Genomic DNA, 97,038 nt, shown 5'->3' with positions numbered 1-97,038 from the left:
GTTCGGTGGCGGTCCGCCCTGCGGACCACGCCCACCCGGGGCCGGTCCGCGTCCGTTCTGGGGGCCCGGCCCGGCGGGCGGCATCGGCCGGCGCGGCGGCGGACCCGGCCGGTCACCCGGCTGGGGAGGGAGACCCGGCTGCGAACCCCGAGCCGGACGGCCGCCGTGCGGATCATCGCCGAAGGGGGAGGACTCGTAGGGCGAACTCACTGACCAGATCTCCATAACTCGTAAGGTTCAACCGGCACACGACATCCGCGCCGGAGAACCGGCGCGGATACCTTGCACCCCGAACTGTGGCGCATCAAGCGGTGGCCGCCGTCGCCCGGCGGCCTGTCATTCGGCGGCCCATTGCTCGGCAGCCCCATTACTCGGCAGCAGAGCGCCGCCCCGCTCGCGAACTCGTCCGGCGCCGGGCCGGCGCGGGCGCCGAACCGAGCACATACGACTGCACCAGGTGGTTCCAGCTGCACGAGCGGCACACCTCGACGACATGCACCGAGAACTCCTCGCTCGACTCTGCCATCCGGATCAGCTCCTCGGGCGTCCGCGCGGAGCCGGCCGCCTGGCCGAGTCCGTCGCCGTACACCCATGACACCAAGGTCAGCTGCTCTTTCCGGCAGATCGGGCAGGTCACCTCGCTACCCCGGCCGTGGAACTTGGCGGCCCGGAGCAGGTACGGATTCGCGTCGCACACCTCGGCGACGCCGACCCGGCCCGCGTAGACGTCAGCCAGCAGCGACCTGCGCCGGAGCGCATAGTCGACTACCTGCCGCTGAATTCGCACGATCACCAGAGTAGCCGGGATTGATTTGCGGTGCCGGTGGCACCGCTGCATCGGTGGTCTCGTCGTAAACTCCCGATACCGGGGTCGGCCCGGGTATTTCCGCAGGTGAGGCGAGCCAGAACGATGGCTGATTCCAGGCAGGCGCGCAGCGCCGCCGATTCCGTGACGAGGGCGCGTGATATCGATCGCGCGCAGGTGTCGACCGTGCTTGACGCGGCCTACGCCGAGGGCCAGTTGGGCGCGCAGGAGTACCACGACCGCACGGCTCGCGCCGCGTCGGCGCGGACCCTCGGGGAGCTGGAAAGGCTGACCGCCGACCTGCAATCACCCGCTGTCTTCGGTGGTCAGGGCGCGATCGAGCGGAAGCGTTTCGGCCGCAGGCACTCCGGTGAGTACCCCGCCCGGACCAGAGCCCGCGACGCCGACCGGGCCCGCACGACCGCGGCCCTGGACGCGGCGCGGGCCGACGGCCAGCTCGCTGCCGACGAGCACGCCGCGCTCACCGAATTGGCCTCGGAAGCACGCACTCTGGGTGATCTGTCCACCCTGGTTGCCGAATTGCAGCAGCGCCCGGTGGCACCGGTGAAGCCGAAGGCGCGCAACACCTTCCGCATCGCCACGATCGCGGCGGTCGCGGTGGTGGGGATCGGCTGCTTCGTGTGGACGGTGCGCCCGGACGAACCGGCGCCCGCGGTGGTCGCGGCGGAGGCGATCAACTACAACGCCGCACCACCCCTGGTGATCCCCACGCCGACGCTCACCACCCTCGTCGGGTTCGTCCAGTTCCGCGACGACTACCGGGTCAAGTTCGGTGACACCCTGGTCGACGAGGCCGTCCTGCACGAGGAGCACGCCTCGGCCGTGCGGCGCGCGCCCGGCAACGCCGACTGGACCGCCGACTACACCTACCGTGGCGGCTTCGCCCGGTCGAATTCGCAGGTCAGCACCCGCAAACGCGACGCGCTCGACATCGATCTGGCCCAGGTGAACGCCGAGGCCCTCGGCGCGGCGCTGACGAACGCGGCCGCCACCGTCCAGGTGCCCAACGGCGCGGTCACCCACTTCCGGATCGCGAACGACAGCTGGGTGGGACGGCCGGGGATCACGATCTTCGTGCGCAACGAGGTCGCCCAGTCGGGGCATTTCGTCCTCGCGCTGTCGGGCGAAGTACTCGCGACCTACCCGTACAAAGGATGACCGAGCAATGAAGACCCCGTCTCCCGCGAAGAACCTGCGGGCCCGCGATGCCGACCGCGCCGACGTGTGCGCCCTGCTCGACGCCGCCCTGGCCGACGGCCAGCTGACCGCCACCGAACACGACAAGCGCACCGCGACCGCGATGCGGGCCGAGACCTTCGGCGCCCTCGACCGGCTCGTCGACGACCTGCAGGTACCGGGCAGCCTGGCCGCGACCCCGGTCGCCAGGGGCGTGCCGCGCGCACCCCGGCGCTGGTGGATCCCGGTCGGCGCGGTGGTGCTGGCCGCGCTGCTCGGTGCGGGCGCGGGCCTGATCGGCCGCACCGCGGGCGAGGCCGCCTTCGGCGACCCGCTGCCCGACCTCACCACCGGCAACGGATTCGCGCACTTCCTCGCCGCCTACCGCACCGAATACGGCAGCACCGTCGCCGACGAGCTGACGTTGTACCCCGAGTACGCCCTGGTCGAACGGGATTCCGGGCGACCGGGCAAGCAGGACGAGCTGCAGTATCGCGGCGACTTCAAGGCGTGGGGTTCGCAGGGCAGCCGCCCGCCCGACACCAAGTCGTTCGACCTGGCCGGCGTCGACATCGCCCGTTACGCCCGGCTGATGTCGGGCGCCTCCCAGACCACCCGGGTCCCCAACGGCTGGGTCTCGCACGTGCTGGTCAGGTACCCACCCGGCGGCGGCAAGGACGCCGAGCCGGAGATCAGCATCTACGTCAAGAACGAGGCCGAACAGAGCGGCTATCTGAAGATCCGGCTCAACGGCGAGCCCATCGCCGTGTACCCCGCCTAGCCCCCGACCACGCCGTCTCACCAGCGATGGCGCAGTGATGTGCGTCATTGCGCTATGCCTTGTTATATCGCTCCGATATAGTTGGAACTCGCATCCATCGGTTAGGTCCGCTCGGCCTGTCAGGCCGACATAGTCAGGGAGTGAGGTCGGCGAGTGCTCGAATTGGCGATTCTCGGCCTGCTCCTGGACGCGCCCATGCACGGTTACGAGCTGCGCAAGCGGCTGACGGGCCTGCTCGGAGCGTTCCGGGCCTTCTCCTACGGTTCGCTCTACCCGACCCTGCGCAGGATGCAGACCGACGGGTTGATCGCCGAGGAGCTTCCGGAGGGCGCGATCGCGCGCCGAGCGCGCCGCGTCTACCGGCTGACGCCGGTCGGGCGGGAACGTTTCAACGAACTCCTCGCCGACACCGGTCCGCAGAACTACACCGATGACGGCTTCGGCGTTCACCTGGCCTTCTTCAGCCGCACCCCCGCCGAGGCGAGGATGCGGATCCTGGAGGGTCGGCGGCGTCAGGTCGAGGAGCGCCGAGAGGGACTGCGGGAGGCGATCAAGAAGGCCAGCGGCTCGCTGGATCGCTACACCCGTCAGCTCCACCAGCTCGGATTGGAATCAAGCGAGCGCGAAGTGCGCTGGCTCAACGAGTTGATTGCGGCGGAGCAATCGACGAAGGCGGCACCACAGAAAGAGGGAAAGAGCGGCCATGAGTGATGTCAACAAGGTTGGGTCCGGCGAGGTTCGCGTCGCGATCGTCGGTGTGGGCAACTGCGCATCGTCGCTGGTGCAGGGCGTGCAGTACTACAAGGACGCCGATGAGAACGCCACCGTTCCCGGGCTCATGCACGTCAAGTTCGGTCCCTATCACGTCAAGGACGTGAAGTTCGTTGCCGCGTTCGACGTCGACGCCAAGAAGGTCGGCTTCGACCTGGCCGAGGCGATCTTCGCCAGCGAGAACAACACCATCAAGATCTCCGACGTGCCGCCCACCGGCGTCAGCGTCCAGCGTGGCCCGACCCTCGACGGCATCGGCAAGTACTACGCGATGACCATCGAGCAGTCCGAGGCCCCGGCCGTCGACGTCGTGCAGGCGCTCAAGGACGCCCAGGTCGACGTGCTGGTGTCCTACCTGCCGGTCGGCTCGGAAGAGGCCGACAAGTTCTACGCCCAGTGCGCCATCGACGCGAACGTCGCCTTCGTCAACGCGCTGCCGGTGTTCATCGCCTCCGACCCGGTCTGGGCGCAGAAGTTCGTCGACGCCGGTGTCCCGATCGTCGGTGACGACATCAAGTCCCAGGTCGGCGCGACCATCACCCACCGCGTGATGGCCAAGCTGTTCGAGGACCGCGGCGTGGTGCTCGACCGCACCTACCAGCTCAACGTCGGCGGCAACATGGACTTCAAGAACATGCTCGAGCGTGATCGGCTGGAGTCGAAGAAGGTCTCCAAGACCCAGGCCGTGACCTCGAACCTCACCGGTTCGCTCGCGGGCAAGGTCCACGACCGCAACGTCCACATCGGTCCCTCGGACTACGTGGAGTGGCTCGACGACCGCAAGTGGGCCTACGTCCGCCTCGAGGGCCGCGCCTTCGGTGACGCCCCGCTGAACCTGGAGTACAAGCTCGAGGTGTGGGACTCGCCGAACTCGGCGGGCATCATCATCGACGCCGTGCGCGCCGCCAAGATCGCCAAGGACCGCGGCATCGGCGGACCCGTCATCCCGGCTTCGGCCTACCTGATGAAGTCCCCGCCGGAGCAGATCGCCGACGACGTCGCGCGCACCCAGCTCGAGGCGTTCATCATCGGCGCGGAGTAGTCGGAGCGCTGGCGCGCTCGAGTCGCGGAGTAGTTGGAGCGCTGGCGCGCTCGAGTCGCGGCCCCTTCTGTCCCGCGACCGCCGCTGCGCGGCGGACCCTCCTCGAGGTCGGGTCGTGGCTGGTTGCTCGATGACTAAGGCCGGGTCACAGGGTGTTTTCCCTGTGACCCGGCCTTAGTCATATGTCAATCGAGCGAGACGTAGACCTCGACGCTCGTCGGGCCGGTGTAGCGCTCGAGTTCGGCGGTGTGCGAGCGGGTGATGGTGCCCGCGTTCTCCGCCTTGATGACCTGGGCCCACGCTGTGCGCAGGAGGTCGTAGGGCTTGTCGGAGACGACGAACTTGGCGTAGCGGCCCGCGGGGATGCGGGTGAGTACGTCGCCTTCGTCGATGTCGTCGAGCCCGGCGACCTCGTAGCCCAGCACGGCCACGGCGTGATCGTTCTGACCGATATAGGCCGCGGCGCGGGGGACCGTCTTCTCCCTGGACAGGTACCGGTCCCAGGTGAAGTTCACCAGGTCCAGGTCGCGCGCGGTAACCTCGCGACCGGCCAGCGGCACGGTGAGTCCCGCGATCAGCCCGTCTTCCAGGGTGACGATCTCGAAATCGACGGTCATGGCTACTCGTCCCCCTGCTCCGCGGTCAGCGAGACGTAGATCTCGACCGTGCGCTCGTCCGGATACTGCTCGTAGTCGCCCGCGTAGGCGCGCTCGAACTCCCCGGCGGCCTCGGCGTCCCAGATCTGGCGCCACAGCGCGACGATGGTGTCGCCGCGGTTGTCGCCGGTGGCGGAGAAGAGGGCGTAGCGGCCCGCCGGGATGCGGGCGAGCACGTCACCGACCTGGAGATCGGCGAGGGTCTTGCATTCGTAGCCGACGATATGGGTCAGGTAGGAATTGATTTCCGACGCGAAATCGACGTACCCCGTCGCGATCGGTCCCGGTAACTGCGGTCTCGCCAGCAGGTGCTGCCACGCCTCCACCACCTTCGCGCGGCGTGGCCCCTCCACGGCGAGCGCCGGACTGCGGAGCACTGTGCCCGCGATCAGCGTCTCGGGACGGTCAACGACATTGAAATCCACCTGCGTAGCCCCTATGTCTAGTCTCGTCGTCGCTCGAGCGCATATCTTCCCGCATCGATATGACAGGTTTTGCGCCGGGATCGTTCGACGCGCCGTCGCGTCGCGGCAAACCGGCGGTGCCGACTGGTCGGGCTGGTTCGCGCTCTGGCCAACGATGTTGCCACGTCCGTCGGGGTGTGGGGTCCGGGTGGCCAATCCGTGATCTATCGACCGCCGTCACCGCCCAGTCCGGGGAACAATTCGCCCGGGGTGGCCGGGCGCGGCGCGGGCGGGATGATGATCACCGGCGCCGGGTTGCGCGGGGTGCCGGTCGAGGACGGCGGAGTGATGAGCTCCGGCGCCGGACTGCGCGGCGCGTTCGTCGGCGGGTTGAGGATGTCGTAGGGGCTGCTGCCGCCCGGCGCCGCCGGCGCGGGCGCCGGTCCCGGAATCAGCCCGCCGCCGCCGGTCATCGCGGGTGTGGGGAACTGCTCGATCGGCGTGCCCGCCAGCGCGGTGTCCATCACCTGCTTCCAGATGTCCGAGGGCAGACCGGATCCCCAGATCGCGCCGCCGCGCCCGCTGCGCAGCGGCTGCGGCTGTTCGGTGCCCACCCACACCGCCGTGGACAGCGACGGCGTGTAGCCGATCATCCAGGCGTCCTTGTTGTCCTTGGTCTCGCCGAGCTGGGTGGTGCCGGTCTTCGCCGCCGAGGGCCTGCCCTCGGCCAGCCCGTGTCCGTTGGAATAGTTGGCGATCGGCGTCATCGCCTGGGTCGTGGCGTCGGCGATGGCCGCGGTGATCCGCTGCTCGGGCTCCGGAAGTTGTTTGCCCACCCGGTTTTCCGGTGCGCCGCGATCGATCAGCACCCGCCCGTCGCCGGTGACGACCCGCTGCACGAAATACGGCTGGTGATAGACGCCCGACGCCGCCAGCGTCGCGTACGCCGAGGCCATGTCCAAGGGACGCACCAGATACTGACCGAGCACGATCCCGTTGAGCGGCGCTTCGCCCGCCTCGGTGAGGGTTTCGACGTCGAGGCCGGGAATGCGCTCGGGAATGCCCGCCAGATGGGCGGCCTCGGCGATCGAGCGCGGGCCGTCGGCCATCGTCATGGTGAGCCGGTAGAAGCTGGTGTTCAGTGAGCGTTTGAGCGCTTCGGTGAGTGCGCAGCGGCCGCACGAGTCGCCGTCGGCGTTGGTGATCGTGGTGCCGCGGTCGACGACGGGAGAGCTGTCGATCGCCCTGGTCGGCGGGATGCCCTGGCGCTGTGCCGCGACGAGCGCGAACACCTTGAACGACGACCCGGTCTGCAACGGCGCCTGGGCGAAGTCGAAGCCCGTGCCGGTCTCGCCGCCGTAGTAGGCGCGCACGGCGCCGCTGCGCGGGTCGATCGAGACGACGGCGGCGCGCAATTCCGGCGGCTGCCATTCGAGCCGCTGCCGCACGGTGTCGACGGCGCCCGCCTGCGCCACGGGGTCGATGGTGGTGGTGATCTGCAATGCGCCGGTGTTGATGTCGGCGTCGGTCAGGCCCGCCGCGCGCAGCTCGCGCATCACCTGAGTGCGGATGTGTCCCTCCGGCCCGAGCGCCACCGGTTCGGCCGGGATCTCGGGCAGCGGGATGATCGCCGGGAACACCGTCGCGTCGCGCTCGCCGGGCGCGAGCACCTTCATCTCGACCATGCCGTCGAGCACGTACTGCCAGCGTGCCTTCAACTGGTCGAGGTGGTTCTCCGGATCGAGCACCGACGGCGAGCGGATCACCGCGGCCAGCACGGCGCCCTCGGCCAGGGTCAACTCGGGTACCGGCTTGTCGAAGTAGGCCTTCGACGCCGCGGCGATGCCGTAGGCGCCGCGCCCGTAGTAGATGGTGTTCAGATAGGCCGCGAGGATCTCGTCCTTGCTCCACTGCCGCGACATCTTCGCCGCGATGATCAGCTCGCGCATCTTGCGAGTGACGGTGCGCTCGGAGCTGAGGAAGGCGTTCTTCACGTACTGCTGGGTGATGGTCGACCCGCCGCCGGCGTTGTCGTGGCCGAGCAGGTTGTCGCGGGCCGCGCGCAGGAACCCGCTCGTCGAGTAGCCGGGGTTGGTGTAGAAATTGCGGTCCTCGGCGGCCAGTACAGCGTCGCGGACCGGCATCGGCACCTCGGTCAGCGGGATCGGAATCCGATTGCCTTGCGGCGGGATGAATTTCGTCAGCACGGTGGTGCCGTCGGCGGCCAGCACGGTGGCCGGCTGTTCGACCGCGACCTCGGCGGGCTCGGGAATCTCCGAACTCCAGTAGATCGCGAAGAACAGCAGCGCGGGCACGCAGACGAAGATCACGAACAGCGCCAGGATCAGCCGCCGGATCTTCTGTCCTCTGGTACGTGGCGCGCGGGGTTCGTCACCGTCACCGTCGGCGGCCAGCCGGGCGGCCTGGGCCCGTCGCGCCGCGCCCTTGCGCGGCGGTTGATCACGGCCGAGCGGGTCCTTGAAACCGGCGACCGAGGTATACGGCGCGTCCCCACCGGAACGCCTGCGCCCACCCTCGGAGGCCACGACCATCTCCTTCCGGAGCGAGGGGAAGAACTCACCTGTACCGACGTGCCATCGATAGCAGGACTCTACCCGCCGGGCGTCGTGGAACCCGGGAGGAGCGCGTGGGGGCGGCGAACGCGCCGCCCCGCACCGATCTAGCTCTTCACGCCACCGGCGGTCAGACCGGAGATGATCCGGCGCTGGAACACCAGGACCATGATCACCAGCGGCACCGTGACGATCACGCCCGCCGCCATGATCGCCGCGTACGGCTGCACCAGCGGATCGTTGCCGGAGAACTGGGCGATCGCCACCGTCACCGGCCGCGTCTTCTCACCCGACAGCAGCCGGGCCAGCAGGTACTCGTTGATCGAGGCGATGAACGCCAGGATCGCCGTGGTGAACACGGCGGGCGCCGCCAGCGGCAGCATGATCAGCCGGAACGCCTGGAACTTGGTAGCGCCGTCGATGCGCGCGGCTTCCTCGAGCTCCCAGGGCAGCTCGGCGAAGAACGACGCCAGGATGTAGACCGTCATCGGCAGCACGAAGGAGATGTTCGGGATGATCATCGCCTGGTAGTGGCCGATCCAGCCCAGATCGGTGAACAGCTGGAACAGCGGCGTCACCAGCACCACGGCCGGGAACATCGAGGCCGACAGGATCAGCCCCGAGACCAGGTACTTGCCCGCGAACGCCATTCGGGCCAGCGCGTAGGCGGCCAGCACGCCGAGCAGCAGCGCCACCGCGGTGGTGGCGGCGCCGATGATCACGCTGTTGAGCAGCGCCTGCCCGAAGTTGTTGCCGCGACTGGTGTCGAAGGCGTTGCGGAAGTTGTCCAGCGTCACGTGGGTCGGCCACGGGGTGCTGTCGAAGGTGTAGGCCTGGTCGCGGAACGCCACGACCGTCATCCAGTAGAACGGGCCGAGCCCCCACACCAGCACGATCAGCACGCCGAGGTACATCCGCACGGTGCCGATCCGCTTGCGCCACGACACCGGCTGCACCGGCGCCTCCGCGCGCTCGACGGGCGCCTCTTTCGTCATCGAGATGCTCATCAGTTCGCCTTCCGCTGTTCTTCCTGCGTGCGAACGGCGTTGGCGCCCAGCACCTTCACCAGCACGAACGCGATAGCGAAGACGAGCAGGAAGGTGATCGTCGAGAGCGCGGCGGCGCTGTTGGGGCCTTGGCGCACCTGCTCGACCACCAGGATCGACAGGGTGTTCGTCGACGGGTTGCCCAGCGTCATGATCGCGGGCAGGTCGTACATGCGCAGCGCGTCCATGGTGCGGAACAGCACCGCGACCAGCAGCGCGGGCTTGAGCAGCGGCAGCGTGATGTGCACGAACCGCTGCCACGCCGACGCGCCGTCGACCTTGGCCGCCTCGTACACGTCGGCCGGAATCACCTGCAGGCCCGCCAGTATCAGCAGCGCCATGAACGGGGTCGTCTTCCACACGTCGGCGGCGATGACCGCGAACCGCGACGCCCAGACGTCGGAGGTCCACAGGATGTGGGTGCCGAGCACCCGGTTCACCACGCCGTCGTACTGGAACATGAACTCCCACAGCCGCGCGGTGACGGCGGTGGGGATCGCCCACGGGATCAGCACCGCGGCGCGCAGCAGGGCCCGGCCGCGGAAGGTCTTGCCCATCACCACGGCCATGCCGAGGCCGAGCACCGCTTCCAGCGACACGGTCACCACCGTGAAGAACAGGGTGACCCCGACCGCCGACCAGAACTGGGAGCCGAGCGTGCCCGTCGGGCAGGCGACGACGCCGCCGAGCGTGTTGCACTGCTGCAGCAGCCAGTGCGTGTAGTTGCTCAGCCCGGCGCCGCCGCCCTCGACGAACATGCCGGTGGCCGGGTCGATCCCGGAGTCCTTCTGGAAGGACATGATGATCGCCTGGACCACCGGATACCCGATGACCACGGCCAGCGCGACGAGCACGGGCGTGACGAACAGCCACGCCTTGCCGGATTGTCGCAGTTCCAGCGCTAGCCCGCGCTGCTTGGCTCCCGAAGGATCCGACACCGTTACTACTCTCCTACGGTCTGGTCGGGTCCGCTGCGCGCTCCGCTACGAACCGGCGGTCTCGATGCCCTTTTGCATGCCGGCGACAGCGTCGTCGACGGACTTCGTGCCGTTCAGGGCAGCATAGGCGTTGTCCTGGATGGCCTTCGACACCGCGGGATAGAACGGGGTGACCGGACGCGGCACGGCGCTGGCGATGGACTCCTTCAGCGCGGGCAGGTACGGCATCTTCGCGATCAGGGCCGGGTCGTCGTAGAGCGAGGCGCGCACCGACGGCAGCGCGCCCGAGGCGATGATCTGCTGGGCCTCTTCGCTGATCAGGTAGCGCACGAAATCGGCCGCGGTGGCCTTGTTCTTGGAGAACGCGCTGATCGCGGCGTTGTAGCCGCCCAGGGTGGACGCGCCGACGCCGGTGTTGCCGGGCAGCGGGGCCACGCCGAACTTGTCCTTCACCGCGGAGGTGTCGGCGTTGGCCTGGGCGTACAGGTACGGCCAGTTGCGCAGGAACAGCAGCTTGCCGGACTCGAACGCGCTGGCGCTCTCGCCTTCCTTGAAGGTGATGGCTTCCTTGGGGATGTCACCGCTCTTGTAGGCGTCGACGAGGACCTTCAGGCCCGCCTTCGACTCCGGGCTGTTCACGGTGGGGGTCTTGCCGTCGGCGCCGACGAAGCTGCCGCCGAAGGCGTTGATGACCTCGGAGGTGTTCACGGTCAGGCCCTCGTAGGGGGCGAGCTGACCGGCGTAGCAGCCGATGTTGTTGTCGCGCGCCACCTGGCACTGGCCGAGCATCTCGGTCCAGGTGCGCGGGGCGTTGGGGACCAGGTCCTTGCGGTAGTACAGCAGGCCGCCGTTGGTGTTGCGCGGGGCCGCGTACAGGGTGCCGTTGTAGGTGGCGCTGGCCACGGTCGGCGCCAGCAGCGGCGCGGTGTCGATGGCGAAGGTGTCCTTGAGCGGCTGGATCCAGCCCTTCGCGGCGAATTCCGCGGTCCACGGCACATCCAGGGCGACGACGTCGTAGCCGTCCTGCTTGGCGCGGAAGTGCTCGGCGAGGTCGTCGTGCTGCTGGTTGGCGTCGGCCGACTGCTCCTTGAACGTCACCTGCTCGTTGGGGTGCGCGGCGTTCCAGCGGTCGATGAGCTGCTTGACCACACCGGTCTCGGTGGTGTCCTTACCTTCGACGTAGGTGATCGGGCCGCGGCCGGTCAGGTTCTGGTCGAGCGCGTTGCCTCCGTTGTCACTCGAGCAGGCACTCGCGAACGATGCGGTAAGCAACGCAATCGAGGCAGCAGCCATCGTCGCTCTGGGGACAAACTTCAAGGCCATCGCAGACACTCCAGGGTCGAGACGTGAGCAGCAGCACACCCGTGCGGTGCACGGGTCAACATACATGGTGGCGGGTCGTCACGTCCGATCGTCCTGTCCAATCACATACTTTCCGGTCAGTTCGCGAACGGATCACAGTCGGTGGGGTGCCCTACTCTCGACGGGGTGACCAGTCCATCGCCGTCGACGCCCGACCGGATGCTCTCGCGCATCGGGGGTTTGCTGCGCAAGGCCGAGGCCACCGACAACGAACACGAGGCCGAGGCGTTCCTGGCCGCGGCCCAGCGCCTGGCCACGAAATCCTCGATCGACCTGGCCGTGGCGCGGTCGCACGTGGCCGACCGCGAGCGCAGGTCCACGCCGGTACAGCGGATCATCCCGATCGGCGAACCGGGGCGAAAGGGACTGCGCACCTACGTCCAGCTGTTCGTCGCGATCGCCGCCGCCAACGATGTGCGCTGTGATGTCGCCCGCAGCTCCGCGCAGGTCTACGCCTACGGTTTCGCCGCCGATATCGACACCTGCGAGGCTCTGTACGCGAGCCTGCTGATCCAGATGGTGCGCGCGTCCGATCACTACATCAAATCCGGCGCCTACCGGGAGGCGACCGTCGTCAAGATCGTCGCCGAGAAGCGCTTCGGGCGCACCGTCCGCCGCAAGGTGGAGGCGCCGGTCGCCGGCGTCACCGCGCGCCTGAATTTCCAGATGGCCTTCGCGGCCCGCGTCGGCGCCCGTCTGGCCGAGGTGAAAGCCGAGGTCGTCGCCGAGCAGGTCCCGGCCGAGTCGACCGGCACCGCACTGGCCCTGCGCGACAAGGAAGTAGCCCTCACCGACTTCTACACCGCCACCTCCGAGGCGCGCGGCACCTGGCGCGGGCCGCAGACTTCCACCGGGCACTCGGCCGCCGCGCGCCGGGCCGGCGACCGCGCCGGGCGCGCCGCGCGATTGGGCACCTCACCCGAACTGCCCGCCGCCCGGGCGAAGCTCGGCCGATGAGAGCGGACCTGCTCGGTCGTTCGCCGGGACGGAGCAGCGACGCTGCGATCGTGCGCCCGTCACGGACAGTGCCGCTGCCGACGGGCGGGGGGACGGTCGGCTCGCCGTGCGCACGGACGGACGGGGCGTTGCCGCCCGCCGTCGACGCGGGTCGTCGGGCGCTGCCGACGTCGGTGGGTGCCGCGAGCGGTCCGGGCGACCGGCGCGGGCCCATGTCTTCCGGAGCAGGCCGTGGCCTCGCCTGATTCCGGTCGTCGTCGAGACACCCAGCGGGCCAAGGTCTATGACGGCGAGCAGCTGGTTCGGGGTGTGTTCGATCGTGCGCAGGAGTTCGGGCACCGCACGGTCGAGGTCTACGGTTCGCAGCTCACGCTGCCCGTCGAGCGACGCTTCGCCTCGGTCGAGTCGGTGCAGTCCTACGCGGACAAGGTGCTGGCGCTGAATTGGGTGCGCGCGCGGTGGGACAGGGCCGAGGTGCCGGTTCGGGTCCGCGCCCGAGCAGGCGCGTCGGCGGCCCACTACGAACCCGCCGACGCGGTGCTGGCCGTCCCGCTGCACACCGGCGTGACCGCGTGGGCGTTGCGTGAACTGGTAGTGCTGCACGAACTCGCCCACCATCTCGCCCCCGGGCCGGGGGAGGTGCCGCACGGCCCCGAATTCTGCACTCGTTACGCCGAATTGGTGGATGGTGTCATCGGACCCGAAGCGGCCCTGCTGATCCGCGCGACGTTCGCCGGCTGCGGAGTTCGTTTCGGCTGAGGTCGATCCGACCGCCGCTCGCGCCGCCGTCGCCGTCGGGGCCTGAACACGGCGAATCCCGCCGGTCGTCTGGCACCGGCGGGATTCGAGGGTCGGATCAGTCCTCGGCGATCTGCAGGTCGACCTCGATGTTGCCGCGCGTCGCGTTGGAGTACGGGCAGACCTGGTGCGCCTGCTCGGCCAGGGCCTGGGCCTGCTCGCGCGACAGGTGCGGCAGGGTGATCTCGAGCGTGACGGCCAGTCCGAAACCGCCGTTGTCGTTCGGGCCGATCGACACCTGCGCGCCGACCGCGGAATCGGCGATGTTCGCGCCCGCCTTCTTGCCGACCAGCCGCAGCGCCGAGTGGAAGCACGCGGCGTAACCGGCCGCGAAGAGCTGCTCGGGGTTGGTGCCCGCGCCGTCGCCGCCCATCTCCTTCGGCGGCGCGAGCACGACGTCGAGCTTGCCGTCGGTGGTGCGCGCGGTGCCGGTGCGGCCTTCGCCGCTGGCCAGGGCTTCGGCGGTGTAGAGGACCTGCATGGAAGCTCTCATTTCTCTGTGAGGGTGTCGGTGAGTTTGCGCAGTAGTCCGCGCAGTGCGGTGACCTCGTCGGTGGACAGTCCCGCGATCTGGGCCATCTCGACCGGGATCCGGCACGCCTCGGCGCGCAGGCCCCGCCCGTGTTCGGTGAGCACGATGTCGACGCGACGTTCGTCGTCGGCCGCTCGCCGGCGCTCGACGAACCCGGTCGCCTCCAACCGCTTGAGCAGTGGAGACAACGTTCCCGAGTCCAGTTCGAGCGCCTTGCCGAGCTCGCCGACGCTGCGCCCGTCGCGCTCCCAGAGCGCGAGCATGACCAGGTACTGCGGATAGGTGAGTCCGAGCCGTTCCAGCTTCGGTCGGTAGACCGCCGTCATCGCCCGCGAAGCCGCGTACAGCGGGAAGCACAGCTGCTCGTCGAGGGTGAGTCCGTCGGTCATGACAACAATGTAGCCCACAATTAAGTTGTGCACAACCATTCAGTGGAATGCGACGGCGAGAAACCCGGAGACGTAGGCCACCCCGAACAGCACCGGCACCCACTGCTCGATATGCGACAACGGCCAGTACCGCGCCCGATCCCGCCCCTCCCCGAGTGCCCACCATTCGCCCTTCCAGAACGGCGACGCGGGCAACCGCTCCTCCAGCGCCCCCACCACCTGATACTTCGCCGCGTTCAGCAGTCGATAGCTGCGCACCAGGTAGAACCAGGCGAAACACTGCCCGAGGACGGCGATCAACGGAATCACCAGCCACCTCGCGGTATCGCCGGGCGGCGACTTCCCGAACACGGTGACCAGGGTGAAGATGCCGGTATTGAGCGTCAGGAAGAACGAGTTCGCCAACCCCCGCCGCGCGCTCACCCGGTCGGCCATCTCCACGCAGAGCCGATACTGCTCGAGGACGGCGCTGTCGTAGGCGGCGGTGCGTTCACCGGCCGCTCGACCGACCGCCGGGTCGTTCCAGAGCCGGTCGCGGAGCTCGGACGCTCGATCGTTGTCGTCCACCGCTCGCCTCCACGGTGTCGCGTGCAGGGTGATCACCCTCCGAGCCTGCCGCCGACGGGCGCGTGGGTCGCGGGTAGTCGACTACTCGGCTTCGCCCGGGTCGATGCGCGTGTGCCGAGGGGATGGACCACCGAGATCGGCGAGCGGGGGCGTCACCGGCGCGGCATGGACCACCCCGGGTCGGCGGACAGCAGCGCGCTGACCCGCTCGTACCGCCGCAACCACCACGCGGTCCGGTCGATATCCGGGTGGCGGTACTTGTCGAGCAATGTCGGATCGGGTTCCGGCGCGGCGGTGGGCACCGGGAGCCAGCCGTCGACCGGGCGCAGCGAATCGGCGACCAGATCGCCTTCGAACAGTGCGAGAGTGCCCAAGCCGCAGGCAAAGTCGAGATCCGGCAGGGTGCCTGCCAGCGCGATCTGCGCGGCCAAGCCGACGCTGGTCTCCAACGCCGAGGACACCACGGTCGGCAGCCCGGCGGCCGCGGCGACCGCCAGCGCCCGCCGTACCCCGCCCAGCGGAGTGCATTTCAGCACCGCCACATCAGCGGCACCCGCCACCGCGACCCGCAACGGATCCTCGGCCCGCCGGATCGACTCGTCCGCCGCGATCGGCACGTCGACCCGCCGCCGCACCTCGGCCAGCTCCTCGACCGTCCGGCACGGCTGTTCGACATACTCCAATCCACCAGCGGCCCGGTCGATCTCCCCGATGTGCCGAACCGCGGTCTCGACATCCCACACCGCGTTGGCATCGACCCGGATCGCCCCGTCCCCGATGGCTTCCCGTACCGCCGCCACCCGAGCCAGATCCTCCGCCAACGACCCCGGGTGATCGGCCACCTTCACTTTCGCCGTCGCGCACCCCGACTCCCGCACGATCCGCCGGGCCCGCTCCGCGTCCACCGCGGGCACCGTGCAATTCACCGGCACCCGATCCCGCACCGGCGCGGGCCACCCCACCGTCGCCTGCTCGACCGCGGTAGCCAGCCACCCCACCGCCTCCCGATCGTCATACTCGGGAAACGGGCAGAACTCTCCCCACCCCAATTCGCCCCGAATCAACATCCCCTCACGCACGGTGATCCCCCGAAACCGCGTACGCAGCGGAATCGCATAAACGAACGTCTCGGCACCCACCCCGCGATCGTAGAACCCGCCGGTGTGTCTCAGTCGATGCCCTCGTCCAACTGTTCCCAGGTCAGTACGACGGGAAATGGCGTCAACGTATCGATGGCCGCCGCGTAATCGTCGGTGCGATTGCGGAATCCGTTCGATACGTACCGTCCCTCGGAGTTGAGGGTGAGCATCTCGATGGACACGGCGGGTCCGTCGTCGTTGGCCATCCGGACGATCCAGTAGTGCTGAATGCCGTAGCGGGCGTATTCGGAGCGCTTATCGATGGTGTCCGCGGTGACAGTGGTCGGTGACACGACTTCGACCGCCAGAATGGTGTCGGCGACGGTCGGCTTGGTCTCCCATCGATTCCGTGGCGTTTCGATACATCGGTAGACGATGGTGTCGGGCCGCTGGTAATGGAACGGGACTTCCGACACCAGCATGTCGATATCGCGGTTGACTCGCAGGCACGGATCGCGCCGGACGCGCTTCGCCTCGCCCGACCCGGGCAGGGTTTCAGAGGCGTTCGATGATGGTGGCGTTGGCGAGGCCGCCTGCTTCGCACATCGTCTGCAGGCCGTAGCGGGCGCCGCGCTGGTGCAGGGCGTGGACGAGAGTGGTGGTGAGGCGGGCGCCGGACGCGCCGAGGGGGTGGCCGAGGGCGATGGCGCCGCCGTTGACGTTCACCTTGGCCGGGTCGGCGCCGGTTTCCTGGGCCCAGGCCAGCACGACCGGGGAGAAGGCCTCGTTGATCTCGATCAGGTCGATGTCGTCGAGGGTCAGGCCGGAACGGCGCAGCACCTTCTCGGTCGCGGGGATGACCGCGGTGAGCATGAGCAGTGGATCGTCGCCGGCGACGGCGAAGCTGTGCAGCCGTGCCAGCGGGCGCAGACCCAGCTCGGCGGCGCGTTCGCCGGACATGATGAGCACCGCCGCGCTGCCGTCGCTGACCTGGCTGGCCGAGGCCGCCGTGATCTCCCAGCCGATCTGCGGGAAGCGCGCCGCCATGGCGGGGTCGTAGTAGGCGGGCTTCAGCTTGCCGAGCGTCTCGAGCGTGGAGCCGACCCGGATGCCCTCGTCGGTGTCGAGCCCGTTCAGCGGTGCCAGCTCGGCGCTGAAGAGTCCGTCTTTGGTGGCGCGAGCGGCCTTTTCGTGGCTACCGAGCGCGAACTCGTCGAGCTGGGTGCGGGTCAGACCCCACTTCGCGGCGATCAGTTCGGCGCTGATTCCCTGGGGTACCAGCCCGTCCGGGTAACGCTCGGTGAAGGCGACGCCGGACAGATCGGTGGCCCCGATCAGATTGGCGCCCATGGGAACCCGGCCCATGGACTCCACACCGGCGGCCACCACGACGTCGTAGGCGCCCGCGATCACGCCCTGGGCGGCGAAGTGGATGGCTTGCTGACTGCTGCCGCACTGCCGGTCGACGGTGGTGGCCGCCACCGACTCGGGATACTCGGCGGCGAGCGCGGCCCGCCGGGTCATGTTGGAGCCCTGTTCCCCGACCTGGGTGACGATGCCGCCGATGACGTCGTCGATCAGGGCCGGGTCGATGCCGCTGCGCTCGACGACCGCGCGCAGGCTGTGTGCGAGCAGGTCGACGGGATGGATGTCGTGGAGCGCGCCGTTCGGCTTGCCCCGGCCGATGGGGGTGCGTACCGCTTCGACGATGACCGCGTCTCGCATGGGAGTCCTCTTTCGACGGTGAGCCAACGCTGACTCTATCCAACAATAGCCAGCTTAGGCGCTAACTATCATCTCCTCAAGTCAGAGGTGGGTATGATGTCGGTCATGGCAGCCGTGATGGAAGGGCCACTGGCCGATCTGAGCAAGTGGGATACCGCGGGCTGTTCGATCGCGCGGGCCATGGACCTGATCGGAACGCGCTCGGCGGTGCTCATCCTGCGCGAGGCGTACTACGGCACCACCCGCTTCGACGGCTTCGCCCGCCGCGTCGGCATCACCGATGCCGCCGCCGCGAGCCAGCTCCGCAAGCTCACCGCGGCCGGGCTCCTGGAAAAGCGCCCCTACCAGGAAGAAGGCAAGCGCACCCGCAACGAGTACGTGCTCACCCAGATGGGCCGCGACCTACTGCCCGCGGTGGTCGCCCTGTGGCAGTGGGGCGACACCTACCTCCAGCCCGGCCCGGCGCCCCTGCATCGGGTCGACGTCACCACGGGTGCGCCGGTCCGCGCCGAACTGCGCAGCGCCGACGGCACCGAGGTCCCGCTCGAGCAACTCGCCGTCCGCGTCAACCCCGACTACCTGCGCTACCGCGACGCCGAGCGCGCGAAGGGCCGGGACACCTGATCGCCTCGCCCCGAGGGGTGACGCACTCGGTCGTCGCCAGGTGAACCACTCAGGCGGTGAAGACGCCGATGTTCACGTCCTCGGTGCCGAGAGCCTGGAACAGGCTGACCCAGAGGAGAACCATCGGCTCGGTGCTGCGGGCGGTGTGGAGGGGGCCCAGGTCGATGAGCTGATCCGGAGCCCAGCCGAACGCGGTGAGCACCTCGGTGACGGTCTTCTTGGCGGCGGCGTCGTCACCGCTGAGGAAGATGCTGTGCTTGCCCGGGATCCGGCCGGGGTCCACCATCACCTGGTTGTTGGTGGTGTTGAGCGTCTTCACGACGAACGCGTCGGGGAAGGCGGCCTGGAGCGACTCGGCCACGCTGCCCTCGGCGGGCACGACGAGTTTCGGCGGGAAGCCCTGGGAGAAGTCGAGCGGGTTCGACACGTCGACGACGACCTTGCCGCGCAGGTTCGCCGCGCCCGCCGCGGTGAGCGCGGCCAGCGAGACGGTGCCGGAGGTGGCGTTGACGATCAGCTCGGCGGCGGCCGCCGCGTCGGCGAAAGTGCCGTGAGCGCCGCCGGTTTCGGCCGCCCAGGCGGTGGCGTCGGGATTGTCGGCCGTGCGCGACCCCATCGTCACCGTGTGCCCGATCTCGACCAGCTTGCTCGCCAGCCGACGGCCGACCTGCCCTGTGCCGAGTACTGCTACGCGCATTTTCCGCTACCTCGTCTGTCGCGACCCCCGCCCGGCGAATGCCGGGGCCCGGTCAGCATAGGCCCAGGTGAGGGCATTCGCCGAGCGACTACGCGCACAGCTGAATCGGACGTGCGCGGAGCCGGGCGAGCGACACCGATCGCCCGCCCGGACCGCAGTCAGCGCAGCCGACGACCGTCCACGGCGCTGAAGAAGTACACGTGCTCGGGATCGGTGGTCAGCTCCAGCAGCTCGCCCCTGGCCGGCGGCCTGCGCCAATCCACCCGCGCCACAATGGTCTCCCCGGCCTGCCCGCCCGCACCGTCGGCCAGCGCGCGACCGTAGACGTAGGCGTCGGAGCCGAGCTCCTCGACCACGTCGACCTCCATCCGCAGCCCACCCTTGCCCACCTCGAGGTGTTCGGGCCGGATGCCGAGCACGACCGAGCCCTCGCCCGCGTCGGCCACCGCGCGCGGCACCCGCACCGGGTAGCCGCCGATGGTGACCGTGCCGTCGGCGACGGGCAGCGTGAACAGGTTCATCGCGGGCGAGCCCATGAACCCGGCGACGAACACGTTCGCCGGATCGCGATAGAGATCGCGCGGCGAGGCGCACTGCTGCAGCAGGCCGTCCTTGAGCACGGCGACGCGGTCGCCCATCGTCATGGCCTCGACCTGGTCGTGGGTGACGTAGACGGTGGTGGTGCCGAGCCTGCGCTGCAGCTGGGCGATCTGGGTGCGGGTCTGCACGCGCAGCTTGGCGTCGAGGTTCGACAGCGGCTCGTCCATCAGGAACACCTGCGGCTGGCGCACGATCGCGCGGCCCATCGCCACGCGCTGACGTTGACCGCCCGACAGCGCCTTGGGCTTGCGGTCGAGGTACTGCTCGAGGTCGAGCAGCTTGGCCGCCTCCAGCACGCGCTGGTCGCGCTCGGCCTTGGACACCTTGGCCAGCTTCAGCGCGAAGCCCATGTTCTCCGCGACCGACATGTGCGGGTAGAGCGCGTAGTTCTGGAACACCATCGCGATGTCGCGATCCTTGGGCTCGGCGTTGGTGACGTCGTTGTCGCCGATCAGGATCCGGCCGCCGTTGACCTCCTCGAGGCCGGCCAGCATGCGCAGCGAGGTGGACTTGCCACAGCCGGACGGGCCGACGAGGACCAGGAATTCGCCGTCGGCGATCTCCAGGTCGAGTGCGTCGACGGCGGGTGTGGTCGCACCGGCGTAGAGCCTGGTGGCGCGGTCGAAGGTGACGGTAGCCATGCGTAGTTCAACATCCCATCCCGGCAGGAACGTGCCGGACGATCCGAGTACAGGGTCGCTGGGATCGTAGCGGCCCGCCCGGACCCGCTCGGTATTTCCGGGTAGCCTCGGGCGCGGAGTCCACCCGAGTGCCGAGGAGCGCGGTATGAGTCGTCCAGTCCGTATCGGAGTCCAGCTTCAGCCGCAGCACGCGCCCGACTACGCGCTCATCCGCGACGCGGTGTTGCGCGCGGAGGACGCGGGCGTGGACATCGTCTTCAACTGGGACCACTTCTTCCCGCTCACCGGTGACCCCGCCGGCGCGCATTTCGAGTGCTGGACCATGCTCGGCGCGTGGGCCGAGCAGACCGAGCGGGTCGAACTCGGCGCGCTGGTCACCGGCGGCGGCTACCGCAATCCCGATCTGCTCGCCGATATGGCCCGCACGGTCGACCACATCAGCGGCGGCAGGCTGATCCTCGGGATCGGCGCCGGCTGGTTCCAGCGGGACTACGACGAGTACGGCTACGACTTCGGTACCCCGGGCACCCGGCTGAACCTGTTGAAGGACAACCTGGCCCGGATCAAGACGAGGCTGGCGAAGCTGAACCCGGGGCCGGTCCGGGAGATCCCGATCCTGATCGGCGGTGGCGGCGAGCGCAAGACGCTGCGCCTGGTCGCCGAGTACGCCGACATCTGGCATTCCTTCGTCGATGTGGACACGCTGGCGCACAAGAACAAGGTCCTCGCCGAGCACGCCGCCGCCGTCGGTGCCGACGCGGACCGGATCGAGCGGTCGGTGCAGTGGCAGGGTCGCGAGCAAGCCGACGCGTTGCACGCCGCGGGTGTCACGCTGTTCACCGTCGGCGTCTCCGGGCCCGACTACGACCTCGGCACCGTGCGCAAGGCCATCGAATGGCGCGACGATGTGAACCCCGAACTCCTGGAAGGCCTCGCCTGACCTGCTGATCCGTCCCGACGCGGGGTGCGCGTAACCCTCGCCGTGCAAGGTTGCGGCTAGGGTCTATCGCCATGGCAGGTGTGCGTGCTGTGCGAACCCGGGCGCGGTTAGCCGCGTTGTTACTGCTCGTCGGCGTGGCCGCGACCGGCTGTGGCGACAGTGGTGACACGGCGACCCGTGATCTGTGTTCCCCACCCGGCGCGAGCGCGGCCACGGCCGCGCCGACCAACCTCGCCTCCTCGGCGACCGCGGGCACCGATCGCTACACCACCGCGACCACCGCGCCGATCGAGTCGATCGATACCGGCAAGCTCGGACTGCTCAATCCCGGGACGCTCAGCGTCGGCACCCTGTCGGACGCGCCGCCGAGCATCTGCGTGAACGGGCAGGGCACGTTCACCGGCTTCGACAACGAATTGCTCAGGGCTATCGGCGAGAAGCTCGGACTGCGGGTCGAGTTCTCGGGTACGGAGTTCGCCGGTCTGCTCGCACAGGTCTCGGGCAAGCGGTTCGACGTGGGCTCGTCGAACATCACCACCACCGACGCCAGGCGGGAGCTGGTCGGTTTCACCAACGGCTACGACTTCGGTTACTTCTCGCTGGTCGTGCCGCAGGGCAGCGCCATCAAGGGCTTCGGTGATCTGAGCGGCAGCACCAGGATCGCGGTCGTGCAGGGCACCGTGCAGGACGAGTTCGTGGTCAACCAGCTGAAGCTGGATCCGGTGAAGTTCCCCGACTACAACACCGCCTACGCGAATCTGAAGTCGGGTCAGGTCGACGCCTGGGTCGCCCCGTCGGCCCAGGCCGAGGGCGCGATCAAGCCCGGCGACGGAATCGTGGTCTCGGAGAACACCTTCAGCCTGGACAATTTCGTCGGCTACGCCGTCGCCAAGAACAATCAGCCGCTCATCGACGCGCTGAACTCCGGCCTGGACGCGGTGATCGCCGACGGCACCTACGCCCGGCTCTACGAGGACTGGGTACCGCGTGAACTGCCGCCGGGCTGGAAGCCCGGCTCCAAAGCCGTGCCAGCCCCGCAACTTCCGGACTTCGCCGCGATCGCCGCGGCGCAGGAGCCGGGGCAGACCGAGCAGGCGGTGCAGAAGTCGACCCTGCAGCAGTTGAAGGACACGTTCTTCGACTGGTCCCTGTACCGCAAAGCCTTTCCCGATCTGATCAAGACCGGTCTGCCGAACACGCTGATCCTGGCGCTGGTGTCGGGCGTGCTCGGCACGGTGCTCGGCATGATCCTGGCGGTGATGGGGATCTCGCGCACCCGCTGGTTGCGCTGGCCCGCCCGCGTCTACACCGACATCTTCCGTGGTCTGCCCGCCGTCGTGATCATCCTGCTGATCGGCCTCGGCATCGGTCCGGTCGTCCGCGACATCACCGGCGGCAACCCGTACTGGCTCGGCGCGATCGCGCTGGCGCTGCTCGCGGCCGCCTACATCGGCGAGATCTTCCGCTCCGGCATCCAGTCGGTCGAGCCGGGCCAGCTCGAAGCCGCCCGCGCCATCGGTTTCGGCTACCGCCAGGCGATGACGCTGGTAGTGATCCCGCAGGGGGTGCGGCGGGTGCTGCCCGCGCTGATGAACCAATTCATCGCGCTGATCAAGGACTCGTCGCTGATCTACTTCCTCGGCCTGCTCGCCTCCCAGCGTGAGCTGTTCGCTGTCGGCCGCGACCTCAACGCCCAGACCGGCAACCTGTCCCCGCTGGTCGCCGCGGGCCTGATGTATCTCGTGCTGACCATCCCGCTCACCCACCTGGTGAACTACATCGACGGGCGGATGCGCACCGGCAAACCGACGCCCGCCGACCCGATCGAGCAGGCTGTCATCACGGAAGGACGCGGCGCATGAGTGCCTCCTTGACCGGCACCGGCCTCCACCTGACGCTGGGCAACAACCACATCCTGCGCGGGGTCGACATCCACGTCGAGGCCGGCCACGCGACGACCGTCATCGGCCCGTCGGGCTCGGGCAAGTCGACCCTGCTGCGGGTGCTCAACCGCCTGCACGAGCCCGATTCCGGCGACGTGCTGCTCGACGGCAAGTCGGTGCTGCGCGACGATCCCGACAAGCTGCGTCAGCGCATCGGCATGGTCTTCCAGCACTTCAACCTGTTCCCGCACAAGACGGTCGCCGACAATGTCGCGCTCGGCCCGCGCAAGCTGCGCGGGCTGTCGGCCGAGCAGGCGCGGGCGCTGGCGCTGGAACAGCTCGAGATCGTCGGGCTCGCCGGCAAGGCCGACGCCAGGCCCGCCGCGCTGTCCGGCGGCCAGCAGCAGCGCGTGGCCATCGCCCGCGCGCTGGCCATGAAGCCGGAGCTCATGTTCTTCGACGAGGCCACCTCGGCGCTGGACCCGGAGCTGGTCAAGGGAGTGCTCGCGCTGATGGCCGACCTCGCCTCGGGCGGCATGTCGATGATCGTGGTGACCCACGAGATGGGCTTCGCCCGTAGCGTCTCCGACAGCGTCGTGTTCATGGACCAGGGCGTCGTCGTGGAGACCGGCACCCCCGACGCCGTGTTCGACGACGCCGCGACCCCGCGCCTGCGCCGCTTCCTCGACCAGGTCCTCTGACCAGGTCGAACGCGGTTATGGCAACACATGCGCAACTGTTAATGTCGAGGGTGTTCCAGCGTGAATCGACCGGTACGAGTACAGGGAGAGCACCGATGACAACGGCACATGTCGAGCATCCAGAACACACCCACGTCCACGGCCCCACCTGCGGGCATGTCGCGGTTCCGCACGAAGATCACGTCGACTACGTCCACGACGGCCACCTGCACCGCGAACACGACGGCCACTTCGACGAGTGCGAGACCACAGCACACGTCCAGCACTCCACCCACGACCACGTCCACGGCCCCGGATGCGGGCATGTCGCGGTGCCACACGGTGACCACGTCGACTACATCCACGACGGCCACCGGCACGCGGCCCACGACGGTCACTACGACGACCACTGATCCGCTGACCGCCGTCGCGCGCCCGCAATACTGTCGGCTCGACGGCCGAGCACCCGCCGGATACTGTTCGGTGTCCTGGCGGTCAACCGAATGTCTGCCGATTCAAGTTTCTGGGGAGAGCTCGGCGGATGGTCGGAACAATCAGGCGCGCACTGGCTTCGGGGACCGCCGCGTGCGTGCTGGCGGTATGCGCCACCGTCCTCGGCGCGGGCAACGGCCTGGCCGAGGGCGGTGATTCGATCGTCGAATCGAAGAAGCTGCTCGCGACGCCGACCACGGCCGACGGCTCGCACATCGTCTCCAGCCGGATCGGCGAGCGCGATCTGAGCATGCTGGTCTTCTCGGCCGCGATGAACAAGGCCGTCACGATCAAGGTGCAGCGACCGAAGGACGCCTCACGGCCGCGACCGGTGCTCTACCTGCTCAACGGCGCGGGCGGCGGCGAGGACCGGGCGACCTGGTGGCAGAACACCGACGTCGGCGATTTCCTCGCCACCAAGGACGTCAACGTGGTGATGCCGATCGGTGGCGCCTGGGCGTACTACACCGATTGGCAGCGCGACGACCCGACGCTGGGCCGCAACAAATGGCGCACCTTCCTGCTCGACGAGCTGCCGCCACTGGTCGATCAGGCCCTCGGGACCAACGGCGTCAACGCCATCGCCGCGAACTCGATGACCGCGACGGCCGTGCTCCAGCTGGCCGAGGCCAGGCCCGGCTTCTATCAGTCCGTCGCCGGATACAGCGGGTGCGCGCAGATCGCCGATCCGATCGGTCAGCAGTTCACCAAGCTGGTGGTGCAGACCTACGGCGGCGGCGATGTGCGCAATATGTACGGCGCCGACGACGACCCGGCGTGGGCCGCCAACGATCCGGTGCTGCACGCCGAGAAACTGCGCGGCACAAGGCTGTTCGTCTCCGATTCCTCCGGTCTGCCCGGCCCGCACGACAGCGTCGACGATCCGTACATGATGAACCCGACCCCGGCCGGCCTGGCGAATCAGCTCATCGTCGGCGGCGTCATCGAGGCCGCGGTCAACTGGTGCACCCGCAATCTGGAGACCAGGCTCGGCGAGCTGGGCATCCCGGCCACCTTCGACCGCCAGGCCACCGGCACCCATTCGTGGGGTTACTGGCGCGACGCCTTCCATCGGTCGTGGCCGGTGCTCGCCGCCGGCCTCGGCCTGCCCGAGTAGGTCCTCAGTCGGTCACGGTGGCGAAAGCCGCCCAGAGCAGCGGGGAGTTCTCGGGGGCCGGGTCAGCTCGCCACGCGTCCAGCCGCGCCCGCTGCCAGGTCAGCAGCGTGGGGACCGGTGTGGACGAATCGTGCGCCGTGTCGACGGCGCAGATGGCGGCCTGCAACGGAGACCCGGTGGCGGCGGTCAAGGTGTGGAAGGCGTGATCGGTGGGCAGCGGCCACCGGGTGGCGGTCACCAGTTCCGCGCCGGCCGACAGCGCGGCCGTGGTGAGGCCGAGGGCCTCGGTGAAGCGCAGGTCACCGCCGCTCTCGCAGGCGATCAGGGCGACCCGGCTCGGCATCGGCCACAGCGCGCGGCCGGCCGTGGGGGCGGGGTCGATGGTGTGCGTGCCGAGCAGCAGGTCCTTGGCCGACAGCGGACGATGGGTGCGGGTGGGGGTCGCCAGGCCGCGCGCGTCGGCGGTGCAACTCAGGTGCAGCTCGGCGTGCTCGCTCTCGCCCGACTCGGGCGGCGGCGCGGTGACATGGCCGACGTACACGAGTCGGCTGGCGCCGGCCCGCAGCGCCGTGGACAGCCACTCGCGGTCGGTGTCGGTGCGGCGGAACAGGGCGACCGGATCGCCGACGTGCGGGACCAGCCTGCCGTCGTAGCGGCTGAAATGCTGGGCCACCAGGGTGTCGGCGCTCGGCCTGCCGAGGACCGAGCCCAGCTCGGAGTCCGCCCGATAGCCGGGCACGCGCGGATCGAGCACCGCGACGACCGGTAGATCGGCGGTCTCGGTCCAGCGACGCACGACCCGTTCCGGCGCGTGTACCACCGAGGCGGGCGCGAGCAGACTGACATCGGCGATATCGAGCAGCCGGAGTTCGGGATCGGGCGCGATGATCTCCCACGGCACCTGCGCCAGGCGCGGCGAGGGCTGGATCCGCAGATGCGGCCGGATGCCGCGCTGGGACAGCTCGTAGAGCTGCACGGCGAGCCCATAGGGCAGCAGAGCCCGGGAAAGCGCCTGGGCCAGATCGTTTTCCGCGGTGGGGTTCGCCAGCGCGCCCTCGGTCATCACCCGCCGCAGCTCGTCGGGACGCGCGGGGTCGGGGACCGCGTCGCCCAGCAGCCGCAGCACCTCGCGAACCTGATCCCTGGGCAGGGTACCGACGCCACGGGCGGCGGTGTCGTCGTCCCACCGCCACGACACGTAGACATCGCCGGCGTCGGCCATCCTGATCACGGCGGTCGGGGCGTTCATAGCGTGATCACCCGGTCGTCGCGCACCGGCCGCGCGTAGCGTCGCTCGGCGTAGGAGATGAAGTCCGACAGCACGATGCGGCCGTCGTCGGACAATCGCGGCGGTGGTGCGACGGGAATGCCCGCGGCGGCGGCGACGTCGGCGAGGGCCGCGCCGAGCTGGAGCGCGGGCGCGAAGACGGGCTCCTCGTCGGGGGCGTCGAGCAATTCGAATCCGAGCGTGGGCGTGACCGTGTCGTCGAAGGCCGCCGGATCGAGACTCGTTCCCGCGCACTGGGTGTCGATCAGATCGCTGACCAGCTGCCCGTCCCCGGACAGCACCGCGAAGCGGAAGGCCAGCCGCATGGCAGGCGCGGCGACGGCGCGATGCCAGTGCTCGCGCTGGTTGCCGTTGGGCAGGGTGTGGCGCACCGCGTCGATCGCCAGCGCGGCGGGCACCGCGAGCCCGACCCCCTGCGCGACCAGCGCCGGATCCGGGTGCGTGGCCCGCTCGATCGCGGTGTGCAGCAGTTCGGCGTGCCAGTAGTCGAGCTGGGCGCAGTGCAGGCCGAGGGCGTGTGCCGAGTACTCGGCGAAGGCCGCCGCGAGCAGCTCCTCACAGCGCCGCGGGTCGCCGAGGGCGAACAGCACGGTGGCCAGTCGCAACCGGACGTCGGCGGCGTCGAGGACCACCCCGGTGCTGTCGAAACGATCCAGTGCCCGCAGGTAGTGGGTGCGCGCGGCGACGTAGTCGCCGCGGCCTTCCGCGAGGAAACCCAGCGTCTTGTAGCCGATTCCGGACCAGTGCCCCAGCTCGGCGCCCTCGAAGAATTCCTGGCTGGAGCGCAGCGGCTCCTCGGCCTCGTCGTAGCGCCCCGCCCTGACCAGCATGATCGCCAGGTTCTGCGACGCCTCGGCGACCGCGGCCTGATCGCCGGTCGCGGCGAAGGCGCTCATCGCCTGCCGGGCGAAGTCGAAGGCCATCTCGTGCCTGCCGGTCTCGAACGAGCTCGCGGCCAGGTTCATCAACGGATGGCCCGCCAGTTCCGGCGCGAAACGTTCGGTCGCGCCCAGTGATTCGTGCGCCAGCTCGGCGGCGTGCGCCCACTGCCCGCGGTGCAGCGCCACCGCGGTCAGCGAGAGCAGGCAGGCCACCCGGACCATGCCCTGGTCGGTGGTGTCGGCGAGCAGCTCGCGCGCTTGCTCGAGCGACTGCTGCGCCGCGTCGAGCTCACCGAGATGCTGTTGCGCCTGCGACAGGTTGACCAGGGCGGCGGGCCGCTGGTGCGCCGCGTCCTCGGGCAGCACGGCCAGCGCGGTCTGGAGCAACTCGACCGAGCGCCGATGCTCGCCGATCTCGTCGGCCATGCTCGCGGCATTGATCAGCGCCGCGCTGCGCAACCGCGGCGCCGCGCCGTCGGCCACCCGCTCGAAGATCGCCAGCGCGCCGACGAGATCGCCGCGCTGATACGCCTCGTACCCCTCGGTGAGCTGGGCATCGTCCTTGTCGGAGGTCTTGCCTACCGCTGCCATCTGCTACCTCGCCTCGGTCGGGGACGGTCGTCGCGTTCGGCTGTCGTGGCCCGCGCCGTCGCGGCGCTCGACATCGGGGGATTCGCCGCGAGCATCAGAAGTCCGAATCATCCGCGGCGGCCACGGCTTCGGCGCCGAGCAGCGGTTCGCCGGTCGACGATCCGGTGAGCCGCTGCCGGGCGAAGTCCCGGATCAGTCCGCGCGCGGGTGCCTCGTCCGGCTGCGGGCCCGCCGGTCCGACACCGGGCACGAAAACGTCCACGGTCAGTTCGCGGCCGAGGAACTCGCCGACTCGGGCCGCGCCGACCCAGGCGTCACCTCGGCGTCGCAACGCCACCTCGGCGACCTCGGCACCGGCGGTGATGCGTGCGTGCGGGCGCAGATGCGCGGGCACCTCGCGCGGGCAACCGGGTGCCGCGACCACGCTGACCTGCACAGTCGATACTCCGTCCGTCCGCAGGACCTGCCATGACACCGCGCCGCCGCCCGCGTCGAGGAGGCCGGGCGGACACCGACGCCAGTCGCATTCACCACTGCCGCGCGCGAACACGAGGCCGCCGGTTTCGCCGGCACCGCCCGCGGCGAGCGCGTAATCGTCCGCGCGGGTGGACCCCGGCCCGGTGTCGGACTGCTCGGCCCGGAGACCGGGCCATTCCTGCCCCGTCGAATCCGCTGACCCGCTCGGCCCGCCGCCGCCTCGGGAAGGGTCCTCCGCCGCTACCGAATTCGCTGCCGACGTCCGATCGGATACTCCGAATCCGGCCAGGCGGTCGAGTGATGTCGGCACTTCGACGTCGAGCGCCATATCGCATGCCTCGGTCAACTCCTCGACATCGGCGGCCAGCAGCGCCGGATCGAGCGCGGGAATGCCATCGACGGTCGACGCGGGCCACCACCGAGTCGCCCAGTGCGCGTACGCGAGTCGCCGCAGCGCGGCCGTGAGGTCGGGCCGTAGCGGGGCGGCGGTCAGGGTGCGTCGCTGTCCGTCTGCGACGGTGAGCGCGGCCTCCTCGCCGTAGACGGCCCACAGCCAATCCTGCGCGGCGTCCGGGTCGTCCAGCACGGCGGCCGGAAGTGACTGTCCGGCAAGCAGACTCCAGCTCAGATGGCCGCCGACCACGTCGAGCACGAGCGCGTCGAGGGTGGGCGTGTCGTCGAGCACTGTCGGCGGGGTGGTGGGCGCGTCCTGGGGAATCAGTGTCACGGTGCCCGCCGCGCGCTGGACGCGGATCGTCGTCATCAGCTCGCCCTCGCTCGCATCGTCGCGTGCTCACCCAGGGTGGTGAGCGCTTGCTTCACCCTGGTGCGGTGGTCCAGGATCACCGAGCGCGCGACCCCGTCGAGCAGATCCCACAGCTCGCCCGGCTCGAAGACCGGCATCTCCCGCACGTCGCGCCCGTGCAGCCGGACCCATAACCTGCGCAGATAGGGACGCCACGGCGTGCGCAGTTCGGCGGCGACGGCGGCCAGCGGGCCGGTCGCGCCGTCGACCACATGGACCGCGTAACGCCGCGCCTGCAGCACGTACGCCTCCCGTCGCCAGCGGCTGTTGACCACCTCGTGGGCGCGCGAGGACCCGGTGTCGCCATCGTCGGAGGTAGTGATCGGCGAGAGTCCCAGTGCCAGTTCGCAACCCGCGGCCGCGGTCACCCGCAGCGATTCGTCCAGCAGACCCCACGGCGAGCAACTGCGGGAGATCTCCGTGGTGACCAGCTCCGGGATGTCCGGGAGATCGGTGCGGTCGACACTGCCTTGCAGCACGGTGAAGACCCGCTCGTACACGGTGCGGTCGAACGGCAGTCCGAGATTCGCGGTCGACGCCGAAGCGCCCAGGTCGGGACGCTGGGGACAGGTGTGCATCGTCAGTCCGAGGTCGTCGGCGCCGTGCGCCGGGTGCGCGCGCCACAGCGCGATGCCGCGGTGGGTGCCCGCTTGGTCCTCGACGAGTTCGTCGAGCAGAGGGCCCGCGTCGGCGGGATCACCGTCGCGGGCCAGGGTGCTCGCCTCGAGCAGTTCGGTCAGCGCGGGCGCCAGATCGCGGACCCCGAACTCCGAGAGCGGCCGCCGGTTCCAGGCGACGTCGAGCAGCGCGGTGAGCTCCACCAGCCGATGCGGGTCGGTCACATGGTCTTTCAGGGCCGCCGTGGTGCGCCCGCCGGTGCTCTCGTGCACCTCGCGCAGCATCGCCTCGGCCCGTGCCCGCGCGTCCGGGCCGGGCGCGCCGTGCACGGTCGCCAGTTCGAAACAGCGCTGGAAGTACAGGTCCTGGGCATTGCCCTCGGTGATCCGCAGCGCCCGGCGCACCTGCTTGAGCACGGTGAACCACTCGGCGCAGGCCCGCAGCACGTCGGACTGGGCCAGCACCAGCGAGGTCAGCAGCGTGCTGCCGTCGGCGGAGAGCACGGTGCCCGCGCACAGCGGATGCTGCACAGGCCGGATGACCAGCGGGTCGAGGATCAGCTTCACAGTGCGGCGCAGCGGGCCGCCCTGTGGCCCGCTCAAGGCGTCGACGCCGTCGAGCCCGCGCCACACCTCGTCGAGCACCAGGGCGCGGGGTCTTCGCATTCGACCAGGTTAACGGCATTTCCGGCGGGTGGCGCACGGAAAAGTTGGGATCGGTAGGGCGCCGATGATTTCTACCTTTTTCTCAACGGGCCACCGAGAACCGGCCCGCTCAACCGAGAGAACGGAAACACCATGAACACCAAGCTGATCGCCGCCCTCGCCGCTTCCGCCGCCGCCACCGCGCTGTTCGTCACCGGCTGCAGCGACTCCGGCACCAGCTCGACCCCGTCGAGCACCGGCTCGGCCGCCCCGGCGCCCGCCGCGGGCAAGTCCACCGCCAGCGTCGACGGCAAGGAATTCGCCGCCAAGTTCGACACCACCTGCGCCAAGCAGGGCGGCACCCTGGCGCTCGCGCTGACCGACCTGGCCAACGCCACCTACGGCAACCTCTCGGTCAGCGCCTCGGTCGAGGGCGACACCGTCCAGGCGGTGGCGATCGCCGGCACCCAGGGCGGCTCCAACGGCCTGCCCTACGCGGTCGGCTACGGCAACGGCCAGCCGGGCGGCTCGGCCAAGCTCGCCAAGGACGGCAACACCTTCCGCATCACCGGCGAGGGCGTCAGCGCCCCCGACATGACCAACCCGCTGGCGGGCCCGGCCACCGCGAAGTTCGACATCACCTTCGCCTGCACCACGATCGCCTGACCTGATCGCGACCCGGTCGCACCACTTCACGAGGAGGAATCATGAAATCCAAGCTCCGCGCGGCCGCGGTCGCCTTCGGGGTCCTGTCCATCGGCTACTACCTCTACTACGGCCTCACCTACACCCCCGACGAGTTCACCGGCGGCATGCTCGGCTGGGTCGGCCCGCAGATGGCGCTGCCGATCATCGCCCTGACCATCGTGCCGATGGTCTTCGCCTTCACCGGCGACGGCATCATGGAGGCCTTCACCGGCCGTAACAGCGGCGAGTTCCGCCAGGGCGAGGTGGGCATCGGCACCATCACCTCGTTCCGCCAGACCGGGGTCTCGGTCAACGATCAGCCGCAGGTGCGGATCGAATTCCGCGTCGAAGGCGCGGACGGGAAGGTCTTCGACTCGCACGCCAAGATGATCGTGCCACTCACCGAGCTGGCGCTGCTGCAGCCCGGCGTCGTGCTGCCGGTCCGGTATCTGCCGGGCCGCACCGACAAGGTCGAGGTGGACCGCTCCGGCGACTCCGGTGCCGCGCAGCGGGCGATGAACGAATCGCTCATCCGCAAGGGCATCACCACCCGCGGCAAGCTCGACATCGCCGAGCGCGGCCTGGCCGCCCAGGCGGTGGTCCGCAGCCTCGACGTCCCCGGCCGGATCCGCGGTGGGTACACCGAGATCATCCTCGGCCTGGTGGTCACCCGCCCGGACGGCAGCACCTTCCAGACCAGCGCCGAGAAGTTCCTGCCGCCCTCGGCGATCGGCCACGTGCAGGTCGGCCGGATCCTGCAGGTGCACTACCTGCCCGGCAACGAGCAGGAGGTGGTGATCGCCCTGCCGGTCAACGCCTGATGACAACCGAACCCACCGAACTCGGCGAGTACAGCACTCGCCGAGTTTTGGTCGTGTGTTCATCTTCGCGTTCCCGATGGCTCGCCTGGGCTGCCTACCGTGCGGCGAAGTCCGACCTACTCAGGAGTCACCGTGAGTCCGAAACCGCTCGCCCTGTTCGTCAAGCACGACGGCCAGTCGGCACGCGCCGCCCTGACCTGTGAATACAAGTGCGGCAACGCTTGCTTCCACGAGCCGCCGAACACGTCCGAGGGCGCCTACTTCGGTGACATCGTCAGCGGCCTGAACCGTCGCGGCCTGATCAAGGGCGGCGCCGCCGCCGTGCTCGCCCTCGGCGCGGCGGGCGCGCTGGCCGCCTGCGGCGACGACGCCGCCGAGACCGCCACCACCCCGGCGCCGACGCCGGCGGGCACTCCCGGCACCGGAACGGCGTTCACCGCCGTCGCGCCGAACAAGGAAGACGCGCTGGTCATCCCGGACGGCTACGAGCAGCAGGTCGTGCTCCGCTGGGGCGATCCGATCTTCGCCGACGCCCCCGCGTTCGACTTCGACAAGCAGAGCGCGGCCGCGCAGGCCAAGCAGTTCGGCTACAACAACGACTTCGCCGCGCTGCTGCCGATCGAGGGCCAGGCCAACAGCTACCTGCTCGTGGTCAACCATGAGTACACCACCGGCCCGATGATGTTCCGCGGTTACAACAAGGACGCCGCGACCGACGAGCAGATCGCCATCACCAAGGCCGCGCACGGCATGACCGTCGTCGAGGTCAAGGGCGAGGCCGGTTCCGGCAAGCTCACCCCCGTCTTCGGCAAGTACAACCGCCGCGTCACCGCCGACACCGAGTTCACCCTCACCGGCCCCGCCGCGGGCAGCGCGTTCACCGTCACCGGCGCCGACCCCTCCGGCACCAAGGTGCTCGGTACCTTCGCCAACTGCGCCGGTGGCGTGACCCCCTGGGGCACCGTGCTTTCCGGTGAGGAGAACTTCAACGGCTACTTCGCCAACGGCGACAAGGCCTCCGACCCGCAGGGCCGGGTCAAGCGCTATGGCTTCCCCAAGGGCGGCACCCCGAACCAGTGGGAGCGCACCGACAAGCGCTTCGACCTGAGCCAGGAACCCAACGAGGCCAACCGTTTCGGGTATGTCGTCGAGGTGAACCCGTGGGACGCCACGTCGACGCCGGTCAAGCACTCGGCGATGGGCAGGCTCAAGCACGAGGGCGCCTCGATCTATGTCACCGACAAGGGTGACGTCGTCTCCTACACCGGCGACGACGAGAAGTTCGACTACATGTACAAGTTCGTGTCCTCGCGCAAGATCCAGTCCGGCACCGGCGCTTCGGCGATGCGGCACAACATGACGATCCTCGACGCGGGCACCCTCTACGTCGCGAAGCTGACCGGCGACCACCCCGACAAGATCGACGGCAGCGGCACCGTTCCCTCCGACAAGGGCTTCACCGGTAAGGGCCAGTGGATTCCGCTGCTCGAGACCGGCGACGACGGCAAGGGCAAGTCCCTGGTGGACGGCATGAGCGCCGCCGAGGTCGCGGTGTTCACCCGCCTGGCCGCCGACAAGGTCGGCGCCACCAAGATGGACCGCCCCGAGGACTTCGAGGCCAACCCGTTCACCGGCAAGGTCTACGTGGCGCTGACCAACAACGACAACCGCGCCAAGGACGACAAGCCGGGCGTCGACGAGGCCAACCCGCGCAAGCTGAACAAGAACGGCCAGGTCCTCGAGCTCACCGACAACCACACCGGCACCGACTTCACCTGGTCGCTGCTGCTGGTCTGCGGTGACCCCGCCGCCGCCGACACCTATTTCGCCGGCTTCGACAAGACCAAGGTCAGCCCGATCTCCTGCCCGGACAACCTGGCCTTCGACCCGTACGGCAACCTGTGGATCTCCACCGACGGCAACGCCCTCAAGACCAACGACGGCCTGTTCTCGGTGATCCTCGACGGCCCCAACCGCGGTGAGACCAAACAGTTCCTCACCGTCCCCAAGGGCGCCGAGACCTGCGGCCCGATCGTCACCGAGCAGCGCGTCATCGTCGCGGTCCAGCACCCGGGCGAGGCCGACGACGCCACCCCCGACAACCCGCAGTCCCACTGGCCCGACGGCGGCACGGCCCAGCCCCGCCCGGCTGTCGCGGTGGTGTGGAAGAAGAACGGCGGCCGCATCGGCGTCTAGCCGACACCCGTCCCGCTGATGAAGCCGCTACTCGACTGGGCGAGTAGCGGCTTCGTCGTTTTCTGGGACTCGCCGTGCACAGTGATCGTCACCCGTTCGTGCTGGCTGCGGACACGAGCGACCAGCTCGGACAGTGTTGCCTTCGCTTCAGCCAGCTTCATGGTCACAAGTATGACCATATTCTGGTGGTGGCGTTTGTCATGCAGGCTCGACCTTCGGTACCTGCCAGTCGGCGAGATCGTCGAGCCTGGGGCGGTAGAGGCGGATCAGGAGATTCCAGCCCGCGGGCAGCGGAATGCCGTTCTCGACGCCGGGACCGGTCGAGCCGAGGCGGACCGTGGTGGAGCCGTCCTCGTTGCGGGCGGCGAAGACCGAGTTCACGTTCGTGATGCCGCTGGGGCCGGGCTCGAAGTAGCCGTCGCCGTTGTAGACGCTCAGCGACCAGAAGGCATCGGCGGGGACATCGCGGAAAGTCATCGTGTACTCACCGACGGGCAGTTCCGGGGTGATGTTGAGGTAGTACGCCTCGGCATCGGGCAGGCCGCCCCAACCCGCCGCCGTGCCGACCAGATGGTGGATGGGGTCGACTTGCTCGGCGCTGCCGAACGCCCGGGTGAACCCGACCATCGTCTTGCTCAGTGCCAACAGGGCGTCGCGGACCTGCTTGTGGCTCGCGGCGTCGTAGTCGGGGTAGTCGAAGGCGGGCTGCGGTCCGGCTTCGACGGTCAGGCCGTCCTGGAGCCGGTGGACCTCGGCGAGGTCGGCCGGGTCGTTGGGGTCGAACAGGATTCGCGCGGCGACGACGACATAGTCGGTGCCGAAGTCCGCGCGCGTCAGTTCGTAGGTGCCCGCGCGGTGGAACACGCGATTGATGTAGTGGTCCTGGTTGATCACCATCACCGACAGGTAGCGTTCGCCCGCTTCCGGGACGGTCAGCGTGGCGCTGCCGTCGACGAGCGCGACGATGGCGGTCGAGTAGAGCGTGTCGCGGTTCTGGCGGATCACCGGCTGTTGGTCCAGTGGGGCGAGCTCACGGTCGTGCTTGAACACGCCGAGTCCGCCGATGATCGGCAGCATGCGCTGGATCATCGTGTCGGACTCGACCCGGGTGAAGTTGTCCACGTCTACCACGATGCTCATCCCGCGCTCCTCCGTCGTCTGCCGTCGTAGGCAGGATCGCGGCTGGGCGGCCTCGCGACCTCACCCGTTGCGGATGAAATCGTGGCGGCTAGCTGCTGCCGAAGCTCGGTATGTTGGCGAAGCGGGCGAAGTCGCCCTGGGCGCCGCTGTAGACGTTGACGTCGGTGGCGCCGCCGATGCCGGGGATGCTGCCACGGTCGGTGGTCTGCCAGAAGGTCCAGGCGGGCCAGTTGCCGGGGACTTCGGGTTCGGCTTCGCCGCGGTAGTCGGCGATCCACAGGGGGTAGCGGGTGAACAGGCTGGTGTCGGCCATCGCCGTCTTCCAGAAGTTCGGGTAGGTGTAGATGATCGGGGCGCGGCCGGTGATGGCCTGAACCGTGTTCAGGTAGCGCTGCGTCCAGTCGATCAGCGCGTCCGGTGGCAGGCCGCCCGAGGTCTCCAGATCCAGCACCGGCGGCAGGTCGAGCGGTCCGTTCTGGCCGAGGACCGTGGTCGCGTACAGCGCCGCCTGCGGTTCGGGCGGCAGCTCCGGTCTGGCGAAATGGTAGGTGCCGCGGGCGATGCCGGCCGTGCGCATGAGCAGGCTGTCCGCTACGAAGTACGGATTGACGTAGTGCAGCCCCTCGGTGGCCTTGACCATCGCGAACTGATGACCGGCCGCGCGGACCGCGTGCCAGTCGATCATCCGGCCGTCCACATGCTGCCAGGACGACACATCGGGCCCGCTCGGCCCGGCCTGCGCGGGCACGGGCACGAGCCCGGCCAGCGCGACCAGCGACAGCGCGGTGAAACTGCGGCGAACCGTCGAACTCCAGCGCTTGGTGTCCATGGCCCTCGACCGTAGGTCATCGATACGGATGTGACCAGTGTTACTGATGAGGTGTTGTCGAATAGTTGGCCGCGCCCTCGGTCAGCGGCCTGGACACCCGAACCGGTCGGTGGGTGCCCGTATCTTGGTGCCGACATCCGACGACGGGAGTGGTGGGCGATGGCGCGCAAGCGTGCGGTGCGATTCGAGCCGGCGGTGGCAGCACCGGGCGGGTTGCGACCGGCGACCCCGGCCGACGACCCGGCCGACGATCGCACCGCGGCCGCGGTCGAGTATCGCGGCGCCGACTTCGCCGAGGTCCACGTCCACGGCTTCACCGCCGAGGGCTGCCTGTTCGACAGCGTCCGCTTCCCGAGCACCCTGCGTCAGGCCACTGTCAGCGAATCCGCCCTGCGCGTCTGCGATCTCGCCAACGTGCAGGCCGACGACTCCTCGATGTTCGAGACCGAGATCGCGCACGGCAGACTCACCGGACTGTCCTGGACCGCGGGCGTGCTGCGCGACGTGCTCGTCGACTCGAGCCGCGCGGATCTGGCCTCCTTCGCCGAATCCCGGCTGCGGACCGTCGTTTTCCGCGACTGCGACCTGCGCCAGGCCGATTTCCAGCGCACCGAGTTCCGCAATGTCCGGTTCGAGCGCTGCAATCTCACCGGCGCCCGGTTCAGCGATGCCCGACCGCAGCAGAACCTGCGTTTCGAGGAGTGCGACCTGACCGGCGTGTACGGCCTGACCGCGCTGCGCGGCGCCACCATCGAGGGCGGTGACCTGGAATCACTGGCCGCCACCCTGGCCCGCGAACTCGGCATCACCGTCGAGCCGCGGGCCGTCGGCGGGGAGTACTGACTCAGCCCAGCCAGTCGAGAACCGAAGCGGCGGTCCAGGATTGCTGCATGCTGCCCAGGGGCGCGCCGGTGAAGGGCTCGTAGTACTCGGCGAAGCTGCCGTCGCTGGCCTGGCGCAGTCCTTCCGCGCGCAGCATGTAGGCGCGCTCGGCCCAGCCGCGCCGGGCGAACGCCCAGGAGAACAGCCAGCTCATCACCGGCCACACCGGCCCGCGCCAGTACTCGCGCGGGCGGAAGTCCTTGGAGACCGGCGAGGTCGACGGCGGCAGCGCGTAGCGCAGGTCGGGGTGACCGCAGAAGCGTGGACCCTCGAAGGTGTTGAGCAGGGCGCGTTCGGCCGGGCGGGGCAGCCCGCCCGAGAGCAGCGGCGCGAACATCGCCAGCGTCTCGGTGCCGATCCAGCGTTGCAGCCGCACGTCGTAATCCCGGGCGGCGCCGGTCCGTTCGTCGGTGGTGGCGACCACGCCCTTGCGGAACCGGTCGGCCCACCCGTGCAGCTCGCGGACATCGGCGTGCGGCTGCTTGTACTCCTCGCCGATATCGGCCAGCACCTCGCAGGCCAGCGCGAAGATCGCCGAGACGAACACGTCCTCGACGGCGAAGCTCATCACCGAGGTGAGCTGGTAGTCGTCGTAGTTCGCCCGCCGCATCTGCTCGACCAGCCACAGGTAGCGATCGTATTCGCGGTCGCTGGGGCGCTGGGTGGGATCGGAGATGATGGCGGTGTCGGCGCGCCGGTACGGCGGCAGGTCCTCGCCCGGAATCACGTTGGCGTAGGCGCGATCCCAGCGCGGCGAGTTGTCCATTCCGGATTCCCAGCCGTGGTACAGCGTGACGCGTCCGGTCTCCTTCGGGTCGCGGGCGTGCGCGAGCCAGCGGTGCCAGCGCACCAGATCCGGCCAGCGCCGGTTCAGGAATTCCTCGGCGACGGCCCTGGTCGAACGGCCGTGCCTGCGGGAATGGTCGAGGATTCGCTGTACCGCGATGGCATGCACCGGCGGCTGGGTGATTCCGGAGGTGTCGGGCCCGTCGGGTGCGTTGGCGGCAAGCCTGCGACACTCCCAGCGGGCGGGCCCGGGGAAGTAGCCGTCGACGCCGTTGGCGAAGACGATGTGCGGGATCATCCCGTTCTTCCACTGCGCCGACAGCAGCGTGTCGAGTTCGACGACGGCGCGCTCCACGCTCAGCGGCGCCAGCCCGACCGCGACGAACGCCGCGTCCCAGCTCCACATGTGCGGGTAGAGGCGGGGCGCGGCGCTGGTCATCGTGCCCAGGTCGTTGCCGCGCAGGAGATAGGCGGCGCGGGCCGCGAGCTGCGTGGGGGTGAACCCTGGGTCTGTCATCTGTCTATTCTGCGACCGACCAGGCCGAATGGCATCCCGGCAGGCCTGTGATGGTCAGTACCCCACTTGACGCGGGTCGTTCTGCGCGGCCGAGCCGACCGAGCTGAGCATGGTGGTGATGCACAGCCCGACGAGCAGGTTGATCACCGCGGTCGCGATCTTGGCGTCCATATCGGCGACCAGGGTGAACGGCAGGATCACCGCGACGGCCGTGACGAGCAGGCAGATCCAGGTGAAGAAGGTCAGCGGACTGGGCATGGCCAGCAGCAGCACCATCAGCAGGGCCGTCGCCAGCAGCGCCGCGCCCGCCGCGGCCAGCGCGTAGGAGGTGGTCGACACCGTGCCGTAGGCGCCGGCGCCCTCGGGCGAGAGGATCGCGATGCCGAGCACGCCGCGCACCAGCATGATCGCGACCACCACCAGCAGCGCGGCGACGACCGCGGTGCCGATGCCACCGGCCCAGAGTTTGCCCACATTGACCTTCGGTTGGGGCTGCGGCTCCTGCCCGTGGGGATACTGCGGGTTAGCTGGTCCGTAGTTGTACCGGGGATCGGTCATGCCTCGACGGTACTAGCGTGACCCGCCGATCTACGCCCGAACCACACGGACATCCAGCCGAAATGCCCCTCCCAGCCGGATTTGCCGGATTCGCCGGCCCGCCCCCATGCCCACCTCGCTGGACACTTGCTCACCACGCTCTGAGGTAGGCATCGGCCGGGAGGTGAACGCCACCACCGCGTGGTGACCTCGATACGGGCGCTAGCGTGGGCCCCATGACGGTGACCAGTACTCCGGCCCCGACCGCTTTGATCACCGGCGCGAGCCGTGGACTCGGGGCGGCGATCGCCCGGGAGCTCGCGCCGACCCACGACCTGCTGCTCGGCGCCCGCTCCGCCGAGGCGCTCACCCCGATCCGCACCGAGCTGCCCGGTGCGACCGGCTGGCCGGTGGTGCTGACCGACTATCCGGCCGTCGCCGCGGCGGCGAGTGAGATCCAGCGCCTCGATGTGCTCGTCCACAACGCGGGCATCGCCGACCTCGGGACCGTCGCGGAGTCCTCGGTCGACCAGTGGCGCAGCACGCTCGAGGTCAACCTGATCGCGGTGGCCGAACTGACCCGGGTGCTGCTGCCCGCCCTGCGCGCCGCGAACGGACATGTGGTGCTGATCAATTCGGGTGCGGGTCTGCGTGCCAATCCCGGCTGGGGTTCGTACGCGGCGAGCAAGTTCGGTCTGCGCGCCTTCGCCGACGCGTTGCGGCTGGAGGAACCCACCCTGCGGGTGACCTCGATCTTCCCCGGCCGCATCGATACCGACATGCAGCGCGCGATCGTCGCCGACGAGGGCCGCGAGTACCGCCCGGAGGAGTTCCTCACCCCCGAGACGGTGGCGGGCGCGGTCCGCGCCGCCGTCGACACCCCGCGCGACGGGCATCCCACCGAGATCGTCCTGCGACCGCGTTGACCAGGACCGATGCCCCATCCCGCCGGGACGGCGGCGTTTGCGATCAGCATGCGGCCAGGCCGACACGGACGCGGCTGATTCGGTAGCCTCGCTTCTCGTGTGAACGAAGCGGCTGGGGGTCGTCGCAGTTCGCCCGAATGTGCCCGCCGGTTCAGCTGCTCGCCGGATTCGGTGGGTACGGTCCCGCTGTTTGTGAGTCGTGCCCGGCCGTCGGAGTGCGGTGCACCTGTTTCGAGTAGGGGTTGTCGTAAGTGGATAGACGTCGAATGCTGGCGTTGCTCGCGGCGGGCGGCGCGGTGGCGCTGACCGGCTGCGCCACCGCCGAGGGCGAGGCTGTGAGCGCGGGCTCGGGTGGCGAGATCCCCGCCCCGCCGACCGTGCCCCCGGCCCCGGCCAAGCCGCAGCTCCCGCCGCCGCCCGGCGGGCCGAAGTCGATCATCCCCGCCGAGACCATCACCGCGCTGCCGGGCCAGGGCTCCAGCATGGCGCTCACGGTCGACGACGGCGCCAGCCCCGAGGTGGTCGGCGCCTACGTGCAGTGGGCCAAGGACACCGGCGCCCGCTTCACCTTCTTCGTCACCGGCTACTACGAGTCCTGGACGATCCACCGCGACGCCCTGCGTCCGCTGGTGGAGTCGGGTCAGATCCAGCTCGGCAACCACACCTGGGACCACGCCGCGCTCACCAAGATCAGCGCGAGCGCGGTCGCCGACCAGCTCGGCCGCACGAAGACCTTCCTGCGCAACAACTTCGGTGTCGACGGCACGCCGTTCTACCGGCCACCGTTCGGCTATCACGACGCCACTGTCGACAAGGTGGCCGCGGACCTCGGCTACACCGTGCCGACCATGTGGTACGGCTCGCTGTCGGACTCGGGTCTGATCACCGAGGAGTACCTGATCGAGTGCGCGCGAAAGTATTTCGCCGCCCAGACGATCGTCATCGGCCACGCGAACTTCCCGCCGGTCACCCACTGCTACGGCCAGCTGGTCGACATCATCAAGGAGCGCAACCTGTCGCTGGTCACCTTGAACGACGTGCTCCAGGTACGGGCCTGAACCTCAGCGCCGCCAGTCGTACGGTATCCCCGCCGGCGTGCCCTGGGGCTCGGGTACCCGTTCGTCGGTCGGATCGGTCATCGGTGCTGCTCCTCGCGTCGAACGGGTACCAGGCTCACGGCACGATATTGACCATCTTGCCCGGCACGACGATCACCTTGCGCGGTGCCGCGCCCTCGAGCAGCGCGACGACCTTCTCGTCGGCCAGCGCGGCGGCCTCGATCGTGGCCGGATCGGCGTCGGCGGGCACCTGGATCCGGCTGCGCACCTTGCCCTTCACCTGGATCGGGTACTCCACCGAGTCGGCGACCAGCAGGGCCGGATCGGCGATCGGGAAGGGGCCGTGGGCCAGGGAGGTGGTGTGCCCCAGGCGTTCCCACAGTTCTTCGGCGATGTGCGGGGCGAGCGGGGCCAGCATCAGCACCAGGGGTTCCACGGCGGCGCGCGGGGCGCCGTCGGGGTAGTTCTTGGTGAGGTGGTTGGTCAGCTCGATCAGCTTGGCGCCCGCGGTGTTGTCGCGCAGCGCGGCCAGATCCTCGTCGACACCGGCGATCGTGCGATGCACCAGGCGCAGGGTCTCGTCCGAGGGCGCGGCGTCGGTGGCCTTCACCGCGCCGGTCTCCTCGTCGATCGCCAGGCGCCACACCCGCTGCAGGAAGCGGTGCGCGCCGACGACGTCCTTGGTGGCCCAGGGACGCGAGGTGTCCAGCGGACCCATCGACATCTCGTAGAAGCGGAAGGTGTCGGCGCCGTACAGATCGCACATCTCGTCGGGCGAGATGGCGTTCTTCAGCGACTTGCCGATCTTGCCGTACTCCTGGTTGACCTCGATCTCGACGCCGTCGGCGCCGGTCCAGAAGAACTTGGCGTCGCGCTCGACGACCTCGGCGGCGGGCACGTACGTGCCCCGCGCGTCGGTGTAGGCGTAGTCCTGCACGTAGCCCTGGTTGTAGAGGCGGCGGTAGGGCTCGCTGCCGGAGACGTCACCCAGGTCGAAGAGCACCTTCTGCCAGAACCGCGCGTACAGCAGGTGCAGCACCGCGTGCTCCACGCCGCCGACGTACAGGTCGACGCCGCCCGGATCGTCCGCGCCGTGCTCGGCCGTGCGTGGGCCCAGCCAGTACTTCTCGTTCTCCTCGGCGCAGAACGTCTCGGCATTGGTCGGGTCGGCGTAGCGCAGCTGGTACCAGGAGGACCCGGCCCAGTTGGGCATCACGTTGGTGTCGCGGCGGTACTGCTTGGGTCCGTCGCCCAGGTCCAGTTCCACGTTCACCCAGTCGGTGGCCTTGGCCAGCGGCGGGGACGGCTCGGAGTTCGCGTCGTCGGGGTCGAAGGTGACCGGCGCGAAGTCCGCCATCTCCGGGAGTTCCACGGGCAGCATGGATTCCGGCAGCGCGTGCGCGACTCCGTCGGCGTCGTAGACGATCGGGAAGGGCTCGCCCCAGTAGCGCTGGCGGGCGAACAGCCAGTCGCGCAGCTTGTACTGGACCGTGCCGGTGCCGTGACCCTCGGCCTCCAGGTGACCGATCATGGTCGCCTTGGCCTCGTCGACCTCCAGGCCGTTGAGGAAGTCGGAGTTGATCAGCTTGCCCTCGCCGGCGTGTGCGCCGTCGGTGATGTCACCACCGTCGATCACCTCGAGAATCGGCAGTTGCAGCGCGGTGGCGAAGTCCCAGTCGCGGTGGTCGTGGCCGGGCACGGCCATGATCGCGCCGGTGCCGTAGCCGCTCAGCACGTAGTCGGCGATGAAGATCGGCACCTGCTTGCCGTTGGCCGGGTTGGTCGCGTAGGAGCCCAGGAAGACGCCGGTCTTCTCCTTGTTCTCCTGGCGCTCCAGATCGGTCTTGGCGGCGATCGACGTGCGGTACGCCGCAACGGCTTCCGCCGGGGTGGCCGCGCCGCCGTTGGTCCACGCGGCGGCGGTGCTGTCCGGCCAGGCGGCGGCGGTCAGCTTGTCGACCAGCTCGTGTTCGGGCGCCAGCACGACGTAGGTGGCGCCGAACAAAGTGTCGGGGCGGGTGGTGAAGACCTCGATCTGCTCGCCGTCGGGCGCGTCGAAGCGCACCTGCGCGCCGCGCGAGCGACCGATCCAGTTGCGCTGCATGGACTTCACGTTGTCCGGCCAGTCCAGCGTGTCCAGGTCGTCGACCAGGCGATCGGCGTAGGCGGTGATCCGCATCATCCACTGCCACATGCGCTTACGGAACACCGGGAAGTTGCCGCGCTCGCTGCGGCCGTCGGCGGTGACCTCTTCGTTGGACAGCACCGTGCCCAGGCCGGGGCACCAGTTGACGATCGAATCCGACTGGTACACCAGGCGATACGAGTCCAGCAGCGCGCCGCGCTCGGCGGCGGTCAGCGCGTTCCAGTCGCCGCCGTCGGGGACCGGGCGCGCGCCGGTGGCGAACTGCTCTGCCAGCTCGGCGATCGGGCGGGCCTTCCCGGCCTCCTGGTCGTACCACGCGTTGTAGATGCGCAGGAAGATCCACTGCGTCCACCGGTAGTACTCCGGGTCGGTGGTGGCGAAGGAGCGCCGCGGGTCGTGGCCGAGGCCCAGCCGGTCCAGCTGCCGCTGCATCGTGGCGATGTTGGACTCGGTGGTCACCCGGGGGTGCGCGCCGGTCTGCACCGCGTACTGCTCGGCGGGCAGGCCGAAGGCGTCGTAGCCCAGCGCGTGCAGCACGTTGCGCCCGTGCATGCGGTGGTAGCGGCCGAACACATCGGTGGCGATGTAGCCCAGCGGGTGGCCAACGTGCAGGCCGGCGCCCGACGGGAACGGGAACATGTCCTGGATGAACAGCTTGTCCGCGGGCGTCTCGCCGGCCAGCGGACCGACCGGGTTGGGCGCGTGGAAGGTGCCGCGCTCGGCCCAGTTCTGCTGCCAGCGCCGCTCGATCCGCCCCGCCAGCTCGGCGTTGTACCGGTGCTGAGGTACGTCACTCTCGGTTGCACGAGTGTCCTGCACGGTCCTGCCTTCTTGTTCTCGCCGATCCCCGGTAAACATCGTCTAACAGGGTAGAACGTCGGTGCCAGGTGATTTCCGACGGGCACTGCGGTGTGTGGGCGGTCACCTCGGCGGGGAGCGCTCGATCGGGCCCCGACGGCGGTGCGCTAGCCTGCAAGAATGGTCGTCGTCGCTCTCCTGCTGTTCGCGCTGGCCGCGGTCGCCATCGTGACCGGCGTGCTCGGACTGATCGGCAAACTGCCCCGCAATCGCTTCCTCGGTGTCACCACCGAGGCCGCCCTGCACAGCGACGACAACTTCCGCCTCGCCAACCGCATCGCCGCCCCGACCTCCGTCGGCGCGGGCGCCCTGCTGTTCGCCGGCGGCCTGGTCGCCCTGGTCGCGGGCGGTCTCCCCGCCCTGGGCGTGGCTGTCGCGGTCGCCGTGATCGCCATCTTCACCCTGGGCGCCGGCGCCAACGCCGCGGCCCGCGCCGTCGAACCCCTCCTCCCGCCCGCCCCCGTCGGCGGCTGCGGCTCCTCCTGCGGCGGCTGCTCCCTCCGCGAAACCTGCGCCCCCGCGAACTAGCCTCCGCGCCGCCCCGGGGATAACGGGCAATTCGGGTATCGCCCATACTGGGCTCCACCTACATTCGGGGATGAGGGGGAGCAGTTGCTGCAAGCCGATATCGATCAGATTCGCGCCATGGCCGACAAGCTGACCACCAGCGGCGACGCCATCGACAACCTCGATGTGCGCACAGCGGTGGGGACCCTGGCGGGTGCGCTTCCCGGCTGCGACATTCCACGGTCGGTCGAGCTGGCCGCAGAGTTCGTCGAGGGCGCGTACCTGCGCGCCGCCGAACGCCTGCGTGAGGTCGCGAACAAGTCCAGGAACGCGGCATCGAACCTGCAGACCACCGACGAGCAGTTCTCCCAGATGCTGCGCGAGATGGACGTGCGCGATGCCTAGCCCCGACGAGGTGCGGCGCTGGAACCTCGGCGAACTGACCAGCTGGACCGGCAAGCTCGTCGAGTCCAGGGCGACGTTGATGAGCGAATTCGACGCTACCAAGCGGCATTTCGAGAATCTCGGGCAGTCGTGGCAGGGCTTGGCCTACAACGCCGCCTATGATCGCGTGGGGCAGGACCACACGCAGGGGCAGAAGCTCGCCTACGAGATCGATGAGCTGATCGACGTTCTCAACTCCGGCATCAGCTCGGTATCCGGCTTCCGCGACACGCTGCTGGTCAAGCTCAACGACGCCACAGCCGTCCCGCTGGAGGTCGACGCGAGCTGGAAGGTTCTGGAGAAGGACGGCGTGGACGCCGAGGTGGTCCGCACCCACCAGGACGCCATCACCGCGGCCTACAACCCGTTCCGCGACGCGGTAGAAGCCCTGGCCAAAGCCATCGGTGACCAGGCGCTGGAGATAAGGTCCGGTGGCGATCTGCTCGGCTCCAGCCTCGATGTCGCCGACGCGGACAACCAGGCCGCCCGGTTCGGTAAGCAGGACGGCAAAGCGCTGGCCGATGCCGCTCGTACCGGTGACACCGCGGCGATCGACGAGATCGCCTCCAACATGCCGGAGCATGTGCTCAGCGCGGAGGAACTGCGACGACTCGCCAACGGCGAGGACGTCAGCACTGTTCCGGCCGCGGTACAGGACTACTACAAAGCGCTGTATCAGGAGGCGGGCAAGGACGGCGTCCTCGCCCTGAACCAACGACTGCTCGAGCGCGAGCAGGCGGGCGATCCGGTCGCCGCGATCAAGCGCGACAATCTCGCCAACTCCCTGATGGTCGTCTCGAACGAGAAGATCGGTTCGGGCAACCAGCGCGGTTCCTACGCCGACCTGCCGACCGGCGTGCGCGAGTTGATCTCCGGCCGCTACGAGGATCGCGACGATCTGGCGATCGACGGGCAGATGCCGGTCAAGGACCAGATCATGCAGCAGGCGGCACTGGCTGAACTGCTCACCCAGGCCAACCCCGGTTACGAACCGGGTCAGACCTTGGGCATCGAGCTCGGCAGGCAGAGCGCCAGCCTCGCTGCCTTCGTCGCCGACGGCGAGGAGAACTGGAACGGATACCCGCCCGGATTCAACGAGGGCGACCTCGGCAAGGTCGAAGAGGCCAGCCGACAGTTCCTCGAGTCGGGCACTCGCAGCAACGAGGCCAGTTACGCGCTGCTCACCGGCAAGGACTTCAACACCGGCCAGGAGATCCCGGGCGATCTGTCCTTCGGGGCCACCGACCAGTCCTTCAGCCCGAAGGAATACGACCTGGACAAGTTCACCTCGACGATCTTCCAGCACGAGTGGGAAGATGATGGCCAAACGGCTGCCGGTCTGTACGACTGGATTGCGGACGGGACGGAGAAGCCGGGGCAGGAAGGTTTGCTTGCCAAGCAGGCGCTGTCGGAGCTACCCGATGTGTTCGCGCCGACCGAAACGGATGACACGGGCAACTCCAAACTCGAGTCCGGTGACGGCGGTACAGTCTTCGAACAGAACGCTGACGCATTCAACACGAATCCCAAGCTGGCGGACAGCCTTTCGCATGTGCTCGCCACGAACATGGAGACATTTATCAGCCCGGACGCGGCGAAGACCGCGATCTACGATGATCCACTCACGCCGGGAGATCAGGCCAATGTCACCTTCTCCAAGCTCGATGCTGATCGACTGCTCTTCCTCGGGAGTCAATCCGAGGGAGGCAGGTTCAGCCTGGAGTTCGCGCGGCAGACCTATGAAGCCGACATGTTGAACGGCGCGGTGACCGAGGGCGGCGGCGATCCGCAGAGATGGCTGAGCATCAACGCGCCCGACTTGGGAAGCCTTGACGCGCGAATCACCAACGCGTCGCTGAATGCGCTGACCTATCAGACCGAAAAATCGGATGCGGATACTTACCAGGCAAAGCTCGAGACCTATGAGATGCGCCAGCAGGTAGGCGACATAGTCAAATCGCTGACGCTGGACAATATCGAACTTCCCGGCGCCACTCCGATCAGTGTCATCGGAAATCAAGTTCTCGAAGTGGCAAAAGATGAAGGCTACAATGCCGCGATGGAGAAGTTCAACCCCGAGCCGGAGAGGGAATACTCGGCGTACCCCGAGGCGAGTGAATCATCTGCTCAGGCGAAAGAGAAGATTATCCAGCAGCTGTTCACAACACTGCATTCGAACGGCAAGTTGCCCGCTGAATACATTGGATCCGATGGTCAGCCGATCGATGTTGCTCCGCTCATCGCTACACCGGCGCAAAGGACATTGAACAGCTTCCTCGACGGGCAGAACCTGCTGGAATTCACGGAGTCCTACTCCAATGAACACTCCTTCCATACCGTCACGGGGCTGGTGCAGAAGCCTGGTGACATGACCTACTACGTCACCGGAAAGCCGTCGGAGTAGCGATGACCGGAATGGTGCGGGCGGTGGGTGTGGTGGCCCTGGTATGTGCGGCGGTGAGTGGCTGCGGACAAGAAGCGGCGCCGCCGGCGGACACCACTTCGACGCAGTACATGTTCGATAACCTCTTCAATCCTTGTCGGCAGATGCCGGAGAGTTTTCTGATCGGACATGGGCTGACCAAGGATCCTGAAGGGTTGACGTCTCCGGTGGAGAAGTATGCGGCCATCGGGTGTTCGTTCTCAGGTCCGACCATTGATCTCACGGTGCAGGTAAGTAATGCGCCGTTGAACGAGCTCGGGCGGGAGTCTCCGAATTCGTTCGCCCCGACCGAGATCGCTCAGCGTCGCGCCAGGATCCTGTCGCTCCCGCTGGAACGGCGCTTCTGTCGCCTCGATGTGGAGATCGCCGGCGGCATATTGGCACTCGGCGCGAGCGGCGACCCAGCGGGCGAACCGTGTACACCGTTGACGGCCCTGGCCGAGGAGCTGGTGCCGCAGCTTCCTGACGGAGTGTGACGAAAGTCGGCGCTGGTGGCCGCCTTCCGGAGCCTCCGGTACAACAGAGGTAGGACTCGATTTCGGGGGGAATCCATGCGGCTCGTTCTTTCGGCTCTGCTGTTGGTGTTGATCGGACTCGTCACCACCATCGTCTCGGCGTCCATCGGGATCGCGGTGATGGTGCTCGCGGTGGTGCTGCTCGCGGTCGCCTGGGTGCGGGCCTCGGCGCGCGGGGGGTCCTCGGCGAGGCAGCGCTGGGGCGCGGGGTCAGGTGCGGCGGGGGCGGGCGGTTTCGGGTGGGTGGCCGGTGGCGACTCGCACCATGGTGATGGTGGGGGCGGCGGCGGTTGCGGTGGCGGCGGGTGCGGCGGCGGTAGCTGATCGCGTGTGGTCGGAGGGTCGGCCATGGTGTTCGGCGCGGCGGTGCTGCTCGTGCTTCTGGGCGTCATCGCGTTCGGTTTCTCGCCGGTCGTCGGCGTCGCGCTGCTCGCGTGCGCCGCGTCGCTGGTGGTGATCGTGGGGGTGCGAAACCGTCCGCGTCGGGTTACCCGGCGTGGACAACCCGCGCGCTGGGTGTGGGGCGCGAGCGCGGCGGGTCTGGCCAGTGCCTCGCGCACATTGCGCACGTTGCGCGACGAGGACGGCAGTCACGACGACGGTGGTTCGTCGGGTGGTTGCGGCGGCGGTAGCGACTGATCGTTCGGTGCCCGTGCGGCCCTGCCTGCGGTAGCGCCTGGTCCGCCGGATGCTTCGACGACGGGCGCAGGCCGAGGTGAGCCGACTGCGGTTTCGGGGGAATCAGCTGGGGTACAACTTGGATCAGAACTCATTGGGGGGTCCGATATGTTCTTCGTCTCCGCGTTGTTGCTGGCCGTGATCGGCGCGACGGTGGTCGGGAAATCACTCATGGCGGGTGTGCCGCTGTTCGCCATCGCCGGGGTGATCCTGGTCGGCGGTATTCGTGAGCTCCGCCGGGCCGGCTCGGTGTTCGGGCGGGCGTCGGGGGCCGGACAGCGCGCTGACGGGTGGCGGGCGGGTGCGTCTGCCGGAGGCTCCCGTGGCGCCGCCGCTGTCGGTGGCTCGAGTGCCGGTGGCGGCGATGGCGGCGGCAGCGACCTCGCGGGCACCACGGGCGGTGACGGCGGTGGCGGTAACAGCGGCTGTGGCGGTGGCGGTGGCGGTGGCGGCTGTGGGGGTGGCGGCGGAGGCTGATCGCCGGCCTGGCGACCAGGGGTACAGGTCGGCCGAAAGGGGATTGCAAGGGCTCGGTCCTACCTTCGGCATCGACACACCAGGCCGACAAGGGGAGGTTCCATGAGCGAAATGATCGTGATGATCCTCGCGATCGTCATCGTCGTCGCCGCGCTCGCTGTCTTCGTGACGGTGCCGGTGCTGATCATCCTGTCCATCGTCCGCGCGGTGAGCGAATCTCCCGAGCAGCGGCGCATCAGACAGGTGCAGGGCAGATCGCGACGGCGGTCCAGTGACAGCGGCTGGTCCAGTGGCAGCGCCTGGACGGACTACGGCTCGAGCGGCAGCGACTCGGGGTCGAGCAGCTGGAGCAGTTGCGGCAGCGGAAGTTCCAGCAGTTGTGGCGGCGGGAGCTCGAGCAGCTGCGGTGGGGGTAGCTGAGTTCGAAGGCGGATGACCTGGTGGCGAAGGGGAGGCCACCAGGTCATCCGGTCATCGATCGACCGCGGTCAGCGCAGGTCGATCAGGGCCGCGTGCACGGCGCGGCCGGCTAGGGGGTCGCCGACCGCGATCCGGGCACTGCCGTCCGGGTAGGACTTGGCTTTGATGCCCGCCCGGCGGAGCGCGGTGGCGACGCCGGGGCCGGGGAGATACAGGAAGTTGGCGTGGCTGCGGTGCACGTCGATGCCGCAGGCGCGCAAGTCCGTTCGCAGGACGTCGCGTTCCCGGTTGATCCGCTGGATGCGGTCGTGGAGTTCGTCGTCGGCGGCGTAGGCGGCCCGGACCGCGGCCACGGCGGCGGTGCCGATGCCGAACGGCAGCTGCTGGCGACTGATGCGCTCGATCAGGTCGCCGCGGCCGACGCAGTAGCCGATGCGCAGGCCCGCCAAACCGTACGCCTTCGAAAAGGTCCGCAACACCAGCAGATTCGGGTGGCGGTGCAGCAGCGCGTGCACGTCGAGGCGGTCGGCCGGGTCGAGGAATTCGACGTAGGCCTCGTCGAGCAGCACCGGAACCCGGCGGGGGAGCGCGGACAGGAACGAGCGCACCGCGCCGGCGTCGAGCACCGTTCCGGTCGGATTGTGCGGCCTGCACAGCACGACCAGCGCGGTGCGCCGGTTGACCGCGCGGCGCAGCGCGGTCAGATCCTGCTCGCCCGCCGGGTCGAGCGGCACCGGCACCAATGTCATGCCGGTCATGTCCGCCAGCATCGGGTAGCCGTCGAAAGTCGGTGTGCTGGTGACGAGTTCGCCGCCGGACAGGGCCCGAAGCACCTGCTGCGCGACGCCGGTGGCGCCGGAGCCGACCACCACCTGTTCCGGCCGGACGCCGAGGCGTTCGGCGATGACCCGCGGCAACCGCTCGGGCAGGAACTCCGGATACCGATTCGCCTGGGCGAGTGTGTCGTTGACCGCCGTGACGACCGACGGCAGCGGCGGGAAGGGGTTCTCGCTGAGCGAGAGGTCGAACAGCATCGGCGTGGCCGAGGTGCGGAACCGACGGGAGGGGATCGTCGGTTCCGCGAGGCGCGTGGTCATCGCGCCGCGCCCCAGCGCACGGCGGCCGCGCCGGCGAAATCACCGGCGTGCGCGAACGCCGACAGCAGCACCACCGAGCCGTTGCGCAATCGGCCCGCCCGGTTCTCCACATCCAGGGTCACCGGAATGCCTGCGGCGAACAGGTTTCCGCACTGGTCGAAGGTGTCGGGATGGCGTTCGGCGGGCAGTTCCAGCGCGTCGTGCCAGTTGCGCAGGAACAGCCGATTCGGCTGATTGGTGACGAAGGTGTCGATGTCACGGCCCTTCACCCCGATGTGATCGCACACCGCCAGCGCCACCTCGGGGACGAGCCGGTTGCCGCGCGCGAACACCTTGGTGATCTTCGATTCGGTGAAGCTCACGCAGCCCTGACCCTCGCCCGGTTCCCAGTACTTGCGCGGGCCGTTGGTGGAGAAGTCCATGTCACCGGCGAATTCGGGATAGGTGCGGCATTCGATGTCGAGGATCGGCGCCGAATCGTCCTTGCGGAGCAAGCCGATGCCGCAGCCGTCGCCGGGCACCGGCGCCTGCGCGAGCTTGCGGATGTCGGGCTGGGTGAACACCGGGCCCGCGCAGTTCTGGGCGGCGACGATCAGCGCGGTCTTGGCGTCGCTGGTGGCCATGATCATCCGGGCCAGCGCCATCATGTGCACGAAGGCCGCGCAGCCGCCGTTGTGCACGTCCAGGACATGCGAGGGCTTGGCGCCGAGGCGCCGGGCCAGCTCGGGGCCGGCGCCGAGCACGGGATTGTCGGGCAGCTGGGTGTGGGTGAGGATGATGTCGATCTCGGCGGCCAGGCCATCGCCGTGCCGTTCCCGCAGCGGCGCGAAGGCCTTCTCGGCCATGTCGACGGCGGTTTCGTCGCGGTCGACGTGGTGGCGTCCGGTCGGGGACCGGAACATCACGTTCTTGGCCATCCGCTCCGAGCGGGAGAACTGGGTGAAGTATTCGGTCGGGACCGGCTCGCCGGGCAGGTAACTCGCGACGTCGACCAGACTCACTTGCGGCATGTTCACTGCATCCACTCCGGCTTGATCGGCAGCCCGTGGGCCGCGCGGTATTCACAGATGGCCTTGAGGTTGTCGAGCTCCAATTGGTGGCCGGCGGAGAACATCTCCCAGAAATCGCCGACCCACACCGGCCGCTTGGGCGGCGCGGTCTCCGGATAACCGTTCTCGTCGTAGAAGGGGTGTTTGCAGTTGACCCACAGCACCACCGACCCCGGCTTGTCGAACACCACCTGCGCGTCGACGACCCGCATCAGGTAGATCATCCACAGGTGTGCGGACTGGTCCCAGGCGCAGTGGTAGTCCACGGTCATGGCGTCGGCGTTGGCGACGGTCCTGGTGAAACACTTGGTCGCGTCGCCGAGCCGGTCGTAGGACAACCACAGGCCCGGTTCGTCGGTCTCGGTGAATCCGCGCAGGCTGTAGGTCCATTCCTCCAGCGAGCGGGTGTCGGCGAGGTATTCGAAGACCTCGCGCGGCGGTGCGGCGATGTAGGTCTGCACGGGGCAGAAGTCGCCGTAGATCTGGTCGTGCGGATACACCGACCGCAGCATGTCCATGATGATCGGGGTCGTCGCCTCCCGATCCGAATTCTCGATCCGCAGGACGCCGGGGATCACCTCGTCGGGGATATCGCTGAGTGCTGGCAGGGCGCTGGTTGTCACGGGGTACTCCTCGAAGCGTCGATAGTCGACAGGAAGGGCAGGAAGGGCGGTATTTCGTCGGGGTCGCAGAGGATTTCGAGGAACGAGGGTCCGGTGGCGGTGAAGCTGTCGCGCAGGGCGGCGGCGAGCTCACCGGGTTCGTCGACGGTGCGGGCGGGGAGCCCGGGGAACATGGCGGCGATGCCGGCTCCCAGGTGTGCGGGGTGAAAACGGTTGAAGCTGTAGCGGTCCCGGTAGTAGAGCTGTTCACGGGTGACGCACATGGCGTGCGCGTTGTTGTTGAACACCACGAAGGTGATCGGCAGGGCGTGTTCCACGGCGGTGTGCAGTTCCATGCCGTGCATGTAGAAGGAACCGTCGCCGGCGATCACGACCGTGCGATGCGGACCGTCGGCGGCGTCGTGGCGGGCGAAGGCGGAACCGATGCCCGCGCCGAACGCGTAGCCCATGCCGCCCATTCCGAGGGCGACGACGAATCGTCCGCCCTCGGGCACCCTCAGGTAATGCACCACGCTGGCGCCGGTGTTACCGGCGTCGGCGAAAATATCCGCGCCAGTGGGTAATTCACGCTGAATGGCCTCGACGACGGTGCGGTAGCGCAGGCCGGGGCCCGCGGCCTCGGGCACCGTCATCGGAGTCGGGTCGGCCGGGGGATCGGTGTGGGTGGGGGTGCCGTCGATCCGGGTCAGCAGTTCGCCGAGGGCGGCGGCGAGGTCGGTGGCGGTGGTGTGCAGTGCGGCCGGATAGGGCGGTAGCGCGCCGATGCTGAGCAGCGTGAGGTCGGCGAGTGCCGCGTCCAGGCCAGCGCTCGCGGTGACGGGCAGCCGCGTGCCGATCAGCAGGCACGCGCTCGCCGCGGCCAGCGCCTCGGCGAGTTCGGCGTGCCCCATGCTGCCCGCGACTCCGCAGTAGCCGGGACCGGCGTTCGGGTAGACGTCCTTGGCGTCGGGTGCCAGGCCGATCGAGGCGTCGAGCGCGGTGACCAGCTCGGCCAGTTCGGCGCGGGCGTCGTCGCGGGCGACCTGATCGCCCGCGATGATCACGACCTTCCCGGTGCGCCGGGCGGCGGCGAGTTCGGCGACGACGGCGTCGAGCACCGGCAGCTCGGCCGCGCCGGTCCGGGCCGGGCGCGTCGCCGCTGCCGGCATCGCTTGCTGCTGCACGTCTTTGGGGATGAGGAGCACGGCGGGACCGCCACCCTCGGCCGCCGCGACCGCCGCCGCGAGCTGGGCGGGCAGCTCGGCCGGATCGGTGACGCGCGCGCAGTATCGGCTCACCGCCGCGAACAGTGCCGTGGCGTCCAGCGATCCGGCCAGTCCGCTCGAATCCTGAAACGCCCCATGGCCTTCCAGGGTGGTAGGCGGTTGTCCGACCAGCGCCAGGACGGGGACCCGGGACGCGAAGGACTCGGCGAGCCCGGCGACCAGGTTCATCGCCCCGCCGCCGGAGGTCGCGGCCACCACGCCGAGTCCACCGGTGCTGCGCGCGTACCCGTCGGCCATGGTGGCCGCCGAGAACTCGTGTTTGGCGACGATGCCCGCCGGGCGCCCGCCCGCGTCGAAGATCGCGTCGTAGAGGTCTTCGATATTGGCGCCGTCGACGCCGAACAGATGTGTGACCCCCAGTCCGGATACCGCGTCAACGAGGTAGTCGACCACTCGGTTCGGCATCGGCCCTCCTCTTTCTCGCGTGCTGCGTCCCCTGCCCGCGTACCCGGTCGGACCAGCGGGAACCGACGGACGGAACGTCGCGTACACGAGGGATACGGGGTGGCGACGACTCCGGTTCAGAGGGTGGGTGAGAACCACCCCTTGTGTGTACGTATACATCTACGTATAGTGAGTGCATGCCCAACAAGACGATCTACGTAGCCGACGATGATCTGCCCCTGTTCCAGCGGGCGCAGGAACTCGTCGGTGGCAACATCTCCGGCGCGGTGGTCGCCGCGCTGCGCCGGTTCATCGACCTGGAGGAAGGTCGCCAGGCCGGCTTCGACGAGGTCGTCTTGCAGGTGGGTCGCGACGGCGTGCGGCAGGTGCGCTTCCAGGGCACCCTGCTGGGCGAATGGCGCGATGTCGGCGACGAGCGGGTGCTGCACCAGCAGGTCTACCGCAGTCGCAAGGGCAAGCTCGTGCTGCACACGCACACGGCGCTGTGGAAGGACTACCCGACCGGCGAGGCCGCCGGCGACCTGAAGGACTGGAAATACTGGCGCCGGATGTTCGGCATCGGCGACCGGCCCTGGGACTGGGGCGACTACGAGTACGAGATCCTCGACGACGTGGCCGACCTGAAGGGTCGCGTCCCCGACAAGCTCTATCGCAAGGTCGAGGACATCCACGCCCACCCGCAGATCGAGGAACTCGACATCTAGTTCCCGGTCTGCCGGTTACAACCACACACCCACACCAGCAACCGCAGCCCCCTGGGGGCTGTGTCGATAACTCATGCACATATTCGCAGTAATGAATGAAATTCTCTGGAAAGGGACGACCATGGTCAACTCGGCCATCACGGCACGGGGCCTGCGCAAGGCCTACGGCGAGCACACGGTCCTCGACGGCATCGACCTCACCGTCGCCGAGGGCACGATCTTCTCCCTGCTCGGCCCCAACGGCGCGGGCAAGACCACCACGGTGCAGATCCTCACCACGCTCATCGGCGCCGACGCCGGCGAGATCGCCGTCGGCGGCTACGACGTGGTGACCGAACGTGACGGCGTGCGCGAGCTGATCGGCGTGACGGGACAGTTCGCGGCCGTCGACGAACTGCTCACCGGCCGCGAGAACCTGCACATGATGGGCGATCTCAACCATCTGCCCCGCCGCGACACCCGCGGCCTGGCCACCGAACTGCTGGAGCGCTTCGACCTGGTCGAGGCGGCCGACAAACCGGCGAGCACCTACTCCGGCGGCATGACCCGCAGGCTCGATCTGGCCATGACGCTGGTCGGCAACCCGCGGGTGATCTTCCTCGACGAGCCGACCACCGGCCTCGACCCGCGCAGCCGCCGGGCAATCTGGGACATCATCCGCGGCCTGGTCGACGACCTCGGCGTCACCGTCTTCCTCACCACCCAGTACCTCGAGGAGGCCGATCAGCTGGCCGACCGCATCGCGGTGCTCGACCAGGGCCGCATCGTCGCCGAGGGCACCGCAGCCGAACTGAAGCGGCTGATCCCCGGCGGGCACATCCGCATCGACTTCGCCGATCAGCGCGCGCTGGCCGCCGCGCAGTACGCGCTCGGCCCGTCCGCGCGGGTGCTCGACGCCGGCGACGGCCTCACCCTGGCGGTCCCCAGCGACGGCGGCGTGCGCTCCCTGCGCGCCGTGCTCGATCTGCTGGACGCCGAGAACATCGAAGCGGGCGGCATTTCCGTGCACACCCCCAACCTCGACGACGTCTTCCTCACCCTGACGGGAAGAAGCGCTCAGCGGCCGGCGACGGCCGCAGAGCATGACAACGACCGCGCCACCACCGAGCAGGAGTCCCTGGCATGAGCACCACCACCGTCGCGAACAAGCACGCCGTCGCCGACACCATGACCATGTTGCGGCGCAACATCATCCACGCCAAGCGCTATCCGAGCATGGTCTTCGGCATCCTGATCATGCCCACCGTGCTGCTGCTGGTGTTCAACTACGTCTTCGGTGGGGCGCTGGAGAAGTCCTCCGGCGGCGAGTACATCGACTACCTGGCGCCGGGCATGCTGTTGTTGCTGCCCGCGTACATGACCGTGTCGGTGGCCGTCTCGATCGCCACCGACAAGAGCAAAGGCATCGTGAATCGCTTTCGGGTGATGGCGATCTCGCAGTCGTCGATGCTCACCGGGCACGTGCTCGGCGCGCTCATCCAGGCGCTGGGCGGCATGGCCGTGATGGCCGGGGTCGCGCTGCTGATCGGCTTCCGGCCGAACGCGAACCTGCTCGAATGGGTGGCCGCCTTCGGTCTGCTCACCCTGGTGACCTTCGCCTTCACCTGGCTCGCCATCGCCCTCGGTCTGCTCTCGCCGAACCCCGAAAGCGCCAGCAACGCACCGTTTCCCATCGTGATGATGCCGTTCCTCGGCAGCGGCCTCGTCGCCACCGACACCATGCCGGTCGGCCTGCGGCAGTTCGCCGAGTACCAGCCCTTCACCCCCATCACCGAGACCCTGCGCGGGCTGCTGATGGGCACCGAGATCGGCGTCAACGGCTGGGTCTCGCTGGGCTGGTGCGCGGTGATCGCCGGCGGCGGCTACCTCTGGTCGAAGTCGATCTTCAGCAAGCAGAGCTGAGCCGCACGCGCCGAACGGTCCCGGAGAGACATGCTCTCCGGGACCGTTCGGCCGTGCTCAGATCTGGGCTTCCAGGATCGTGCGGCCCGCGCTGACCGAGGTGATCTCGACCTTGCTGATCGACTCCGGCGGCGCGTCGATCGTGCGGTCGACGGTGAGCTCGGTGCCGGGGCCCGCGGGCCACTGGTCGAGTTCGAAGCGCTGGTCGCCCGCGGTGACGATCAGGCCGTAGGTCCAGCTGTAGCCGGAGCCGTAGCTGCTCGGCGCGTAGCGGCAGGTCATCACCAGGCGGGTGCGGTCGCCGTCGCGCACCAGTTTCACCTCGGCGCTGACCGGTGTCTGCTCCACCGCCCGCATCTGCTGGGCCGCGACGACCTGTTCGGTCGGCGCGTCGGAGCGGGCGACGGTGACCGTCACCGGGATGGCGATCGCCACGGCGGCCGCGGCGGCCGCGACCGCGCTACCGACCCCGATCCAGCGACTTCGCCGGCGCTTCTTCTCGGCCGCGGCGGCCAGCGAGGGCAGCAGATCGGGGGCGTGGGCGATCGCGGGTTCGGTGGCCTCGATCATCGACAGGGCGGTGTCGCGATCGACCAGCGCGAGCATTCCCGGCATCCCGGCCAGGTCGGCGACCGCTTCGGTGCAGTGCGGGCAGTCGTGCAGGTGCGTCTCGTACTCGCGGCGCTCGTCGGCGCCCAGGGAACCGAGAACGTAGGCGGCGTCCCAGGTGCTGTACTCGTCGAAGAGATCGGTCATCGGTTCGTCACCCCCATCTCCTGTAGCGCCAATCGCATCGCTCGCATGCCGTAGTGCAGCCGCGACTTCACCGTGCCCGGCGGAATGCCCAGCTCGTCGGCGATCTGCTGCATGCCGAGGCCGCGGTAGTAGGCCCGCACGATCACCTCGCGATGATCCTGGCTCAGCGTGCTGAGCGCGTCGGCGACGAGCCAGCCGTCCAGCGCCCGATCGGACTGATCGGGGCTGACCTGTTCCGGGGGTGTGTCGGTGCCGAACTCCCGGCGGTGTCGCGCGCTGCGGTGTTCGTCGACGGCAAGATTACGGGCCACGGTGAACAGCCACGCGCGCGGTGAGGTCTCGGTCTGCTCGAGCACCGCGGGCCGTTGCCAGGCCCGCAGCAAGGTCTCCTGCACGATGTCCTCGGCCCGGCCGGGATCGCGCACCAGGCCCAGGGTGAAGCGCCACAGCGCGGGAGCGTGCTCGGCGTAGAGCGCGCGCATCAGTTCGTCGCGACCGTCGTCCATCGGCGGTCCGGGTCACTGCTCGTCGATATTCATGGTGTCACTCCTGATCTGTCGAAGGAGTAACGGGATCAGTTGCGTTCGAGTTCAATCGGGTGCGTGGCGAGCAGGGCCAGCGGCAGCGGCTGGCGGCGCAGCACGCTCGCCCACAGGTCGTGCCGGTCGGTGGCGAGCGGATCCGACGGCAGCGCCGAGACCACGATCCAGTCGTCGTTGTCGAGTTCGCCGTCGAGCTGGCCCATCGACCAGCCCGCGTACCCGGCGAAGATCCGGATGCCCTCGACCAGCGGGCCGATCTCGGCCGGATCGGCGTCCAGGTCGACCAGCACCACCCGGCCGTCGACCCGGCGCAGGCCGCGCACCTCGGAGATGTCGGCGCCGGTGCGCAGGGTGCCCAGGCACAGGGCGGCGTCGCGTTTGACCGGACCACCGATGTAGAGGTCGGTCGGCTGGGCGGCCAGGTCGGCCCAGGCGGGCAGGACGTCGCGCACCGGGGTCTCGCTCGGCCGGTTCAGCACCACGCCGAGGCTGCCGGCGTCGTTGTGCTCGATGACGTACACCACGGTCCGCCGGAAGGTCGGTTCCACCAGGTCGATCGCCGACACCAGCAGATTGCCCGCGCGGACGCCCACCGCGGGGTGCCCGCGCCGCCGGTCATCGCCGTGCCCGTCGCGAGTCCGGCGCTCGTCCGGGTCGTCTCCGCGTGCCACCGAGCCATCATCGCATTGGACCGGTGTCGCGCGCTCCCCGCGGACCGCCGCGGACCGGAAATTTTCTCGTCCGACCGCCCGCGGGCCCGCCCGGTAGGGTCTCGGCATGCACTCGCCCGAGGTCCTTCTCGAAAACAGTGACGCCGTGTACGACTACTACCAGCGACATCAGCAGAATCGCTGGAAGGCGCTGGCGTCCTATGCCGTGCTGGCCCGGCGCTTCCGCCCGCGGGTGGCCTTCGCCGACGGCGCGAAGCAGCAGCTGAAGGCCCTGGTCCGCAGCGGGCGCCCGGTGATCTTCGCGATCAATCACCTCTCCACCAGCGATCCGTACACCGTCGCCGCGACGGCGTGGCGCTCACCGCTGCGCGGCAAGATCGGCCGGGTGCGGGTGCTGGCCAAGGACGAACTGTTCGTCGATCCCGAGCAGCGCCGCAAGGTCGACATGATGGGCGGCATCCCGGTGTTCCGCGGCAAGGACCACGGCATCAGGGCCGTCAACGCCGCAGGTCAGCGCATGATGGATGTCTGCGCGCAGCGTCTGGCCGCCGGTGATCACCTGGCGATCTTCCCCGAGGGCACCTGCAACGACGTCGACCCGGTGACGGTGCAGTCCGTCGGCAGCGGGATCGGTCATATCGCGTTCCGCGCGGCCAAGCTGGACGCGCCGCCCGCGCTGGTCGCCCTGGCGATGAGTTACGGTCCGCGACCCGACCCGAAGGTCGAGCCGACCGCCGCGGAGGTCGTCGCCGCCCGGTTCTACTTCCGGTCGCCGGTGCTGGAGCTGCCGCAGCGGCCCGCCGATATCGCCCGCCTCGTCAAGGACGAACTGCAACTGGCCGTCGACGCGGCGGTCGCGAGCTACTGAGGCAACCCGAACAGCTCCCGCGCCCGCTGCGGCACCAGCGAGATGTAGGCCGGATGGGTCTTGACGAAGTGCAGGACCACCGGACACAGCGGCAGCACGCTGAACCCCTCGGCGCGGCCGGCGTCCAGCGCGGCCTGAGTGAGCACGTTGGCCAGTCCCTGGCCCTCGAATCGGGGATAGATCTCGGTGTGCACGAGGGCGCGTTCGGCCCCGGTGTCCTGGTACTCGATATAGCCGGCGGGGACTCCGTCGGCGGTGAGTTCGAACCGCTCGAGCGCGGCGTTGTTGCGGACCTCGGTCGCCATGCGTCGAAACTACCCCGGTCCGCGACATTCGACGGTGGGGTCCGCGTATGGCGGGTTTCGGTCCGAGCCCGGACAATGTCGGGATGATCGGTCAGCGTGGGGACACGCCTGCTCGCGTCACCACGGAGGGCACCCGAGCATCGCAGGAGGAGACAGCATGACCGCACGTGTGGTGCTCGCGCCCGACAAGTTCAAGGGCTCGCTCACCGCGCCCGAGGTCGCCATCGCGCTGGCGGCCGGGATCCGCCGGGCCGCGCCGTCCGTCGACGTGCGCTGCGTGCCGGTCGCCGACGGCGGCGACGGCATGGTGGACGCGTTCGCCGCCGCGGGCTGGCAGCGGATCGTGGTCCCGGCCCCCGGCCCGACCGGGGAACCGTCGACCGCGGTCTACGCCGTGCACGGCGACACCGCGGTGGTCGAGCTGGCCGCGGCGGTCGGGCTGGTCAAGCTCCCCGGCGGTCGATTGGAGCCGATCCGGGCGAACACCTTCGGCCTCGGAGTGGTGGTCGCGCACGCGCTCGATCACGGCGCGCGCGAGATCGTCCTCGGACTCGGCGGCAGCGCGTCCACCGACGGCGGCGCGGGCTTCCTGCAGGCGCTCGGCCTGCGCCTGCTCGACCGCGACGGCAGCGAATTGCGAAGCGAGGTCACCGGATTCGACGTGGTCGCGCTGTTGAGCCGGGTGGTGTCGGTCGACCGGGCCGCGCTGCATCCGGCGATCGCGCAGGCGCGGTTCACGCTGGCCTGTGATGTGGACAATCCGCTACTCGGCCCCGCGGGTGCGGTGGCGGTGTACGCGCCGCAGAAGGGCGCCGACGCCGCGCGGATGGTGGATCTCGAAGCGGCACTCACCAATTGGGCAGCGGTGCTGGGGACCGGTTACGCCGAGATCGGCGGCGCGGGCGCGGCGGGTGGTACCGGATTCGGCGCGCTCGCGGTGCTCGGCGCGCAGGTCCGCAGCGGTATCGATGTGCTGCTCGAGCTGCTGGAATTCCCCGCGCTGGTGGCCGGGGCGAACCTGGTCGTCACCGGCGAGGGGTCGCTGGATCACCAGAGCATGCACGGCAAGGCGCCGGTCGGGGTGGCCGCCGCGGCCAAGGCGGCCGGGGTGCCGGTGGTCGCGGCGGTGGGCCGAACGATGTTGTCGCCCGGGGAGATCCGGGCGGCGGGCTTCGCCGGGTGTTACGCGCTCGCCGATCTCGAACCGAATCCGTCGCGCTCGATCGCGAACGCGGCGGCGCTGCTCGAACGCGTCGGCGAACGGATCGCGCTCGACCGCCTGTCGCGATGGGCTACAGCGCGACAGCGGTAGGGACGGGCGCGCTCGGGCGGGTGTTCACGGCGAGCTCGGCGCGGTGGGTGTCGCCCCAGTTCTCCAGTGGCTCCAGCGCCAGCCGCAGGGTCTCGCCGAGCGGGGTCAGCGAGTATTCGACGCGCGGCGGGATCTCGGGATAGACCTCGCGGTGCACCACGCCCGCGCCTTCCAGCTGGCGCAGGTTCTCGGTGAGCACCTTCTCGCTCACCCCGTCGAGTAGTCGCCGGATCTGCCCGAACCGCTGCGGGCCCGCGCCGAGCACCCACATCAGGTGCAGCTTCCACTTCCCGCCGACGACGTCGATCGCCAGGCTCATGCCGCACACGTCGTGATCTGTGTCACTTTTCATTGTTGGTGCACCCCTTCCGACCGTATTTCGGACCTCAGGGTAAGCAACCACACCCCGACGTTCGGTCTTCCCGACGATACCCGCGCCGACCACCATGGATTCCGGCGCCGAACCATCGAACAATCGAGAATCGAAGGGGCATCAGATGTCCGAACAGTCCACCCGCTCCGTCTCCGTGCTCGGCCTCGGCCCGATGGGGCAGGCCATGGTCCGCGCCTTCCTGGCGGCAGGCGTCGAGGTCACCGTCTGGAACCGCAGCCCCGACAAGGTCGACGCGATGGTCGCGCTCGGTGCCAAGCGCGCCGACACCGTCGCCGAGGCGCTGGCCGCCAACGAGGTGTCGGTCCTGAGCCTGACTCATTACGCCGCCATGTACGACGTGCTCGGTCAGGCGCCGGAAGCCCTGGCGGGCAAGGTGATCGCCAACCTGTCGTCGGACTCGCCGGACAAGGCGAGGGCCGGGGCGGCCTGGGTGCGCGAGCGTGGCGCGCAGTTCCTCTCCGGCGGGGTGATGTCGGCGGGCGACAACATCGAGCACCCCGCGTCCTACATCTTCTACAGCGGTCCGAAGGAGGTGTTCGACGCGCACGCCGAGCTGCTGCGTCCGCTCAGCCCGCAGGAGTACCTCGGCGCCGACGACGGCCTCGCCCAGGTCTTCTACCAGGCGTTGCTGGTCATCTTCCATCCCTGGCTGCTGGCCTTCGACCAGGCGACCGCGGTGATCGCGAAGTCCGGCCACGACATCGCCCAGTTCGTGCCGTTCGCGGTCCGTTCCAGCGAGGCCTTCCCGTACTTCATGGAGCAGTTCTCGGTGGCCAACCAGAACGGCGGCTGGGCCGACCTGGCCTCGCTGAAGATGATGGTGGCCGGCGCGCAGCACATCATCGACGCCAGCGAGGAGGTCGGCGTCGACGCCGGCTTCTCGCACCTGGCGCAGTCGTACTGGCGCAAGGCGGTCGAGGCCAGCGAGGCGGCGGGCAAGCCGGTGTCGACCTTCGAGCTGATCCGTGGCGCGGCCCGCTGAGATCGCCCGGCCGATCGGCTTCCGAGTGCCCTGCGGCACAGTCGAAGTCGACACGCCGAAACCGTCCGGCACCGCTCTGGGTGCCGGACGGTCGGCGGTGTTTCACGCGGTCTCGGCACCGAGCCGGGGGAACGGCTCGGTGGAGAACACCACCTCCACCGCCACCTCGAAGTAGGCCGCGATCCGCAGGGCGAGATGCAGGCTGGGGCTGTATTCGCCCCGTTCGAGATAGCCGACGGTCTGATAGTGCACGCCGAGCGCTTCGGCCAGGTCCCGCCGCGAGATGCCGCGCTCGGCGCGCAGCATCGCGATGCGGTTGTAGATGACCTCAGAAGGCACGCTGCATCGCCTTGTCCCTGCGCGCGGCCATCGCGGAGCCGGATTCGAGTGCCGCCATGCGCCGCAGGACGATCGGTGCGATCAGCAGTCCGGCGACGGTCCAGATCCCCAGAACCGCCACGGTCTCCACGTGCCGCCAGGACTGCTCGAGTTCGACGGCGACCGCGTCGGCGGGCAGCAGCGCCGAGCGCATGCCGAGGCCGAGCCAGTACATCGGGAACACCTGACCGACCGCTTGCAACCAGCCCGGCAGCGCGGTGATCGGGTAGAAGATGCCGGAGATGGCGACCAGGCCCATCAGCGGGATCGTCAGCAGGAACGACGAGCGGCTGTCGAGCAGGCTGCCCAGGATCGTGCCCCAGGGCAGCACGGCCAGCAGACCGAGCGCCACTACCCCGACGAATATCGCGATCGCGCTCGCGTCGGTCAGCGAGGAACCGCCGATGATCACCATGCCCACACCGAGCACGATAACGACCTGCGCGAGCACCGCGCCCGCGCCTGCCACGATCCTGCCGGTGAAGTAGCCGGTCAGTCCCCTGGGCACGGCCTTGGCGCGCAGCAACGTGCCGTCCTCCCGGTCCAGGACCAGCACATTGAGGACCGCGTACAGGCCGTTGAACGCGATGATGGAGCCGAGCAGGCCGGGGACGGCCAGCTCGGCGATCGACAGTCCGCTCTCGCCGTACATCCGGTTCCGCAGCAGGAACAGCACCGCGAGCGAGATGCCCGGGGTGAGGAACTGCCCGATCAGATCGGGAGCGTTGGTGTAGAGCTGGCGCAATTCGATCCCGCCGCGGGCAAGTCCGGCGCGGACAGCGGTGACGTTCATCGGGTGACCTCCGCGAGAGAGTGAACGGGTGCGCCCGTGTCGCCGGATTCGGCGCGCCGGACCAGGGTCATGTAGGTGTCCTCCAGCGAGGCGCGGCGGACCTCGAGTTCGCCGATGTCGTCACCGTGCTGTTTGAACAGCTCGTGTACGTACTTGGTCGACTCGGTGGTGGTGTGCACGAATCGCTGTCCGTCCACGGTCCAGCTCACCTGCGCCTCGCCCGCGACCGAGCGGGACAGCTCGTCGGGCGAGCCGTCGGCGATGATCCGCCCACCGGCCAGGATCAGCAGCCGGTCGGCGAGTTTCTCCGCCTCGTCCAGATCGTGCGTGGTGAGCAGCACCGTGGTGTCCTCCAGATCGGCCAGCCGGTGCACCAGATCGTGGAAGTCGCGCCGCGCGGCCGGATCGAAGCCCGCGGTGGGTTCGTCCATGAACAGCAGGTCGGGCTTGCCGACGATGCCGATCGCCACGTCCAGCCTGCGGCGCTGGCCGCCGGAGAGGGTGGCGATCTTGGCGTTCGCGTGGTCGGTCAGGCCGACCAGCTCGATGAGCTGATCGGTGTCCCACGGCCGCGGGGTGCGCGGGGTGGCATAGGGAACGTAGTACGAGCCGAGATGCTGAAGCAGTTCGCGCACACGCCATTTCGCGTGGTCGCGCCACGATTGCAGCACCACGCCGATGCGCGCGCGCCACTGTTCGTCACCGTGTTCGGGATCGGTCCCCAGCACGTCGACCCGGCCGGCCGACCTCCTGCGAAACCCCTCGAGGATCTCGATCGTGGTGGTCTTGCCCGCACCGTTGGGCCCGAGCATGACGAGCACCTCTCCGCGCGTGGCCTGGAATGTCACATCGTGCAGGACGTCGGTCTCGTCGTAGCGCATCCGTAGTTGCTGTACGTCGAGCACAACGCTGTTACTCGAAGCCATGAGTCCTCCCAATCATCGACCTTCGATGATATGTAGCATACGTACTACATTTCATCGCGGCAATACTTCGGGAGAAACGGACATTCCCAAAAGAGAGAGCACTGCTCTTGACATGTCGCCGCCGAGCGCGCATGCTTGTCTCAACAGAGAGCAGTGCTCACAGTTCAGGAGTGATCAAGATGGACAACGCCACCCGCTACCTCGGCCCCACCGGCTTCGACCCGATCATGAACAAGATCGCCAACCTGCTGCCCAAGCTGGGCATCAGCATCATGGGCTCGCGGCTGCTGGCCGTGCGCGGTCGCAAGAGCGGCGAATGGCGCACCACCATGGTCAACGTGATGACCGCCGCCGACGGTGAGCGCTACCTGGTCGCCCCGCGCGGGCACACCCAGTGGGTGCGCAACCTGCGCGTCGCGGGCGACGGTGAACTGCGGCTGGGCCGCAAGGTCGAGCAGTTCACGGCCACCGAGATCGCCGACACCGATAAGGTCCCGCTGCTGCGCCTCTACCTGGAGAAGTGGGGCTGGGAGGTCGGCAAGTTCTTCGAGGGCGTCGACAAGAACGCCTCGAACGAACAGCTCGCCGCCATCGCCCCCGGTTTCCCGGTCTTCCGGCTCGCCTAGGACTTGCCCAGGAATTCGATCGCGGCGGCGTAGCCCTGGACGCCGAGGCCCGCGATGACCGCGGTCGCGATCGGGGATACGAACGAGTGGTGCCGGAACTCCTCGCGCGCGTGCACATTGCTGATGTGCACCTCCACGATCGGCACCTCGGGGATCACCAGGGCATCGCGCAGCGCGACCGAGGTGTGAGTCAGGCCGCCGGGATTGATCACGATGGCCGAGACCTCGCCGCGCGCCTGCTGGATCCGATCGATCAGCGCGCCTTCGTGATTGGACTGGAAGGCCACGACCTCGCGGCCGAACCGGGCGGCCGTGCGCTCGCACAGGGCGACGACGTCGGCGAGGGTGTCGGCGCCGTAGATCTCCGGCTGGCGGGTGCCGAGCATGTTCAGATTCGGCCCGTTGAGCACGAGGATCGGGCCGGTGGCCTGCACGGTGTCTGCCATGCAGGCCACCTTAATTCACAGGCCGGTCGGGCCTTCGGAGCGCAGGTCGTCGACCTTGCGCATGGCCTCGCGGAGTTCGGCCAGCCAGGACTCGGCGTGCTTGCCCGCCAGTTTCACCGTCCAGGCCAGCGCGTCGGCGCGGGAGCGGGCCACGCCCGCGTCGATCAGGGTGTCGAGGACCTGGCGTTCGGGCTGGCGCAGCCGGGTCATCACCGGAACCGCGAGGTGGGTGAACAGGATTCGCTCACCGTCGACCCGCACGCCCCAGGCGACGCTGCGGCCGTAGCGCCGCTGCGCCTCGTCGGCGATCCGCATCCTGGCCGGCCGGGTGGACTCGCGGAAGCGGGCCAGCGCTCCCTCCTTCGTCGCCGCCGAGACCGGCGCGTCGGCGTCGGCCGACTTGGGCTGCGGCACCGGGAGTTCGCCGACGACCACGATCTCGTCGCGGTCGATCTCGATCTCCGGCGGGCCGGTGAACCAGTCGGCGGGCAATCGTCCGGCGAACCAATCGGGGGCATCGGCCGGATCGGGGAGGTCTGCTTGCTGCCAGCCGCCCGGCCGGCCGAATCCGCGTTCGCGATGGGCGTTCCGCATGGAAATCACCTGCTATCTCTGTTGCGCACGTTGCGTTGATTACAAGATTACGCCGATATATGCGCAGCGGTTTATGCTCTGCGTGAACGATGGTGTTCCCGGCCGATGTGGGTCGGTGACGTGGGGTTGAGTGTCGGTGGGCCTGGGTACCCTCACGTTGAATCGCCGGACAATGCGAGATCCGCACAACTCGGCGGGCCGCCCGGTACGGTAGGCGCGCCAGATGTTGCCACTGGCTGGGCGAGGTTCGAGATCAGGCCCTCATCGGGGCGAGATTTCGGGCACAATCTAGGTGCTGAGGTCGGCTAGCGTCCCGTGTTACCGGGGCATCGGAGACGGGTCAACTTCCGGTACGGTGGATTTGTTACCGGAGTGGCAAGAGTGAAGAGTGGGCGATATGGATGTGTGGGGATCCCGCCGCTTTCGCGCACGGGGCGCAATGGCGATCGTGGGGGTTGCGACCCTCGCCATCGCGCTGTGCTCGTGCGGGGTGGGTGGGAAGCCGAGTGAGTCGGAATCGGTTGTCCAGCGGTTCACCGATCTGCTGGACGCGCAGGATTACACCAAAGCCGCCGACCTGACCTCGTACCCCGCCGCCGCTTCGGCAACCATGAAGCAAATGTTCGAAGGCTTGGCGACCGGCAAGGTCGACTACGAGCCGAGCCAGGTGATCGATCTCGACCCGCAGTCGGCGATCTTCAGCATGGACGTCGCCTGGAACTTCGGCGAGCACAAGGACTGGACCTACACACTCCAGGGCACCGTCCGCAAGCTCGCGATCGGCTGGCGGATCTCCTGGGACCCCGCCGTCGTGATGCCGCAGCTGGCCAACAATCGCACCGTCAAGCTCGTGCGCACCACCGCCAAGCCGCCGCCGCGGGTCGTCGACCTGCCCGGTGAGCCGCTGATGACCGAGCAGACGATCAATGTCATCAAGATCGATCCGAGCCGCACCGGCGACCTGGTCGGGTCGACCAACGCGCTCGCCGACGCGATCGAGCCGGTCGCTCCGTTGATCACCGGGCCCTCGCTGATGCAGCAGCTGGCCGCCTCGCAGGGCAAGCCGGTCGTCGCGGTCAACCTGCGCGAGGGCGACTTCGCGATCCTGGAACCGCGGATGGCGCGGGTACCGGGGGTGGTGATGGAGAAGCAGCCCAAGCTGATCTCCGCCGATCGCCGCACCTGGTCGCCGATGCTGGACGCGTTGCGCGAGGTGTGGAAGGACAGCCAAGAGGCCACCGCCGGCTGGGGCGTGCAGATCTTCGAGGCCGACGGCCGGTTCGTCAGCCAGGTCGCCGGCTATCAGGGCCCGGCCGGGCCCGATATCTCCGCGACCATGGACCAGCGGTTGCAGCGCGCGGCCGAGGACGCGGTGGTCAGCGTGGGTACGCCGGCCTCGGTGGTCGCGATCCAGCCGTCCACCGGCGCGGTGGTCGCCGTCGCGCAGAACAGCTACGCCACCGAGAAGGGCCCGATCGCGTTCACCGGGCTGTTCCCGGCCGGTGGCACCATGGAACTGTTCCGCACCGTCGCCGCGGCGACGAAGAACAAAGCGCCGCAGGATGTTTCGGTGCAGGAGGCGGCCGAGGCGGCGACCGCGCTCGGCGTCGGCGTCGACTTCAAGGTGCACGGGCTCGACGAGGTGACCGGGCGGATCAGCGCTCCCGGCCGCAGCACCGAACAGGTGCGCCAGGGCGCGGGCTCGGACGCGGTGCTGGCCAGCCCCTTCGGTATGGCGATCGCCGCCGCCGCGATCGCGCGCGGCTCGGTGGTGCCGCCGATGATCGAGAACGGCAAGCCCAGCACCACCGACACCCCCGTGCCCGCACTCGCCCAGCCCGCCGTCGACCGGCTGCGCGGCCTGCTGCAGGAGGGCATCGGCAAGCCGGAAACCGCTGCGCTGCGCGGCTTCCGGGATGTCACCGCCTTCGCGGCGACCGGCGGCGCCGACGGCTGGCTGCTGGCCACCATGGGCGACCTGGTCTTCGCGGTGCACATCGCCGACGTCGACAGTGGCGACGCGACCTCGCGACTCGCCGCCGTCCTGCTGAAATCGCTGGCCTCGCCGGAGCCGTGAACACGGCTGCACGTGCAGAGTGTGCACTGATCAGTGGGGCTCGGCGCGGTCCGAATGAAGATCACGAACCGTTAGGCTGCTTGCGTGAGGAGATTCGCGCCGTTCGCCGCTGATGCCCTGTTGGTGATCGTTTTCTGCGCGATCGGCAGGCGCAGTCACGACGAAGCGGTGCTGGCCGGTCTCGTGAAAACGGTGTGGCCCTTCGGCATCGGATTACTGCTCGGCTGGGCGCTGGCCGTGCTCGCCGCGCGCAACGCCCGCTTCGACGCCACCGCGCTGTGGCCCAGCGGCATCCTGATCTGGCTCGGCACGCTGGTCGGCGGGATGGTGCTGCGGGCGGTGAGCGGTCAGGGGGTGGCGGCGAGCTTCGTCGTTGTCGCGAGTTGTGTGCTCGCCCTGTTCCTGCTCGGCTGGCGGGCCGCGCTGAGCGCGCTGCGGTGAGCGGCCGAGGTCCCGGCTAGCTCGGCTGGGCCGGTCCGCCTGCGGTGTCCTCGGGCTTGCCGCGCCGGAGTTTGGCCTGTAGTCCCGGCGTGGTGGAGAAGTACTCCTGCTCGTATTCCTCGTCGTCGGCCTGCGGAGTACGGAACAGGAACGCGAAGACGATCCAGCCGACGATGGCGACCAGGATGAAGCTGACGAACCGGTAGACGAACGCGGCGGCGACCGCCTGGGAGGCGGCCAGGCCCGCGGCGGCGGTGAGGCTGTAGATCAGGGTCGCGTCGACGTAGACGATGCCGCCGGGCGCGAACGGGATGGAACCGACGGCCTTGCCCGCGGTGAAGGCGATGAGCAGGCCGGACAGCTTGGGATCGGCGCCGATGGCATAACAGGCCGCGCCGAGACAGGCCACGTCGGCGCAGCGGTGCACCAGCGCCCACAGGCCGACCAGCGCCGCGTCCTTCTTGCCCAGGTCCACCGATTCCAGCTGGCGCCGGATCTCGCCCAGCTTGGCGATGCCGTGACCGGCGGGCTTCTTGCGCAGCCGGTTCACCAGCGCCAGCACCCGGCGCAGCATCGCCTCGAGCGTGCCCGGATGCCGGGCGAGGTAGTTGCCCGCGACCAGCAGCGCGGCCAGGATCACCACCGACCCGATCAGTTTGGGACCGATCTGGTTGCCGACCAGCGCCGCACCGGCGACGCCGAGCAGCGCCAGCCCGGCCGCGGCGACCACGCCGGAGAACACCAGCTGCCAGGACGCCACGATCGGGCTCGCGCCCCAGCGCCGGGTCTGGCGGTAGGTGAACGCGGTGGAGAAGACCTGGCCCGCGGGCAGGGTCACCGACATCGCGGTGGCGCCGTAGACGACCGACACCGACTTGCCCTGGCTGACATCCACCCCGCCCGCGTGCAACAGCTGCTTCTGCACCCGGCCGAATCCGCTCATCGACATCGCCTGCAACACGATGCACAGCACCAGCCAGCCCCAGTGGATCTCGGTCAGAGTGAGCCACGAGTCGTGCAGCCGCGGCCACAGGTAGGCGCCTTCGCCGATGAGCAGCGCGAGCAGCACCACGCCGAGCACCCACTTCACCCACCGGAACCGGCGGCGGCGCTCGGTCGGTGGCGAGGCGGGTTCGCCTGCTAGGTCGCCGTCGGCCGTCACGGTCTCAGCCTAACGAACGCAGCTGTTCTCCCTGGTCCTCGCCGGGCGCGGCGGCTATCGGTTTCGGCCAGGCCAGGCGGGTTTTTCTGCGTCTGCCACGCAGTTGCACCTCGTCGCCGGTTTCCCAATGGTCTTGCTCGCTTTCGTCGGCGAAGTAGAGCGCGCTGCCCGAAGCGAGAACGCGGCCGGGATGATCTTTGGCCAATTCGGTGAGCCGGGACGCCTCGTTGACGGGGTCGCCGATCACGGTGTATTCGAAACGATTTGCGGCGCCGATGTTTCCGGCGACCGCCAGGCCGGCCGAGACGCCGATGCCGACGTCGAGGCTGGTCACCTCGCGCAGTGCCTCGCGCAGGTCTCGGGCGGCGGCCAGGGCGGCGCTGGGCGCGTCGGGGCGGTCCAGCGGCGCGCCGAAGATGGCCAGCGCCGCGTCACCGACGAATTTGTTGACGAAACCGTGGTGGCGGTCGATCACGTCGACCACCACCCGGAAGAACTCGTTGAGCAGGCTGACGACCTCGGTCGGCGGCCGCTCGGCCGCCGCGGCGGTGGAGCCGACCATGTCGACGAACAGCACCGCGACGAACCTGGTCTCACCGCCCAGTTCGGTGCCGTAGTCCAGGGCCCGCTGGGCCACGTCCTCACCGACGTGCTGGCCGAACAGCTCCTGGAGTTTTCGCCGCTTGGCCGCCTCTTCCATCATCCGGTTGAAGCCGACCTGCAGCAGGCCGATCTCGCTGCCGTCGTAGACCTCCACCTGCACGTCGCGCGCGCCGCCCTGCACCCTGTTGATGGCTTGGGACAGCTGGCGCACGGGGTCGGAGATGGAGGACCCGGTGAGCATCGACAGCGCCAGCGCCTGCATGATCACCACGCCGCACAGCAGCAGGATCGAGATGGCCAGCGACTTCGCCGAGAACTTCACATCGGAGGAGATCTGCGTGACGCACAGCAGCACGATCGCGATGGTCGGCGCGAAGGTGCCCATGCCCCAGGTCATCGCCATCCTGGTGCCGACGCCGGGGGTGAGGGTGTGGTCGAAGGTGCCCTCGGTCAGCGCCTCGGCGGCGACCGGGCGCAGGATGCGCTCACCCAGCATGTAGGTGAAGCCGAACACGATGGTGGCGGCCATACATTCGGTGACGATCACCGCGCCCGCCAGCTCGGGCGACTCGACGATGATCAGCGCCGCCAGGATGCCGCCGCCGATGATCCACAGCACCAGATGCAGGATCGATTGGCGCAGCGGCACGTGCAGCGCGGCCATCTGTTCCTGCCTGCTGGGTGGGCCGCCCCGCATCTGCCAGCGCATCACCGGCCGCAGCATCAGCGCGGCGCCCGCGATACTGAGCACCGCGGCGGCGCCGAAGACCAGCACCGGTGCGAGGAAACCGGTCTGGCGCACGCCACCGGGGTCGCCCTCGGGAACGGGCAGGCCGTACTGGATGAAGGCCCACACCAGGACCGCGCCGAAGGCGTTGGCCAGCAGTACCGAGGTCAGATACAGCGGCCAGCGCGTTCGCATGGTCTGTTTGACCGCTTCCAGGGGCGCCGACACGACCACCAATCTAGCGTTCGGACCGATAGGCTCTCTCGGGTGACCGACCAGAAGGTAGATTCCGGGCCCGCGTCCACACCGTGGCGCGCGGACGCCGAGGCAGTGCATCCGCTGGTCCGCAAAGCCGCCGCCTGGAGCTGGCGGCTGTTGATCATCTTCGCCGCCCTGCTCGCGGTGGGGATGCTGGTGCAGAAGTTCGCCACCGTGGTGATTCCGCTGGCGATCGCGCTGCTCGCGGCCGCGCTGCTCGCGCCGCTGGTCGACTGGATGCAGCGCGTGGGGATTCCGCGTTCACTCGGCGTGTTCGTCGCGCTGGTCGGGTCGATCGGGCTGCTCGCCGGGATCTTGACCTTCGTCGTCGAGCAGTTCGTCGACGGTGTGCCGGGGCTGTCCAACGAGGTCACCAACAGCGTCCACAAGGTGCAGGACTGGCTGATCAACGGCCCGCCGCACCTGAGCGATCAGCAGATCCGCAGTGCGGGCGACACCATCGTGCGCACCATTCAGGACAACCGCGAGAGCCTGACCAGCGGCGCGCTGACCACCGCCACCGCGATCGGGCACATCCTCACCGGTGCCTTCCTGATCCTGTTCATCCTCATCTTCTTCCTCTACGGCGGCGACCAGATCTGGCACTTCGTCACCCGGATCATCCCCACCGCGCACCGGGAGAAGGTCCGCACCGCCGGCGAGCTGGGCTTCGGCACGCTGGTCGGGTTCGTGCGCGCGACCGTGGTGGTGGCCGCCGTGGACGCGATCGGTATCGGCGCCGGGTTGGCGATCCTGCACGTCCCGCTGGCGTTGCCGCTGGCCTCGCTGGTGTTCATCAGCGCGTTCATCCCGATCATCGGCGCGTTCTTCGCCGGGTTCGTCGCGGTGTTCATCGCGCTGGTCACCAAGGGCCTGGTCACGGCCCTGATCGTGCTCGGCATCATCATCGCGGTGATGCAGCTGGAAGGCCATGTGCTGCAACCGCTGCTGCTGGGCCGGGCGGTGAGCATCCATCCGCTGGCCGTCGTGCTGGCGATCACCGCCGGTTTGGTGGTCGGCGGGATCGCGGGCGCGCTGCTGGCGGTGCCGTTGATCGCGGTCGGCAACACCGCGATCCGCTATCTGCTCGCCGACAGTCCGGACGAGGTCTACGGCGAGCTGATAGGCGACGATCGCAGACTGTTCTCCGCCGAGCCGGACAAACCGGAGCCGGGTCGATTCGATATCGCGCGCACGCTGCGCAAGGACGAGAGCAGGGTCGAGGCGGAGTCCGGCGATGCGGACGCACACAGCTGAGCTGAGCTCGGCCGACGCGGCGACCGCGCCCCTGTGGCGGGCCGCCCAGGCGTTCCGGCTGGTCACGCTGCTGTACGCGATCGGCCAGCAGATCGCGTCGGTGCCCTACTACGAGCACCCGCGACTGAGCTGGGTGCTGATCGCGCTGATGGCGATCTGGTCGGGCAGCTCCGCGCTGCTGCTCTCGCAGTGGTATTTCCCCACCGCGACCGGCCGGATCCGGGGCTGGGTGGTGCTCGGCGACCAGGTCGTGACGGTCCTGCTGATCGCCTCCACCCGGCTGGTCGCCGACTACGACTGGTACCACGGCCATCAGACGCTGCCGACGACCCTGTGGATCGCCAACTCGGTGATCTCGATGGCCATCCTGCGCGGACCGGTCGCCGGGGTGCTCGCCGGGCTCGGCATGTCGGCGGTGGTGGTGACGGTGCGGGAGCAATGGGGACAGGACGTGTGGGGCGACGCCACCGCGCCGGTGCTCGTCTCGGTCGGCCTGGCGCTCGGCCTGGCCGCCAACACCGCCCGCCGGGCCCAGGGCCAGCTCGAACGCGCGCTGCGGATCACCGCCGCCGCGCAGGAACGCGAGCGGCTCGCCCGCGAAGTGCACGACGGCGTGCTGCAGGTGCTGGCGTTCATCAAGCGTCGCGGCAACGAGATCGGCGGGCCCGCGGCCGAACTCGCGCAGCGGGCGGGCGAACAGGAAGTGGCGCTGCGGGTCCTGCTGTCCGAACAGGCCGAACGGCCGGATTCCGGCGCGGCCGAGGTGGATCTGCGGCCGCTGCTGACCGCGCGGGCCACGCCGAAGGTCTCGGTGGCCACCCCGGGCGACCCGGTGCTGATCGCCCGGTCCACCGCGCAGGAGATCGCCGCCGCCGTGACGACCGCGCTGTCGAACGTCGACCTGCACGCCGGGCCGGACGCGAAAGCGTATGTGCTGCTGGAGGACACCGGTGACATGCTGGTGGTGAGCGTGCGCGACGACGGGATCGGCATCCCGGCGGGCAGGCTCGCCGCCGCCGAAGCCGAAGGTCGGATGGGGGTTTCCCGTTCCATCGTCGGCCGGGTCGGCGCACTGGGCGGCACCGCCGAACTGCTGACCGAGGGCGAGGACTTCGGCACCGAATGGGAATTCCGGATTCCGCGCCACCCGGCGCGCTGAGCGAAGGAGCCGCGATGACCGACCAGGCGATCACGGTGATGGTGGTCGACGATCACCCGATGTGGCGCGAGGGCGTCTCCCGCGACCTCACCGAGGCCGGTTTCGCCGTCCCCGCCACCGCCGACGGGGTCGGCACCGCCACCCGCCGCGCGGCCGCGGTCCAGCCCGACGTGGTGCTGATGGACATGCAGCTCACCGACGGCAACGGCGCCGCCGCCACCGCCGAGGTGCTGCGGGTCTCCCCGCACAGCCGGGTGCTGGTGCTGTCCGCGTCGGCCGAACGCGACGACGTGCTCGACGCGATCAAGGCCGGGGCCAGCGGTTATCTGGTGAAGAGCGCCTCGGCGGCCGAGCTGATCGACGCCGTGCGGGCCACCGCCGCCGGTCAGCCGGTGTTCACGCCCGGTCTCGCCGGGCTCGTGCTCGGTGAGTACCGGCGGATGGCGACCGCGCCGCCCGCCGCCGACGAGCCGCATCGCCCGTCGCTGACCGAGCGGGAGACCGAGGTACTGCGGATGGTGGCCAAGGGGCTGTCGGCCAAACAGATCGCCTCGCGGCTCAATCTGTCCCACCGCACGGTCGAGAACCATGTGCAGGCCACGCTGCGGAAATTGCAGCTCGCCAACCGGGTGGAGCTCACCCGCTACGCCATCGAACAGGGACTCGAATAGGGGTTTGCCCTGATGCGCTGGGGGCGTCGCCGTCGCTACCCTCGATGACATGGGCGGTCCCGAATCCCTCTTCGTCCCCGGCGCCCCGACGGCCGGTCCCGTCGGCGACCGGGACCTGCGCGTCTCCGACGCCGAACGCGAGCACGTCGGCCAGCTGCTGCAACGCGCCGTCGGCCTCGGCATGCTCTCCCTCGGCGAGTTCACCGAGCGCATGGACACCGCGCTCGCCGCGAAGACCCGGGGTGAACTCAACGTGGTGCTCGTCGACCTGCCCGGCATGCGGGTGGCCGGCGCGCCGCAACCCGCCGCGATGCCGCGGCCGCGCCCGATCCCGCCCGGCGGCTCGATCCCCGGCCTGATCCGCAGCCGCCTCTCCGGCGTGCACCGTCGCGGCCCCTGGCAGGTGCCGCCGGTGCTGCACCTGAACAACCTGCTCTCCGGGGTCACGCTGGACTTCACCGAGGCGGTCATGCAGACCCAGATCGTCGAGATCAAGGTCGACGATTACCTCAGCGGCCTCACCCTGCTCGTCCCCGCCGCCGCCACCGTCGACCTCAACGGCCTGGAGCTCATCGGCTCCGGCGTCACCAACAAGGTCCGCACCGGACCGCCCATCGGCCCGCTGCACCTGGTCGTCCACGGCCGCGTCCGCTTCGGCTCGGTCACCGCGAAGTACCCGCTCATGGTCCAGTGGCGTCGCTTCCTCGGCTCCTGACCGTTTTCGGGTAGGAACAGGCACCCCGGCAGGGGTTTCTACTCATGTCCCGCGCGGTCCGCGCGCCGACGATGAGGACATGAGTACTTCGATCGATCCCGCGCTCGTCGCCCGGCTGTCGGGCGAGTTCACCACGCTGGGCGCCCAGATGGGCCGGCTCGGCGGTGACCTGGAGGTGCTGCGCGCACAGTTGCAGGGGCAGATCGCGGGTGCGACCGCCGCGAACCGGGGGACCGCGGTGTACCCCGGCTTCGCCCAGAGTCCCGGTCCGGCGGCGCCGACCAGTGGCGTGACTCCCGTCGGCGCACCGTATCCGGCCGAACGCGATGCCGAGGTCGCCGCGAGCGCGGAGGGGTCGCGCGGACACTCGCCCGATGCGAGAGCCGAAGGCGTGGCCGACCTGGGGAGCGCGGCCGGTGATGCCGCGGTTGCCGCGACGCGGGTCTCGGTCCCGGGTGAAGGCGCCGGGCCGGTCGCGGTTCCCGGCGATGCCGGCGCAGCGACATCGAGTCATGCTCCGAGCTGGGGCTTTCCGGTTCCGGGCGGCGTGCCCACCACCGGTGGGCAGGGCCCGGGGGGCAGGGCTGTCGGTGGCGCCGAAGTGCCTGCGGGCGTGCCCTTCTCGAGTGGGCAGGTCGCCGGTGGTCAGGTGCCCGGGCCCGCGGGCGGACACCAGGTACCCGGTGCGGTGCCGGTGGCAGGTGGGCCGGGATCGGCGCCGGAATACCGGCCTGCTCCGCAAATGCCTGGGGCGCAGTGGATGTCGCCGCCATCGTACGGGGCTTGGCGAGGCGCGCCCGGGTATGGGGCTGGGCCGCGTGGCCGGGCGTGGGCACCGCCGGTGGCTCGGGAGCCGCGGACACCGTGGTGGCAGCGGGAAGGGGTGATTTCGCGGGCGCTGGCCGTGGCCGGGGTCGGGGTCACGCTCATCGGCGTGCTGATGTTGCTGGTGTTGGCCGCGCAGGCGGGGTTCTTCGGACCGGTGGCGAGAGTGGTTGCCGGGGGCGCGCTTTCGGTAGGGCTGGTCGCGGCGGGGTGGCGGGTGTTCGGGCGTCCGGGGGGACGGGTCGGCGCGATCGCGCTGGTGGCCACCGGTATCGCCGGTGCGTACCTGGATGTGGTCGCGGTGACCGGCTACTACCACTGGGTCGCGCCGGGGGTCGGGCTCGCGGTGGCGATGGGGGTCGCGCTGGCGGGAGTGGGCATCGCGATGCGGTGGCAGTCGCAGCCGCTGGCGGTGGGGGTGGTGCTCGGGGCGGCGGTGCTGTCGCCCGCGCTGACGACCGAGTTGATGCTGCTGGGGTTCCTCGTGGTGTTGCAGGCGGCGGGTGTGCCGGTGCAGATGCGCCGGGAATGGCCGGTGCTGCACGTGGCCCGGACCCTGCCGGTGGTGCTGGCGGCGCTGAGCATGATCGCGCTGAGCGGGCTGTCGGCGGCGATCGCCGGTGACGAGGTCGAGGAGCGTGCCGGGCTGCTGGCCGCGGCCCTCGCGTGTGCGGTGGTCGGGCTGGCCGGTGCGTTGCTGGTGGTCCGGCGGCGGCCGGGCGACATCACCGCGAGCGTCACGATCGCGCTCACCGCACTGCCCGTCTTCGCCGCGGCACTGCTGTTCGACCGTCCCGTGAACGCCGCGATCACCGGCACCCTGGCCGTGGTCCTGCTCGGTCCGGCGGCGACCTCGCTGGTCCCCGCGCTCGACCGGCTGGGGATCCCCCGGCACACCGCGCTGGTCGCCGCGCTCACCGGCGCTGCCTCCCTGCTGCTGACCTGCATCACCGCGACCGGCGGCGAGCCGCACCTGCTGCCGATCGCGCTCGCGACGGTGGCCCTGGCCTTCCTGGCGGTCGCGGCCACCAGCCGGACACGGGTGAGCGCCGGCCTGGGCATCGCCTTCGCCGCGCTCGGCGGACTGGTCCTGCTGGCGATCGCCTCGCCGGAAACCCTGGCGCTGCACCGCCTCGCGGATCAGCGACTCGACATCGCCACCGCGTTGGCCGCCGTCCTCGGGCTCGGTGTCGCCGCCATGGTGGCGTGGACGGTGCCCCGGGTGCGGGGCTGGGGCGAGCAGGCGCTCGTCACCGGGGTCTGGATCGCGGTGAGCGTGGCCGGGCTGTACTACGTGCTGGTCGCGGCGGTCTCGGTGGGCGTATCCCTCGGCGGGGCGGACGGTTTCGTCCTCGGCCACAGCATCGCGACGATCGTGTGGATGGCCGCCGCGACGGCCTCGCTGTTCTACGGTCTGCGCAGGCTGTCGCGTTCGCCCGCCGTCGCCAAGGTCTGCCTGGTCTCGGGCCTGCTCGTGGCGGCCGCCGCGCTGGCCAAGCTGTTCCTGTTCGATCTGTCGACACTGTCGGGCCTGGTCCGGGTCGCCGCCTTCCTGGTGGTCGGAATGCTGCTGCTGCTCACCGGAACCCGCTACGCACGGGCCTTCGCGGACGCGGGACCTACCCGGCCGACCCCGCTCGGCTGACCCCCGGAACGAAAGAAACCCACGGCGGAAGCTCGCCGTGGGTTTCTTCGGTCGTGGCCGCGCTCAGTCGGTGTCGTCGTCGCGGCGGCGCAGCAGCTCGTTCACGCTGACCGTGCGGCCCTCGTTGCCGGTGTGGCGACCCTCGTCGGCGGCGGTGCCGCGCCGGGAGGAGCGCAGCTGGGCCATCCAGTTCTCGATCTCGTTGCGGTTGTCCGTCTGCGGCTCATCGGCTTCGGCGGCGGCACGGTCGTCCGCCGGACGCTCCGGCGTGGTCGGAACCTCCGGGGCGGGCACGGCGGTGAAGCCGTCGGGCGCCCGCCACTGGCCCGGGTTCGGCTGCGGCTCCGGAGCTTCGGCCCGCGGTGCCGGATCGGGTGCCGGTGCCGGCTCGGCCGCCGGGGTCGGCTCGCCGGAGGGGACGGCGGTGAAACCGGGCGGGGCGACCTGCGGACGCACCGGCCGGACCGGATCCTGCTCCGGCGACGGCGTGACCGGGGAGAACCGGGGACCGCTGTCCGGCTCGGGGGCGGTGAATCCGCTCGCCGCGGCCGGGCTGCCGTTCCACGGCGAGGTCGGACGCGGGGGTTCGACCGGCACCGAGGTACCGAAGACGCCGCGGGGCTCGTCGGCCTGCTCGGGGCGCGCGACGTCATCGGCCGCGGGCGGGTCGGCGCGATGCGCCCCCGGCGCCACGGACAGATCGTCGCCCGGCGACGCGGTGCTGCGCGGTTCCGGCTCCGGCTGTTCCTCGCGGGCCGTCGGCTCGAAGCCGGTCAGCGGGGTGAATCCGCTGAACGTCCCACCGGCGGGCGGCTCGACCGGTCGCGGCGTCGGCGTCACGATGCTCGGCGGCGGCGGGCTGACGATGCTCGGCGCGGGCGGCGGCACGACACCGGGCGGCGGCGTGTTGACGATGCTCGGCGCGGGCGGCGGCACCACACCGCGCGGTTGCGGGTTGACGATGCTCGGCCGGGTCGGCGGCACGATGCTCGGCCGCGCGCCGGAATCCTCGGTGGGCGCGCCGAATCCGGACGCGTCACCCGGAGTCGACACGCGCGGCGCGGACGGAGGATAGCCGGTGGGCGGCTGCACTCGTGATGACCCACGCGGCGGCGCGGAATCGCGGCCGTTCGGGGACGGGTCGAGTCCGCCGATGACGCCGTCGGTCGCGGGTCCGGTGCTGTCGCCACCGATCACCCCGGAGTCGCCGGGGGTACCGGGCACACCGGAATTCGCCTCCGGCGCACGGAAACCCGCGTCGCCGCGCGGCGCATCCGGTCCGGGCGCCGCGTCATCGGGCGCGGGCGGTTCGGCGCCGGGCTTGACGACCGGCAGGATCTGGGTCGGCTCACCGCTGGTGAACATCGGCGGCGCCGGGTGCTCCGGCGGCTTCGCGGCCGAATCCGCTGCGGGCGCGGGCGGTTCGGCGCCGGGCTTGGCCACCGGGAGCACGCGGGTCGGCTCACCGGACAGCATCGGCGCGCGTGGCCGCGTCGGATCGGGCGACATCGGCGGCCGCGGCCGGGCGGGCTCGGCGGGGTCGGTGTGGTCGGTGATCTTGTCCAGGTGCGCGGTCGGCGCCTCGGCCTCGATCTCGGCGACCGTGCGCGGGCGGCGCGGGGTCTTGGCCAGCTTGCTGTCGGGGACCGCCGTCATCTGCATGGTCGGCGGATCGGTGATCGGCGTGGTCTTCACCAGGTCGACCACGGCGCCCTTCTGCGGACGCTCGTCGTCGAGGATGGGCTCGCCGAGGCCGATCCGCTCCTGGATCCGCTTCATCCACTTCGGCGCCCACCAGCAGTCGTCGCCGAGCAGCTTCATGATCGCGGGCACCAGCAGCATGCGCAGCACGGTCGCGTCGATGAACAGCGCCGCGATCATGCCGTAGGCGATGTACTGCATCATCACCATGTCGGAGAACGCGAACGCGCCGGTCACCACCAGCAGGATCAACGCGGCGGCGGTGATGATGCGGCCGGTCTGGGCGGTGCCGATCCGTACCGCCTCGGTGGTCGACGCGCCCTGCGCGCGCGCCTCCACCATGCGGGAGAGCAGGAAGACCTCGTAGTCGGTCGACAGGCCGTAGATGATCGCGATGATCAGCATCAAGACCGGCGCGCTGATCGGTTGCGGGGTGAAGTTCAGCAGCCCGGAGCCGTTGCCGTCGATGAAGATCCAGGTCAGGATGCCCAGCGTCGAGCCGAGGCCGAGCGCGCTCATCAACGCGGCCTTGATCGGCAGCACCAGCGAACCGAACGTCAGGAACATCAGCACGAAGGTGCTGAACAGCACGATCAAGATCATCCACGGCATCAGCCCGAGCAGCGTGTCGATACTGTCGGCCATGAGCGCGGGCTGACCCGTGACGTACATCTCGACGCCGTCGGGGACCTCGATCGACCGCAGATAGTCGATGGTCGGTTCGGCGCCGCCGGTGGGATCGACCAGGGTCGCCGAGGTCCGATAGATCGTCCGGTTGTCCTGCGGGTTCGACGGCACGCTGAAGGGGCCGACCAGACCGGGCGCCTGGTTGGCTTGCTTCCACACCTGGCCGATGGCGTCGGTGTCGGCCTTGTCGCCGGACCCGACGACGAAGACGAGCTGGATGGGGTCGGTCTTCTTCTGCGGGAAGACCTCGTAGAAGTGCTCGAGCGCGACACGGGTCTCGTTGTCCGGCGGCAGGTACTTCTCGTTGATGCCGCCGAAGGCGAGATTCTTGACCGGGATGATCAGCAACAGCAGGCCGACCGTGACCGGGATCGCGATCTTGAGCGGGTGCTTCATCACCCACCGGGTGAGGTTGCCCCAGAAACCGTTCTCGATCTGCTCGGCGGTCTTGTTCTTGCGGAATCGCTTGAGGCCGAGCATGTCGACGCGCGGACCGAGCACCGCCAACATGGCGGGCAGGATCGTCACCGCGGTGAGCGCGGCGAGGGAGACGGTCGCGATGGTGCCGTAGGCGACCGAACGCAGGAACCCCTGCGGGAACAGCAGAACGCCGCCGAGGCTGGCGATGATCATCGTCGCGGAGAACACGACCGTTCGCCCGGCCGTGACCACCGATCGCCGCACGGCGGCCTTGGTGTCGTAGCCCTCGGCCAGTTCCTCGCGGAAGCGACTCACGATGAACAGGCCGTAGTCGATCGCGAGGCCGAGACCGATCATCGAGACGACGCCGGTGACGAACGAGTTGACCTCGGTGAAGTTGGACAGCACCATCACCAGGCCGGTCGCGCCGAGGATCGTCAGGCCGCCGATGACCAGCGGCAGCGCGGCCGCGACGATGCCGCCGAAGATGAAGAACAGCAGGATCGCCACGGCGGGCAGCGCCAGCACTTCCATCCGCTTGGTGTCGTGCGCGATGGTGTCGTTGAGCGTGACACCGAGCGGCTGGAGGCCCGAGACCTCCACGTCCACGCCGGGGATGTAGAAGGCGTCGGCCACCACCCGGTAGTTGGCCATGCTGGTGGAGTCGTTGTCACCGACGATGGCGATCGAGGCGAACGCGTGCTTCTTGTCCTTGGACCCGAACGCCGACGGCGCGGAGGGCGCGTCGCCCACCTTCCAGTAGGTGCCGTTGATCTTGCCGATCTGATCGGGATACTCGGCGACCAGCGAGGTCAGGTTGTCGACGACCTTCTTCTGGAAATCCGGGTCGTCGATCGTCTTGCCCTCGGGGGCGTTGTACATCACGATCACATCGGCCATGTGATCGCGCCCGAACGCGCCGTCGGCGATCTGCGCGCCCTGCACCGATTCCGAGCCCGGGTCGAACCAGCCGCTCTGCGTCAGGCGATCGCCGAGACCCGTGCCGTAGGCGCCCAGCGCCAACATGGCAGCACCGACCACACCGATGACGGCGAAGCGGAACCGATAGACCAGATCGCCCCAGCGGGTGAACACTTAAGCGACTCCTTGACCAGGGCGAGACGTGAGTAGTGCCGACAGCGGCCGGAAAGGCTGCAGCCAGGCACCCTCGTCGGGCAGCGAATCGAGGCTCACCCGCGGTAGCGGCTCCCGGAATACTCCCGGGATGTCCTCGAGGTCGACGAACTCGAGAGTATCGGAAGTCACCGCCCAACTCGCGTGCTCACGGAAACCGAGAACCTGAGCAGGGATTCCCTTGGCGGCGATGGCTTCCAGTGGTTCGCGGAAGGCCTGACCGTCGGCCGAGGCCACCATGATGCCCGCCAGACCGCCGTCGCGCTCGCGCATCGCGATGTGCGCCAGCATGTCGGCGTCGACGTCGGAGTCCTCGTCGATCTTCGGTTTCGCGAAGACCGCGAAACCGACGTTGCGTAAGGCCTCGACCCACGGCCGGACCACGTCGGCGGTGCCGGGAGCGATATTGGTGAAGACGGTGGCCTCGGCTTCGATGCGGCCCTTCGCGCCGACCGACAGCTCGGCCGTGCGCGCGAGCAGCCAGCGGCCGAGCGCGTCGAAACGGGGACGATAGGCGGCGGTGGGACGACCACCGAGGATGGCGCCGAGTCCCATGTCGAGGTTCGGCGCGTCCCAGACGAGCAGGACGCGTCGGACATCGGAGCCGGAACTGCTCAACGCCTCGCTGCCGGCTGCTCCCTGGGCGATATCCGGCATCTCGGTGGCGATCTCACTCACGCTCATCTGTCGATCTTCCCCCATATGAACTCGTTGATGGCGCTACCGGCACGCAGGCCTTTGCCCTCGAACTTGGTGACGGGCCGTTCGAAACCGATCGGCGCGGTGACGCGGTTGGCCGCGCTGTCGCCGCCCGTGGTGTCGTTCAGGCCGGTGAGCAGCGGTTCCGCCGAGCCTACTTCGAGGATGTGCTCGGCGTAATCGGCGTGGTCGGTGGCGACGTGCAGCACGCCGCCCGGCTTCAGCCTGCTGGCGATCAGGGCGAAGGTCGGCGCCTGCAGCAGCCGCCGCTTGTGGTGGCGGGCCTTGGGCCACGGGTCGGGGAAGAACACGCGGACGCCGGTCAGCGACTCCGGGGCAACCATGTTCTCCAGCACGTCGACAGCGTCGCCGCGCAGCAACCGGATGTTACCGATCTCCTCGCGCTCGATCTGGCAGACCAGCTGGGCCAGACCCGGCTGGTACACCTCGATGCCGATCAGGTTCAGGTGCGGTTCGGCCTGGGCCATCGCGGCCGTGGCGGTACCGGTGCCGCAGCCGATCTCGATGACCAGCGGAGCGCTGCGCCCGAACCAGGCGTCGGCGTCGAGCGGCTCGTTGGCGACGTCGCGACCGATCACCGGCCAGGTGCGCTCCCAGGAGACCTGCTGATTCGGCGTCAGCGCGCCGCGCCGCGAGCGGAAGCTCGTGACGCGGGGATAGAGCCGGGAGCCCGTGGTCGAGCGGCGGCCCGCCTCGTGCGGTATCTCGGACAGCTTGGGATGGGCCGAGCCGGTGGACGGCTGCCCCGGCACCGACTCGACAGGGTGGTTGGCGGCGTCGTTCACGCCGTCCATTGTCCAGCATGCGCGGAGCTACGTCGCAGGCGCGTGCGCCCGCCCGGACCGCGCGCCGGGGATCGGTGCGGTGTAGCGGCGGTGTTGCCCCAGGTCGGCAGACGGTTCCCGACGGCCGCCGACCCCCGGATCTGACAGAATGCCCTCCGAAAAGGGGGTGCGCAGAATGTCGACAGTCACCGAATCCGCGCAGTCACGGACATCTGACCAGCTCGACCAGCTGATCTCGGCGCTGCGGACCGGTCGGGGGACCGATCCGGCGATCGCCGAGCAGCTGGCCGCCGCGGTCGCGCGGCGGCGCAGGCCGCTGCACATCCAGGTCGCGGGACGGGCGCTGAGCGGGCGGTCCACCGTGCTGCGGGCGCTGGCGTTGCTGTCGGCGGAGGAGACCGCGCCGGTCGATCAGCCCGACCAGCCGGATCCGGTGCTCGACGGTGACCTCGTCGTCTATGTCCTGGCCGGTGCGCCGCAGGCCGCCGACCACCGCGTGCTCGCCACGCTGCCGCCGGGGCGCGGGGTCGTGGTGCTGAACAAGGCCGACGCGGTGGGGGCCCGCTGGGGTGACGCGGTCGCGGCCGCCGAGCGGTCCGCGCGCGAACTCGGGCTGCCGGTCGTGCCCGTCGTCGCTTCGGTGGCCGCGCGGACCAGGGCGGGCGCGGTGGACGCGGCCGACCTGTCCGACCTGCGTCGCCTGGCGGTCGGCCCGGATGTGCCGTCGGTGCTGTCGGCCGATCTGTTCATCGGCACCGGCTCCGATCAGGACGCGCGCAGGCGGCTGATCGCCCACTGGGACCTCTACGGCGTGGACTGCGCCCTCACCGCCCTGCGCGCCGACCCCGATCTGACCTCGGCCGCGCTGATCCAGATCCTGCACTCGGCGGGCGGTGTCGACCCGCTGCACCGGCTCGTGCACCGCCGCTACGAGCAGGTGGAAGCGGTGCGCGGGGGCGAACTGCTCGACGAGCTGGTCCGCCTCGCCGCGCGCGCCGTCCCCGCCGACGGCGGCCACGCCCGCGAGCTGATCGAGCAGTACCTCGCCGGTGACGACGCGCTGTGGGCCGGACTGTGCGCCGGACTGGCCTGCCCGCAGGTCGCCCACCTGGCCGCCGGTTACCCCTCGCCCGCACCGGCCGACGCCGACGAGGCGCTCGCGCGCGCGTCCCGCTGGCGGGCCGTGGTCTCCAGCGATATGCCGCCCGCCGCCCGCCGCGCCGCCCTGCGCGTGCACAACGGCTACGTGCGCGCCTGGGAACGGATGACAAGTGCCGGGCTCTGACCAACCGGCCGACCCGCCGCTGTCCGACGAGCTCGCCGCCGTCGTCGAGCGGTGGAATCCGCAGGGCTCGGCCCTGCTGCGCGCGATGGACCAGGCCGGCACCGGCTCCACCGTCGCCTTCTACGCGGTCGACGACGCCAACACCACCCTGCTGCGCACCGAGCTGGCCCGCTTCGAACCACGCGTCGACCTGACCGATCCGGCCGCCGTCACCGCGTCGGCCGATCCGCCCACCGCCCTGATCGTCTTCGACGCGGGCAGCGTGCTCGGCGCCGACATGCTGGTCCTGATCGAGCGCCTGCGCGCCGCCGGTCAGCGGATCGTGCTCGCCATGAACGGCTTCCACGCCTATCAGGACTGGCAGGCGATCCGCGAGCGCAGCCTCGCCCTGCTCGCGGCCCGCGGGGTCACCGACCTGCCGATCCTGCCGGTCTCGGCCCGCCTGTCCGCCGCGGCCCGCGCCGCCGACGACTCCGCCCTGCTCGACCGCTCCGGCCTTGCGGCCCTGCACGCCGCGCTCGCCGCGGCGACGGCGCACCGGACCACCGACGGCACCGCGCGCCGTTCGGTCGTGCTGACCAGGGTGTTCACCGACACCAGGGCCAGGATCACCGAGCAGGTCACCGCGCTGCGGTCCGGCGCGGAGTCGACCCGGCTGCGGGCGGAACGGGTCGCGCTGCTGGCCGAGCGCGACGGCGGCCGCCAGACCGGCCTGTCGGCGGTGCGCAGCCAGGTCCAGCTGGCCCGCGTCGACCTCACCACCGAGGTCGGCGCACTGGTGCGAGCCCTGCACACCCGCTCGCGCGCCGAACTCGACCGCTGCGACCGCGCCGAGCTGCGCGCCTACCCACAGCGACTACAGCAGGCCGCCGCCGAGCTGTCGGTGGCGGTCGACACCGCGATCGACGCCAGAGTCATCGAGACCGCGCGCCGCGTCGGCACCACGGCACCCGCCGCACGCAGGCACGATCCGGCCCCGAAGGTCGGCCCCGAGCCCGAGCCGCGGCACCGTGGTGTCGAAGATCACCTCATGATCGCGCTCGGCGCGTCGGCTGGCGTCGGCCTCGGTCGCCTGGTCGTCGCGCCGCTGTCGCTCGTGCCCGCGCTGGACGCCGCGAGCGTCCCGGTGACGCTGCTGCTCGGTGCGGGCGCGGCCTATTGGGTGGTGCGCGCGCGGGGTCAGCTGGCCGAGCGCAACCACCTCTCGCAGTGGGTGGCCGAGGCGCTGGTGAATGTGAAAGCCCAGCTGGAGCAGCGTGTCGCCGCGGTTCTGGTGGATGTCGAGGCAGAATTGGCCGAGCACGTCATCCGGGAATCGACGGCGCGCGCGGTCGCGGTCGACCGCCGGGTCGGGGAGCTGGACAGCCTCGCGCGGCGCCTCGTCGCCGAGCGCCCGGCTCAGCTGGCGGCGTGCGAGCGAGACCTCGCCGCGCTGGAACGCGCCGAGGCCGAGATTGGGTGATCGACCTGTGGGTAGTTATTAGGGAACCCGATTCCGTATCGATCGTCATATCGCGTTAACCTTTAACCAGGAACCTGGGCGTCCGCTCCGTGCCAGTCGATGCGCGGCCTCCGTCCATGGACGTCGCTGTACGCCGTCCATTTGGGGTTGTGCGGTGGTTGGTTCGCTGCGGACGCCTTCCCGCCCGGTGGCGATCGATGGACTTCGCATCGAAGAACCGCCCATCTCAGGAGAGTTTTCATGACCTCAGCGACCATTCCTGGTCTTCGTGGATCCGACGGCACCGCGCCGACCGAGCACAGTGAACTGCTCGCCTGGGTACAGGAAGTCGCAGAGCTCACTCAGCCGGATCGCGTGGTCTGGGCCGACGGCTCCGACGCGGAATGGGATCGCCTGACCACTCAGCTGGTCGAGGCGGGCACCTTCAAGAAGCTCGACGAGAAGAAGAAGCCGAACTCGTTCCTAGCGCTGTCGGACCCGTCCGACGTCGCCCGCGTCGAGTCGCGCACCTACATCTGCTCCAAGACCGAGGCCGACGCCGGTCCGACCAACAACTGGGTCGACCCCGCCGAGATGCGCGCCACCATGACCGAGCTGTACCGCGGCTCGATGAAGGGCCGCACCATGTACGTGGTGCCGTTCTGCATGGGCCCACTCGGTGCCGAGGACCCCAAGCTGGGCGTGGAGATCACCGATTCCGAGTACGTCGTCGTGTCGATGCGCGTGATGACCCGCATGGGCCAGGCCGCGCTGGACAAGCTGGGCACCGACAAGCCGTTCGTGAAGGCGCTGCACTCGGTGGGCGCCCCGCTGGCCGAGGGCCAGGCCGACGTGCCGTGGCCGTGCAGCGACACCAAGTACATCACCCACTTCCCCGAGGACCGCGAGATCTGGTCCTTCGGCTCCGGCTACGGCGGCAACGCCCTGCTCGGCAAGAAGTGCTACTCGCTGCGCATCGCCTCGGCCATGGCCCACGACGAGGGCTGGCTGGCCGAGCACATGCTGATCCTCAAGCTGATCTCGCCCGAGGGCAAGAACTACTACGTCGCCGCCGCGTTCCCGAGCGCCTGTGGCAAGACCAACCTCGCGATGATCCAGCCGACCATCCCGGGCTGGCGCGCGGAGACCCTGGGCGACGACATCGCCTGGATGCGGTTCGGTGAGGACGGCCGGCTCTACGCCGTGAACCCGGAGTTCGGCTTCTTCGGTGTCGCGCCGGGCACCAACCGCAGCTCCAACCCCAACGCGATGGCCACCATCGAGGCGGGCAACACCGTCTACACCAACGTCGCCCTGACCGACGACAACGATGTGTGGTGGGAGGGCCTCGAGGGCGAGCCCGATCACCTGATCGACTGGAAGGGCAACGACTGGTACCTCCGCGAGTCGGAGACCCTGGCCGCGCACCCGAACTCGCGCTACTGCACCCCGATGTCGCAGTGCCCGATCCTGGCCCCCGAGTGGGACGACCCGCAGGGTGTGCCGATCTCGGCGATCCTGTTCGGCGGTCGCCGCAAGACCACCGTCCCGCTGGTGACCGAATCGTTCGGCTGGGAGCACGGCGTGTTCATGGGCGCCACCATGGGCTCGGAGCAGACCGCCGCCGCCGAGGGCAAGGTCGGCACCGTCCGCCGCGACCCGATGGCGATGCTGCCGTTCCTCGGCTACCACGTGGGCGACTACCTCAACCACTGGATCAACCTCGGCAAGAACGCCGACGCGAACAAGCTGCCGAAGATCTTCTACGTCAACTGGTTCCGTCGTGGCACCGACGGCCGCTTCCTGTGGCCCGGATTCGGTGAGAACTCCCGCGTGCTGGAGTGGATCGTCGGCCGCATCGAGGGCCGTTCGGGCGCCGAGGCGACCGCGGTGGGCAATGTCCCGTCGGCCGCCGACCTGGACCTGGAAGGCCTCGACGTGGTCGTCGCCGATGTCGACGAGGCCCTCGCGGTGAACGTCGAGGAGTGGCGCAACGAGATCCCGTCGATCGAGGAGTGGTTCCAGTTCGTCGGCGACAAGCTGCCCTCGGGCGTGCGCGACGAGTTCGAGGCCCTCAAGGAGCGCCTGGGCTGATCCGCCCCCTGAACGGCGAACCGCCCGTACCGCGTTCGGTACGGGCGGTTTCGTCTATTCGGCGAACGGCGAGTGCCTGATCATCGGCAGGAAGCCCGCGCCGGTGAGCCAGTGGACGCGGCCCGCGGGGACGGCGGCGGCCTCGGCGGTGAAGCAGGCGATGAGGTGTCGCTTGAAGTCCTGACGTGGGTGCCGCACGAGCAGGTCGTCGACGAAGCCGGCGTCGAGGTCGGCCAGCCGTCGGCCCAGGACGTCGACCGAGGCGCCCGCGGAGACGAAACCGCCCGGCTCGCCGAGGTTTTCGGCCGCGTCCGGATTCAGGTGGGCCGCGATCGCCGCGCCGATCGCCTCGGCACGGTCGGCGGGCGCGCCGTGGCGGACCGCGAAATCGTTCGCCGTCTCACCGCCGACCACCGCGAAACATCTACCTGGAGTGGGCGTTTCGAGCTTCAGGTCGTGCAGCAGGCTGGCCACGTAGCCGATCTCGTCGTCGTAGTCGACGCTGTCGAGCTCGGCGAGGGCGCGTGCGAAGAAGTAGGTGCGGTACGAGTGCGCCAGCATCGTGTCCGAGAGCTGTTCGCGCGCCTCGATTTCGGCAGCCCGGGCGAGCGCGGTGTCGGGCAGACGCAGTTCGGCCAGCGCCAGCCGCCCGGTGCCGCGACGGCCCAGCGCCTGCCGGAGCCGGCCGGATACCAGCGCGGGTGAGACGCGGAGCAAGCCGACGGTGAGGGCGCGGCGCTGGGCGGGGGTGAGATTCCCGCCGGTGTGGGTGGCCCAGTCCCAGTCGAGGGCGGGTGTCACGGTGAGCATGGTCGATCTCCTCCGACGCGTGTTTCGCGGTGTCCGTCGAGTGTCGCGGAGCGGACCGGGCCGGTGAAGTGGCGGGAATGCCAGCATTGCGTGGATACATGCCAAACTGGGGACATGATCGAGGTCGCCGCGCTGGCGCTGGACGGGGTGATGACGTTCGACCTGGCCTGCGCGGTGCAGGCGTTCCGGCACGGGCCCGGCGTCACCGGCGAGCCGGTCGGCTTCGCGATGCGCACCTGCGGCGTCCGGCCCGGTCCCGTGTGGACGCCCAACGGCTTCGACCTGCGGGTGGAGCACGGCCTGGAGCTGCTGGCGGAGGCCGATCTGATCGTCGTGCCCGGCATCGGCCTGCCGACGCTGCCCACGCCCGAGCCCGTGCTCGACGCCCTGCGCGCGGCGGCGGAGCGGGGTGCGACGATCGCCAGCATCTGTATCGGCGCCTTCGTCCTGGCCCAGGCGGGCCTGCTCGATGATCGCCCGGCTACCACCCACTGGGGCTACTGCGACCAGTTCGCCCAGCTCTACCCGGCGGTGAAACTGGATCCGACGGCCCTCTACATCGACGACGGCGACATCCTCACCTCGGCGGGTCTGTCCGCGGGCCTGGATCTGTGCCTGCACCTGGTGCGCCGGGAACTCGGCGCGGCGGCCGCCGCCGACCTCGCCCGCTGGAATGTGGTGCCGCCGCACCGCGAGGGCGGCCAGGCCCAGTACATCCCGCGGCCGATGGGCGGCCCGGATCCCCGCAGCGGTCTGGCCGCGACGCTGACCTGGGCGGCGGCGAATCCCCGAGCCGCCACCGATGTCTCGGCCCTGGCGGCGCACGCGCTGATGAGTGAGCGGACGTTCATCCGCCGCTTCAAGGCCGAAGTCGGCGCCACCCCGGGCGCCTGGCTCGACGCGCAACGGCTCGGGCGGGCCCGCGAGCTACTCGAGCGCACGCAGCTTCCGGTCGAGACGGTCGCGCAGCGCGCGGGGTTCGGCAGTGTGACGGCGTTGCGTGATCATCTGCGCGCCGCGACGGGGCTCACGCCCTCGGCGTACCGCCGTTCGCTGCGGCACTGATCGCGTTGTCAGTGTGCTGATTTCGCCGTGGTTTTCGGGGCGATGGGCGGTGATGAACTGGACAAGCGAACTATGAGTTTCCGGACAGATTCCGGCGCGGACGATTTCCCCGACTCGATTCTGGGTACATCTTTCGATGTCAGAGGGTCGCTGCCGTTGGGCGGGAGTCGTGACCTATATTCCTGGTCAGGCTCCTCCGTTCGTCGCACCATCCGAGCTAACTCCCTTTCGAGACTCCAGCACCGCCGACGCGGTCCCGATGAGATCGACGCTGAGAGGTGGTTCACGCATGACCGATGTGGTGACCGGATATGGGTCCGACACCTACTCGAGCACTCCCCTGCAACGGGTGGCAGGACGTCTGCAGCGCGCACTGCCGCCGGGGTGGCGGGTCGACGTGGTCGACCTGCCACCCCGGGGTCAAGTGGCCGGACAGCCGGTACTGCGGGTGCAGATGCCGGAGAACTAGTCGGTGCTCGCGGGCGTCCAGCCCATCGGCATCAGCACGGACTTCTGCTCGCAGAACGCGTCGAGGCCCTCGGGCCCGTTCTCGCGGCCGATGCCCGAGTTCTTGTACCCACCGAACGGCGCGGTGGGGTCGAAGGCGTACCAGTTGATGGCGTAGGTGCCGGTGCGCACCTTCGCCGCGATCTCGACGCCGTGCTCGATGTCGGTGGTCCACACCGAACCGGCCAGGCCGTAGTCGGAGTCGTTCGCGATGGCGATCGCCTCCTCCTCGGTCTCGTACGGGATCACCGAGAGCACCGGGCCGAAGATCTCCTCCTGGGCGATGGTGCTGGAGTTGTCGACGTCGGCGAAGATCGTCGGCTCGACGAACCAGCCGCGCTCGACGCCCGCGGGCCTGCCGCCGCCGAGGACCAGTCGCGCGCCCTCTTCCTTGCCCTTGGCGATGTAGCTCTCCACCCGGTCGCGCTGCTTCTCGCTGATCAGCGGGCCGAGTTGGGTGGCCGGATCGGTCGGGTCGCCGGTCTGCATGGTCTTGACGTGCGCGACCAGCGCGTCGACGATCTCGTCGTAGCGGCTGCGCGGGGCGAGGATGCGGGTCTGCGCCACACAGCCCTGCCCGCTGTTCATCAACCCGGAGAACGCGAGAACGGGAATGCTGGCGGCCAGGTCGACGTCCTCGAGCACGATGGCGGCCGACTTGCCGCCCAGCTCCAGCGAGACGGTCTTGAGCTGCTCGCCCGCGATCGCGGCCAGCTTGCGGCCGACCGGGGTGCTGCCGGTGAAGGTCACCTTGTCCACGCCGGGGTGGCTCGCGAGGTATTCGCTCTCCGCCGCGTCTGCGGGCAGGACCGACAGCACACCGTCCGGGAGTCCGGCTTCGGTGAAGATGTCGGCGAGGAGGTTGGCCGTCAGCGGGGTCAGCGGCGAGGGCTTGAGCACCACGGTGCAGCCGGCCAGCAGGGCGGGGCCGAGCTTGTTCGCGGCGAGGAACATCGGGACATTCCAGGCGGTGATCGCCGCGACGACGCCGCGCGGTTCCCGTGAGACGCGCGAGGTTCCGAACAGGCCGGTGCGAGTCTCGTTCCACGGGAACGTCTTCGCCAGTGCCGCCCAGGCGTCCAGCGCGGCGACGGCCGGAATCTGGTTGAGTGTCAAGGCGGCTAACGAAGGCGCGCCCATCTCCGCGGTGAGTGCGGCGAGCAACTCGGGCGAACGCTGCTCGATCAGTCGGGCCGCCTTGGTGAGCACCTCTGCTCGTTCCAGTGGCGGTGTGGATGGCCACGGTCCGCTGTCGAAGGCGTCGCGGGCCGCGGCGACCGCGGCGTCCACATCGGCCTTCGTTACCGCGGGCACGCTGCCGACGGTCTCCTCCGTTGCGGGTGAGACCACGGAAATGCGGTCACTACCGGCAGGGGTGGTCCACTTCCCGCCGATGAACAGACTGTCGTAGTGCATAAGAACACGTTACAGTTTTGTGGCCGGGTTGTCTGCAACACGTTCTAATTCGCTGTCCCGCAACGACTGTGAACAGGGCGAATTCCAACCTGTCGGTTCGCTTTTCGGGTAAACGCACTATTGCGTTCTGTTGTTGAAAAGGGGATGCTTTAGCTACTGATCAGCTCGCTCGATTCATCAGACCTTTACAGCGAATTGGGGAGACCGACTCATGGCTGTGCAAGTGATCGGCCGATCGTTGATGACCAGCGACCAGACCGACCATCAAGCGAAGAGTGTAGGCAGCGGGGGATGGGTTGTGTCATTCCTGCCCGGCCGCACACTCACGATCGAGCAGGCAACTGCCGCCATTCAGGCCGCTGAGGCGGTCGCGATGGTCGGGGCACTCGCTGATCAGGTCGGCCTGACGACGCTGGAGACGGTGGGCCTGGCGATTCAGGAGTCGCCGTGGGCCGCCGCGCTACCCGAGCCGGTCCGCCGGTCCCGTCGATTGAGCTGGCTGGCCTGATCACCCTTGGTGGCCACGACCACCAGGTTGCTCACGAGTAGCTCGCGGATCACCGGAACTCGGACCAGCCACCACGCCCAGCGTGGGTGGTAGCGGGGGAAGACCGTCCGTACGTCGGCTGAAGTCGTTGCCGCCCAGCGCAAACCGTCGGCAGCGGTCACGGCGAACAGTGACCTGCCGAACCTGTTCTTGGGTTCACGACCGTGCTTGCGCCGGTACCGGCGGGCCGCGTACTCGCCGCCGAGGTAGTGCCAGAGGCCGGTCTCGTGACCGCCGAACGGCCCGTGCCACACCGTGTAGGAGTACACGATGAGGCCGCCGGGCTTGGTCACGCGGACCATCTCCTCCGCCATCACCCACGGATGCGGCACGTGCTCGGCCACGTTCGAGGAGAAGCAGACGTCGAAGGCGTTGTCGCGGAACGGCAGCGCCATCCCCGATCCGCGGACCGAGCCGGACACCCGCAGGCCCGCGGCGTGCATCTCCGACGGGTCGGGCTCGACCGAGACGTAGCGTGCCCCCGCCGCGGTGAACTCGTCGGCGAAGTACCCGGGGCCGCCGCCGACGTCGAGGACGACGGTGCCGGTGAGGTCGCGGCCGGTGATGTCGGCATAGAAGTCGCCGATCAGGTCGGCGCTGTCGGTGGCGATGCCGCCGTAGAACCTGGCCGGGTCGGACTGCTCGAACCGGAAGCTGGTGAGCAGCCGCAGCGAGCGGCGCAGCGTCGCGCGGCGCGCGAACCTGGACTGGTCGCGGCGCTGGACGGGCTGCTCGGTTCTCGGCGGGGATGCGGTCGGCACGGCCAGAGTTTATGGGCAGTGTCACCGGGGCCGATCGCGTGGTCCGGCCGGACACAGTGGACGGACGCGGCGATACGGATGTGTCGCGCAGACCACACCCGCTAGGGTGGGTGCCGACCTTTGTCCTCCGCCGACCCGATTGCGAGCCCCGACCGTGCGTGAAGTCCTCCTGCTGTGCTGGCGTGACACAGGGCACCCGCAGGGCGGCGGCAGCGAGCGGTACCTGGAGCAGGTCGGCGCCCAGCTGGCCGCGCGCGGCATCAAGGTCACGCTGCGCACGGCCGGGTATCCCGGTGCCCCGCGCCGGGAGCGGATCGACGGCATCGACATCAGCCGCGCCGGCGGCCGCTTCACCGTCTACCCCCGCGCGCTGGCCGCCATCGTCGCAGGTCGGATGGGTATCGGCCCGCTGCGCGGGGTGCGCCCCGACGTCGTGATCGACACCCAGAACGGCATCCCCTTCTTCGCCACCGCCACCGGCGTGCCCTCAGTGGTGCTGGTGCACCACGGCCACCGGGAGCAGTGGCCGGTCGCGGGCAAACTGGTCGGGCGGATCGGCTGGTGGATCGAGTCGCGGCTCTCCCCGCGCGTGCACCGCGAGAACCAGTACCTGACGGTGTCGCTGCCCTCGGCCGAGGAACTGGCCGTGCTCGGCGTCGACCGCGAGCGCATCGCCGTCGTCCGCAACGGTGCCGAGCCGGTCCCCGCCGAGGTCGTCCCCGGCGCCGACGACACCCGCGCCACCCACCCGCGCATCGCCGTGCTGTCGCGCCTGGTTCCGCACAAGCAGATCGAGGACGCGCTGACCGCCGTCGCCGCGCTGCGCGCGCGCTTCCCCGATGTGCACCTCGACGTGATCGGCGACGGCTGGTGGGCGCCGAACCTGCGCGCCTGCGCCGACGAGCTGGGCATCGCCGACGCCGTCACCTTCCACGGCCACGTCGACGAGCGGCGCAAGCACGAGATCCTGTCGACCGCGTGGGTGCACGTGATGCCCTCCCGCAAGGAGGGCTGGGGACTGGCAGTCATCGAGGCGGCTCAGCACGGGGTGCCGACCATCGGCTACCGCAGCTCGCGCGGCCTCACCGATTCCATCGTCGACGGCGTCACCGGGCTGCTGGTCGACGACGCCCCCGCCCTCGCCGAAGCGGCAGCCGACCTGCTGGCCGATCCGGACACCCGCCTGATGATGGGGGAGAAGGCGCGGGCTCGTGCGCGCGAATTCTCCTGGGAGCAGACCGGTTCCGGGGTCTACGAGGTGCTCTCCGCCGCCGCTCGCGGTGCCTTCGTCACCGGTTTGGTCGCACCGCCCGCCCAAGGCTGATTCGCGGAAGCAGTGCGGCGGTGAGTAGTCCGCCGATCAGCAGGGCCGCCCACAGCAGGTGCGCTGCCGCCGAAATCCATCGTTGGGTGGGTGTGGCGATGTCGGTGGGGGTAGCACCCGCGATCCGGTACAGCGCTAGATCCGAGTCCTGATATGCCGATTCCGCCGCGGCGAGCGTCTTCCCGGATTCGCCCAGCGGGCCGGGGGTGGTGCGTTCCACGACGATCCAGCCGACGCCGAGTGCGGCGATCTCGGCCGGGGTCGCGCCCCGGAGCAGCGCGTCTTCGACCCTGCGTGCCCGGTTGCCCTCGCCGTTGACGGCGTAGCCACGGACCCGGAGTTCGCCGGTCTGCAGGACGTCGTCGGGCAGGATGCGCGGCGCCGGATCGAGGACGGGAGCTGTCCCGCTATAGGGGAATCGGCGGAACATCCCGGCGGGGAGAACCGCGACATCCCCTGGTTCGTCCATGCGCTCGACGACCTGCGCCCACCCCGCCGGGTAGCGCACCGGCCGCATCTCGCCACCCACTCCCCAAGCCAGGTCGGCCAGCGGGAGGATCAAGAGAGCGATGAGAAGTGCGGCAACAGTGGATGTTCCGCGATGCGTTGGGACGCCGTCGGCTGGCGAGCCCGCGTGGTTGGTGGTCCCAGGGCCGGTGGGGTTCGTGGTCCCCGGGTTCGTCCGTCGCGCCGTCGGCTCCTGTCGTGCCGGTGGTGTTCGGCGCGTCCAGCCGAGAACCGTCGCGCACGCGGCCGCCGCGCACAGCGCGTAGGCGGGCATCGCCAGTGCCACGTACTTCTGTGTGTCGCGCAGCAGGCCGGCGCCGGGGATGTGCACCACCAGCCATTCGCCGATCGCGAGGCCGGGGCCGGTCGCGCCGAGTGCGGGCAGCACGATCGACACCGCCGCGATCACCAGCAGGGCCTGACCGTTTCGGCCCAGCGCCCACACGGCGCGCACGCCCAGCGCGACGATGCCGAGCAGCACCAGGGTGCCGACCAGCGCCAACGGCGTCGTCCGGGTGGCGGGCACCGCTTCGCTGTTCCAGATGCCACCGAGCCCGGCCAGACTGCCCAGCGTGCCGAGCCACGGCTCGGCGCGGGCCGCGAACGCCGACACGCCCGCCGGATCCGACGGCTCGGCCCCCGATCCGAGCGCCGTCGCCGTCAGCCAGGGCGCGCAGGTGGCGATCCACAGGACAGTGGCGGGGAGGAACGCTCGACGCCCGACCAGTGCGAGCCCGATGATCGCGGCCAGCAGCGATCCGGTGGGTGTCAGCCCGGCAGCCGCGAAACCGGCCGTCAGGGCCGCCCACGCGCCGATCGCCGCACCCCGGCTGAGTCCTCCAGGGGCGTCAGGTTCCGTTTGGGCTGTTGATCCGCCGCTGCCACCGGGCTCCACCTGGGCCCCTGATCCGCCGCTGCTCGAGCTTTCGCGCTGTGCCTCGGCGGGCCTCCCCGCAACGGGACTCGCTTCTGCGGCCGAGTGCGCGTCCGCATCGCCGCTCATGGTCGTGTTCCCGCGCGGGTTCGCGGTGGTAGGGAAGTGTGGTCCGTCGACGAAGTGCGAGCGATCGCGCCGGGTTGCTTGTCTGACGCGGGCGGCGGCCAGGGCGGTCCAGGGGAGGGCGGCGTAGCCGGCGAGGAGACTCCAGTGGCCCTGGAGGAGGCGTTCGGCGATGAAAGGGTTCCAGAGGGCGAGGGTGGCGGCGACCAGTTGGGCGGGGGCCGAGGCGGTGAGGAACTCGCGGGCGAGGACGGCGGCGCCGTAACCGGCGGCCCACAGGGCGACGATCAGAATCGCCTTCACCAGCAGGCCGCCGTCGATCAGCGGGGACAGGACGGCCAGCAACGCGTCCTGCGGAACGGCGCGGGGCGCGGCGGCGCCGAGGCCGAGGGCGGAATCGGTGAGGTAGGAGCGCGGGGTGCTGACGGCGTCGCGGAGCAGCAGATAGCCGGACCCGGCCAGCGGTCCGACGATGATCAGCGCGAGCAGTGCGCAGTATCCGGCCACCCAGGCCCGCACACGCCTATCTCCCGTCACGCCAGTGCACCTTACGTCCCGTCCCGCTGCCCGGCGGGCCGACCCGGTCCGCCGACCGTCGTGGGGTGATGCGGTCGGCCGTCGACGCCTGCCTCGATCGAGTCGTGGCCACGAGCGAGGCGGCCCGGATTCCCGGTGCCGACGGGCTGGGACACCCAAGGTGAGTCCGGTCGGACTCACATTTTCGGGGTACTGGTGATGCGAGGGCCGTCGAGGTGCGACGATGAGGCGTGTCCTCGGTCCGTCGCCCCCCTGTCGTAGCTGACCTGACCTGGGTGACGGCCGGCGCGATGACCGCCAACGTCGCCGGGTACCTGCTGCAACTGCTCGCAGGCCGCTGGCTCGGCGTCGCCGGGTACAGCGAGTTCGCGAGCCTGCTCGCCGTGCAGCTGCTGTGCGCCGTGCCCGCGCTCGCCATGCAGAACGTGGTGGCGCGCGAGGTGGTGCGCGGCGCCGACCTGCGGGCGGTGCGCGCGATGCAGTGGCGGTGCGCCGCGCTCGTCGCCGCGGTCGCCGTGGTGCTCGTTCCGGTGGTCGCCGGGGCACTGCATGTCGGCGTGTGGGCGGCCGCCGCCGCGCTCGGCGCCGCACCCGCACTGGTCGTCCTCTCCGGTGAGCAGGGAATTCTGCAGGGCAGCAACCACTTCCGCGC

The 97,038-nt window shown here is 69.6% G+C and carries 94 protein-coding genes and 1 pseudogene; 47 read left to right on the top strand and 48 right to left on the bottom strand.

The features are described from left to right. Positions 1-367 precede the first annotated feature (367 nt). Entirely contained in the window at positions 368-787 is a 420-nt protein-coding gene (locus ATM97_RS14790) for a DUF5318 domain-containing protein (protein ID WP_218718591.1), read from the bottom strand. A 123-nt stretch (positions 788-910) separates the two neighbouring features. Here ATM97_RS14790 and ATM97_RS14785 point away from each other — a divergent pair, with 123 nt between their 5' ends. The 4 genes from ATM97_RS14785 (at position 911) to ATM97_RS14770 (ending at position 4,596) form a co-directional block, all read left to right on the top strand. Next, the gene (locus tag ATM97_RS14785) at positions 911-1,984 is read left to right on the top strand and encodes a DUF1707 domain-containing protein (protein ID WP_218718590.1); all 1,074 of its coding nucleotides are present in this window, start codon (positions 911-913) and stop codon (positions 1,982-1,984) included. A gap of 7 nt (positions 1,985-1,991) precedes the next feature. Continuing rightward, complete coding sequence (locus ATM97_RS14780; protein ID WP_218718589.1) at positions 1,992-2,783, top strand: DUF1707 domain-containing protein; 792 nt, start codon at positions 1,992-1,994, stop codon at positions 2,781-2,783. Positions 2,784-2,936: 153 nt separating this feature from the next. Then, positions 2,937-3,494 (top strand): PadR family transcriptional regulator, encoded by a 558-nt coding sequence (locus tag ATM97_RS14775; RefSeq protein WP_189031469.1) that lies wholly within the window; start codon positions 2,937-2,939, stop codon positions 3,492-3,494. Continuing rightward, positions 3,487-4,596, top strand: coding sequence for an inositol-3-phosphate synthase (locus ATM97_RS14770; protein WP_218718588.1), 1,110 nt, complete (start codon positions 3,487-3,489; stop codon positions 4,594-4,596). The genes ATM97_RS14775 and ATM97_RS14770 overlap by 8 nt, the downstream gene beginning before the upstream one ends. Positions 4,597-4,781: 185 nt before the next feature. On the opposite strand, the gene ATM97_RS14765 is transcribed toward ATM97_RS14770, so the two are convergent. From ATM97_RS14765 to ATM97_RS14740, 6 genes are all read right to left on the bottom strand, one after another. Then, positions 4,782-5,213, bottom strand: a complete 432-nt coding sequence (locus tag ATM97_RS14765) for a GyrI-like domain-containing protein (RefSeq protein WP_218718587.1) — start codon at positions 5,211-5,213, stop codon at positions 4,782-4,784. A gap of 2 nt (positions 5,214-5,215) precedes the next feature. Beyond that, complete coding sequence (locus ATM97_RS14760) at positions 5,216-5,677, bottom strand: GyrI-like domain-containing protein (RefSeq protein WP_218718586.1); 462 nt, start codon at positions 5,675-5,677, stop codon at positions 5,216-5,218. Between the two features lie 203 nt (positions 5,678-5,880). After that, the gene (locus ATM97_RS14755; RefSeq protein ID WP_218718585.1) at positions 5,881-8,208 is read right to left on the bottom strand and encodes a transglycosylase domain-containing protein; all 2,328 of its coding nucleotides are present in this window, start codon (positions 8,206-8,208) and stop codon (positions 5,881-5,883) included. A 128-nt stretch (positions 8,209-8,336) separates the two neighbouring features. After that, on the bottom strand, positions 8,337-9,224 hold the full coding sequence (locus tag ATM97_RS14750; RefSeq protein ID WP_374104861.1) for a carbohydrate ABC transporter permease: 888 nt from the start codon (positions 9,222-9,224) through the stop codon (positions 8,337-8,339). 11 nt (positions 9,225-9,235) lie between these two features. Continuing rightward, positions 9,236-10,213 (bottom strand): carbohydrate ABC transporter permease, encoded by a 978-nt coding sequence (locus ATM97_RS14745; protein ID WP_218718583.1) that lies wholly within the window; start codon positions 10,211-10,213, stop codon positions 9,236-9,238. Between the two features lie 45 nt (positions 10,214-10,258). Then, positions 10,259-11,536 carry an ABC transporter substrate-binding protein gene (locus ATM97_RS14740; RefSeq protein WP_218718582.1) on the bottom strand — a complete coding sequence of 426 codons (1,278 nt, stop codon included), beginning with the start codon at positions 11,534-11,536 and terminating at the stop codon, positions 10,259-10,261. Between the two features lie 198 nt (positions 11,537-11,734). Here ATM97_RS14740 and ATM97_RS14735 point away from each other — a divergent pair, with 198 nt between their 5' ends. Beyond that, on the top strand, positions 11,735-12,532 hold the full coding sequence (locus ATM97_RS14735; RefSeq protein ID WP_218718596.1) for a DUF2786 domain-containing protein: 798 nt from the start codon (positions 11,735-11,737) through the stop codon (positions 12,530-12,532). A gap of 231 nt (positions 12,533-12,763) precedes the next feature. Then, positions 12,764-13,291: a TIGR04338 family metallohydrolase gene (locus ATM97_RS14730; protein WP_218718581.1), complete on the top strand. Its 528-nt coding sequence runs from the start codon at positions 12,764-12,766 to the stop codon at positions 13,289-13,291. 97 nt (positions 13,292-13,388) lie between these two features. Here the strand turns inward: ATM97_RS14730 and ATM97_RS14725 are convergent, their stop codons facing one another. The 6 genes from ATM97_RS14725 to ATM97_RS14700 form a co-directional block, all read right to left on the bottom strand. Then, the gene (locus ATM97_RS14725; RefSeq protein ID WP_218718580.1) at positions 13,389-13,811 is read right to left on the bottom strand and encodes an organic hydroperoxide resistance protein; all 423 of its coding nucleotides are present in this window, start codon (positions 13,809-13,811) and stop codon (positions 13,389-13,391) included. A gap of 8 nt (positions 13,812-13,819) precedes the next feature. After that, a complete protein-coding gene (locus ATM97_RS14720) occupies positions 13,820-14,251 on the bottom strand; it encodes a MarR family winged helix-turn-helix transcriptional regulator (protein WP_218718579.1) in 432 nt (143 codons plus the stop codon). Between the two features lie 39 nt (positions 14,252-14,290). Further along, positions 14,291-14,818: a hypothetical protein gene (locus tag ATM97_RS14715; RefSeq protein ID WP_218718578.1), complete on the bottom strand. Its 528-nt coding sequence runs from the start codon at positions 14,816-14,818 to the stop codon at positions 14,291-14,293. A 152-nt stretch (positions 14,819-14,970) separates the two neighbouring features. Beyond that, complete coding sequence (locus ATM97_RS14710) at positions 14,971-15,957, bottom strand: o-succinylbenzoate synthase (protein ID WP_218718577.1); 987 nt, start codon at positions 15,955-15,957, stop codon at positions 14,971-14,973. Between the two features lie 29 nt (positions 15,958-15,986). Then, on the bottom strand, positions 15,987-16,403 hold the full coding sequence (locus ATM97_RS14705) for a Uma2 family endonuclease (RefSeq protein ID WP_255587774.1): 417 nt from the start codon (positions 16,401-16,403) through the stop codon (positions 15,987-15,989). 49 nt (positions 16,404-16,452) lie between these two features. After that, a complete protein-coding gene (locus tag ATM97_RS14700; protein ID WP_218718575.1) occupies positions 16,453-17,622 on the bottom strand; it encodes a thiolase family protein in 1,170 nt (389 codons plus the stop codon). A gap of 105 nt (positions 17,623-17,727) precedes the next feature. Between ATM97_RS14700 and ATM97_RS14695 the strand changes: the two genes are divergently transcribed. Beyond that, on the top strand, positions 17,728-18,246 hold the full coding sequence (locus tag ATM97_RS14695) for a winged helix-turn-helix transcriptional regulator (protein ID WP_374104860.1): 519 nt from the start codon (positions 17,728-17,730) through the stop codon (positions 18,244-18,246). Between the two features lie 49 nt (positions 18,247-18,295). On the opposite strand, the gene ATM97_RS14690 is transcribed toward ATM97_RS14695, so the two are convergent. Together ATM97_RS14690 and ATM97_RS14685 are read right to left on the bottom strand one after the other, a co-directional pair. Then, positions 18,296-18,943 carry an NADPH-dependent F420 reductase gene (locus ATM97_RS14690; RefSeq protein ID WP_218718573.1) on the bottom strand — a complete coding sequence of 216 codons (648 nt, stop codon included), beginning with the start codon at positions 18,941-18,943 and terminating at the stop codon, positions 18,296-18,298. 158 nt (positions 18,944-19,101) lie between these two features. Further along, entirely contained in the window at positions 19,102-20,184 is a 1,083-nt protein-coding gene (locus ATM97_RS14685) for an ABC transporter ATP-binding protein (RefSeq protein WP_218718572.1), read from the bottom strand. A gap of 145 nt (positions 20,185-20,329) precedes the next feature. On the opposite strand from ATM97_RS14685, the gene ATM97_RS14680 reads away from it, so the two are divergent. The 5 genes from ATM97_RS14680 to ATM97_RS14660 all read left to right on the top strand — a co-directional run bounded on the left by ATM97_RS14680 (position 20,330) and on the right by ATM97_RS14660 (position 25,296). Continuing rightward, positions 20,330-21,124, top strand: coding sequence for an LLM class F420-dependent oxidoreductase (locus tag ATM97_RS14680; RefSeq protein ID WP_218718571.1), 795 nt, complete (start codon positions 20,330-20,332; stop codon positions 21,122-21,124). 71 nt (positions 21,125-21,195) lie between these two features. Next, positions 21,196-22,986 carry an ABC transporter substrate-binding protein/permease gene (locus ATM97_RS14675; protein WP_218718570.1) on the top strand — a complete coding sequence of 597 codons (1,791 nt, stop codon included), beginning with the start codon at positions 21,196-21,198 and terminating at the stop codon, positions 22,984-22,986. Continuing rightward, entirely contained in the window at positions 22,983-23,708 is a 726-nt protein-coding gene (locus ATM97_RS14670; RefSeq protein WP_218718569.1) for an amino acid ABC transporter ATP-binding protein, read from the top strand. The genes ATM97_RS14675 and ATM97_RS14670 overlap by 4 nt, the downstream gene beginning before the upstream one ends. A 95-nt stretch (positions 23,709-23,803) precedes the next feature. Next, the gene (locus ATM97_RS14665) at positions 23,804-24,100 is read left to right on the top strand and encodes a hypothetical protein (RefSeq protein WP_218718568.1); all 297 of its coding nucleotides are present in this window, start codon (positions 23,804-23,806) and stop codon (positions 24,098-24,100) included. Between the two features lie 128 nt (positions 24,101-24,228). Continuing rightward, positions 24,229-25,296, top strand: a complete 1,068-nt coding sequence (locus ATM97_RS14660; RefSeq protein WP_218718567.1) for an alpha/beta hydrolase family protein — start codon at positions 24,229-24,231, stop codon at positions 25,294-25,296. A 4-nt stretch (positions 25,297-25,300) separates the two neighbouring features. Here ATM97_RS14660 and ATM97_RS14655 read toward each other — a convergent pair whose 3' ends face one another. The 4 genes from ATM97_RS14655 to ATM97_RS14640 all read right to left on the bottom strand — a co-directional run bounded on the left by ATM97_RS14655 (position 25,301) and on the right by ATM97_RS14640 (position 30,621). Next, positions 25,301-26,545, bottom strand: coding sequence for a CHAT domain-containing protein (locus ATM97_RS14655; RefSeq protein WP_218718566.1), 1,245 nt, complete (start codon positions 26,543-26,545; stop codon positions 25,301-25,303). Further along, positions 26,542-28,056, bottom strand: a complete 1,515-nt coding sequence (locus tag ATM97_RS14650) for a lipopolysaccharide assembly protein LapB (RefSeq protein ID WP_218718565.1) — start codon at positions 28,054-28,056, stop codon at positions 26,542-26,544. The genes ATM97_RS14655 and ATM97_RS14650 overlap by 4 nt, the downstream gene beginning before the upstream one ends. A gap of 94 nt (positions 28,057-28,150) precedes the next feature. Then, positions 28,151-29,296 carry a hypothetical protein gene (locus ATM97_RS14645; RefSeq protein WP_218718564.1) on the bottom strand — a complete coding sequence of 382 codons (1,146 nt, stop codon included), beginning with the start codon at positions 29,294-29,296 and terminating at the stop codon, positions 28,151-28,153. Further along, positions 29,296-30,621: a hypothetical protein gene (locus ATM97_RS14640; protein ID WP_255587759.1), complete on the bottom strand. Its 1,326-nt coding sequence runs from the start codon at positions 30,619-30,621 to the stop codon at positions 29,296-29,298. The genes ATM97_RS14645 and ATM97_RS14640 overlap by 1 nt, the downstream gene beginning before the upstream one ends. A gap of 132 nt (positions 30,622-30,753) precedes the next feature. Here ATM97_RS14640 and ATM97_RS14635 point away from each other — a divergent pair, with 132 nt between their 5' ends. The 3 genes from ATM97_RS14635 to ATM97_RS14625 all read left to right on the top strand — a co-directional run bounded on the left by ATM97_RS14635 (position 30,754) and on the right by ATM97_RS14625 (position 34,304). Then, entirely contained in the window at positions 30,754-31,266 is a 513-nt protein-coding gene (locus tag ATM97_RS14635; RefSeq protein ID WP_218718563.1) for a lipoprotein LpqH, read from the top strand. A 41-nt stretch (positions 31,267-31,307) separates the two neighbouring features. Continuing rightward, positions 31,308-32,108, top strand: a complete 801-nt coding sequence (locus ATM97_RS14630; protein ID WP_218718562.1) for a hypothetical protein — start codon at positions 31,308-31,310, stop codon at positions 32,106-32,108. Between the two features lie 132 nt (positions 32,109-32,240). Then, the gene (locus tag ATM97_RS14625; protein WP_218718561.1) at positions 32,241-34,304 is read left to right on the top strand and encodes a PhoX family phosphatase; all 2,064 of its coding nucleotides are present in this window, start codon (positions 32,241-32,243) and stop codon (positions 34,302-34,304) included. On the opposite strand, the gene ATM97_RS14620 is transcribed toward ATM97_RS14625, so the two are convergent. From ATM97_RS14620 to ATM97_RS14610, 3 genes are all read right to left on the bottom strand, one after another. Continuing rightward, positions 34,301-34,465 (bottom strand): type II toxin-antitoxin system prevent-host-death family antitoxin, encoded by a 165-nt coding sequence (locus tag ATM97_RS14620; protein WP_255587772.1) that lies wholly within the window; start codon positions 34,463-34,465, stop codon positions 34,301-34,303. The two genes, ATM97_RS14625 and ATM97_RS14620, sit on opposite strands and share 4 nt — an antisense overlap. 37 nt (positions 34,466-34,502) lie before the next feature. After that, positions 34,503-35,444 (bottom strand): DUF1254 domain-containing protein, encoded by a 942-nt coding sequence (locus ATM97_RS14615; protein ID WP_218718559.1) that lies wholly within the window; start codon positions 35,442-35,444, stop codon positions 34,503-34,505. 88 nt (positions 35,445-35,532) lie between these two features. Next, a complete protein-coding gene (locus ATM97_RS14610) occupies positions 35,533-36,273 on the bottom strand; it encodes a glycoside hydrolase family 25 protein (RefSeq protein ID WP_218718558.1) in 741 nt (246 codons plus the stop codon). Between the two features lie 159 nt (positions 36,274-36,432). Here ATM97_RS14610 and ATM97_RS14605 point away from each other — a divergent pair, with 159 nt between their 5' ends. Further along, the gene (locus ATM97_RS14605; RefSeq protein WP_218718557.1) at positions 36,433-37,116 is read left to right on the top strand and encodes a pentapeptide repeat-containing protein; all 684 of its coding nucleotides are present in this window, start codon (positions 36,433-36,435) and stop codon (positions 37,114-37,116) included. 1 nt (position 37,117) lies between these two features. Here the strand turns inward: ATM97_RS14605 and ATM97_RS14600 are convergent, their stop codons facing one another. Further along, a complete protein-coding gene (locus ATM97_RS14600) occupies positions 37,118-38,458 on the bottom strand; it encodes an amylo-alpha-1,6-glucosidase (protein WP_218718556.1) in 1,341 nt (446 codons plus the stop codon). A 54-nt stretch (positions 38,459-38,512) separates the two neighbouring features. Then, positions 38,513-39,016, bottom strand: a complete 504-nt coding sequence (locus ATM97_RS14595; RefSeq protein ID WP_218718555.1) for a DUF6069 family protein — start codon at positions 39,014-39,016, stop codon at positions 38,513-38,515. Between the two features lie 215 nt (positions 39,017-39,231). Between ATM97_RS14595 and ATM97_RS14590 the strand changes: the two genes are divergently transcribed. Together ATM97_RS14590 and ATM97_RS14585 are read left to right on the top strand one after the other, a co-directional pair. Further along, complete coding sequence (locus tag ATM97_RS14590) at positions 39,232-39,921, top strand: SDR family oxidoreductase (protein ID WP_218718554.1); 690 nt, start codon at positions 39,232-39,234, stop codon at positions 39,919-39,921. 266 nt (positions 39,922-40,187) lie between these two features. Then, entirely contained in the window at positions 40,188-40,979 is a 792-nt protein-coding gene (locus tag ATM97_RS14585) for a polysaccharide deacetylase family protein (protein WP_218718553.1), read from the top strand. A 115-nt stretch (positions 40,980-41,094) separates the two neighbouring features. Here the strand turns inward: ATM97_RS14585 and leuS are convergent, their stop codons facing one another. Further along, the gene (gene leuS / locus ATM97_RS14580) at positions 41,095-43,944 is read right to left on the bottom strand and encodes a leucine--tRNA ligase (RefSeq protein ID WP_218718552.1); all 2,850 of its coding nucleotides are present in this window, start codon (positions 43,942-43,944) and stop codon (positions 41,095-41,097) included. A 159-nt stretch (positions 43,945-44,103) separates the two neighbouring features. Between leuS and ATM97_RS14575 the strand changes: the two genes are divergently transcribed. The 8 genes from ATM97_RS14575 (at position 44,104) to ATM97_RS14540 (ending at position 49,467) form a co-directional block, all read left to right on the top strand. Next, complete coding sequence (locus ATM97_RS14575; RefSeq protein ID WP_218718551.1) at positions 44,104-44,511, top strand: SdpI family protein; 408 nt, start codon at positions 44,104-44,106, stop codon at positions 44,509-44,511. A gap of 117 nt (positions 44,512-44,628) precedes the next feature. After that, complete coding sequence (locus ATM97_RS14570; protein WP_218718550.1) at positions 44,629-44,895, top strand: hypothetical protein; 267 nt, start codon at positions 44,629-44,631, stop codon at positions 44,893-44,895. Next, entirely contained in the window at positions 44,888-47,338 is a 2,451-nt protein-coding gene (locus ATM97_RS14565; RefSeq protein WP_218718549.1) for a hypothetical protein, read from the top strand. The genes ATM97_RS14570 and ATM97_RS14565 overlap by 8 nt, the downstream gene beginning before the upstream one ends. A 2-nt stretch (positions 47,339-47,340) precedes the next feature. After that, on the top strand, positions 47,341-47,853 hold the full coding sequence (locus ATM97_RS14560; protein ID WP_218718548.1) for a DUF3558 family protein: 513 nt from the start codon (positions 47,341-47,343) through the stop codon (positions 47,851-47,853). 75 nt (positions 47,854-47,928) lie between these two features. Continuing rightward, positions 47,929-48,216: a hypothetical protein gene (locus ATM97_RS14555; RefSeq protein ID WP_218718547.1), complete on the top strand. Its 288-nt coding sequence runs from the start codon at positions 47,929-47,931 to the stop codon at positions 48,214-48,216. Positions 48,217-48,240: 24 nt separating this feature from the next. Continuing rightward, entirely contained in the window at positions 48,241-48,531 is a 291-nt protein-coding gene (locus ATM97_RS14550) for a hypothetical protein (RefSeq protein ID WP_218718546.1), read from the top strand. Between the two features lie 147 nt (positions 48,532-48,678). After that, positions 48,679-49,047, top strand: a complete 369-nt coding sequence (locus ATM97_RS14545) for a hypothetical protein (protein ID WP_218718545.1) — start codon at positions 48,679-48,681, stop codon at positions 49,045-49,047. Positions 49,048-49,158: 111 nt separating this feature from the next. Beyond that, complete coding sequence (locus ATM97_RS14540) at positions 49,159-49,467, top strand: hypothetical protein (protein WP_218718544.1); 309 nt, start codon at positions 49,159-49,161, stop codon at positions 49,465-49,467. Between the two features lie 68 nt (positions 49,468-49,535). Here ATM97_RS14540 and ATM97_RS14535 read toward each other — a convergent pair whose 3' ends face one another. From ATM97_RS14535 to ATM97_RS14520, 4 genes are read right to left on the bottom strand one after another with little or no spacing between them, the layout of a single operon-like run. Then, the gene (locus tag ATM97_RS14535) at positions 49,536-50,564 is read right to left on the bottom strand and encodes a histidinol-phosphate transaminase (RefSeq protein WP_218718543.1); all 1,029 of its coding nucleotides are present in this window, start codon (positions 50,562-50,564) and stop codon (positions 49,536-49,538) included. Next, positions 50,561-51,574, bottom strand: coding sequence for a 3-oxoacyl-ACP synthase III family protein (locus ATM97_RS14530; RefSeq protein WP_218718542.1), 1,014 nt, complete (start codon positions 51,572-51,574; stop codon positions 50,561-50,563). The genes ATM97_RS14535 and ATM97_RS14530 overlap by 4 nt, the downstream gene beginning before the upstream one ends. Before the next feature lie 2 nt (positions 51,575-51,576). Continuing rightward, complete coding sequence (locus tag ATM97_RS14525) at positions 51,577-52,236, bottom strand: SRPBCC family protein (RefSeq protein ID WP_218718541.1); 660 nt, start codon at positions 52,234-52,236, stop codon at positions 51,577-51,579. Beyond that, a complete protein-coding gene (locus tag ATM97_RS14520; RefSeq protein WP_218718540.1) occupies positions 52,233-53,906 on the bottom strand; it encodes a thiamine pyrophosphate-binding protein in 1,674 nt (557 codons plus the stop codon). Before ATM97_RS14520 ends, ATM97_RS14525 begins: the two co-directional genes overlap by 4 nt. A 176-nt stretch (positions 53,907-54,082) precedes the next feature. Here ATM97_RS14520 and ATM97_RS14515 point away from each other — a divergent pair, with 176 nt between their 5' ends. From ATM97_RS14515 to ATM97_RS14505, 3 genes are all read left to right on the top strand, one after another. Beyond that, positions 54,083-54,610: an EXLDI protein gene (locus ATM97_RS14515; RefSeq protein ID WP_218718539.1), complete on the top strand. Its 528-nt coding sequence runs from the start codon at positions 54,083-54,085 to the stop codon at positions 54,608-54,610. A 91-nt stretch (positions 54,611-54,701) separates the two neighbouring features. Next, complete coding sequence (locus ATM97_RS14510; protein ID WP_305082657.1) at positions 54,702-55,736, top strand: ATP-binding cassette domain-containing protein; 1,035 nt, start codon at positions 54,702-54,704, stop codon at positions 55,734-55,736. Next, positions 55,733-56,512, top strand: a complete 780-nt coding sequence (locus ATM97_RS14505; protein ID WP_218718538.1) for an ABC transporter permease — start codon at positions 55,733-55,735, stop codon at positions 56,510-56,512. The genes ATM97_RS14510 and ATM97_RS14505 overlap by 4 nt, the downstream gene beginning before the upstream one ends. 57 nt (positions 56,513-56,569) lie before the next feature. Here ATM97_RS14505 and ATM97_RS14500 read toward each other — a convergent pair whose 3' ends face one another. From ATM97_RS14500 to ATM97_RS14490, 3 genes are all read right to left on the bottom strand, one after another. Then, positions 56,570-57,268: an anti-sigma factor gene (locus ATM97_RS14500; RefSeq protein WP_218718537.1), complete on the bottom strand. Its 699-nt coding sequence runs from the start codon at positions 57,266-57,268 to the stop codon at positions 56,570-56,572. Beyond that, positions 57,265-57,774: a sigma-70 family RNA polymerase sigma factor gene (locus ATM97_RS14495; protein WP_218718536.1), complete on the bottom strand. Its 510-nt coding sequence runs from the start codon at positions 57,772-57,774 to the stop codon at positions 57,265-57,267. The genes ATM97_RS14500 and ATM97_RS14495 overlap by 4 nt, the downstream gene beginning before the upstream one ends. A 68-nt stretch (positions 57,775-57,842) precedes the next feature. Continuing rightward, on the bottom strand, positions 57,843-58,481 hold the full coding sequence (locus ATM97_RS14490; protein ID WP_218718535.1) for a YqgE/AlgH family protein: 639 nt from the start codon (positions 58,479-58,481) through the stop codon (positions 57,843-57,845). Positions 58,482-58,587: 106 nt separating this feature from the next. Between ATM97_RS14490 and ATM97_RS14485 the strand changes: the two genes are divergently transcribed. After that, on the top strand, positions 58,588-59,349 hold the full coding sequence (locus tag ATM97_RS14485) for a 1-acyl-sn-glycerol-3-phosphate acyltransferase (RefSeq protein WP_218718534.1): 762 nt from the start codon (positions 58,588-58,590) through the stop codon (positions 59,347-59,349). Here the strand turns inward: ATM97_RS14485 and ATM97_RS14480 are convergent. Continuing rightward, positions 59,343-59,654, bottom strand: coding sequence for a GNAT family N-acetyltransferase (locus tag ATM97_RS14480; RefSeq protein ID WP_218718533.1), 312 nt, complete (start codon positions 59,652-59,654; stop codon positions 59,343-59,345). The two genes, ATM97_RS14485 and ATM97_RS14480, sit on opposite strands and share 7 nt — an antisense overlap. Positions 59,655-59,811: 157 nt before the next feature. Here ATM97_RS14480 and ATM97_RS14475 point away from each other — a divergent pair, with 157 nt between their 5' ends. Further along, the gene (locus tag ATM97_RS14475) at positions 59,812-60,966 is read left to right on the top strand and encodes a glycerate kinase (protein WP_218718532.1); all 1,155 of its coding nucleotides are present in this window, start codon (positions 59,812-59,814) and stop codon (positions 60,964-60,966) included. Here ATM97_RS14475 and ATM97_RS14470 read toward each other — a convergent pair. Continuing rightward, positions 60,947-61,318 carry a helix-turn-helix domain-containing protein gene (locus ATM97_RS14470; protein ID WP_218718531.1) on the bottom strand — a complete coding sequence of 124 codons (372 nt, stop codon included), beginning with the start codon at positions 61,316-61,318 and terminating at the stop codon, positions 60,947-60,949. The two genes, ATM97_RS14475 and ATM97_RS14470, sit on opposite strands and share 20 nt — an antisense overlap. Positions 61,319-61,412: 94 nt before the next feature. Between ATM97_RS14470 and ATM97_RS14465 the strand changes: the two genes are divergently transcribed. Beyond that, positions 61,413-62,342 carry an NAD(P)-dependent oxidoreductase gene (locus ATM97_RS14465; protein WP_218718530.1) on the top strand — a complete coding sequence of 310 codons (930 nt, stop codon included), beginning with the start codon at positions 61,413-61,415 and terminating at the stop codon, positions 62,340-62,342. 102 nt (positions 62,343-62,444) lie between these two features. Here ATM97_RS14465 and ATM97_RS14460 read toward each other — a convergent pair whose 3' ends face one another. Genes ATM97_RS14460 through ATM97_RS14450 form a run of 3 tightly spaced genes read right to left on the bottom strand, consistent with a single transcriptional unit; the run spans position 62,445 to position 64,439 of the window. Further along, positions 62,445-62,681: a helix-turn-helix transcriptional regulator gene (locus ATM97_RS14460; protein WP_189034374.1), complete on the bottom strand. Its 237-nt coding sequence runs from the start codon at positions 62,679-62,681 to the stop codon at positions 62,445-62,447. Continuing rightward, positions 62,671-63,513 (bottom strand): ABC transporter permease, encoded by an 843-nt coding sequence (locus ATM97_RS14455; RefSeq protein WP_218718529.1) that lies wholly within the window; start codon positions 63,511-63,513, stop codon positions 62,671-62,673. Before ATM97_RS14455 ends, ATM97_RS14460 begins: the two co-directional genes overlap by 11 nt. Next, complete coding sequence (locus ATM97_RS14450; RefSeq protein WP_218718528.1) at positions 63,510-64,439, bottom strand: ABC transporter ATP-binding protein; 930 nt, start codon at positions 64,437-64,439, stop codon at positions 63,510-63,512. Before ATM97_RS14450 ends, ATM97_RS14455 begins: the two co-directional genes overlap by 4 nt. A gap of 179 nt (positions 64,440-64,618) precedes the next feature. Between ATM97_RS14450 and ATM97_RS14445 the strand changes: the two genes are divergently transcribed. Further along, a complete protein-coding gene (locus ATM97_RS14445; RefSeq protein WP_218718594.1) occupies positions 64,619-65,065 on the top strand; it encodes a nitroreductase/quinone reductase family protein in 447 nt (148 codons plus the stop codon). Here ATM97_RS14445 and aroQ read toward each other — a convergent pair. Both aroQ and ATM97_RS14435 read right to left on the bottom strand, forming a co-directional pair. Then, a complete protein-coding gene (gene aroQ / locus ATM97_RS14440) occupies positions 65,062-65,511 on the bottom strand; it encodes a type II 3-dehydroquinate dehydratase (protein WP_218718527.1) in 450 nt (149 codons plus the stop codon). The two genes, ATM97_RS14445 and aroQ, sit on opposite strands and share 4 nt — an antisense overlap. 15 nt (positions 65,512-65,526) lie before the next feature. Further along, entirely contained in the window at positions 65,527-66,105 is a 579-nt protein-coding gene (locus ATM97_RS14435; RefSeq protein WP_218718526.1) for a hypothetical protein, read from the bottom strand. A gap of 439 nt (positions 66,106-66,544) precedes the next feature. On the opposite strand from ATM97_RS14435, the gene ATM97_RS14430 reads away from it, so the two are divergent. Both ATM97_RS14430 and ATM97_RS14425 read left to right on the top strand, forming a co-directional pair. Beyond that, a complete protein-coding gene (locus tag ATM97_RS14430) occupies positions 66,545-68,182 on the top strand; it encodes an NTF2-like N-terminal transpeptidase domain-containing protein (protein ID WP_218718525.1) in 1,638 nt (545 codons plus the stop codon). Between the two features lie 84 nt (positions 68,183-68,266). Next, a complete protein-coding gene (locus ATM97_RS14425) occupies positions 68,267-68,623 on the top strand; it encodes a DUF3054 domain-containing protein (RefSeq protein ID WP_218718524.1) in 357 nt (118 codons plus the stop codon). 16 nt (positions 68,624-68,639) lie between these two features. Here the strand turns inward: ATM97_RS14425 and ATM97_RS14420 are convergent, their stop codons facing one another. Further along, on the bottom strand, positions 68,640-69,785 hold the full coding sequence (locus tag ATM97_RS14420; RefSeq protein WP_308248480.1) for a YbhN family protein: 1,146 nt from the start codon (positions 69,783-69,785) through the stop codon (positions 68,640-68,642). 4 nt (positions 69,786-69,789) lie between these two features. Then, the gene (locus ATM97_RS14415; RefSeq protein ID WP_218718593.1) at positions 69,790-71,310 is read right to left on the bottom strand and encodes an adenylate/guanylate cyclase domain-containing protein; all 1,521 of its coding nucleotides are present in this window, start codon (positions 71,308-71,310) and stop codon (positions 69,790-69,792) included. Positions 71,311-71,382: 72 nt separating this feature from the next. On the opposite strand from ATM97_RS14415, the gene ATM97_RS14410 reads away from it, so the two are divergent. The 5 genes from ATM97_RS14410 (at position 71,383) to ATM97_RS14390 (ending at position 77,645) form a co-directional block, all read left to right on the top strand. Then, on the top strand, positions 71,383-72,630 hold the full coding sequence (locus ATM97_RS14410) for an AI-2E family transporter (RefSeq protein ID WP_218718523.1): 1,248 nt from the start codon (positions 71,383-71,385) through the stop codon (positions 72,628-72,630). After that, positions 72,611-73,789 (top strand): MacS family sensor histidine kinase, encoded by a 1,179-nt coding sequence (gene macS / locus ATM97_RS14405; protein WP_218718522.1) that lies wholly within the window; start codon positions 72,611-72,613, stop codon positions 73,787-73,789. The genes ATM97_RS14410 and macS overlap by 20 nt, the downstream gene beginning before the upstream one ends. A 14-nt stretch (positions 73,790-73,803) precedes the next feature. After that, positions 73,804-74,460: a response regulator transcription factor gene (locus ATM97_RS14400; protein ID WP_218718521.1), complete on the top strand. Its 657-nt coding sequence runs from the start codon at positions 73,804-73,806 to the stop codon at positions 74,458-74,460. 49 nt (positions 74,461-74,509) lie between these two features. Beyond that, entirely contained in the window at positions 74,510-75,175 is a 666-nt protein-coding gene (locus tag ATM97_RS14395; RefSeq protein ID WP_218718520.1) for a DUF1707 domain-containing protein, read from the top strand. A 79-nt stretch (positions 75,176-75,254) separates the two neighbouring features. After that, the gene (locus tag ATM97_RS14390) at positions 75,255-77,645 is read left to right on the top strand and encodes a DUF2339 domain-containing protein (protein WP_255587753.1); all 2,391 of its coding nucleotides are present in this window, start codon (positions 75,255-75,257) and stop codon (positions 77,643-77,645) included. A 63-nt stretch (positions 77,646-77,708) separates the two neighbouring features. Here ATM97_RS14390 and ATM97_RS14385 read toward each other — a convergent pair whose 3' ends face one another. Genes ATM97_RS14385 through trmB form a run of 3 tightly spaced genes read right to left on the bottom strand, consistent with a single transcriptional unit; the run spans position 77,709 to position 83,101 of the window. Next, the gene (locus ATM97_RS14385; RefSeq protein WP_218718519.1) at positions 77,709-81,548 is read right to left on the bottom strand and encodes an MMPL family transporter; all 3,840 of its coding nucleotides are present in this window, start codon (positions 81,546-81,548) and stop codon (positions 77,709-77,711) included. Next, positions 81,549-82,271: an NYN domain-containing protein gene (locus ATM97_RS14380; protein WP_218718518.1), complete on the bottom strand. Its 723-nt coding sequence runs from the start codon at positions 82,269-82,271 to the stop codon at positions 81,549-81,551. It lies immediately after the preceding gene. Then, a complete protein-coding gene (gene trmB, locus ATM97_RS14375; protein WP_218718517.1) occupies positions 82,268-83,101 on the bottom strand; it encodes a tRNA (guanosine(46)-N7)-methyltransferase TrmB in 834 nt (277 codons plus the stop codon). Before trmB ends, ATM97_RS14380 begins: the two co-directional genes overlap by 4 nt. A gap of 166 nt (positions 83,102-83,267) precedes the next feature. Here trmB and ATM97_RS14370 point away from each other — a divergent pair, with 166 nt between their 5' ends. The 3 genes from ATM97_RS14370 (at position 83,268) to ATM97_RS14360 (ending at position 87,912) form a co-directional block, all read left to right on the top strand. Next, entirely contained in the window at positions 83,268-84,377 is a 1,110-nt protein-coding gene (locus ATM97_RS14370; RefSeq protein ID WP_218718516.1) for a hypothetical protein, read from the top strand. Beyond that, positions 84,364-85,839: a hypothetical protein gene (locus ATM97_RS14365; protein ID WP_218718515.1), complete on the top strand. Its 1,476-nt coding sequence runs from the start codon at positions 84,364-84,366 to the stop codon at positions 85,837-85,839. The genes ATM97_RS14370 and ATM97_RS14365 overlap by 14 nt, the downstream gene beginning before the upstream one ends. A gap of 240 nt (positions 85,840-86,079) precedes the next feature. Then, entirely contained in the window at positions 86,080-87,912 is a 1,833-nt protein-coding gene (locus ATM97_RS14360) for a phosphoenolpyruvate carboxykinase (GTP) (protein WP_218718514.1), read from the top strand. Positions 87,913-87,966: 54 nt separating this feature from the next. Here the strand turns inward: ATM97_RS14360 and ATM97_RS14355 are convergent, their stop codons facing one another. Beyond that, on the bottom strand, positions 87,967-88,722 hold the full coding sequence (locus tag ATM97_RS14355; RefSeq protein ID WP_218718513.1) for a phosphohydrolase: 756 nt from the start codon (positions 88,720-88,722) through the stop codon (positions 87,967-87,969). 114 nt (positions 88,723-88,836) lie between these two features. Between ATM97_RS14355 and ATM97_RS14350 the strand changes: the two genes are divergently transcribed. After that, the gene (locus ATM97_RS14350) at positions 88,837-89,787 is read left to right on the top strand and encodes a GlxA family transcriptional regulator (protein WP_218718512.1); all 951 of its coding nucleotides are present in this window, start codon (positions 88,837-88,839) and stop codon (positions 89,785-89,787) included. Positions 89,788-90,076: 289 nt separating this feature from the next. Further along, positions 90,077-90,256 (top strand): hypothetical protein, encoded by a 180-nt coding sequence (locus ATM97_RS14345; RefSeq protein WP_218718511.1) that lies wholly within the window; start codon positions 90,077-90,079, stop codon positions 90,254-90,256. Here ATM97_RS14345 and ATM97_RS14340 read toward each other — a convergent pair. Next, positions 90,253-91,710, bottom strand: a complete 1,458-nt coding sequence (locus ATM97_RS14340; protein WP_218718510.1) for an aldehyde dehydrogenase — start codon at positions 91,708-91,710, stop codon at positions 90,253-90,255. The two genes, ATM97_RS14345 and ATM97_RS14340, sit on opposite strands and share 4 nt — an antisense overlap. 435 nt (positions 91,711-92,145) lie before the next feature. Further along, positions 92,146-93,018 carry a class I SAM-dependent methyltransferase gene (locus tag ATM97_RS14335; protein WP_218718509.1) on the bottom strand — a complete coding sequence of 291 codons (873 nt, stop codon included), beginning with the start codon at positions 93,016-93,018 and terminating at the stop codon, positions 92,146-92,148. 154 nt (positions 93,019-93,172) lie between these two features. Between ATM97_RS14335 and ATM97_RS14330 the strand changes: the two genes are divergently transcribed. Beyond that, positions 93,173-94,342, top strand: coding sequence for a glycosyltransferase family 4 protein (locus ATM97_RS14330; RefSeq protein WP_218718508.1), 1,170 nt, complete (start codon positions 93,173-93,175; stop codon positions 94,340-94,342). On the opposite strand, the gene ATM97_RS34390 is transcribed toward ATM97_RS14330, so the two are convergent. Beyond that, positions 94,308-96,386 carry a hypothetical protein gene (locus ATM97_RS34390; RefSeq protein ID WP_308248479.1) on the bottom strand — a complete coding sequence of 693 codons (2,079 nt, stop codon included), beginning with the start codon at positions 96,384-96,386 and terminating at the stop codon, positions 94,308-94,310. The genes ATM97_RS14330 and ATM97_RS34390 overlap by 35 nt on opposite strands. 290 nt (positions 96,387-96,676) lie before the next feature. Here ATM97_RS34390 and ATM97_RS14320 point away from each other — a divergent pair. Continuing rightward, a pseudogene (locus tag ATM97_RS14320) lies at positions 96,677-97,038 on the top strand (polysaccharide biosynthesis protein); the annotation flags it as partial.

Source organism: Nocardia sp. MH4 (genome assembly GCF_019266065.1).
Lineage (GTDB): Bacteria > Actinomycetota > Actinomycetes > Mycobacteriales > Mycobacteriaceae > Nocardia > Nocardia canadensis.
The sequence above is the reverse complement of the archived record's forward strand: the minus strand, read 5'-3'. Positions and strand labels throughout refer to the sequence as shown.

Excerpts from the sequence above, each read along its gene's own strand:
- ATM97_RS14520 (WP_218718540.1), bottom strand. The coding sequence starts at position 53,906 with ATGCCGAACCGAGTGGTCGACTACCTCGTTGACGCGGTATCCGGACTG.
- ATM97_RS14465 (WP_218718530.1), top strand. The coding sequence starts at position 61,413 with ATGGATTCCGGCGCCGAACCATCGAACAATCGAGAATCGAAGGGGCAT.
- ATM97_RS14785 (WP_218718590.1), top strand. The coding sequence starts at position 911 with ATGGCTGATTCCAGGCAGGCGCGCAGCGCCGCCGATTCCGTGACGAGG.
- trmB (WP_218718517.1), bottom strand. The coding sequence starts at position 83,101 with ATGGACGGCGTGAACGACGCCGCCAACCACCCTGTCGAGTCGGTGCCG.
- ATM97_RS14455 (WP_218718529.1), bottom strand. The coding sequence starts at position 63,513 with ATGAACGTCACCGCTGTCCGCGCCGGACTTGCCCGCGGCGGGATCGAA.
- ATM97_RS14550 (WP_218718546.1), top strand. The coding sequence starts at position 48,241 with ATGGTGTTCGGCGCGGCGGTGCTGCTCGTGCTTCTGGGCGTCATCGCG.
- ATM97_RS14545 (WP_218718545.1), top strand. The coding sequence starts at position 48,679 with ATGTTCTTCGTCTCCGCGTTGTTGCTGGCCGTGATCGGCGCGACGGTG.
- ATM97_RS14340 (WP_218718510.1), bottom strand. The coding sequence starts at position 91,710 with ATGCACTACGACAGTCTGTTCATCGGCGGGAAGTGGACCACCCCTGCC.
- ATM97_RS14695 (WP_374104860.1), top strand. The coding sequence starts at position 17,728 with ATGGCAGCCGTGATGGAAGGGCCACTGGCCGATCTGAGCAAGTGGGAT.
- ATM97_RS14480 (WP_218718533.1), bottom strand. The coding sequence starts at position 59,654 with ATGGCGACCGAGGTCCGCAACAACGCCGCGCTCGAGCGGTTCGAACTC.
- ATM97_RS14680 (WP_218718571.1), top strand. The coding sequence starts at position 20,330 with ATGAGTCGTCCAGTCCGTATCGGAGTCCAGCTTCAGCCGCAGCACGCG.
- ATM97_RS14590 (WP_218718554.1), top strand. The coding sequence starts at position 39,232 with ATGACGGTGACCAGTACTCCGGCCCCGACCGCTTTGATCACCGGCGCG.
- ATM97_RS14610 (WP_218718558.1), bottom strand. The coding sequence starts at position 36,273 with ATGGACACCAAGCGCTGGAGTTCGACGGTTCGCCGCAGTTTCACCGCG.
- ATM97_RS14495 (WP_218718536.1), bottom strand. The coding sequence starts at position 57,774 with ATGGACGACGGTCGCGACGAACTGATGCGCGCGCTCTACGCCGAGCAC.
- ATM97_RS14750 (WP_374104861.1), bottom strand. The coding sequence starts at position 9,224 with ATGACGAAAGAGGCGCCCGTCGAGCGCGCGGAGGCGCCGGTGCAGCCG.
- ATM97_RS14530 (WP_218718542.1), bottom strand. The coding sequence starts at position 51,574 with ATGCCGCAAGTGAGTCTGGTCGACGTCGCGAGTTACCTGCCCGGCGAG.
- ATM97_RS14485 (WP_218718534.1), top strand. The coding sequence starts at position 58,588 with ATGCACTCGCCCGAGGTCCTTCTCGAAAACAGTGACGCCGTGTACGAC.
- ATM97_RS14615 (WP_218718559.1), bottom strand. The coding sequence starts at position 35,444 with ATGAGCATCGTGGTAGACGTGGACAACTTCACCCGGGTCGAGTCCGAC.
- ATM97_RS14770 (WP_218718588.1), top strand. The coding sequence starts at position 3,487 with ATGAGTGATGTCAACAAGGTTGGGTCCGGCGAGGTTCGCGTCGCGATC.
- ATM97_RS14445 (WP_218718594.1), top strand. The coding sequence starts at position 64,619 with ATGGACAACGCCACCCGCTACCTCGGCCCCACCGGCTTCGACCCGATC.
- ATM97_RS14555 (WP_218718547.1), top strand. The coding sequence starts at position 47,929 with ATGCGGCTCGTTCTTTCGGCTCTGCTGTTGGTGTTGATCGGACTCGTC.
- ATM97_RS14755 (WP_218718585.1), bottom strand. The coding sequence starts at position 8,208 with ATGGTCGTGGCCTCCGAGGGTGGGCGCAGGCGTTCCGGTGGGGACGCG.
- ATM97_RS14355 (WP_218718513.1), bottom strand. The coding sequence starts at position 88,722 with ATGCTCACCGTGACACCCGCCCTCGACTGGGACTGGGCCACCCACACC.
- ATM97_RS14585 (WP_218718553.1), top strand. The coding sequence starts at position 40,188 with ATGCTGGCGTTGCTCGCGGCGGGCGGCGCGGTGGCGCTGACCGGCTGC.
- ATM97_RS14400 (WP_218718521.1), top strand. The coding sequence starts at position 73,804 with ATGACCGACCAGGCGATCACGGTGATGGTGGTCGACGATCACCCGATG.
- ATM97_RS14380 (WP_218718518.1), bottom strand. The coding sequence starts at position 82,271 with ATGAGCGTGAGTGAGATCGCCACCGAGATGCCGGATATCGCCCAGGGA.
- ATM97_RS14450 (WP_218718528.1), bottom strand. The coding sequence starts at position 64,439 with ATGGCTTCGAGTAACAGCGTTGTGCTCGACGTACAGCAACTACGGATG.
- ATM97_RS14350 (WP_218718512.1), top strand. The coding sequence starts at position 88,837 with ATGATCGAGGTCGCCGCGCTGGCGCTGGACGGGGTGATGACGTTCGAC.
- ATM97_RS14675 (WP_218718570.1), top strand. The coding sequence starts at position 21,196 with ATGGCAGGTGTGCGTGCTGTGCGAACCCGGGCGCGGTTAGCCGCGTTG.
- ATM97_RS14605 (WP_218718557.1), top strand. The coding sequence starts at position 36,433 with ATGGCGCGCAAGCGTGCGGTGCGATTCGAGCCGGCGGTGGCAGCACCG.
- ATM97_RS14665 (WP_218718568.1), top strand. The coding sequence starts at position 23,804 with ATGACAACGGCACATGTCGAGCATCCAGAACACACCCACGTCCACGGC.
- ATM97_RS14540 (WP_218718544.1), top strand. The coding sequence starts at position 49,159 with ATGATCGTGATGATCCTCGCGATCGTCATCGTCGTCGCCGCGCTCGCT.
- ATM97_RS14500 (WP_218718537.1), bottom strand. The coding sequence starts at position 57,268 with ATGACCGATCTCTTCGACGAGTACAGCACCTGGGACGCCGCCTACGTT.
- ATM97_RS14595 (WP_218718555.1), bottom strand. The coding sequence starts at position 39,016 with ATGACCGATCCCCGGTACAACTACGGACCAGCTAACCCGCAGTATCCC.
- ATM97_RS14660 (WP_218718567.1), top strand. The coding sequence starts at position 24,229 with ATGGTCGGAACAATCAGGCGCGCACTGGCTTCGGGGACCGCCGCGTGC.
- ATM97_RS14640 (WP_255587759.1), bottom strand. The coding sequence starts at position 30,621 with ATGCGAAGACCCCGCGCCCTGGTGCTCGACGAGGTGTGGCGCGGGCTC.
- ATM97_RS14765 (WP_218718587.1), bottom strand. The coding sequence starts at position 5,213 with ATGACCGTCGATTTCGAGATCGTCACCCTGGAAGACGGGCTGATCGCG.
- ATM97_RS14620 (WP_255587772.1), bottom strand. The coding sequence starts at position 34,465 with ATGAAGCTGGCTGAAGCGAAGGCAACACTGTCCGAGCTGGTCGCTCGT.
- ATM97_RS14470 (WP_218718531.1), bottom strand. The coding sequence starts at position 61,318 with ATGAAAAGTGACACAGATCACGACGTGTGCGGCATGAGCCTGGCGATC.
- ATM97_RS14510 (WP_305082657.1), top strand. The coding sequence starts at position 54,702 with ATGAATGAAATTCTCTGGAAAGGGACGACCATGGTCAACTCGGCCATC.
- ATM97_RS14650 (WP_218718565.1), bottom strand. The coding sequence starts at position 28,056 with ATGGCAGCGGTAGGCAAGACCTCCGACAAGGACGATGCCCAGCTCACC.
- ATM97_RS14725 (WP_218718580.1), bottom strand. The coding sequence starts at position 13,811 with ATGCAGGTCCTCTACACCGCCGAAGCCCTGGCCAGCGGCGAAGGCCGC.
- ATM97_RS14720 (WP_218718579.1), bottom strand. The coding sequence starts at position 14,251 with ATGACCGACGGACTCACCCTCGACGAGCAGCTGTGCTTCCCGCTGTAC.
- ATM97_RS14700 (WP_218718575.1), bottom strand. The coding sequence starts at position 17,622 with ATGCGAGACGCGGTCATCGTCGAAGCGGTACGCACCCCCATCGGCCGG.
- ATM97_RS14780 (WP_218718589.1), top strand. The coding sequence starts at position 1,992 with ATGAAGACCCCGTCTCCCGCGAAGAACCTGCGGGCCCGCGATGCCGAC.
- ATM97_RS14370 (WP_218718516.1), top strand. The coding sequence starts at position 83,268 with ATGTCGACAGTCACCGAATCCGCGCAGTCACGGACATCTGACCAGCTC.
- ATM97_RS14435 (WP_218718526.1), bottom strand. The coding sequence starts at position 66,105 with ATGCGGAACGCCCATCGCGAACGCGGATTCGGCCGGCCGGGCGGCTGG.
- macS (WP_218718522.1), top strand. The coding sequence starts at position 72,611 with ATGCGGACGCACACAGCTGAGCTGAGCTCGGCCGACGCGGCGACCGCG.
- ATM97_RS14740 (WP_218718582.1), bottom strand. The coding sequence starts at position 11,536 with ATGGCCTTGAAGTTTGTCCCCAGAGCGACGATGGCTGCTGCCTCGATT.
- ATM97_RS14645 (WP_218718564.1), bottom strand. The coding sequence starts at position 29,296 with ATGACGACGATCCGCGTCCAGCGCGCGGCGGGCACCGTGACACTGATT.
- ATM97_RS14635 (WP_218718563.1), top strand. The coding sequence starts at position 30,754 with ATGAACACCAAGCTGATCGCCGCCCTCGCCGCTTCCGCCGCCGCCACC.
- ATM97_RS14505 (WP_218718538.1), top strand. The coding sequence starts at position 55,733 with ATGAGCACCACCACCGTCGCGAACAAGCACGCCGTCGCCGACACCATG.
- ATM97_RS14475 (WP_218718532.1), top strand. The coding sequence starts at position 59,812 with ATGACCGCACGTGTGGTGCTCGCGCCCGACAAGTTCAAGGGCTCGCTC.
- ATM97_RS14345 (WP_218718511.1), top strand. The coding sequence starts at position 90,077 with ATGACCGATGTGGTGACCGGATATGGGTCCGACACCTACTCGAGCACT.
- ATM97_RS14570 (WP_218718550.1), top strand. The coding sequence starts at position 44,629 with ATGGCCGACAAGCTGACCACCAGCGGCGACGCCATCGACAACCTCGAT.
- ATM97_RS14415 (WP_218718593.1), bottom strand. The coding sequence starts at position 71,310 with ATGCGAACGCGCTGGCCGCTGTATCTGACCTCGGTACTGCTGGCCAAC.
- ATM97_RS14655 (WP_218718566.1), bottom strand. The coding sequence starts at position 26,545 with ATGAACGCCCCGACCGCCGTGATCAGGATGGCCGACGCCGGCGATGTC.
- aroQ (WP_218718527.1), bottom strand. The coding sequence starts at position 65,511 with ATGGCAGACACCGTGCAGGCCACCGGCCCGATCCTCGTGCTCAACGGG.
- ATM97_RS14360 (WP_218718514.1), top strand. The coding sequence starts at position 86,080 with ATGACCTCAGCGACCATTCCTGGTCTTCGTGGATCCGACGGCACCGCG.
- ATM97_RS14690 (WP_218718573.1), bottom strand. The coding sequence starts at position 18,943 with ATGCGCGTAGCAGTACTCGGCACAGGGCAGGTCGGCCGTCGGCTGGCG.
- ATM97_RS14600 (WP_218718556.1), bottom strand. The coding sequence starts at position 38,458 with ATGACAGACCCAGGGTTCACCCCCACGCAGCTCGCGGCCCGCGCCGCC.
- ATM97_RS14575 (WP_218718551.1), top strand. The coding sequence starts at position 44,104 with ATGGTCGTCGTCGCTCTCCTGCTGTTCGCGCTGGCCGCGGTCGCCATC.
- ATM97_RS14565 (WP_218718549.1), top strand. The coding sequence starts at position 44,888 with ATGCCTAGCCCCGACGAGGTGCGGCGCTGGAACCTCGGCGAACTGACC.
- ATM97_RS14560 (WP_218718548.1), top strand. The coding sequence starts at position 47,341 with ATGACCGGAATGGTGCGGGCGGTGGGTGTGGTGGCCCTGGTATGTGCG.
- ATM97_RS14390 (WP_255587753.1), top strand. The coding sequence starts at position 75,255 with ATGAGTACTTCGATCGATCCCGCGCTCGTCGCCCGGCTGTCGGGCGAG.
- ATM97_RS14670 (WP_218718569.1), top strand. The coding sequence starts at position 22,983 with ATGAGTGCCTCCTTGACCGGCACCGGCCTCCACCTGACGCTGGGCAAC.
- ATM97_RS14535 (WP_218718543.1), bottom strand. The coding sequence starts at position 50,564 with ATGACCACGCGCCTCGCGGAACCGACGATCCCCTCCCGTCGGTTCCGC.
- ATM97_RS14395 (WP_218718520.1), top strand. The coding sequence starts at position 74,510 with ATGGGCGGTCCCGAATCCCTCTTCGTCCCCGGCGCCCCGACGGCCGGT.
- ATM97_RS14430 (WP_218718525.1), top strand. The coding sequence starts at position 66,545 with ATGGCGATCGTGGGGGTTGCGACCCTCGCCATCGCGCTGTGCTCGTGC.
- ATM97_RS14515 (WP_218718539.1), top strand. The coding sequence starts at position 54,083 with ATGCCCAACAAGACGATCTACGTAGCCGACGATGATCTGCCCCTGTTC.
- ATM97_RS14630 (WP_218718562.1), top strand. The coding sequence starts at position 31,308 with ATGAAATCCAAGCTCCGCGCGGCCGCGGTCGCCTTCGGGGTCCTGTCC.
- ATM97_RS14735 (WP_218718596.1), top strand. The coding sequence starts at position 11,735 with ATGCTCTCGCGCATCGGGGGTTTGCTGCGCAAGGCCGAGGCCACCGAC.
- ATM97_RS14685 (WP_218718572.1), bottom strand. The coding sequence starts at position 20,184 with ATGGCTACCGTCACCTTCGACCGCGCCACCAGGCTCTACGCCGGTGCG.